The 115,343-nt window shown below is 45.5% G+C and carries 79 protein-coding genes, 12 tRNA genes, 12 rRNA genes, 5 pseudogenes and 1 riboswitch (2 of these 109 running past the window's edge); of the genes and pseudogenes, 38 read left to right on the top strand and 70 right to left on the bottom strand.

The window, feature by feature from the left end:
- Positions 1 to 13 carry the end of a superoxide dismutase gene (locus tag ACLIIY_RS16690; protein WP_434527922.1) on the top strand. It extends 596 nt beyond the left edge of the window, so only the last 13 of its 609 coding nucleotides appear in the window; the start codon falls outside the window, past its left edge; it ends in the stop codon at positions 11 to 13.
- A gap of 130 nt (positions 14 to 143) precedes the next feature.
- On the top strand, positions 144 to 623 hold the full coding sequence (gene trmL, locus ACLIIY_RS16685) for a tRNA (uridine(34)/cytosine(34)/5-carboxymethylaminomethyluridine(34)-2'-O)-methyltransferase TrmL (RefSeq protein WP_005440442.1): 480 nt from the start codon (positions 144 to 146) through the stop codon (positions 621 to 623).
- 70 nt (positions 624 to 693) lie between these two features.
- Here trmL and ACLIIY_RS16680 read toward each other — a convergent pair whose 3' ends face one another.
- Positions 694 to 1,212, bottom strand: a complete 519-nt coding sequence (locus ACLIIY_RS16680; RefSeq protein ID WP_005448278.1) for an FxsA family protein — start codon at positions 1,210 to 1,212, stop codon at positions 694 to 696.
- Positions 1,213 to 1,636: 424 nt separating this feature from the next.
- Between ACLIIY_RS16680 and aspA the strand changes: the two genes are divergently transcribed.
- The 10 genes from aspA (at position 1,637) to ACLIIY_RS16630 (ending at position 12,922) form a co-directional block, all read left to right on the top strand.
- Positions 1,637 to 3,088 carry an aspartate ammonia-lyase gene (gene aspA / locus ACLIIY_RS16675; protein ID WP_009707864.1) on the top strand — a complete coding sequence of 484 codons (1,452 nt, stop codon included), beginning with the start codon at positions 1,637 to 1,639 and terminating at the stop codon, positions 3,086 to 3,088.
- 177 nt (positions 3,089 to 3,265) lie between these two features.
- A complete protein-coding gene (locus tag ACLIIY_RS16670) occupies positions 3,266 to 4,573 on the top strand; it encodes an anaerobic C4-dicarboxylate transporter (RefSeq protein ID WP_009707865.1) in 1,308 nt (435 codons plus the stop codon).
- Positions 4,574 to 4,733: 160 nt separating this feature from the next.
- Complete coding sequence (locus ACLIIY_RS16665; protein WP_434527921.1) at positions 4,734 to 6,554, top strand: protein-disulfide reductase DsbD; 1,821 nt, start codon at positions 4,734 to 4,736, stop codon at positions 6,552 to 6,554.
- Between the two features lie 195 nt (positions 6,555 to 6,749).
- Entirely contained in the window at positions 6,750 to 7,385 is a 636-nt protein-coding gene (locus ACLIIY_RS16660) for a response regulator (protein WP_005440424.1), read from the top strand.
- A 128-nt stretch (positions 7,386 to 7,513) separates the two neighbouring features.
- Positions 7,514 to 8,140, top strand: coding sequence for a MarC family protein (locus ACLIIY_RS16655; protein WP_005440423.1), 627 nt, complete (start codon positions 7,514 to 7,516; stop codon positions 8,138 to 8,140).
- Positions 8,141 to 8,340: 200 nt separating this feature from the next.
- Positions 8,341 to 8,604 (top strand): DUF4212 domain-containing protein, encoded by a 264-nt coding sequence (locus ACLIIY_RS16650; protein ID WP_005448273.1) that lies wholly within the window; start codon positions 8,341 to 8,343, stop codon positions 8,602 to 8,604.
- A 12-nt stretch (positions 8,605 to 8,616) separates the two neighbouring features.
- On the top strand, positions 8,617 to 10,344 hold the full coding sequence (locus ACLIIY_RS16645) for a sodium:solute symporter family protein (RefSeq protein ID WP_005440419.1): 1,728 nt from the start codon (positions 8,617 to 8,619) through the stop codon (positions 10,342 to 10,344).
- A 94-nt stretch (positions 10,345 to 10,438) separates the two neighbouring features.
- On the top strand, positions 10,439 to 10,924 hold the full coding sequence (locus ACLIIY_RS16640) for a hypothetical protein (RefSeq protein WP_038896825.1): 486 nt from the start codon (positions 10,439 to 10,441) through the stop codon (positions 10,922 to 10,924).
- 215 nt (positions 10,925 to 11,139) lie between these two features.
- Entirely contained in the window at positions 11,140 to 11,520 is a 381-nt protein-coding gene (locus ACLIIY_RS16635; protein WP_005440416.1) for a hypothetical protein, read from the top strand.
- Between the two features lie 16 nt (positions 11,521 to 11,536).
- Positions 11,537 to 12,922, top strand: coding sequence for a class II fumarate hydratase (locus tag ACLIIY_RS16630; RefSeq protein ID WP_434527920.1), 1,386 nt, complete (start codon positions 11,537 to 11,539; stop codon positions 12,920 to 12,922).
- A 57-nt stretch (positions 12,923 to 12,979) separates the two neighbouring features.
- Here the strand turns inward: ACLIIY_RS16630 and ACLIIY_RS16625 are convergent, their stop codons facing one another.
- Together ACLIIY_RS16625 and ACLIIY_RS16620 are read right to left on the bottom strand one after the other, a co-directional pair.
- Positions 12,980 to 16,411 carry a hybrid sensor histidine kinase/response regulator gene (locus ACLIIY_RS16625; protein ID WP_009698905.1) on the bottom strand — a complete coding sequence of 1,144 codons (3,432 nt, stop codon included), beginning with the start codon at positions 16,409 to 16,411 and terminating at the stop codon, positions 12,980 to 12,982.
- A 144-nt stretch (positions 16,412 to 16,555) separates the two neighbouring features.
- The gene (locus ACLIIY_RS16620; RefSeq protein ID WP_033006221.1) at positions 16,556 to 17,746 is read right to left on the bottom strand and encodes a 3-phenylpropionate MFS transporter; all 1,191 of its coding nucleotides are present in this window, start codon (positions 17,744 to 17,746) and stop codon (positions 16,556 to 16,558) included.
- 241 nt (positions 17,747 to 17,987) lie between these two features.
- Between ACLIIY_RS16620 and ACLIIY_RS16615 the strand changes: the two genes are divergently transcribed.
- The 10 genes from ACLIIY_RS16615 (at position 17,988) to ACLIIY_RS16570 (ending at position 28,956) form a co-directional block, all read left to right on the top strand.
- Complete coding sequence (locus ACLIIY_RS16615) at positions 17,988 to 19,814, top strand: DUF294 nucleotidyltransferase-like domain-containing protein (protein WP_434527919.1); 1,827 nt, start codon at positions 17,988 to 17,990, stop codon at positions 19,812 to 19,814.
- A 35-nt stretch (positions 19,815 to 19,849) separates the two neighbouring features.
- Positions 19,850 to 20,482, top strand: coding sequence for a 3'-5' exonuclease (locus ACLIIY_RS16610; RefSeq protein WP_005440406.1), 633 nt, complete (start codon positions 19,850 to 19,852; stop codon positions 20,480 to 20,482).
- A 218-nt stretch (positions 20,483 to 20,700) separates the two neighbouring features.
- On the top strand, positions 20,701 to 22,653 hold the full coding sequence (gene acs, locus ACLIIY_RS16605) for an acetate--CoA ligase (RefSeq protein WP_005428764.1): 1,953 nt from the start codon (positions 20,701 to 20,703) through the stop codon (positions 22,651 to 22,653).
- Between the two features lie 307 nt (positions 22,654 to 22,960).
- The gene (aroQ, locus tag ACLIIY_RS16600) at positions 22,961 to 23,410 is read left to right on the top strand and encodes a type II 3-dehydroquinate dehydratase (RefSeq protein WP_005428757.1); all 450 of its coding nucleotides are present in this window, start codon (positions 22,961 to 22,963) and stop codon (positions 23,408 to 23,410) included.
- A 60-nt stretch (positions 23,411 to 23,470) separates the two neighbouring features.
- The gene (gene accB / locus ACLIIY_RS16595) at positions 23,471 to 23,938 is read left to right on the top strand and encodes an acetyl-CoA carboxylase biotin carboxyl carrier protein (protein ID WP_009707873.1); all 468 of its coding nucleotides are present in this window, start codon (positions 23,471 to 23,473) and stop codon (positions 23,936 to 23,938) included.
- Positions 23,939 to 23,952: 14 nt separating this feature from the next.
- Positions 23,953 to 25,296, top strand: coding sequence for an acetyl-CoA carboxylase biotin carboxylase subunit (gene accC, locus ACLIIY_RS16590; protein WP_005440401.1), 1,344 nt, complete (start codon positions 23,953 to 23,955; stop codon positions 25,294 to 25,296).
- Between the two features lie 130 nt (positions 25,297 to 25,426).
- Positions 25,427 to 26,314 (top strand): 50S ribosomal protein L11 methyltransferase, encoded by an 888-nt coding sequence (gene prmA, locus ACLIIY_RS16585; protein WP_005440399.1) that lies wholly within the window; start codon positions 25,427 to 25,429, stop codon positions 26,312 to 26,314.
- 139 nt (positions 26,315 to 26,453) lie between these two features.
- Positions 26,454 to 27,422, top strand: coding sequence for a tRNA dihydrouridine synthase DusB (dusB, locus tag ACLIIY_RS16580; protein WP_038896846.1), 969 nt, complete (start codon positions 26,454 to 26,456; stop codon positions 27,420 to 27,422).
- Positions 27,423 to 27,445: 23 nt separating this feature from the next.
- On the top strand, positions 27,446 to 27,742 hold the full coding sequence (gene fis / locus ACLIIY_RS16575; RefSeq protein ID WP_000462885.1) for a DNA-binding transcriptional regulator Fis: 297 nt from the start codon (positions 27,446 to 27,448) through the stop codon (positions 27,740 to 27,742).
- Positions 27,743 to 27,966: 224 nt separating this feature from the next.
- Positions 27,967 to 28,956, top strand: a complete 990-nt coding sequence (locus ACLIIY_RS16570) for a sensor domain-containing diguanylate cyclase (protein ID WP_180824411.1) — start codon at positions 27,967 to 27,969, stop codon at positions 28,954 to 28,956.
- A 331-nt stretch (positions 28,957 to 29,287) separates the two neighbouring features.
- Here the strand turns inward: ACLIIY_RS16570 and rrf (ACLIIY_RS16565) are convergent.
- The 12 genes from rrf (ACLIIY_RS16565) to zntR all read right to left on the bottom strand — a co-directional run bounded on the left by rrf (ACLIIY_RS16565) (position 29,288) and on the right by zntR (position 47,144).
- Positions 29,288 to 29,404, bottom strand: a 5S ribosomal RNA gene (gene rrf, locus ACLIIY_RS16565).
- A gap of 92 nt (positions 29,405 to 29,496) precedes the next feature.
- A 23S ribosomal RNA gene (locus ACLIIY_RS16560) occupies positions 29,497 to 32,386 on the bottom strand.
- A gap of 304 nt (positions 32,387 to 32,690) precedes the next feature.
- Positions 32,691 to 32,766 (bottom strand) — tRNA-Ala (locus ACLIIY_RS16555).
- A 39-nt stretch (positions 32,767 to 32,805) separates the two neighbouring features.
- Positions 32,806 to 32,882, bottom strand: a tRNA-Ile gene (locus ACLIIY_RS16550).
- A 67-nt stretch (positions 32,883 to 32,949) separates the two neighbouring features.
- A 16S ribosomal RNA gene (locus ACLIIY_RS16545) occupies positions 32,950 to 34,502 on the bottom strand.
- A gap of 316 nt (positions 34,503 to 34,818) precedes the next feature.
- Positions 34,819 to 34,935: ribosomal RNA gene (gene rrf / locus ACLIIY_RS16540) — 5S ribosomal RNA — on the bottom strand.
- A gap of 89 nt (positions 34,936 to 35,024) precedes the next feature.
- Positions 35,025 to 37,915, bottom strand: a 23S ribosomal RNA gene (locus ACLIIY_RS16535).
- 307 nt (positions 37,916 to 38,222) lie between these two features.
- Positions 38,223 to 39,775, bottom strand: a 16S ribosomal RNA gene (locus tag ACLIIY_RS16530).
- Together the 16S, 23S and 5S rRNA genes with 2 tRNA genes alongside form the textbook arrangement of a ribosomal RNA operon.
- 835 nt (positions 39,776 to 40,610) lie before the next feature.
- A complete protein-coding gene (locus ACLIIY_RS16525; RefSeq protein WP_434527918.1) occupies positions 40,611 to 42,746 on the bottom strand; it encodes a lysine decarboxylase CadA in 2,136 nt (711 codons plus the stop codon).
- Between the two features lie 117 nt (positions 42,747 to 42,863).
- A complete protein-coding gene (gene cadB, locus ACLIIY_RS16520; protein WP_005434864.1) occupies positions 42,864 to 44,207 on the bottom strand; it encodes a cadaverine/lysine antiporter in 1,344 nt (447 codons plus the stop codon).
- A gap of 801 nt (positions 44,208 to 45,008) precedes the next feature.
- Positions 45,009 to 46,580 carry a lysine decarboxylation/transport transcriptional activator CadC gene (cadC, locus tag ACLIIY_RS16515; protein ID WP_038896212.1) on the bottom strand — a complete coding sequence of 524 codons (1,572 nt, stop codon included), beginning with the start codon at positions 46,578 to 46,580 and terminating at the stop codon, positions 45,009 to 45,011.
- A gap of 165 nt (positions 46,581 to 46,745) precedes the next feature.
- Positions 46,746 to 47,144: a Zn(2+)-responsive transcriptional regulator gene (gene zntR, locus ACLIIY_RS16510; RefSeq protein WP_005434867.1), complete on the bottom strand. Its 399-nt coding sequence runs from the start codon at positions 47,142 to 47,144 to the stop codon at positions 46,746 to 46,748.
- A gap of 266 nt (positions 47,145 to 47,410) precedes the next feature.
- On the opposite strand from zntR, the gene purH reads away from it, so the two are divergent.
- Together purH and purD are read left to right on the top strand one after the other, a co-directional pair.
- Complete coding sequence (gene purH / locus ACLIIY_RS16505; protein ID WP_434527917.1) at positions 47,411 to 49,003, top strand: bifunctional phosphoribosylaminoimidazolecarboxamide formyltransferase/IMP cyclohydrolase; 1,593 nt, start codon at positions 47,411 to 47,413, stop codon at positions 49,001 to 49,003.
- A 118-nt stretch (positions 49,004 to 49,121) separates the two neighbouring features.
- Positions 49,122 to 50,411 (top strand): phosphoribosylamine--glycine ligase, encoded by a 1,290-nt coding sequence (gene purD / locus ACLIIY_RS16500; RefSeq protein ID WP_038896220.1) that lies wholly within the window; start codon positions 49,122 to 49,124, stop codon positions 50,409 to 50,411.
- A gap of 97 nt (positions 50,412 to 50,508) precedes the next feature.
- On the opposite strand, the gene ACLIIY_RS16495 is transcribed toward purD, so the two are convergent.
- On the bottom strand, positions 50,509 to 51,207 hold the full coding sequence (locus ACLIIY_RS16495) for a DUF1481 domain-containing protein (protein WP_020198120.1): 699 nt from the start codon (positions 51,205 to 51,207) through the stop codon (positions 50,509 to 50,511).
- A gap of 39 nt (positions 51,208 to 51,246) precedes the next feature.
- Positions 51,247 to 51,519, bottom strand: coding sequence for a nucleoid-associated protein HU-alpha (hupA, locus tag ACLIIY_RS16490; RefSeq protein WP_005433627.1), 273 nt, complete (start codon positions 51,517 to 51,519; stop codon positions 51,247 to 51,249).
- Positions 51,520 to 51,772: 253 nt separating this feature from the next.
- Between hupA and ACLIIY_RS16485 the strand changes: the two genes are divergently transcribed.
- Positions 51,773 to 52,906, top strand: coding sequence for a CNNM domain-containing protein (locus ACLIIY_RS16485; RefSeq protein WP_005434876.1), 1,134 nt, complete (start codon positions 51,773 to 51,775; stop codon positions 52,904 to 52,906).
- A gap of 80 nt (positions 52,907 to 52,986) precedes the next feature.
- On the opposite strand, the gene ACLIIY_RS16480 is transcribed toward ACLIIY_RS16485, so the two are convergent.
- Positions 52,987 to 53,574, bottom strand: a complete 588-nt coding sequence (locus ACLIIY_RS16480; RefSeq protein ID WP_005434878.1) for a YjaG family protein — start codon at positions 53,572 to 53,574, stop codon at positions 52,987 to 52,989.
- 66 nt (positions 53,575 to 53,640) lie between these two features.
- Between ACLIIY_RS16480 and ACLIIY_RS16475 the strand changes: the two genes are divergently transcribed.
- Both ACLIIY_RS16475 and ACLIIY_RS16470 read left to right on the top strand, forming a co-directional pair.
- A complete protein-coding gene (locus tag ACLIIY_RS16475; protein ID WP_434527916.1) occupies positions 53,641 to 54,564 on the top strand; it encodes a D-2-hydroxyacid dehydrogenase in 924 nt (307 codons plus the stop codon).
- Between the two features lie 7 nt (positions 54,565 to 54,571).
- Positions 54,572 to 55,144, top strand: a complete 573-nt coding sequence (locus ACLIIY_RS16470; protein WP_434527915.1) for a uracil-DNA glycosylase family protein — start codon at positions 54,572 to 54,574, stop codon at positions 55,142 to 55,144.
- A 220-nt stretch (positions 55,145 to 55,364) separates the two neighbouring features.
- Here the strand turns inward: ACLIIY_RS16470 and hemE are convergent, their stop codons facing one another.
- Both hemE and nudC read right to left on the bottom strand, forming a co-directional pair.
- Positions 55,365 to 56,432 carry a uroporphyrinogen decarboxylase gene (gene hemE / locus ACLIIY_RS16465; protein ID WP_005433634.1) on the bottom strand — a complete coding sequence of 356 codons (1,068 nt, stop codon included), beginning with the start codon at positions 56,430 to 56,432 and terminating at the stop codon, positions 55,365 to 55,367.
- A 247-nt stretch (positions 56,433 to 56,679) separates the two neighbouring features.
- A complete protein-coding gene (nudC, locus tag ACLIIY_RS16460; RefSeq protein WP_434527914.1) occupies positions 56,680 to 57,477 on the bottom strand; it encodes an NAD(+) diphosphatase in 798 nt (265 codons plus the stop codon).
- Between the two features lie 178 nt (positions 57,478 to 57,655).
- Between nudC and ACLIIY_RS16455 the strand changes: the two genes are divergently transcribed.
- Positions 57,656 to 58,147 (top strand): Rsd/AlgQ family anti-sigma factor, encoded by a 492-nt coding sequence (locus ACLIIY_RS16455; protein WP_005434886.1) that lies wholly within the window; start codon positions 57,656 to 57,658, stop codon positions 58,145 to 58,147.
- 533 nt (positions 58,148 to 58,680) lie between these two features.
- Here ACLIIY_RS16455 and rpoC read toward each other — a convergent pair.
- From rpoC to ACLIIY_RS16390, 13 genes are all read right to left on the bottom strand, one after another.
- Positions 58,681 to 62,883 carry a DNA-directed RNA polymerase subunit beta' gene (rpoC, locus tag ACLIIY_RS16450; RefSeq protein WP_005533794.1) on the bottom strand — a complete coding sequence of 1,401 codons (4,203 nt, stop codon included), beginning with the start codon at positions 62,881 to 62,883 and terminating at the stop codon, positions 58,681 to 58,683.
- A 105-nt stretch (positions 62,884 to 62,988) separates the two neighbouring features.
- Positions 62,989 to 67,017 carry a DNA-directed RNA polymerase subunit beta gene (gene rpoB / locus ACLIIY_RS16445; protein WP_009705466.1) on the bottom strand — a complete coding sequence of 1,343 codons (4,029 nt, stop codon included), beginning with the start codon at positions 67,015 to 67,017 and terminating at the stop codon, positions 62,989 to 62,991.
- A gap of 250 nt (positions 67,018 to 67,267) precedes the next feature.
- Entirely contained in the window at positions 67,268 to 67,636 is a 369-nt protein-coding gene (rplL, locus tag ACLIIY_RS16440) for a 50S ribosomal protein L7/L12 (protein WP_009705465.1), read from the bottom strand.
- Positions 67,637 to 67,693: 57 nt separating this feature from the next.
- Positions 67,694 to 68,188: a 50S ribosomal protein L10 gene (gene rplJ, locus ACLIIY_RS16435; protein ID WP_005451126.1), complete on the bottom strand. Its 495-nt coding sequence runs from the start codon at positions 68,186 to 68,188 to the stop codon at positions 67,694 to 67,696.
- 293 nt (positions 68,189 to 68,481) lie between these two features.
- Positions 68,482 to 69,183 carry a 50S ribosomal protein L1 gene (gene rplA, locus ACLIIY_RS16430; protein WP_005384683.1) on the bottom strand — a complete coding sequence of 234 codons (702 nt, stop codon included), beginning with the start codon at positions 69,181 to 69,183 and terminating at the stop codon, positions 68,482 to 68,484.
- A 4-nt stretch (positions 69,184 to 69,187) separates the two neighbouring features.
- On the bottom strand, positions 69,188 to 69,616 hold the full coding sequence (gene rplK, locus ACLIIY_RS16425) for a 50S ribosomal protein L11 (RefSeq protein ID WP_005440554.1): 429 nt from the start codon (positions 69,614 to 69,616) through the stop codon (positions 69,188 to 69,190).
- Between the two features lie 144 nt (positions 69,617 to 69,760).
- Positions 69,761 to 70,309 carry a transcription termination/antitermination protein NusG gene (gene nusG, locus ACLIIY_RS16420; RefSeq protein ID WP_005440551.1) on the bottom strand — a complete coding sequence of 183 codons (549 nt, stop codon included), beginning with the start codon at positions 70,307 to 70,309 and terminating at the stop codon, positions 69,761 to 69,763.
- A gap of 13 nt (positions 70,310 to 70,322) precedes the next feature.
- Positions 70,323 to 70,703, bottom strand: coding sequence for a preprotein translocase subunit SecE (gene secE / locus ACLIIY_RS16415; RefSeq protein WP_005440549.1), 381 nt, complete (start codon positions 70,701 to 70,703; stop codon positions 70,323 to 70,325).
- A 267-nt stretch (positions 70,704 to 70,970) separates the two neighbouring features.
- On the bottom strand, positions 70,971 to 72,155 hold the full coding sequence (gene tuf / locus ACLIIY_RS16410; RefSeq protein ID WP_005438393.1) for an elongation factor Tu: 1,185 nt from the start codon (positions 72,153 to 72,155) through the stop codon (positions 70,971 to 70,973).
- A 101-nt stretch (positions 72,156 to 72,256) separates the two neighbouring features.
- Positions 72,257 to 72,332, bottom strand: a tRNA-Thr gene (locus ACLIIY_RS16405).
- Between the two features lie 13 nt (positions 72,333 to 72,345).
- A tRNA-Gly gene (locus tag ACLIIY_RS16400) sits at positions 72,346 to 72,420 on the bottom strand.
- A gap of 35 nt (positions 72,421 to 72,455) precedes the next feature.
- Positions 72,456 to 72,540, bottom strand: a tRNA-Tyr gene (locus ACLIIY_RS16395).
- 51 nt (positions 72,541 to 72,591) lie between these two features.
- Positions 72,592 to 72,667 (bottom strand) — tRNA-Thr (locus tag ACLIIY_RS16390).
- Between the two features lie 206 nt (positions 72,668 to 72,873).
- Between ACLIIY_RS16390 and coaA the strand changes: the two genes are divergently transcribed.
- Complete coding sequence (gene coaA, locus ACLIIY_RS16385; protein WP_005442549.1) at positions 72,874 to 73,797, top strand: type I pantothenate kinase; 924 nt, start codon at positions 72,874 to 72,876, stop codon at positions 73,795 to 73,797.
- Positions 73,798 to 73,817: 20 nt separating this feature from the next.
- Here coaA and birA read toward each other — a convergent pair whose 3' ends face one another.
- Together birA and murB are read right to left on the bottom strand one after the other, a co-directional pair.
- A complete protein-coding gene (birA, locus tag ACLIIY_RS16380; RefSeq protein WP_434527913.1) occupies positions 73,818 to 74,783 on the bottom strand; it encodes a bifunctional biotin--[acetyl-CoA-carboxylase] ligase/biotin operon repressor BirA in 966 nt (321 codons plus the stop codon).
- The gene (gene murB, locus ACLIIY_RS16375) at positions 74,780 to 75,823 is read right to left on the bottom strand and encodes a UDP-N-acetylmuramate dehydrogenase (protein WP_434527912.1); all 1,044 of its coding nucleotides are present in this window, start codon (positions 75,821 to 75,823) and stop codon (positions 74,780 to 74,782) included. The genes birA and murB overlap by 4 nt, the downstream gene beginning before the upstream one ends.
- A gap of 101 nt (positions 75,824 to 75,924) precedes the next feature.
- Here murB and ACLIIY_RS16370 point away from each other — a divergent pair, with 101 nt between their 5' ends.
- Positions 75,925 to 76,356, top strand: coding sequence for a GNAT family N-acetyltransferase (locus ACLIIY_RS16370; protein ID WP_045415890.1), 432 nt, complete (start codon positions 75,925 to 75,927; stop codon positions 76,354 to 76,356).
- A gap of 71 nt (positions 76,357 to 76,427) precedes the next feature.
- Positions 76,428 to 77,768, top strand: a complete 1,341-nt coding sequence (gene pssA, locus ACLIIY_RS16365) for a CDP-diacylglycerol--serine O-phosphatidyltransferase (RefSeq protein WP_038897299.1) — start codon at positions 76,428 to 76,430, stop codon at positions 77,766 to 77,768.
- Positions 77,769 to 78,319: 551 nt separating this feature from the next.
- Here the strand turns inward: pssA and ACLIIY_RS16360 are convergent.
- The 12 genes from ACLIIY_RS16360 to ACLIIY_RS16305 all read right to left on the bottom strand — a co-directional run bounded on the left by ACLIIY_RS16360 (position 78,320) and on the right by ACLIIY_RS16305 (position 89,362).
- Positions 78,320 to 78,396: transfer RNA gene (locus ACLIIY_RS16360), tRNA-Trp, on the bottom strand.
- Positions 78,397 to 78,464: 68 nt separating this feature from the next.
- A tRNA-Asp gene (locus ACLIIY_RS16355) sits at positions 78,465 to 78,541 on the bottom strand.
- Between the two features lie 32 nt (positions 78,542 to 78,573).
- A 5S ribosomal RNA gene (gene rrf, locus ACLIIY_RS16350) occupies positions 78,574 to 78,690 on the bottom strand.
- 89 nt (positions 78,691 to 78,779) lie between these two features.
- Positions 78,780 to 81,670, bottom strand: a 23S ribosomal RNA gene (locus ACLIIY_RS16345).
- A gap of 316 nt (positions 81,671 to 81,986) precedes the next feature.
- A tRNA-Val gene (locus ACLIIY_RS16340) sits at positions 81,987 to 82,062 on the bottom strand.
- A 30-nt stretch (positions 82,063 to 82,092) separates the two neighbouring features.
- Positions 82,093 to 82,168 (bottom strand) — tRNA-Lys (locus ACLIIY_RS16335).
- A 2-nt stretch (positions 82,169 to 82,170) separates the two neighbouring features.
- A tRNA-Glu gene (locus ACLIIY_RS16330) sits at positions 82,171 to 82,246 on the bottom strand.
- An 89-nt stretch (positions 82,247 to 82,335) separates the two neighbouring features.
- Positions 82,336 to 83,888 (bottom strand): 16S ribosomal RNA (locus ACLIIY_RS16325).
- Positions 83,889 to 84,220: 332 nt separating this feature from the next.
- Positions 84,221 to 84,337: ribosomal RNA gene (gene rrf, locus ACLIIY_RS16320) — 5S ribosomal RNA — on the bottom strand.
- Between the two features lie 89 nt (positions 84,338 to 84,426).
- Positions 84,427 to 87,316, bottom strand: a 23S ribosomal RNA gene (locus tag ACLIIY_RS16315).
- Positions 87,317 to 87,611: 295 nt separating this feature from the next.
- A tRNA-Glu gene (locus tag ACLIIY_RS16310) sits at positions 87,612 to 87,687 on the bottom strand.
- 122 nt (positions 87,688 to 87,809) lie between these two features.
- Positions 87,810 to 89,362, bottom strand: a 16S ribosomal RNA gene (locus ACLIIY_RS16305).
- A 570-nt stretch (positions 89,363 to 89,932) separates the two neighbouring features.
- On the opposite strand from ACLIIY_RS16305, the gene ACLIIY_RS16300 reads away from it, so the two are divergent.
- Positions 89,933 to 90,388: an RNA-binding protein gene (locus tag ACLIIY_RS16300; protein ID WP_009705144.1), complete on the top strand. Its 456-nt coding sequence runs from the start codon at positions 89,933 to 89,935 to the stop codon at positions 90,386 to 90,388.
- Here ACLIIY_RS16300 and murI read toward each other — a convergent pair.
- The 7 genes and pseudogenes from murI to ACLIIY_RS16265 all read right to left on the bottom strand — a co-directional run.
- A complete protein-coding gene (gene murI, locus ACLIIY_RS16295) occupies positions 90,351 to 91,157 on the bottom strand; it encodes a glutamate racemase (protein WP_434527911.1) in 807 nt (268 codons plus the stop codon). The genes ACLIIY_RS16300 and murI overlap by 38 nt on opposite strands.
- Positions 91,158 to 91,197: 40 nt before the next feature.
- On the bottom strand, positions 91,198 to 91,881 hold the full coding sequence (locus tag ACLIIY_RS16290) for an ATPase (protein ID WP_434527910.1): 684 nt from the start codon (positions 91,879 to 91,881) through the stop codon (positions 91,198 to 91,200).
- 82 nt (positions 91,882 to 91,963) lie between these two features.
- Positions 91,964 to 93,838, bottom strand: a complete 1,875-nt coding sequence (locus ACLIIY_RS16285; protein WP_434527909.1) for a TonB-dependent receptor domain-containing protein — start codon at positions 93,836 to 93,838, stop codon at positions 91,964 to 91,966.
- A 58-nt stretch (positions 93,839 to 93,896) separates the two neighbouring features.
- A riboswitch (cobalamin riboswitch) is annotated at positions 93,897 to 94,209 on the bottom strand.
- Positions 94,210 to 94,414: 205 nt separating this feature from the next.
- On the bottom strand, positions 94,415 to 95,614 hold the full coding sequence (locus ACLIIY_RS16280; RefSeq protein ID WP_011149172.1) for a hypothetical protein: 1,200 nt from the start codon (positions 95,612 to 95,614) through the stop codon (positions 94,415 to 94,417).
- A 6-nt stretch (positions 95,615 to 95,620) separates the two neighbouring features.
- Positions 95,621 to 96,715, bottom strand: coding sequence for a nucleoid-associated protein (locus ACLIIY_RS16275; protein WP_011149171.1), 1,095 nt, complete (start codon positions 96,713 to 96,715; stop codon positions 95,621 to 95,623).
- Between the two features lie 125 nt (positions 96,716 to 96,840).
- Complete coding sequence (locus tag ACLIIY_RS16270; protein WP_434527908.1) at positions 96,841 to 97,962, bottom strand: GIY-YIG nuclease family protein; 1,122 nt, start codon at positions 97,960 to 97,962, stop codon at positions 96,841 to 96,843.
- A 3-nt stretch (positions 97,963 to 97,965) separates the two neighbouring features.
- A pseudogene (locus ACLIIY_RS16265) lies at positions 97,966 to 98,244 on the bottom strand (DEAD/DEAH box helicase); the annotation flags it as partial.
- Between the two features lie 80 nt (positions 98,245 to 98,324).
- Here ACLIIY_RS16265 and ACLIIY_RS16260 point away from each other — a divergent pair.
- On the top strand, positions 98,325 to 99,245 hold the full coding sequence (locus ACLIIY_RS16260) for an IS5-like element ISVpa3 family transposase (RefSeq protein WP_011149168.1): 921 nt from the start codon (positions 98,325 to 98,327) through the stop codon (positions 99,243 to 99,245).
- 424 nt (positions 99,246 to 99,669) lie between these two features.
- Entirely contained in the window at positions 99,670 to 100,221 is a 552-nt protein-coding gene (locus ACLIIY_RS16255; RefSeq protein ID WP_011149167.1) for an outer membrane beta-barrel protein, read from the top strand.
- Between the two features lie 215 nt (positions 100,222 to 100,436).
- On the opposite strand, the gene ACLIIY_RS16250 is transcribed toward ACLIIY_RS16255, so the two are convergent.
- From ACLIIY_RS16250 to ACLIIY_RS16235, 4 genes and pseudogenes are all read right to left on the bottom strand, one after another.
- Complete coding sequence (locus ACLIIY_RS16250; protein ID WP_010446562.1) at positions 100,437 to 101,357, bottom strand: IS5-like element ISVa2 family transposase; 921 nt, start codon at positions 101,355 to 101,357, stop codon at positions 100,437 to 100,439.
- Between the two features lie 50 nt (positions 101,358 to 101,407).
- Positions 101,408 to 101,594: pseudogene (locus ACLIIY_RS16245) on the bottom strand (hypothetical protein); the annotation flags it as partial.
- A 57-nt stretch (positions 101,595 to 101,651) separates the two neighbouring features.
- Positions 101,652 to 103,721 carry an Ig-like domain-containing protein gene (locus ACLIIY_RS16240; RefSeq protein ID WP_182290527.1) on the bottom strand — a complete coding sequence of 690 codons (2,070 nt, stop codon included), beginning with the start codon at positions 103,719 to 103,721 and terminating at the stop codon, positions 101,652 to 101,654.
- A 162-nt stretch (positions 103,722 to 103,883) separates the two neighbouring features.
- Positions 103,884 to 104,972 (bottom strand): glycerol dehydrogenase, encoded by a 1,089-nt coding sequence (locus ACLIIY_RS16235; RefSeq protein ID WP_011149165.1) that lies wholly within the window; start codon positions 104,970 to 104,972, stop codon positions 103,884 to 103,886.
- 113 nt (positions 104,973 to 105,085) lie between these two features.
- Here ACLIIY_RS16235 and ACLIIY_RS16230 point away from each other — a divergent pair.
- Positions 105,086 to 105,633: pseudogene (locus ACLIIY_RS16230) on the top strand (IS1 family transposase); the annotation flags it as partial.
- Between the two features lie 36 nt (positions 105,634 to 105,669).
- Here ACLIIY_RS16230 and ACLIIY_RS16225 read toward each other — a convergent pair.
- From ACLIIY_RS16225 to ACLIIY_RS16200, 6 genes and pseudogenes are all read right to left on the bottom strand, one after another.
- Entirely contained in the window at positions 105,670 to 105,954 is a 285-nt protein-coding gene (locus tag ACLIIY_RS16225; RefSeq protein ID WP_011149163.1) for a putative quinol monooxygenase, read from the bottom strand.
- Between the two features lie 25 nt (positions 105,955 to 105,979).
- Positions 105,980 to 106,375 (bottom strand): VOC family protein, encoded by a 396-nt coding sequence (locus ACLIIY_RS16220; RefSeq protein WP_011149162.1) that lies wholly within the window; start codon positions 106,373 to 106,375, stop codon positions 105,980 to 105,982.
- Between the two features lie 27 nt (positions 106,376 to 106,402).
- Positions 106,403 to 106,792 (bottom strand): ribbon-helix-helix domain-containing protein, encoded by a 390-nt coding sequence (locus ACLIIY_RS16215; RefSeq protein WP_039508876.1) that lies wholly within the window; start codon positions 106,790 to 106,792, stop codon positions 106,403 to 106,405.
- 37 nt (positions 106,793 to 106,829) lie between these two features.
- Positions 106,830 to 107,615, bottom strand: a complete 786-nt coding sequence (locus ACLIIY_RS16210) for a type 1 glutamine amidotransferase domain-containing protein (RefSeq protein WP_011149161.1) — start codon at positions 107,613 to 107,615, stop codon at positions 106,830 to 106,832.
- Between the two features lie 24 nt (positions 107,616 to 107,639).
- Entirely contained in the window at positions 107,640 to 108,383 is a 744-nt protein-coding gene (gloB, locus tag ACLIIY_RS16205) for a hydroxyacylglutathione hydrolase (RefSeq protein ID WP_011149160.1), read from the bottom strand.
- A 100-nt stretch (positions 108,384 to 108,483) separates the two neighbouring features.
- Positions 108,484 to 108,903, bottom strand: a pseudogene (locus ACLIIY_RS16200) (IS630 family transposase); the annotation flags it as partial.
- Positions 108,904 to 108,979: 76 nt separating this feature from the next.
- Here ACLIIY_RS16200 and ACLIIY_RS16195 point away from each other — a divergent pair.
- The 3 genes and pseudogenes from ACLIIY_RS16195 to ACLIIY_RS16185 form a co-directional block, all read left to right on the top strand.
- Positions 108,980 to 109,141: pseudogene (locus ACLIIY_RS16195) on the top strand (transposase); the annotation flags it as partial.
- Positions 109,142 to 109,265: 124 nt separating this feature from the next.
- Positions 109,266 to 110,186, top strand: coding sequence for an IS5-like element ISVa2 family transposase (locus ACLIIY_RS16190; protein ID WP_010446562.1), 921 nt, complete (start codon positions 109,266 to 109,268; stop codon positions 110,184 to 110,186).
- Between the two features lie 159 nt (positions 110,187 to 110,345).
- A complete protein-coding gene (locus ACLIIY_RS16185; RefSeq protein WP_011149157.1) occupies positions 110,346 to 110,513 on the top strand; it encodes a cyclic-phosphate processing receiver domain-containing protein in 168 nt (55 codons plus the stop codon).
- 229 nt (positions 110,514 to 110,742) lie between these two features.
- Here ACLIIY_RS16185 and ACLIIY_RS16180 read toward each other — a convergent pair whose 3' ends face one another.
- The 6 genes from ACLIIY_RS16180 to ACLIIY_RS16155 all read right to left on the bottom strand — a co-directional run.
- On the bottom strand, positions 110,743 to 111,609 hold the full coding sequence (locus tag ACLIIY_RS16180) for a hypothetical protein (RefSeq protein ID WP_039547162.1): 867 nt from the start codon (positions 111,607 to 111,609) through the stop codon (positions 110,743 to 110,745).
- Between the two features lie 114 nt (positions 111,610 to 111,723).
- Positions 111,724 to 112,707, bottom strand: a complete 984-nt coding sequence (locus ACLIIY_RS16175; RefSeq protein ID WP_011149154.1) for a hypothetical protein — start codon at positions 112,705 to 112,707, stop codon at positions 111,724 to 111,726.
- 103 nt (positions 112,708 to 112,810) lie between these two features.
- Positions 112,811 to 113,110, bottom strand: a complete 300-nt coding sequence (locus ACLIIY_RS16170) for a hypothetical protein (RefSeq protein WP_017789269.1) — start codon at positions 113,108 to 113,110, stop codon at positions 112,811 to 112,813.
- Positions 113,107 to 113,631 (bottom strand): hypothetical protein, encoded by a 525-nt coding sequence (locus tag ACLIIY_RS16165; protein WP_011149153.1) that lies wholly within the window; start codon positions 113,629 to 113,631, stop codon positions 113,107 to 113,109. The genes ACLIIY_RS16170 and ACLIIY_RS16165 overlap by 4 nt, the downstream gene beginning before the upstream one ends.
- Positions 113,632 to 113,650: 19 nt before the next feature.
- Positions 113,651 to 113,956 (bottom strand): hypothetical protein, encoded by a 306-nt coding sequence (locus tag ACLIIY_RS16160; RefSeq protein ID WP_011149152.1) that lies wholly within the window; start codon positions 113,954 to 113,956, stop codon positions 113,651 to 113,653.
- A gap of 43 nt (positions 113,957 to 113,999) precedes the next feature.
- Positions 114,000 to 115,343 carry the 3' portion of a DEAD/DEAH box helicase gene (locus tag ACLIIY_RS16155; protein WP_011149151.1) on the bottom strand. It continues 39 nt past the right edge of the window, so only the last 1,344 of its 1,383 coding nucleotides appear in the window; the start codon falls outside the window, past its right edge — the gene reads right to left on this strand; its stop codon occupies positions 114,000 to 114,002.

The following is a 115,343-nucleotide window of genomic DNA, read 5'->3' as shown; positions in this document are numbered from 1 at the left end:
CGCTCTGAGTTAATCTGTCTTAATTAGGGCAACACACTGAAGTGGTTGCCCTCTTCTATACCCAGTCATTATGTTGAATCTCGCTTCTCATGGTGACTTGGGTATATACTGCTCGCCTGTTTTGACCAATCTAATTCAATACCATGTTTGATATCGCTCTATACGAACCAGAAATCGCGCCGAACACCGGCAACATCATTCGCCTATGTGCTAACTGTGGTGCGAATCTCCACCTGATTGAGCCACTGGGTTTCGATCTAGAAGAGAAGAAAGTCCGCCGCGCAGGTTTGGATTACCACGATTTGGCTCGCGTGACGCGTCATAAAGATTATCAAGCATTCTTGGAATACTTAGAGAAAGAGAAACAAGGCAACTACCGCCTGTTTGCATGTACGACAAAGACCACAGGTCATCACGTCGATGCGAAATATCAAGAAGGCGATGTTTTGATGTTTGGCCCAGAAACTCGTGGCCTACCAGCAGACGTGATTGATAGCCTTCCAATGGAACAACGTATTCGTATTCCTATGATGCCGGATGCGCGCAGCCTGAACCTTTCTAATGCCGTTGCGATTATTGCGTTTGAAGCATGGCGTCAAATGGGCTTTGAAGGCGCGTTGTAAGCACAGCAAATCACAGATACTAAAAAGGGCGCTCAATGCGCCCTTTTGCTTTTCTTACTGACCGATTGAATCAGTTGAGCTTGTTACGATCATTGTCGTCTTTACGCTCGTATTCACCTTCGAAGGTGTTGCCATTATCCGATTGAGAATCAAATGGGTCACGACGGAACGGGTCTTGCTCAAATGGACCTTGATTTGAGAAGCCACCTTGGAAGCCGCCACCATTCATGGTCTTCACCACCATCTTGCTCATTAGGTATTTCGCAATCGCCGCTCGCGGTGCTGGCAACAACACCAACATACCCAATGCGTCAGTCATGAAACCTGGTGTTAACAGCAATACGCCTGCAACTGCCAGCATCACACCTTCAAAAATCTGTTGAGCCGGAAGCTCACCTTGCTCTAAGCGACCTTGCACTGACATCAATGTCTGGATGCCTTGGCTACGCACCAAAGACGCACCAACAAATGCAGTAATCAATACTAAAGCAATCGTAGGCCAGAGACCTAAGAAGCCTCCCACCTGAATAAATAGGCCGATTTCGATGATCGGGACGAAAATAAACGCCAATAATAAGATAGGAAACACACGCCCTCCTTTGTTGATTTCAGTGTAATGGCAAAAGCCTACTAAGCTCAAACGAATCGTTGTAAAAAAGCGTGTTCATACTAGGGAGAATGCGTTGTGCAAAAAATGCCCTTTGAATAAAGGTGCATATACAAAAATTGGTCGTTGAAAAGTGCTATTTTCGGACTCTTAATATCCATGTTTGTCGAGGAAAATCGCCTACCCATAAAGGGTTATTAATATCCCGTTCATACTTTGCAAAATATTGACGCATCAAAAGCGAAAAAGGTGATCCACTTACTATTTTTATGCGCTAGGTGCAGTATGATGTGCCACATAAGTCAGGACGGTTTTTCCAGCCAAAAACTCTGATGAATGGATTCTAGATTGCAGAAATGGCTAATAAATAACTTAAATATCAGAATTATTATCTAAGGATCCTGTTATGGCTACACTATCTGATGCTCCAAAGACAGCAAACCAAGCCACTCGTATTGAAGAAGATCTATTAGGCCAACGTCATGTCCCCGCCGATGCTTACTACGGCATCCACACACTTCGCGCTATCGAAAACTTCAACATTTCAAGCACTACCATCTCTGACGTACCTGAATTTGTACGTGGCATGGTAATGACTAAGAAAGCCGCTGCACTAGCAAACAAAGAGCTAGGTGCAATTCCAAAAGACGTTGCTAACTACATCCTAGAAGCGTGTGATTTGATCCTTGAAACAGGTAAGTGCATGGATCAGTTCCCTTCAGACGTATTCCAAGGCGGTGCAGGCACGTCAGTGAACATGAACACTAACGAAGTTATCGCGAACGTTGCACTTGAACTGATGGGCAAGGAAAAAGGCCAATATGAGTTCATCAACCCGAACGATCACGTAAACAAGAGCCAATCAACAAACTGTGCGTACCCAACGGGTTTCCGTATCGCGGTTTACAACAGTGTTCATCAGTTGATGGAAGCGATCGAATACCTTAAAGGCGCATTCGAGCTTAAAGCACAAGAATTCAAAGACATCTTGAAGATGGGTCGTACTCAGCTGCAAGATGCAGTTCCTATGACTGTGGGCCAAGAGTTCCACGCATGGGCAGTAACACTAAACGAAGAAATTCGTGCTCTAGATTACACGTCTAAGCTACTACTAGAAATCAACCTAGGTGCAACAGCAATCGGTACTGGTCTAAACGCACCAACAGGTTACCAAGCGCTAGCAGTAAAACATCTAGCAGAAGTAACGGGTCTAGAAGTGGTACCAGCAGAAGACCTGATCGAAGCGACTTCTGACTGTGGTGCTTACGTAATGACGCACGGTGCGCTGAAACGTCTAGCAGTGAAACTGTCGAAGATCTGTAACGACCTTCGCCTACTTTCTTCTGGTCCACGTGCTGGTCTTAACGAACTAAACCTACCAGAAATGCAAGCAGGCTCTTCAATTATGCCAGCTAAAGTAAACCCAGTTATCCCAGAAGTAGTAAACCAAGTTTGCTTCAAAGTTCTAGGCAACGACAACACGGTTTCTTTCGCAGCAGAAGGCGGTCAGCTACAGCTAAACGTAATGGAACCAGTTATCGCACAAAGCGTATTTGAGTCTATCTCTCTACTTCACAACGCATGTGTGAACCTACGCGATAAATGTATCGATGGCATCACTGTGAACAAAGAAGTTTGCGAAAACTACGTTTACAACTCTATCGGTATCGTAACTTACCTAAACCCATACATCGGCCACCACGAAGGCGATATCGTTGGTAAGATCTGTGCAGAAACAGGTAAGAGTGTACGTGATGTAGTTCTAGAACGCGGTTTATTAACTGAAGAAGAGCTAGATGACATCTTATCGGTTGAAAACTTCATGCATCCGACTTATAAAGCGAAACGCTACGAGTAATCGCATGTGAAAGGGGTCCCTAACGGGGGCCCTTTTTTAGGCTCGAATACGGTTAACCACAATTTTTATGCGCTTTTTATTGCCGTAAGCCGCTCGGGTTCTGATTTTCTGAACACTTACTCCTGTTCCTGAGTGCTCAAAAAATCAGAATCATTAAAAACTAAAAGAGGTATCAATATGGTAATGGTCGAACTCTTCGTGGTTCTGCTCTTCATTTATTTGGGGGCAAGAATCGGTGGTATCGGCATTGGTTTTGCCGGTGGTGCTGGGGTAATTGCATTGTCTTTAATCCTAGGTGTCCCGACAAGCCAGTCTTTCATCCCTGTCGATGTAATACTGATCATCATGTCTGTAATTACTGCTATCGCTGCAATGCAGGTAGCGGGTGGTTTGGACTGGATGGTTCAGGTTGCGGAAGACTTTTTGCGTAAACATCCCGAACGCATCACCTTTTACGCACCTATCGTGACATTCCTAATGACACTACTTGCGGGTACTGGTCACACGGCATTCTCTACTCTTCCTGTTATTGCAGAAGTAGCGAAAGGCCAAGGTGTTCGTCCTTCTCGTCCACTGTCTATCGCGGTAGTGGCATCGCAAATCGCTATCACAGCGTCGCCAATCTCTGCGGCTGTTGTAGCGTTCGCAGCAATGCTTCACCCATTTGGCGTTGACTACCTAACGCTACTAGCAATCTGTATCCCAACAACGTTCATCGCTTGTATGATCGGTGCATTCGTAGCGAACTTCATGGGTAGCGAGCTTAAAGACGATCCTGAATACCAAGACCGTCTAGCAAAAGGCTTGATCAAGCTAAACACAGAATCTAAGCGTGAAATCCTGCCAACAGCGAAGAAAGCAACTTTCATCTTCCTAGGCGCAATCGCATTCGTAGTGTGTTACGCAGCAGCAATCTCTGGCTCTGTTGGCCTTATCGAGAACCCTGCTCTAGGTCGTAACGAAGCTATCATGACGGTAATGCTAGCAGCTGCGGCAGCTATCGTAATGAGCTGTAAAATCGACGCTGGCAAAATCCCAGCAGCAGCAACATTCCGCTCTGGTATGACAGCGTGTGTGTGTGTTCTTGGTGTGGCATGGCTAGGTTCTACGTTCGTTAACGCGCACGTTGATGGCATCAAAGAAGTGGCTGGTGCGCTACTAGCAGACTACCCATGGATGCTAGCACTTGTTCTGTTCTTCGCTTCAATGCTGCTTTACTCGCAAGGTGCAACTACCGTTGCGCTTATGCCAGCAGCACTAGCAATCGGTGTGGCACCACTTACCGCAGTTGCGTCTTTCGCAGCAGTAAGTGCGCTATTCGTACTGCCAACTTACCCAACGCTACTAGCAGCGGTTGAGATGGACGACACGGGTTCAACTCGTATCGGTAAGTACGTATTCAACCACCCATTCTTCGTACCAGGTGTGGTTACTATCGCTTCAGCGGTAGCACTTGGCTTCGCATTCGGTGGTCTACTGATCTAGTAGAAACAGAGTCTTACTCGGGGAGCTTCGGCTCCCTTTTTTATTGTCTGTCGCATTGGAAGCGCTTAACAAATCTTCACTTCCATGAAACTTATTGGCTAGCCAGCAGGTCTGATTGAGTTACACTAACGGCAATTATCTAAGATGAATTGAACCTTTTATGCGTGCATTACTCTCCGTCTTACTCTTAGGGCTTATTACCTTTTCTGCGCCTTCTTTTGCGCTGTTTGGCAATGACACCCAAAACACCTTTGGCAGCAGCAACGATACCTTTGTGTCTGTCGATCAGGCTTTCCCATTCAACTACTACCAACAAGACGGCACACTGATGCTGGACTGGCAAGTACGCGATGGTTATTACCTGTATCAAGAACGCCTATCGGTAGCGGGTGAGAAAGTATCGTTAGGCGAACTGCAAATGGAAGACGGAACGCCACATAAAGATGAATTCTTTGGTGACGTGCATATCTACACCCAGCCTCTGTTCGTTAACGTCCCAATGCACGACTGGCAAGATGGAGCACGCGTGGTGGTGCAATACCAAGGCTGTGCGAAAGCAGGCTTCTGTTACCCACCAGAAACTCGCGTGATTCCTATCAGCGCGTTTACTTCGTCGAACTCAGATTCAACAGCGGCGACAACTGCACCAAAAGCAGAGCAAGCACCAACGGTAACGCCACCAGCGGCGCAATCATCTACGTCTGGCGACACATCATCGGCTCCAGTAACACAGCAAGATAGCCTTGCCGCAAACCTAGCTGATAACTGGTGGACACCACTTCTGTTCTTGGCGCTTGGTGTGGGCTTGGCGTTTACACCATGTGTGCTGCCGATGTACCCAATTCTGACCAGCATCGTGCTTGGCAGCGGCAAACTGAGCCAACGCCGTGCGCTAGGCTTGTCGTTTGTCTACGTACAAGGCATGGCGCTGACTTACACCCTACTCGGCCTTGTAGTCGCGTCTGCGGGCATGCAGTTCCAAGCAGCGATGCAACACCCTTATGTACTGATTGGTTTGAGTGTGCTGTTCGTGACACTCGCACTGTCTATGTTTGGCGTTTATAACCTGCAACTGCCAAGTGGCGTGCAAACGTGGTTAAACAACCTCAGCAACAAACAACAAGGCGGAAGCAGCGCAGGCGTATTCGCGATGGGTGCGATTTCTGGTCTGGTGTGCTCACCATGTACCACAGCGCCTCTGTCTGGTGCGCTACTTTACGTTGCACAAAGCGGTGACTTGCTGACGGGTGGTATCGCGCTTTACGCACTGGCGATGGGTATGGGTATTCCACTCATTCTTGTTGCAGTATTCGGCAACAAACTTCTGCCAAAAGCAGGAGGTTGGATGGATCGCGTTAAGACCCTATTTGGCTTCATTTTACTGGCTGCACCTATCTTCTTACTTGAGCGCATCTTGCCAGAAATGTGGGCTACGGCATTGTGGTCAGCACTGGGTATCGCAGCTTTTGGTTGGCTATACCACATCAAAAACAGCCTAGAATTTGGCGGTTGGAAGCAAAGTGCAGTGGGCATCATTGCTGTGCTTGGTTTGTTTGCTTCTGCTCAACCAGCACTGAACTACTGGTTTGGCGGTAATACCACTACACAAACTCAGCAAGCAACCGTGAGCTTTACCCGTATCGCTAACGTGGCTGAGCTTGAGGCTGCACTTGCTCAGGCGAAACAAGCCGGCAAACCAGTGATGCTGGATTTCTACGCCGACTGGTGCGTAGCATGTAAAGAGTTCGAGAAGTACACCTTCCATGACCCAAGCGTCGAAGCCAAACTGCAAGACTTCGTTCTTCTGCAAGCGGACGTAACTAAGAACCAAGTGCAAGATATCGAGCTGCTTAAACATATGAATGTACTTGGTTTGCCAACGATTGAGTTCTGGGATGCCAATGGCGAACATGTTTCAAACGCTCGTTTGACGGGCTTTATGCAAGCCGAGCCTTTCTTAGAGCATATCAACCGATTCTGATGATGAATCTTTCAAACGCCAGTGATTTTTCACTGGCGTTTTTTGTTGTCTCAATAAAACCAAGAAAGTTGCGTTTATATGCAATTTTTCTAATAAAAGTCGATTTAGTTCAGACTTTTAGCGGATAAATATTGTCCACATTCTTAAAGGTGGACAATAATTCCATTAACGAAATAGTCAAAAGTGTTTAACGTCATGGATTCGACCTACACCATTATCATCGCTGATGATCATCCGCTGTTCCGCAATGCCTTGTTCCAATCGGTACACATGGCTGTGAGTGGTGCCAACCTTCTCGAAGCGGATACGCTGGACGCTCTACTCGCGTTGCTGGAAAAAGAAGAAGAGCCAGATTTGGTGTTGTTAGATCTCAAGATGCCAGGCGCAAATGGCATGTCGGGTTTGATTCACCTTCGTGCTGAATACCCAGATCTTCCTGTGGTGGTGGTATCTGCCAGCGAAGAGCCTAGTGTGGTCACACAAGTTAAGAGTCACGGTGCGTTCGGCTTTATTCCAAAATCGAGCGACATGCGCGAGCTAGTCAATGCCCTTAACCAAGTTCTTAATGGCGACCCATACTTCCCAGAAGGCTTGATCACCAATAACGCAGCCTGTAATGACTTGGCAGAGAAAATTGCCGCACTTACCCCTCAACAATACAAAGTGTTGGGTATGCTTTCCGATGGCTTACTCAACAAACAAATCGCTTACGAACTCAATGTCTCTGAGGCGACTATCAAAGCGCACATGACCGCGATTTTCCGCAAACTGGGTGTGAAGAACCGTACTCAAGCCGTCATCCTACTGCAGCAAATGGAACCCGAGCAGTAATGTGTTAGTAAATATATCTAATTCACATTTATATGACGCAAAAAGAACAACAGACGTTAAAATAAACAGGCTGTCACACACAGCCTTTTCATCCCTCTGTTAAACCGCTAACTCTGGGAGGTCATACTTTGCTAAGTATTCTCGTCACTCAATTCGTCGTACTCTGGGCCGTCATCGACCCGATTGGTTCAGTACCCGTTTATCTATCACAAACTCAGCACCTTACGGCAAAACAGCGTCGGCTCGTCGCGTTGAAAGCCATTGCCATTTCAATGGGTGTGTTGCTGTTCTTCCTTATTGCCGGTCAGTTGTTGCTGGAAGCAATGCAAATCCCATTACCCGCGTTCCAAGCCGCCGGTGGCTTAGTGTTATTGCTGTTTGCATTGTCGATGATCTTTGGTGAAAGCAAGCCAGAACAAGAACAAAAACTGGGCGAAGAAGTCAGCCACTCCGATCTCGCTGACTTAGCCGTTTACCCTCTTGCGATCCCTTCGATTGCATCGCCGGGTGCAATGATGGCAATCGTGATGCTCACCGATAACAACCGCTACTCTTTCATCGACCAAGCAATGACCGCAGGCGTCATGATTGCGGTACTTCTGGTTACCCTATTCTTGTTACTGGGTGCAAACACGATTCAAAAAGTGATTGGTAACGTAGGCGCAGCCATCATCAGCCGCGTAATGGGGCTTATCCTTGCTGCTGTTGCACTGAATAATTTGCTGCTTGGTATAAAAGATTTCTATGTTAATTGATAAAACTCTTAGACCTTTGGCTAATTTAACATCAAATTAACATCACATTTTTATTCCCACCTCCTCTCAAACGCCCTAAAAACGGGCGTTTTTGCTTTTTAGCGTCCCGACTAAAGTTGAAAAGAGTTCTTGCCAGTGCCTTGCTAATGTACATGTTGAAACATTTTTTTAACAACAATACCAATCGTAAGGAGACGGCAATGGCATTTGAAAGCGAAGAAAGAGCCAAAGCCTACTGGGACAAGAACGTGAAGCTCATGATTACCCTGATGGTCATCTGGTTCGTAGTGTCTTTCGGCTGCGGCATTTTATTTGTCGACGTACTTAATCAATTTCAATTAGGTGGATACAAACTAGGATTCTGGTTTGCTCAACAAGGCTCCATCTATGCCTTCCTAGGTATTATTTTCTACTACGCGTGGAAGATGCGCCAAATCGACCGTGAATTCGGCGTAGATGAGTAAGGAGTAACTCAGATGGATTTGAAAACTATTACCTATCTGGTGGTTGGCGCGACGTTCGTCCTCTACATCGGTATTGCGATTTGGGCTCGTGCGGGCTCAACCAAAGAATTCTATGTAGCAGGCGGCGGTGTAAACCCTATCGCTAACGGCATGGCAACCGCAGCAGACTGGATGTCAGCAGCATCGTTCATCTCAATGGCAGGCTTGATTGCCTTCATGGGGTACGGCGGTTCGGTATTCCTGATGGGCTGGACAGGCGGTTACGTACTGCTTGCACTTCTGCTTGCGCCATACCTACGTAAGTTCGGTAAGTTTACTGTGCCAGAATTCGTAGGTGAGCGTTTCTACTCTAACGCAGCACGTATCGTAGCGGTTGTGTGTCTTATCATCGCATCGGTGACTTACGTTATCGGTCAGATGAAAGGCGTGGGCGTGGCGTTCGGTCGTTTCCTAGAAGTGGATTACTCTACGGGTCTACTGATCGGTATGTGTATCGTATTCATGTACGCCGTAATGGGCGGCATGAAAGGCATTACCTACACGCAGATTGCTCAATATTGCGTACTCATTCTTGCTTACACTATTCCTGCAATCTTTATCTCTCTGCAACTAACAGGTAACCCACTACCACAGATCGGCTTAGGTAGTACCATACAAGGCACCGATGTTTATCTACTCGATAGGCTCGACCAAGTGGTCACCGAGCTCGGCTTTAGTGAATACACCACCCAAGTTCGTGGCGACACACTAAACATGTTCGTGTACACCATGTCACTGATGATCGGTACGGCGGGTCTGCCACACGTAATCATCCGTTTCTTTACCGTACCTAAGGTTCGTGATGCACGCACATCAGCTGGTTGGGCTCTAGTTTTCATCGCTATCCTTTACACAACAGCACCTGCAGTATCTGCTATGGCGCGCCTAAACCTAATGGATACTGTTAACCCAGCTCCGGGTCAGCACCTTGCTTATGATGAGCGTCCTGACTGGTTCAAGAACTGGGAGAAAACAGGTCTACTAGGCTTTGATGATAAGAACGGCGACGGTCTGATCGAGTACACGTCAAACCCAGCAACCAATGAGCTGAAAGTTGACCGTGACATCATGGTACTAGCAAACCCAGAGATTGCTAAGCTACCTAACTGGGTTATCGCACTTGTCGCAGCAGGTGGTCTGGCGGCAGCACTATCGACAGCTGCAGGTCTACTACTGGCGATTTCGTCCGCAATATCTCATGACTTAATCAAAGGTGTGATAAATCCGAACATATCCGAGAAGAAAGAGCTGCTCGCGAGCCGAATCTCCATGGCAGTCGCCATCGCAGTCGCCGGTTACTTAGGCTTAAATCCGCCAGGGTTTGCAGCCGGTACGGTAGCGCTCGCCTTCGGTCTGGCGGCATCCTCCATCTTCCCTGCGTTGATGATGGGTATCTTCAGTAAGAGCATCAACAAAGAAGGCGCAATCGCGGGTATGATTGCAGGTATCAGTATCACGCTATTCTACGTATTCCAGCACAAAGGCATCCTATTTGTTGCTGACTGGACTTACCTACAAAGCTGGGGTCAGAACTGGTTCCTAGGCATCGAACCAAACGCATTTGGTGCAATTGGTGCCGTGTTCAACTTCGTCGTGGCATTTGCAGTATCGAAAGTAACAGCAGAAACACCACAAGAAGTAAAAGACCTAGTCGAGCACGTACGTGTACCAGCAGGCGCTGGCGGTGCGGTAGACCACTAAAACATAACGCAAACCACAAAAGCCCCGCTTGGGGCTTTTTTATTCGCTAGATTAGGTTAATTTAACCTTATGAAGTTGTAGCAAGGAAGCCAACATGTTCAAAAACAAGCACTTTATTATCGCTCTGTTGATCGCCCCAATTCTGTCTTTAATCGCTTATTTCGGTACAGACATGGCTCTGAGTGAAAAGCCTCATGCAGCTAAAGAAGGGGAAAGCTACAAACTGGCCAGCAAGTCGAATTGCCGTTATACCAGTGGCTTGTGTGATATGGAGAACGGTGACTTTAAAGTGAAGTTTCGTTCAGAAAAGCTGACTCAAGATAGCCTAGAGTTGTCTTTACATGCGGCTTATCCACTGGAAGGGGTGAAGCTTTCAGTCGTGGATAGCCAAGAGCAAAACGCACAGCCAATTGACATGACGCCAGCGGATCAAGCCGGACAAAACTGGACCATCACTTTGCCTAAGCCTGCATCAGCAGAGAGTTGGTTACGTGTTGCGATTCAATCTGAAGGCACGCTCTACTACGGTGAAACGCAAACGGCGTTTGTGAAATACGAAACCCTGTTTACGGACAAATAACTTACCAGCTCCATAAGGCTTGAAGACGCATTTGAGCCGACCTTATCTCGCGAAAGAATACCGAGCTTAATTGTAGGGATTGAGCTCTCCCACTTCAGCCGATACTGAGTCCGAGTATCGGCTTTTTTTGTTGTGTTATTTCCTTAAAAAAGCTGTGGTTGCTAATCGACAATTAATTGATAATAATTATCATTATCTTAAATATCGAGGTAACTATGGACAGCAGCCAAGCCATCTACAACGCCTTTTTTAAAGCGCAAGACCGATTCCTTCATGTGTATGCGCCAAGCGGATTCGAACCCGATGTGATTCATGATTACATCCATTGGGGTATGGTGCTGTCGTCCATCTACGATCACGATGCAGAGCACGAAAACCTGTTGCTGTGCGAGCTGTATTTGCGCCAAGTCTACTTCCATCTTCTCGACGCGATTCAAGACCCTACTCGTAGTCGTATCTTCCGCCGAGTCTGCCTCGATTCCATTCACACTCCGCTACTTTGTCTCAAACGCTACTACTACCAGTTTGAGGATGGCGACGTGAAATTTCTCTCATTACAACAACAATTACGTCTGATACAGACGCCACTCGATTAAACAAAAGGAACCTACCATGACCACGGAATTCCGTATCGAAGCGGACAGCATGGGCGAAGTCAAAGTCCCAGCCAACGCTTTGTATCAAGCCCAAACTCAACGCGCTGTCGATAACTTTACTTTCAGCAAACACACCATGCCGACAGGGTTTATTCAAGCACTCGCTCACATCAAACAAACCGCAGCGCTTACCAATGCTCAACTTGGCTTGCTAGAAGGTGATATTGCCAATGCCATCGCCGATGCCGCGCAAGCCATCATTGATGGTAAACACCTCGACCAATTCCCTATCGATGTATTCCAAACTGGCTCGGGCACCAGTTCCAACATGAATGCCAACGAAGTGATTGCAACATTGGCGTCTGAGCACCTAGGCGGAACCGTCAATCCAAATGATCACGTCAACATGGGTCAAAGCAGTAACGACGTAGTGCCTACTGCGATTCAAGTTAGCTCTGCGATTGCGATTGAAAAGCAGCTACTACCAGCACTGTCTCACCTAAGTGAAACACTAGAGACCAAGCAGCAAGCTCTGAAAGATGTGGTAAAAACAGGTCGTACGCACCTCATGGATGCGATGCCAATTACCTTCGCCCAAGAGCTTGGTGGCTGGCAATTCCAAATCGAGCACGCCAAACAAGCCATCGAACAAACACTGCCAGCTGTGAAAGCGTTAGCCCAAGGCGGAACAGCGGTAGGGACAGGGATCAACGCCGATCCACGTTTCGCCGATCTTTTTGCCGACAACCTAACGCAATCAACGCGCATCGAGTTTGCTTCAAGCAAAAACTTCTTCTTCAATCTCAGCAGTCAGGATGCGATCGTCGCCCTATCGGGGCAGCTCAAAACAGCAGCAGTTGCGATCATGAAGATCGCAAACGATCTTCGCTGGATGAACTCAGGTCCACTAGCCGGCTTAGGTGAAATCGAACTGCAAGGCTTACAACCGGGCTCTTCTATCATGCCGGGCAAAGTGAACCCTGTGATTCCAGAAGCAGCGGCCATGGCGTCTGCCCAAGTGATCGGTAACGATGCAACCATTACCGTTGCAGGTCAATCGGGTAACTTCCAACTTAACGTGATGCTACCAGTGATAGCTCACAATGTATTAGAAAGCATTGAACTGCTGTCGAACAGCGCCGTTGCTTTGGCAGACAAAGCCATTGCGACGTTTGAAGTGCGCCAAGACAACCTTGATGTTGCACTGGCGAAGAACCCGATTCTGGTCACCGCACTTAACCCTGTGATTGGCTACCTAAAAGCAGCGGAAGTGGCGAAGAAAGCCTACAAACAAGGTCGCGCTATCATTGATGTAGCGGAAGAAGAAACGGACTTAGATCGCGCAACATTAGAAAGATTGCTCGATCCAGCCAAACTGACTCAAGGCGGCGTTGCAGAATAAGCCACCGACCTATCACCCCCTTAAAGCAAAAGACCTCCAATCGGAGGTCTTTTTTTTCTAGGCGACTCGATTGAGTACCGAACGTAATTTCAAAGGTTTCACCGGTTTGGCGATAAAACTGAACCCATTGGCTTTAATGCCTTCCATCATGTCATCGGTTCGATCGGCACTGATGATCACCCCTTCAAAGCGATTACCCAGACGCAAGCGGCATTGCTGCAACACTTCTAATCCTGTTCGACCATTGTCTAAACGATAATCGGAGAAAATCACATCCGGCAGCCAATCGTCTTCGATCGCTTTCAGACTCTCAACGATGTCGGTCGCAATGCGAATATCACAGCCCCAGCGTGAGAGTAGATTTTCCATTCCAACCAGAATGTCTGGCTCATTATCGACACACAACACACGAATATGGCTCAAGTCAGATTGTGCACTCTTCACTGCTTTGACTGCCGGAATGTGCACCTTCTCTGCCTTATCTAAGGTAATCGAGAACACGCTGCCTTGACCAAACCAAGAACGCATCGAGATTTCATGCCCTAGCACTTGAGCAATCCCTTTTGAAATAGCCAAACCTAGCCCTAAACCTTGGTCAGAACGGACTTGAGTACCGCGATTAAACTCTTCGAAGATCTCTTGTTGCTTCTCTTCTTCGATGCCCATGCCGTTGTCCCATACATCAATACGCACTCGCCCTTGTACGCGACGCACACCGAGCGCCACTTTGCCATTCGGGCTATATCGGAACGCATTGGTAAGGAAGTTCTGTACCACGCGGCGTAGCAATTTCGGATCAGATTTCACCATCAAAGACGATGGGATCATGGTGAACTCAATGCCTTGTTGTTTCGCCAATGCGCTGAATTCCGCATTCAAGTTTGCCAACACATCATTGACCGCAAAACCATGCACATTAACGTCCAACTTGCCTGACTCCAAACGCGAAATATCCAGCAAATCGCCAATCAAATCTTCCGCCGCCCCTAATGCACTCTCAATGTGGGTCGACAGCTTTTGGGTTTCACTGTCTTTGGCAACTTCCGACAAGGAAGAAGCAAACAGACGAGCGGCATTCAGCGGCTGCATCAAGTCATGGCTTACCGCGGCTAAGAAGCGCGACTTGGATTGTGACTCATGCTCAGAACGTTGCGTCGCTGCCACCAGCTGTTTGTTCAGTTGTTCCAATTCACGAGTACGAGCACGAACGCGCTCTTCTAGTGTCTCATTAGCATCTTTCAGAGCTTGCTCTGCATCGCGGAACACGGTGATATCGGTAAAGCTCATCACGAAACCGCCACCGGGCATTGGGTTCCCTTGCACTTCAATTACGCGACCATCTGGACGCACACGGGAAGAGGTATGTCGCGTACCTTGTTCAAGATGATAAACACGGCGACGAACGTGATCTTCAGGGTCACCCGGACCACATAAACCTTGCTCAGCATTATGACGAATCACATCCGCAATCGGACGCCCAACCTGAATCAAACCCGGCGGGAAAACAAATAACTCCAGATAACGTTGGTTCCATGCCACCAGCCTTAGTTGCTTGTCGACTACGGCGATGCCTTGACCAATGTGTTCAATCGCACCTTGCAGCAAACCACGACTGAAATCGTACAGCTCTGAGGCTTCATCAACGATGGTCGCCACTTCCTCAAGTTGCATGTTTCTGCCCTGCAAAGCAGAAGTAAGTACTAACTTAGCTGAAGAGGCACCAAACACACCGGCAAGGACGCGTTCGGTGTGTCGAATCAAGGTAGAAGGAGCTTGTTGATTGGGAAGCAGTTCTTCGCGTTGCTGACTCCAATAGGTTTGGAAGGCGGATTTCACTCGCGTTCGTCCCACAAATCGTGACGCTAACATCTCCAGTTCACTGACCGTCACACGGCTCTGATACAAGCTGATGTTTTCACTTTCAGGCAACGGCGTACCAACGAATGATGCTGATTGTAAGCGTTCACTTATGCTTGGACGTGTAGCTAGTGATACCGCAACAAAACACGCGGTATTTGCCACTACGCTGAGGATCATGCCCCAGTCAGAAACAGCAATACCAAAACCTGCCAATAAATCAGGCGGAGTGATCAGCCAAATCAGCAAGTTGTTGCTTGCGTCGCCTGCCAGCATGTCGGTTTGGCTCATCAAAGTAATCAACCAAATGGTGAAACCCACCAGCAAACCCACATACACGCCTTTCTTGTTGCCCTGACGCCAGTACATACCGCCAAGCAGAGACGGAGCGAACTGGGTAATCGCTGCAAACGAGAGAAAACCTATCGCAGAGAGTGAGTGGATACTATCTAAAGCCTGATAAAAGCCCCATGCACCAATCAACAGAAGCAGAATAAGCCCGCGACGTATACGTAATAGCAGCGTAGAGAAGTGATGATGATTGCGTTTTGATAACTTCATCCGGCGCAAAATCAGCGGCATCACCAAATCGTTAGATACCATGATCGCTAAGGCAATGGTCGAGACGATAACCATGCCACTTGCCGCGGAAGTACCACCTAAAAATGCCAGCAAGGCGATGTCATTCGCGCCCACCGCCATCGGCACGCTGATCACGTACGTATCGGCAGGGCTACCACTCAGTAGACTTTGCCCTACCCATGCGATTGGCAGAACGAAAATGCCCATCAGAATCAGATACAACGGGAACAACCAACGCGCGACGTGTAAGTCTTGTGCGCGTTCATTCTCGACCACCATGGTATGGAATTGACGTGGCAAACAGACAATCGCCAGCATGGTTAGAATGGTGTGAATCAGCAAGGTCGGAATGTTAGGTGACTCATAGGTTTCTGCAGCAATATCGGCAAGGTGGAAGCTCTCGGTATCCATCGCGAGCCAAACAATAAACACACCCACCACTAAAAACGCCACCAACTTGAGCACTGATTCAAACGCAATCGCCATCATCATGCCGCGGTGATGTTCGGTGTTATCGATATGACGCGTACCAAACAGCATGGTGAAGATCGCCATCGCCCCGACCACAAACCAAGACACACTGTAGTTTTGGTAACTGAGATCGGATGCTAAATCTGGTGCGATGATCTCCAATCCCATGGTGATGCCGCGCAATTGCAAAGCGATATACGGAAGAATGCCTGCCACCGCGATTAAGGTGACAACTACTGCCAAGCCTTGCGATTTGCCATAGCGGGCGGCAATAAAATCGGCAATGGAGGTGATGTGCTCGCGCTTGGCAATCAAGATCAGCCGAGCGAGGACGCGCCAGCCGATGGTAAACACGATGATCGGCGCGATATAGATGGGTAGGAAGGACCAAGGATTGTTGCTCGCCTGTCCGACCGTGCCGTAGAAGGTCCACGACGTACAGTACACCGCAATCGACAAACTGTAGATCCATGGTCGCCAACGCGCTAACCATCTCTTTTGTTTGTCACCGTACCAAGCGATTAAAAACAGGATTCCCAAATACGCCAAAGAAACGGGAATCACTAGCCATCCTTGCATCCGATATCCTTTCTTACTTTTCTTGCCTTTCTTGCTGTTTTTAAAGCAAGGAATAAAAAAAACCTCTCCATAAGGGAGAGGTTTCATTTAACACTGCTTTCACAACAGAGACAAAGGTTAGTTTTTAATCTCTGTCACAGAAGCTTAATTCTGTGCTTCGGGTGCATTGGCTGAGAGATCAACCACATGACTTTCATCATTTTGAGGATCAACTTTGATAAACAGTGCAATAAAGCCCATCGCCGCCATCAACCAGAAGATATTCGCACCCCAGTGCTCGTAGCCCCAACCACTAATCACTGTCATCAACGCGATAAACGCACCCAGTGGGATTGCGTTATACAGTGCCTGCAATGCCACCATCTTGTTCTCGGCTGAGTTTTGGATGTATTGAATCGCAGCAATGTGCGCCATGGCAAACGTCACGCCGTGAAGCATTTGCACTACCACCAACGCCAAAATAGAGGTCGTAGACGCCGTCATGCCCCAACGTAGCATCACACCACCAGCAGCAACCACAAACAGAGTACGCAAAGACCAGCCAGCGAATAGACGCTTACTCAGAGCAAACACAGCAACTTCAGCTGCCACGCCCAAGCTCCATAAGTAGCCAATCACGTCTTCTGAGTGACCAGCCGCTTTCCAGTGAATCGCGCTAAAACCGTAGTACGCCGCATGGCTGCCTTGGATTAACGCCATTAATACAAGGAACTTCACGACTGGTTTATCCGTCAGCAACGCTGAGAGTTTTGGACGCTCAGAATGTTGACCTTCGCGTGTCACTGGCATTGGGTTGGTGTTACGCATTGCAAACAAGAGCGAGATAAACACACCGACCATTGCCGTGTACAAAATCATGTCAGAGCCAAACTCTGCCACCAAGTAACCCACCACAGTCGAGCCTGCAATAAAGGCAACAGAGCCCCACAAACGGGTACGACCGTAATCAAGCATTTTCAAACGAGCGTAGTAGTTCGCCATCGCATCCGACAAAGGCACGACAGGACCACAACACAAGTTAAACAAGACGGTGGCAAGTGCCATTAACCAGAAGTTGCCGCCAGTGAAAAAGTGGAAACCAACAAATATAAGGGCAGCAAAACTCAACCAACGCAATGCAGGCATAAGGTGTTCGACTTTATGCAAACGTGGGGTAAGTACCATGTTCGCCACACAGCGCGTCGCTAAACCTAGACCCACTAACAGACCAATATCTGTTGGAGAAACGCCCTGCTCTTTAAACCACAACGACCAAAATGGCAGATACACGCCATACGCAAAAAAGAATCCGAGAAAGTACTGGGAAATCCAGCCATACGGAGAGGGTTTCAACATCACTGACATCCTAAAAAACGACAAAAACTAACGACTTCCGCCACGTAAACGTTTGGGACGCGGAATTATGGATCGCAATGCGTAATAGAAAAAGGGAAGAATCGGCAACTTACCGTTTCCTCAATGGCACAGGGTCTCGAAATGCAAAATTAGATTGTGACGATTTAGACCAAAGTCGTCTGGCTTCGGCAGGGAAATTTGTCAGACTTAGAATGTGTTCCCACCAAATTTAGGTGCTCTCATGCCTGACAAATTTAATATGCAATCTCCACCGTTCGACCGCCTGACTGACGCACAGCAAAATCGACTGCGCTCGTCTCTTGATGTGGCGTACTACCGAACGCGAGATGTCATTTTAGCTTGTGGGCAAGACAACCCTCACCTGCACGTGCTGATTAAAGGTGCCGTAGAAGAGCGCTCAAAAGATCAAGGCGAAGTGTTTGCTCACTACGCTAACGACGACATGTTTGATGTGCGCTCTTTGTTTGAAGAAAGCGTGCGCCATCAGTACGTGGCACTGGAAGATACCCTCTCGTACTTGCTGCCCAAAGAAGTGTTTCTTGAGCTGTATAACGAGAACGGACAGTTCGCTGCCTACTTCGATAACAACCTATCGAAACGCCAAGCCCTCATTGAAGCGGCTCAACAGCAGCAAAACCTCGCGGAATTCATTCTGACTAAAGTCGATAGCAGTATCTATCATCCACCGATGCTATTGGCGCCTGATATGCCAATTAATCAGGTCACCAAAATACTCAAAGACAATGGCATTGATGCCGCTTTGGTTCAGCTACACCAAGATGACCCACGCCTAGAGCAATATCCATCGGCGCATCCCTACGCGATAGTGACGCGAACCAATATGCTCCACGCCGTGATGCTTGACGACCACCCACTCGATACGCCAGTGAGTAAGATTGCGACCTTCCCTGTTTATCACGTGGATGATGGTGACTTCTTGTTTAACGCCATGATCACCATGACGCGCAACCGCATGAAGCGTCTAATGGTGTGCGAAGGCAATCAAGCGGTCGGTATGCTGGATATGACGCAAATCCTCAGTGCGTTTTCCACTCACTCACACGTACTGACACTCAGCATAGCGCGAGCCAGCAGCGTGGAAGAGTTAGCCCTTGCTTCCAATCGGCAGCGTCAGTTGGTGGACAGTTTGCTGACTAACGGTATCCGCACTCGCTTCATCATGGAGCTGATTTCTGCTGTAAACGAACAAATCATCGAAAAAGCGTTTGAGCTTGTGGTGCCACCAGCACTGCACGATCACTGTTGTCTGATTGTGCTTGGCTCGGAAGGTCGTGGAGAGCAAATCCTCAAAACCGATCAAGACAATGCACTGATCATCCAAGATGGGCTGGAATGGGAACATTGCTCCGAAGTCATGCAAACCCTCACTCACACCTTGCAGCAACTGGGCTATCCACTCTGCCCAGGCAAAGTCATGGTTAACAATCCGAAGTGGGTTCGAACGCAGCAAGACTGGATTAAAACGCTCGATGGTTGGATTGCTAAAGCGCAGCCTGAACAAATCATGGATTTAGCCATCTTCAGTGATGCTCATGCGGTCGCAGGCAATCGAGAGTTGCTCACGCCTATCGCCGAGCACCTTAGAGACAGCATGAAAGATCGTATGTTGATTCTGTCCGATTTCACTCGACCTGCGCTGCAGTTTTCCGTGCCTCTTACTCTGTTTGGTAACGTAAAAAGTGCCAAGGACGGGCTGGATATTAAACGCGGCGGCATCTTCCCTATCGTACATGGCATTCGCACTTTGGCATTGGAATACGCGATTGAAGAGAAGAACACCTTCGAGCGTATCGAAGCACTGAGAAACAAGCGTATCTTAGAACCAGAAACCGCAGATAACCTCAATGAGGCGCTAAAGCTGTTCTTTAAGATTCGTTTGAACCAGCAATTGAGTAAGCAAGAAGCATTGAACAACATCGACATCAAACAGTTAGACAGGACAGAACGAGACTTGCTACGCCACAGCTTACATGTGGTGAAGAAGTTTAAGCAGTTCTTAGGCTTCCATTATCAAATCCGTGATTAGAGTCTTTTAGGCAAATAAGACGAGAGGTAACAGGGATGAATTGGCTACAAAGGAAATACTGGCATTACAAGCTGAAGGGCTCACCTTATCAGCCACTGTTTTGTTCGCCGCAAAAAGGCGAATTTGTCTCTCTCGATTGCGAAACCACCAGCTTGGACCCAAATCGAGCCGAGCTGGTTACCATCGCTGCGACCAAAATCATCGACAATCGCATCATCACCAGCAAACCGTTCGAAGTTCGACTTCGCGCCCCGCAATCACTCGATTCAGGTTCAGTGAAAATTCACCATATCCGCCACCAAGATTTGGTTGATGGCATCAGCGAAAAAGAAGCGCTCATCAAGTTACTCGACTTTATCGGCAATCGTCCTTTAGTCGGCTACCACATTCGCTACGACAAAAAGATCCTCGACCTCGCTTGTCTGAGGCACTTAGGCTTTCCACTACCTAACCCACTCATCGAAGTAAGCCAGATTTATCACGACAAGCTCGAACGTCATTTGCCTAACGCCTACTTCGACTTAAGTCTTGATGCAATTTGTAAGCACCTCGAGCTACCGATTCAAGACAAACACGACGCCCTACAAGACGCAAAATCCGCTGCCTTGGTGTATGTGCGCCTAACCAAAGGCGATTTACCAAACCTGAGCGTGCCTTATACCCAATAGGTTCAACACTCAGCTTTCGATCCACCTCCCACATTCGCTTTAAATTCAGCAATATCGCGGCGCATTCCTCACTCTCATCCTAAAGTCTAATTGTGGAAATACGCGCTGTGACTGACAGTTATATGCACAGCAACGTTCTTGATGAATCACAGACGAAAGAACGGAAACAGCCCTACAAAAGACGAAGGTCGAGAATTAAAGGCACAAGGAGAGAAGCCATGAGCGAAGCCCACGTTTATCCGGTAAAAGAAAATATTAAAAACCATACGCATGCGGATAATGACACTTACCTAGCCATGTATCAGCAGTCGGTAAGCGACCCTGAAGGCTTCTGGAGCGAACACGGTAAAGTTGTCGATTGGATTAAGCCATTCACTCAAGTTAAAAACACCTCTTTCGATACTGGTCACGTCGACATTCGTTGGTTCGAAGACGGCACGCTGAACGTATCTGCAAACTGTATTGACCGTCACCTTGCCGAGCGTGGCGATGAAGTCGCGATCATCTGGGAAGGCGATGATCCTGCTGACGACAAAACCCTCACATTCAATGAACTGCACAAAGAAGTGTGTAAGTTCTCTAACGCACTAAAAGAGCAAGGTGTGCACAAAGGCGACGTGGTTTGTCTTTACATGCCAATGGTGCCAGAAGCGGCTATCGCAATGCTGGCATGTACGCGTATTGGTGCGGTTCATACCGTGGTATTTGGTGGCTTCTCGCCAGAAGCACTGTCCGGTCGTATCATCGACTCAGATGCGAAAATCGTTATCACCGCTGACGAAGGCGTTCGTGGTGGCCGCGCAGTACCACTGAAGAAAAACGTTGATGAAGCACTGACGAACCCAGAAGTAAAAACCATCGACAAAGTTGTCGTTCTAAAACGTACGGGTGGCGACATTGATTGGCACGAGCACCGTGACGTTTGGTGGCACGAAGCAACGGCTGTCGTTTCTGACGTATGTCCACCAGAAGAGATGAAAGCGGAAGACCCTCTTTTCATTCTTTACACTTCAGGCTCAACAGGTAAGCCAAAAGGCGTGCTGCACACCACCGGTGGTTACCTAGTGTACGCGACCATGACCTTCAAGTACGTGTTCGATTACCAAGAAGGTGAAACGTTCTGGTGTACGGCGGATGTGGGTTGGATTACAGGTCACACTTACTTAATTTACGGTCCACTGGCGAACGGTGCGAAGACCATTCTGTTTGAAGGTGTACCAAACTACCCAAGCACAGCTCGCATGAGTGAAGTGGTTGATAAGCATCAAGTAAACATTCTCTACACTGCACCAACAGCGATTCGAGCACTAATGGCAAAAGGTAACGAAGCGGTAGCCGGAACATCTCGTTCAAGCTTGCGTGTAATGGGCTCAGTAGGTGAACCTATCAACCCTGAAGCATGGGAGTGGTACTACAAGACTATCGGTAATGAAAACTCACCTATCGTTGATACTTGGTGGCAAACAGAGACAGGCGGTATCTTGATTGCGCCACTACCAGGTGCAACAGACCTGAAACCAGGCTCAGCAACTCGCCCATTCTTCGGCGTACAACCTGCGCTAGTGGACAACATGGGTAACATCATTGAAGAGACCGCAGCAGAAGGTAACTTAGTGATCCTTGATTCATGGCCAGGTCAGATGCGTACTGTTTACGGTGACCACGAGCGCTTTGAGCAAACCTACTTCTCTACCTTCAAAGGCATGTACTTCACCAGTGATGGTGCTCGTCGTGACGAAGACGGCTATTACTGGATCACAGGTCGTGTAGATGACGTATTGAACGTCTCAGGTCACCGTATGGGTACCGCAGAGATTGAGTCAGCCCTGGTTGCACACGATAAGATTGCAGAAGCGGCGATTGTCGGTATTCCTCATGACATCAAAGGTCAGGCAATTTACGCATACGTCACACTTAATGATGGTGAATTCCCATCAGCCGAGCTTCACAAAGAGGTGAAAGATTGGGTACGTAAAGAGATAGGTCCAATCGCGACACCAGATGTGTTGCACTGGACAGACTCTCTACCGAAAACTCGCTCTGGTAAGATCATGCGCCGCATCCTACGTAAGATTGCAACGGGTGATACCAGCAACCTAGGTGATACTTCAACACTGGCCGATCCAAGTGTTGTAGACAAGCTAATTGCAGAGAAGGCTGAACTGGCATAACACCCAGCCCCTGTTTTAAACGCTAGCCCTAAAAGCCACCATTGCATATGGTGGCTTTTTTGTGCGTGGACGCAAAATAAACCACAGAAAGCACGTGGCAATTATGTTGTTTTTGTTAACTTGGTTACAGAAACGGCGGGGGCTATTGGGAGATTAGACCAGTAAATTGCTGCTAATTGCTGTGAATTAGCTATAATCTTGGTCGATTTTTTAAAATTTGCTCGGTTTTAACAAAAAAATCGTGCTGAATTATCGTATATTTGGGAATATAAACGTTCCACTCACGATAAAGGAAGATAGCAACATAATGTCTGCAAAGTCACGGATTCTAGTTCTAAACGGACCAAATCTTAACCTATTAGGTCTGCGTGAACCGACACATTACGGTAACAACACCCTAGCACAGATTGTTGATGCATTGACTGAACAAGCTCACAACTCTGGGGTGGAACTTGAACACCTGCAATCGAATCGTGAGTACGAACTGATTGAAGCTATCCACGCTGCGTACGGCAAAGTGGACTTCATCATCATCAACCCAGCGGCTTTCACTCATACCAGTGTCGCGCTGCGTGATGCACTACTTGGCGTAGCCATCCCATTTATCGAAGTGCACCTATCGAACGTTCACGCACGTGAGCCGTTCCGTCATCATTCTTATCTGTCTGATAAAGCAGAAGGGGTGATTTGTGGCTTGGGCGCACAAGGTTATGAATTCGCTCTGTCTGCAGCAATCGCGAAATTGCAGGCAAAGTAAACCAAACACTCTGCAGCCCTTTGGGGTTGTCTTAATCACAAGATAAAAGAGAAAGAAAAGATGGATATTCGTAAAATCAAGAAGCTAATCGAGTTAGTTGAAGAATCTGGCATTGCTGAGCTAGAAATCTCTGAAGGTGAAGAGTCAGTACGCATCAGCCGTAATGGCCCTGCATCTGCTCCAGCACCAGTTCATTACGCAGCAGCTCCAGTAGCAGCACCTGCGCCAGTGGCAGCAGCTCCAGTAGCAGACGCACCAGCAATGGCAGCAGAAGCACCAGCAGCAGTTCCTGCAGGTCACCAAGTTCTTTCTCCAATGGTTGGTACTTTCTACCGTTCTCCAAGTCCAGACGCGAAATCATTCGTTGAAGTTGGTCAGAGCGTAAATGCTGGCGACACTCTATGTATCGTTGAAGCAATGAAAATGATGAACCAAATCGAAGCGGACAAATCAGGTGTTGTAACTGCAATCCTAGTTGAAGACGGCCAGCCAGTTGAATTCGACCAACCACTAGTTGTAATCGAATAAGCGGGGCTTGCCTTATGCTAGATAAAGTAGTCATCGCGAACCGAGGTGAAATTGCACTTCGTATCCTTCGCGCTTGTAAAGAATTAGGCATTAAGACAGTGGCTGTGCACTCAACAGCTGACCGCGATCTTAAGCACGTACTACTTGCAGACGAAACAGTATGTATCGGTCCTGCTCGTGGTATCGACAGCTACCTAAACATCCCTCGTATCATTTCTGCAGCAGAAGTGACGGGTGCAATTGCGATTCACCCGGGGTACGGCTTCCTATCTGAGAACGCAGACTTTGCTGAACAAGTAGAGCGCAGCGGTTTCATCTTCGTTGGCCCTAAAGCAGACACCATCCGCATGATGGGTGACAAAGTGTCAGCAATCAACGCAATGAAAAAAGCAGGTGTTCCTTGTGTACCAGGCTCTGACGGTCCACTAGATAACGACGAAGACAAAAACAAAGCTCACGCTAAACGTATCGGCTACCCAGTAATCATCAAAGCCTCTGGTGGCGGCGGTGGTCGTGGTATGCGTGTTGTGCGTTCTGAAGCAGAACTTGTTCAAGCTATCGCTATGACGCGTGCAGAAGCAAAAGCGGCATTCAACAACGACATGGTTTACATGGAGAAATTCCTAGAAAACCCTCGTCACGTTGAAGTTCAGGTAATTGCTGATGGCCAAGGTGGCGCTATCCACCTAGGTGAACGTGACTGTTCTATGCAGCGTCGTCACCAGAAGGTTGTTGAAGAAGCTCCAGCACCAGGTATCACAGAAGAAATGCGTAAGTACATCGGTGAACGTTGTACACGTGCATGTCTAGAAATCGGTTACCGCGGCGCAGGTACGTTCGAATTCCTATACGAGAACGGTGAGTTCTACTTCATCGAAATGAACACTCGTATTCAGGTTGAGCACCCAGTAACAGAAATGGTTACTGGTGTTGACCTAATTAAAGAACAGCTACGCGTAGCAGCAGGTCAGCCACTGTCATTCACTCAGGATGACATCAAGATCCGCGGCCATGCGATTGAGTGTCGTATCAACGCAGAAGACCCAGAGCGCTTCCTACCTTCACCAGGTAAGATTGAACGCTTCCACGCGCCAGGCGGCATGGGTGTTCGTTGGGAATCTCACATTTACACAGGCTACACAGTACCACCTCATTACGATTCAATGATTGGTAAACTGATCACTTACGGTGAGAACCGTGATGTAGCGATTGCACGTATGAAGAACGCACTAGGCGAGATGATCATTGAAGGCATCAAGACTAACGTTACTCTACAAGAGTCAATCATGAATGATGAGAACTTCCAGCACGGTGGTGCAAACATTCACTACCTAGAGAAGAAGCTAGGCCTACAATAAGCCTTTGCTAACCTCATAATAAATGCCCGCATCTGTGGGCATTTTTGTTTTGTATAAAGTCTATACTCAAACAAATCGTAGAGTTCTGGTAAACTCTGCGCCACTTCATTCACTTTAAGAGCAAAAACAAATGCCTTGGATTCAAATCAAACTCAACGCGACCAATGAAAACGCTGAGCAAATCGGCGACATGCTAATGGAAGAGACTGGTGCGCTGTCTGTAACATTCCTAGACGCGCAGGATACGCCCGTATTCGAACCTCTACCAGGCGAGACTCGCTTATGGGGCGATACTGACATTCTGGCACTGTACGATGCAGAAGCAGATACAAACTTCATCATCACTCAAATCAAAGCAAGCGGCATGCTAGCGGACGATTTTGCTTACAAAGTAGAACAGCTAGAAGACAAAGACTGGGAACGCGAGTGGATGGAAAACTTCCACCCAATGAAGTTCGGCGAACGTCTATGGATTTGTCCAAGTTGGCGTGATGTTCCTGAACCAGACGCAGTTAACGTTATGCTTGATCCTGGTCTGGCTTTCGGTACGGGCACCCACCCTACGACAGCACTTTGTCTTGAATGGCTAGAGAGTTTAGATCTGTCTGGTAAAACAGTTATCGATTTTGGTTGTGGCTCAGGCATCCTTGCGATCGCAGCGATCAAACTAGGCGCAGGCAAAGTTATCGGGATCGACATTGATCCTCAAGCTCTTCAAGCTTCTCGTGATAACGCAGAGCGCAATGGTGTTGCTGACCAATTAGAAGTGTACCTTCCTCAAAACCAACCTGAAGGCCTAATCGCTGACGTGGTTGTTGCTAACATTCTTGCTGGTCCATTACGTGAACTTGCACCTATCATCAAAGGCTTGGTTAAACCAAATGGTGACCTAGCGATGTCTGGTGTTTTAGACACTCAAGCAGAAGACGTAGCGAACTATTACCGTGATGAGCTTCACATTGATCCAATCGCAGAGCAAAGCGAATGGTGTCGTATCTCCGGTCGTAAGCAAGGCTAGACAAGGTTTTCAGGGCTAATTGTTTGAATTTCATACAAATTACAAAAACAATTTGTAAATGCTCAAATATTAGTCTTTTCACGCAGTAAAAAAATGCGTAAAATGCGCGCCCTTGCTGGTACAGAACTGTGATGACGTTTTGAAAATCGGAAACTATCAACTTAAGAACAATCTAATCGTAGCCCCTATGGCTGGTGTAACGGATAGACCGTTTCGCGAGTTGTGTCTTCGCTATGGTGCGGGAATGGCCGTCAGTGAAATGATGTCTGCTAACCCGAAACTATGGGGAACGTCAAAGTCGAAACAGCGCATGGTGCATGAAGGCGAATCGGGCATTCGCTCTGTACAGATTGCCGGTTCCGATCCACAGCTTATGGCCGATGCGGCTCAATTCAGTGTTGAAAACGGTGCGCAAATCATCGACATCAACATGGGCTGCCCAGCAAAGAAAGTGAATAAGAAGCTGGCGGGTTCTGCACTGCTTCAGTACCCAGACATCATCAAAGAGATTTTGACTGCGGTAGTGGACGCGGTAGACGTTCCTGTGACGTTAAAGACCCGTACTGGCTGGAACACAGAAAATAAAAACTGTGTTCACATCGCTAAATTAGCCGAAGACTGCGGCATACAGGCTCTTGCACTGCATGGCAGAACAAAAGCGTGTATGTACAAAGGTGAGGCCGAATACGACAGCATTAAAGCGGTTAAACACGCTATATCCATTCCGGTTATCGCAAACGGTGATATCGATAGCCCGGAGAAAGCGAAGTTTGTACTGGAGTACACCGGTGCAGACGCTTTAATGATTGGACGCCCTGCCCAAGGTCGTCCTTGGATTTTCCAGGAAATCCATCACTATTTGGAAAACGGCACCACAATGGATGAGCTTCCAAGTGAGGAAGTGAAAACCATTATGCTTGGTCATGTTAACGCTCTGCATGAATTTTATGGAGAGTTCTTAGGTCCACGTATCGCGCGTAAGCACGTTGGTTGGTACCTAAAAGAGCATGAACAAGCGAGTGAGTTTCGCCGTACCTTCAATGCTATCGATGCAGCTGAGCTGCAGCTTGAGGCATTAGAGGGTTATTTTGATAACGTTGCATCATAATTAAGAGAAGAGCTAGACCGAATATGTTCGAACAAAATCTGACTTCAGAAGCATTAACAGTAACTACAGTAACGTCACAAGACCAGATTACTCAGAAGCCTTTACGTGACTCTGTTAAAGCGTCTCTTAAAAACTACCTAGCTCAACTAAACGGCCAGGAAGTAACTGAACTATACGAATTAGTTCTAGCTGAAGTTGAACAGCCACTATTAGATACCATCATGCAGTACACTCGCGGTAACCAAACTCGCGCAGCAACTATGATGGGCATCAACCGCGGTACTCTTCGCAAAAAACTTAAAAAGTACGGCATGAACTAATATCAGTTCATACAGTAATTTTGTAAAAAAGGCTTAGTCAGCAATGGCTAAGCCTTTTTTATTAGCTGCAAGCTCCCGACACTTCAACTCTTCCAAACGCTTCTCCATCACCTTTGTACAAACATTAGTCAAGTCTGATACTTTGAACTGTGATCAGTATTGATTGTGAACTCAATACAAACAGATATAATCAATGACTTACATTGGATAAAGGAACTAACCTCATGATTTACAAAGAAAGGGACGATTGGCTTCATGCCATTTTGAATACCCTCCCTGATCATGTCTTTATCCTCAACGAACAAGGCCGCTATATCGAAAGTTTCGGTGGTACTTACCATTCAAAACACTTCAATGCACAAAGCTATACCAACCTCACGTTAAACGATGTTTTATCGCCGAGCAAAGCCGCTGAGTTGATCGGTTATATTAACGATGTGCTTCGCTCTAACGAGCCTAAGGTCGTCAAATACAGTATCGCCCTACAAGACCACCTTTTAATGCCAATAGAAGAACTAGAAGCATTAGAGAACCCGGAAGAAACGTGGTTTGAAGCAATCATCAAACCCGTAGAAAGCTTCCAAGGTGGTGAAAACTTGGTAATTTGGTCCGTGCGTGATGTCACCAAAACACATCTGCTAGAAAGGCGTCTCAAAGAGCTCTCAGAGACAGATGAATTAACAGGTGTCTTGAATCGCCGAGCATTCCTAACAAGCCTAGATAGGTCTCTGAGCGCGCATTCGCATCCATCTCAAACTCTAACTTGCGTCATGATTGATATTGATCACTTCAAAGAGATCAACGATCAGGTTGGGCACTTCTCCGGCGATCAAGTGATCAATCATGTGGCCAAGATTTGCCAACGTGCAATCCGTGGAACTGACTTTATTGGTCGTTTAGGAGGGGAAGAATTTGCCGTAATCCTAGCCAATACCAGCGCAATACAAGCCTACGAGGTAGCAGAAAGGATCAGACAAGCGATCCAAAACGCGCCATGCAAAGTAGATGGTATCGAAATCAGTACAACGGTTAGCATTGGTGTCGCGGAGTATGACGGGCAAGTATTGAGCGCAAAAGAGTTGATGGTTAACGCAGATAAAGCCATGTATTACTCAAAACACTCCGGACGTAATCAAGTCACTCTGTATCATGGCAATATTCCTGACGTCAAACTGCAGCACTCTACCAACTTAAGAATCCAAAAGGTTTCTTAACCCCTTTGCTTTATCATCCATACTATCCACGTCCCACGTCTCCCTTAAAACGCTCACACTCAGCGCTTATGCCTAAATCTAGTATGAGGCTAGGCGTGCCCAATATGTTTTAACAACGAGCTTAAGGCTGTTCTAGAGGCGTGAGAGGCGGTGACATTGTGAGAGACTAGGTAGTGCGTTAGCACTATCTCATGATCAATTTAGTAAACAGGAAAGATATACAGGTTTTAGAAAATGCTGTGTCTTTATAGGAGAGTTCTTGATAATCAAATTTACTTTGCCCCAAATGCAAAAAAGCCCACTCTTTCGAGTGGGCTTCTTCAAATTTAAAGCCTGGCGATGTCCTACTCTCACATGGGGAAACCCCACACTACCATCGGCGCTAATTCGTTTCACTTCTGAGTTCGGAATGGAAATCAGGTGGGTCCAAATCGCTATGGTCGCCAAGCAAATTCTTTAATTCGGAAAACTGATGTTAAGTTCTATTTATACACATTCAATGTTCTTACATTGAGTCCATCAAAACCCCTTGGGTGTTGTATGGTTAAGCCTCACGGGCAATTAGTACAGGTTAGCTCAACGCCTCACAACGCTTACACACCCTGCCTATCAACGTTCTAGTCTCGAACAACCCTTTAGGATACTTAAAGTATCAGGGAAGACTCATCTCAGGGCTCGCTTCCCGCTTAGATGCTTTCAGCGGTTATCGATTCCGAACTTAGCTACCGGGCAATGCGTCTGGCGACACAACCCGAACACCAGAGGTTCGTCCACTCCGGTCCTCTCGTACTAGGAGCAGCCCCCTTCAATCTTCCAACGCCCACGGCAGATAGGGACCGAACTGTCTCACGACGTTCTAAACCCAGCTCGCGTACCACTTTAAATGGCGAACAGCCATACCCTTGGGACCGACTTCAGCCCCAGGATGTGATGAGCCGACATCGAGGTGCCAAACACCGCCGTCGATATGAACTCTTGGGCGGTATCAGCCTGTTATCCCCGGAGTACCTTTTATCCGTTGAGCGATGGCCCTTCCATTCAGAACCACCGGATCACTATGACCTGCTTTCGCACCTGCTCGAATTGTCATTCTCGCAGTTAAGCGGGCTTATGCCATTGCACTAACCTCACGATGTCCAACCGTGATTAGCCCACCTTCGTGCTCCTCCGTTACTCTTTGGGAGGAGACCGCCCCAGTCAAACTACCCACCAGGCACTGTCCGCAACCCCGATTAGGGGTCGACGTTAGAACATCAACACTACAAGGGTGGTATTTCAAGGACGGCTCCACAAATACTGGCGTACTTGCTTCAAAGCCTCCCACCTATCCTACACATGTAGGGTCAATGTTCAGTGCCAAGCTGTAGTAAAGGTTCACGGGGTCTTTCCGTCTAGCCGCGGGTACACTGCATCTTCACAGCGATTTCAATTTCACTGAGTCTCGGGTGGAGACAGCGTGGCCATCATTACGCCATTCGTGCAGGTCGGAACTTACCCGACAAGGAATTTCGCTACCTTAGGACCGTTATAGTTACGGCCGCCGTTTACCGGGGCTTCGATCAAGAGCTTCGACCGAAGTCTAACCCCATCAATTAACCTTCCGGCACCGGGCAGGCGTCACACCGTATACGTCATCTTACGATTTTGCACAGTGCTGTGTTTTTAATAAACAGTTGCAGCCACCTGGTATCTGCGACTCTCGTCAGCTCCATCCGCAAGGGACTTCACCATCAAGAGCGTACCTTCTCCCGAAGTTACGGTACCATTTTGCCTAGTTCCTTCACCCGAGTTCTCTCAAGCGCCTTGGTATTCTCTACCCGACCACCTGTGTCGGTTTGGGGTACGATTCCTTACAATCTGAAGCTTAGAGGCTTTTCCTGGAAGCATGGCATCAATGACTTCACTACCGTAGTAGCTCGACGTCGTGTCTCAGCCTTAAGAAGAGCCGGATTTACCTAACTCTTCAGCCTACGCACTTGAACCTGGACAACCGTCGCCAGGCCCACCTAGCCTTCTCCGTCCCCCCATCGCAATTGTAAGAAGTACGGGAATATTAACCCGTTTCCCATCGACTACGCCTTTCGGCCTCGCCTTAGGGGTCGACTTACCCTGCCCCGATTAACGTTGGACAGGAACCCTTGGTCTTCCGGCGAGGAGGTTTTTCACCCCCTTTATCGTTACTCATGTCAGCATTCGCACTTCTGATACGTCCAGCATGCGTTACCACACACCTTCAACCGCTTACAGAACGCTCCCCTACCCAATGCACAAAGTGCATTGCCGCAGCTTCGGTTTACTACTTAGCCCCGTTACATCTTCCGCGCAGGCCGACTCGACCAGTGAGCTATTACGCTTTCTTTAAATGATGGCTGCTTCTAAGCCAACATCCTGGCTGTCTGAGCCTTCCCACATCGTTTCCCACTTAGTAGTAATTTGGGACCTTAGCTGGCGGTCTGGGTTGTTTCCCTCTCCACGACGGACGTTAGCACCCGCCGTGTGTCTCCCGGATAGTACTTACTGGTATTCGGAGTTTGCAAAGGGTTGGTAAGTCGGGATGACCCCCTAGCCTTAACAGTGCTCTACCCCCAGTAGTATTCGTCCGAGGCGCTACCTAAATAGCTTTCGGGGAGAACCAGCTATCTCCAGGTTTGATTGGCCTTTCACCCCTAGCCACAAGTCATCCGCTAATTTTTCAACATTAGTCGGTTCGGTCCTCCAATTGATGTTACTCAATCTTCAACCTGCCCATGGCTAGATCACCTGGTTTCGGGTCTATATCCAGCGACTGAGTCGCGCAGTTAACACTCGCTTTCGCTACGGCTCCCCTAGATGGTTAACCTTGCCACTGAATATAAGTCGCTGACCCATTATACAAAAGGTACGCAGTCACACCACGAAGGTGCTCCTACTGCTTGTACGTACACGGTTTCAGGTTCTATTTCACTCCCCTCACAGGGGTTCTTTTCGCCTTTCCCTCACGGTACTGGTTCACTATCGGTCAGTCAGTAGTATTTAGCCTTGGAGGATGGTCCCCCCATATTCAGACAGGATATCACGTGTCCCGCCCTACTCGATTTCACTTTATATGCGTTGCCGGTTACGGGGCTATCACCCTGTATCGCACAACTTTCCAGAAGTTTCACCTGACGCATAAAAAGCTTAAGGGCTAGTCCAATTTCGCTCGCCGCTACTTTCGGAATCTCGGTTGATTTCTTTTCCTCGGGGTACTTAGATGTTTCAGTTCCCCCGGTTCGCCTCGCTGCGCTATGTATTCACGCAGCGATACTTGCTTATGCAAGTGGGTTTCCCCATTCGGAAATCCCAGACTCAAATGGTTTTTACTACCTAATCTGGGCTTATCGCAAGTTAATACGTCCTTCATCGCCTCTGACTGCCAAGGCATCCACCGTGTACGCTTAGTCACTTAACCATACAACCCGAAGGAGTTTCGAGTTGATGTTCAAATCACCAAAGTTGTCTCTCATTATTTGAATGAGCGAGAGACATTTCGATTTTGCCGGACTCAATTTCGAATAATCACTGTAAAAGTGATATTCCCAAGAACACTTGAATGTGTTTTTTGGTGTTTGTCATAAAGACAAACATTGAGAACTTTACAAACAATCTCCTATCTATTTAAAGACAAGGATTGTTTTGTCAGCTTTCCAAATTGTTAAAGAGCTAGATTTCTTAATGAAACCATTTTTAAACACACTCGTAAGAATGCTTAAAGATGGTGGAGCTATGCGGGATCGAACCGCAGACCTCCTGCGTGCAAGGCAGGCGCTCTCCCAGCTGAGCTATAGCCCCATCAAGGTGTCGATACTGCATACCAATTTCAAAAGAAATTGGTGGGTCTGAGTGGACTCGAACCACCGACCTCTCGCTTATCAGGCGAACGCTCTAACCACCTGAGCTACAGACCCAGTATCGTCTCTTTTACTTATAAACCGTATCAATCTGTGTGGACACTCATCGTGAATAATCATCGTTTAAGGAGGTGATCCAGCGCCAGGTTCCCCTAGCGCTACCTTGTTACGACTTCACCCCAGTCATGAACCACAAAGTGGTAAGCGTCCTCCCGAAGGTTAAACTACCTACTTCTTTTGCAGCCCACTCCCATGGTGTGACGGGCGGTGTGTACAAGGCCCGGGAACGTATTCACCGTGGCATTCTGATCCACGATTACTAGCGATTCCGACTTCATGGAGTCGAGTTGCAGACTCCAATCCGGACTACGACGCACTTTTTGGGATTCGCTCACTATCGCTAGCTTGCTGCCCTCTGTATGCGCCATTGTAGCACGTGTGTAGCCCTACTCGTAAGGGCCATGATGACTTGACGTCGTCCCCACCTTCCTCCGGTTTATCACCGGCAGTCTCCCTGGAGTTCCCGACATTACTCGCTGGCAAACAAGGATAAGGGTTGCGCTCGTTGCGGGACTTAACCCAACATTTCACAACACGAGCTGACGACAGCCATGCAGCACCTGTCTCAGAGTTCCCGAAGGCACCAATCCATCTCTGGAAAGTTCTCTGGATGTCAAGAGTAGGTAAGGTTCTTCGCGTTGCATCGAATTAAACCACATGCTCCACCGCTTGTGCGGGCCCCCGTCAATTCATTTGAGTTTTAATCTTGCGACCGTACTCCCCAGGCGGTCTACTTAACGCGTTAGCTCCGAAAGCCACGGCTCAAGGCCACAACCTCCAAGTAGACATCGTTTACGGCGTGGACTACCAGGGTATCTAATCCTGTTTGCTCCCCACGCTTTCGCATCTGAGTGTCAGTATCTGTCCAGGGGGCCGCCTTCGCCACCGGTATTCCTTCAGATCTCTACGCATTTCACCGCTACACCTGAAATTCTACCCCCCTCTACAGTACTCTAGTCTGCCAGTTTCAAATGCTATTCCGAGGTTGAGCCCCGGGCTTTCACATCTGACTTAACAAACCACCTGCATGCGCTTTACGCCCAGTAATTCCGATTAACGCTCGCACCCTCCGTATTACCGCGGCTGCTGGCACGGAGTTAGCCGGTGCTTCTTCTGTCGCTAACGTCAAATAATGCAGCTATTAACTACACCACCTTCCTCACGACTGAAAGTGCTTTACAACCCGAAGGCCTTCTTCACACACGCGGCATGGCTGCATCAGGCTTGCGCCCATTGTGCAATATTCCCCACTGCTGCCTCCCGTAGGAGTCTGGACCGTGTCTCAGTTCCAGTGTGGCTGATCATCCTCTCAGACCAGCTAGGGATCGTCGCCTTGGTGAGCCATTACCTCACCAACTAGCTAATCCCACCTAGGCATATCCTGACGCGAGAGGCCCGAAGGTCCCCCTCTTTGGCCCGTAGGCATTATGCGGTATTAGCCATCGTTTCCAATGGTTATCCCCCACATCAGGGCAATTTCCTAGGCATTACTCACCCGTCCGCCGCTCGACGCCGTTATCGTTCCCCGAAGGTTCAGATAACTCGTTTCCGCTCGACTTGCATGTGTTAGGCCTGCCGCCAGCGTTCAATCTGAGCCATGATCAAACTCTTCAATTTAAGATTTTGTTCGGCTCAATGAATACTGAACATTACATAAGTAATGTTTGAATTGACTGTGCTGAATCTTTCGATTCAATGGTCACTTCGTTTCATTGAAACCTAATTTGATACCGAGGTATCTAATTGGATTATCATCAACGAGTGCCCACACAGATTGATAGGTCTATATTGTTAAAGAGCTTGGCTTTCAGTGCCTTAGCACTTAAGCGAGGTGCGTATAATACGCTTTCCACTTTGAAAGTCAACATAAAACTCTAAAATAATTTAGAACTTTATGGTGACTTGCTTATTAAATAAGCAAGTGCGAAATAAAGCCTGGCGATGTCCTACTCTCACATGGGGAAGCCCCACACTACCATCGGCGCTAATTCGTTTCACTTCTGAGTTCGGAATGGAAATCAGGTGGGTCCAAATCGCTATGGTCGCCAAGCAAATTCTTTAATCTGGAAAGCTGTTTTTCGTTCTATTTACACATTCAATGTTCTTGCATTGAGTCCATCAAAACCCCTTGGGTGTTGTATGGTTAAGCCTCACGGGCAATTAGTACAGGTTAGCTCAACGCCTCACAACGCTTACACACCCTGCCTATCAACGTTCTAGTCTCGAACAACCCTTTAGGATACTTAAAGTATCAGGGAAGACTCATCTCAGGGCTCGCTTCCCGCTTAGATGCTTTCAGCGGTTATCGATTCCGAACTTAGCTACCGGGCAATGCGTCTGGCGACACAACCCGAACACCAGAGGTTCGTCCACTCCGGTCCTCTCGTACTAGGAGCAGCCCCCTTCAATCTTCCAACGCCCACGGCAGATAGGGACCGAACTGTCTCACGACGTTCTAAACCCAGCTCGCGTACCACTTTAAATGGCGAACAGCCATACCCTTGGGACCGACTTCAGCCCCAGGATGTGATGAGCCGACATCGAGGTGCCAAACACCGCCGTCGATATGAACTCTTGGGCGGTATCAGCCTGTTATCCCCGGAGTACCTTTTATCCGTTGAGCGATGGCCCTTCCATTCAGAACCACCGGATCACTATGACCTGCTTTCGCACCTGCTCGAATTGTCATTCTCGCAGTCAAGCGGGCTTATGCCATTGCACTAACCTCACGATGTCCAACCGTGATTAGCCCACCTTCGTGCTCCTCCGTTACTCTTTGGGAGGAGACCGCCCCAGTCAAACTACCCACCAGGCACTGTCCGCAACCCCGATTAGGGGTCGACGTTAGAACATCAACACTACAAGGGTGGTATTTCAAGGACGGCTCCACAAATACTGGCGTACTTGCTTCAAAGCCTCCCACCTATCCTACACATGTAGGGTCAATGTTCAGTGCCAAGCTGTAGTAAAGGTTCACGGGGTCTTTCCGTCTAGCCGCGGGTACACTGCATCTTCACAGCGATTTCAATTTCACTGAGTCTCGGGTGGAGACAGCGTGGCCATCATTACGCCATTCGTGCAGGTCGGAACTTACCCGACAAGGAATTTCGCTACCTTAGGACCGTTATAGTTACGGCCGCCGTTTACCGGGGCTTCGATCAAGAGCTTCGACCGAAGTCTAACCCCATCAATTAACCTTCCGGCACCGGGCAGGCGTCACACCGTATACGTCATCTTACGATTTTGCACAGTGCTGTGTTTTTAATAAACAGTTGCAGCCACCTGGTATCTGCGACTCTCGTCAGCTCCATCCGCAAGGGATTTCACCATCAAGAGCGTACCTTCTCCCGAAGTTACGGTACCATTTTGCCTAGTTCCTTCACCCGAGTTCTCTCAAGCGCCTTGGTATTCTCTACCCGACCACCTGTGTCGGTTTGGGGTACGATTCCTTACAATCTGAAGCTTAGAGGCTTTTCCTGGAAGCATGGCATCAATGACTTCACTACCGTAGTAGCTCGACGTCGTGTCTCAGCCTTAAGAAGAGCCGGATTTACCTAACTCCTCAGCCTACGCACTTGAACCTGGACAACCGTCGCCAGGCCCACCTAGCCTTCTCCGTCCCCCCATCGCAATTGTAAGAAGTACGGGAATATTAACCCGTTTCCCATCGACTACGCCTTTCGGCCTCGCCTTAGGGGTCGACTTACCCTGCCCCGATTAACGTTGGACAGGAACCCTTGGTCTTCCGGCGAGGAGGTTTTTCACCCCCTTTATCGTTACTCATGTCAGCATTCGCACTTCTGATACGTCCAGCATGCGTTACCACACACCTTCAACCGCTTACAGAACGCTCCCCTACCCAATGCACTAAAGTGCATTGCCGCAGCTTCGGTTTACTACTTAGCCCCGTTACATCTTCCGCGCAGGCCGACTCGACCAGTGAGCTATTACGCTTTCTTTAAATGATGGCTGCTTCTAAGCCAACATCCTGGCTGTCTGAGCCTTCCCACATCGTTTCCCACTTAGTAGTAATTTGGGACCTTAGCTGGCGGTCTGGGTTGTTTCCCTCTCCACGACGGACGTTAGCACCCGCCGTGTGTCTCCCGGATAGTACTTACTGGTATTCGGAGTTTGCAAAGGGTTGGTAAGTCGGGATGACCCCCTAGCCTTAACAGTGCTCTACCCCCAGTAGTATTCGTCCGAGGCGCTACCTAAATAGCTTTCGGGGAGAACCAGCTATCTCCAGGTTTGATTGGCCTTTCACCCCTAGCCACAAGTCATCCGCTAATTTTTCAACATTAGTCGGTTCGGTCCTCCAATTGATGTTACTCAATCTTCAACCTGCCCATGGCTAGATCACCTGGTTTCGGGTCTATATCCAGCGACTGAGTCGCGCAGTTAACACTCGCTTTCGCTACGGCTCCCCTAGATGGTTAACCTTGCCACTGAATATAAGTCGCTGACCCATTATACAAAAGGTACGCAGTCACACCACGAAGGTGCTCCTACTGCTTGTACGTACACGGTTTCAGGTTCTATTTCACTCCCCTCACAGGGGTTCTTTTCGCCTTTCCCTCACGGTACTGGTTCACTATCGGTCAGTCAGTAGTATTTAGCCTTGGAGGATGGTCCCCCCATATTCAGACAGGATATCACGTGTCCCGCCCTACTCGATTTCACTTTATATGCGTTGCCGGTTACGGGGCTATCACCCTGTATCGCACAACTTTCCAGAAGTTTCACCTGACGCATAAAAAGCTTAAGGGCTAGTCCAATTTCGCTCGCCGCTACTTTCGGAATCTCGGTTGATTTCTTTTCCTCGGGGTACTTAGATGTTTCAGTTCCCCCGGTTCGCCTCGCTGCGCTATGTATTCACGCAGCGATACTTACTTATGTAAGTGGGTTTCCCCATTCGGAAATCCCAGACTCAAATGGTTTTTACTACCTAATCTGGGCTTATCGCAAGTTAATACGTCCTTCATCGCCTCTGACTGCCAAGGCATCCACCGTGTACGCTTAGTCACTTAACCATACAACCCGAAGGAGTTTCGAGTTGATGTTCAAATCACCAAAGTTGTCTCTCATTATTTGAATGAGCGAGAGACATTTCGATTTTGCCGGACTCAATTTCGAATAATCACTGTAAAAGTGATATTCCCAAGAACACTTGAATGTGTTTTTTGGTGTTTGTCATAAAGACAAACATTGAGAACTTTACAATCAACAATAAATTGTTGATTTGTCAGCTTTCCAAATTGTTAAAGAGCTATGTTAGCTACAAGCTTTCGCTTGTGAACTATCAATCTGTGTGGACACTCATCGTGAGTAATCATCGTTTAAGGAGGTGATCCAGCGCCAGGTTCCCCTAGCGCTACCTTGTTACGACTTCACCCCAGTCATGAACCACAAAGTGGTAAGCGTCCTCCCGAAGGTTAAACTACCTACTTCTTTTGCAGCCCACTCCCATGGTGTGACGGGCGGTGTGTACAAGGCCCGGGAACGTATTCACCGTGGCATTCTGATCCACGATTACTAGCGATTCCGACTTCATGGAGTCGAGTTGCAGACTCCAATCCGGACTACGACGCACTTTTTGGGATTCGCTCACTATCGCTAGCTTGCTGCCCTCTGTATGCGCCATTGTAGCACGTGTGTAGCCCTACTCGTAAGGGCCATGATGACTTGACGTCGTCCCCACCTTCCTCCGGTTTATCACCGGCAGTCTCCCTGGAGTTCCCGACATTACTCGCTGGCAAACAAGGATAAGGGTTGCGCTCGTTGCGGGACTTAACCCAACATTTCACAACACGAGCTGACGACAGCCATGCAGCACCTGTCTCAGAGTTCCCGAAGGCACCAATCCATCTCTGGAAAGTTCTCTGGATGTCAAGAGTAGGTAAGGTTCTTCGCGTTGCATCGAATTAAACCACATGCTCCACCGCTTGTGCGGGCCCCCGTCAATTCATTTGAGTTTTAATCTTGCGACCGTACTCCCCAGGCGGTCTACTTAACGCGTTAGCTCCGAAAGCCACGGCTCAAGGCCACAACCTCCAAGTAGACATCGTTTACGGCGTGGACTACCAGGGTATCTAATCCTGTTTGCTCCCCACGCTTTCGCATCTGAGTGTCAGTATCTGTCCAGGGGGCCGCCTTCGCCACCGGTATTCCTTCAGATCTCTACGCATTTCACCGCTACACCTGAAATTCTACCCCCCTCTACAGTACTCTAGTCTGCCAGTTTCAAATGCTATTCCGAGGTTGAGCCCCGGGCTTTCACATCTGACTTAACAAACCACCTGCATGCGCTTTACGCCCAGTAATTCCGATTAACGCTCGCACCCTCCGTATTACCGCGGCTGCTGGCACGGAGTTAGCCGGTGCTTCTTCTGTCGCTAACGTCAAATAATGCAGCTATTAACTACACCACCTTCCTCACGACTGAAAGTGCTTTACAACCCGAAGGCCTTCTTCACACACGCGGCATGGCTGCATCAGGCTTGCGCCCATTGTGCAATATTCCCCACTGCTGCCTCCCGTAGGAGTCTGGACCGTGTCTCAGTTCCAGTGTGGCTGATCATCCTCTCAGACCAGCTAGGGATCGTCGCCTTGGTGAGCCATTACCTCACCAACTAGCTAATCCCACCTAGGCATATCCTGACGCGAGAGGCCCGAAGGTCCCCCTCTTTGGCCCGTAGGCATTATGCGGTATTAGCCATCGTTTCCAATGGTTATCCCCCACATCAGGGCAATTTCCTAGGCATTACTCACCCGTCCGCCGCTCGACGCCGTTATCGTCCCCCGAAGGTTCAGACAACTCGTTTCCGCTCGACTTGCATGTGTTAGGCCTGCCGCCAGCGTTCAATCTGAGCCATGATCAAACTCTTCAATTTAAGATTTTGTTCGGCTCAATGAATACTGAACATTACATAAGTAATGTTTGAATTGACTGTGCTGAGTCTTTCGACTCAATGGTCACTTCGTTTCATTGAAACCTAATTTGATACCGCTTTCCGTTAAGAAAGAAATATCTAATTGGATTATCATCAACGAGTGCCCACACAGATTGATAGGTTCTTATTTTTAAAGAGCTTTCCTAACATTTTCAGCAACTTAGTTGCTCGTCGTTAGGGGTGCGTATCTTACTTCACACCGTGAGAGAGTCAAGCATTTTTTCAAATTCTTTTTTCTCTCTTCCCGACTCGCTGTGTGACTTTCGTCTCACTCCGTGTCGGTGGATGCGCAGTATAGGGGGTTGAGAAATTAGCACAAGCGTTTTTTGCAAAAAAACTTTCAACCGCACAAATAACGAGCATTCTGCATAGATACTCAACGATCTTGTCTAATATTTCGGGTTGTAGAGGATCTTTTCATGATGAAACACCTGACTTCTGCATTAAAAGGTCGCCGATTTCTTTGTGATTTTGATTGCTGATCTTATCTCTCTTGGTTCTTTTTTCTCTTTCTATCGATATAAAGACGAAAAAAAAGAGCAGAACGATGACGAACTGCTCTTTTGGTCTTTGCTTTTTATTTGGGGTACTTCAGGTGAAGCCTTGGAAAAGTGTTTCTTCTATATATAGAAGAAAAGATCAGAGCATCCTTGCCCTTCTCTTTACGACAGATTAGTTAGGGGTATATCTAAATGTCGTTATTGTTCGATGACGCATTGAGCTCGTAAGAGTGGAGCATGCTTGCATTCCCAATGACGCCATCTTCGAGAGGAACTTAGTTCTTCAATACTTTTACGGTGTAGCTACCATCTTTTTGTTGGTATAGACCGTGGATGTCGGTTTCGAAACCTGGGTAATGCGCACCGATCTCACAAAGCATCTCTAGGAAGTCCAGCACAGGGCGAGACTCTTGAGTCACCATTTCACCAGGAAGTACTAATGGCACACCTGGAGGGTAAGGAAGGATCATGTTCGCACTTACGCGGCCAACCATTTCTTCCAGTTTGATTTCTTCTACGTTACCGCGAAGCTCTTCTTGCCATGCTGCGTGTGGTGTTACTTTCATTTCTGGAAGTACATCGAACGCTTTGTACATTAGCTCTGGTAGGTTGTATTTCTTAGTTAGGTCATGAATTGCTTGTGCCAGTTCTTGAACGCGCATGCCTTCATAAAAGCTTGGGTCTTCGTTGTATAGCGAAGGTAGGAAGCTCTTGATGGTTAGGTTCAAGTCGTAGCCACGTTTAAATTCAGTTAGGCCGCGTAGCAATTGCATTGCTTTTGATTTGTCGATACCGATTGAGAATAGGAACAACAAGTTGTATGGACCTGTTTTCTCTACCACGATGCCGCGCTCGTCTAGGAATTTAGCCACCAGCGAAGCAGGAATACCTGATTCTTCTAGTTCGCCTTCTTTATTCATCCCCGGAGTCAGTAGCGTTACTTTGATTGGGTCAAGATACATGTGGTTGTCATCCATGTTCTTGAAGCCGTGCCATGTATCGCTAGGGTCTAGTTTCCAACATTCTGTGGTATCGATGTTTTCTGGTTGCCATACATCGAAGAACCAGCTGTCGCTTTCTGCTTCTAGACGTTTGATCTCTTTACGGAAGCGGATTGCGCGATCGATAGAGTCTTGCATCAACTTCTTACCAGTGTTGCCGCGCATCATTGCCGCTGCAGTTTCAGTAGAAGCAACAATGCCGTACTGAGGTGAAGTTGAAGTGTGCATCATGAATGCTTCGTTGAAAGATTCTTTATCAAAGTCGCCTTTCACGTGAATCATTGAAGCTTGTGAGAACGCTGCCAACAGTTTGTGTGTTGATTGTGTTTCGTAGAACACTTTGCCTGGCATCGGTTCACCACTCATACCACATTTACCTTCGTAAATTGGGTTGAAGTTAGTGTAAGGCACCCAAGCACTGTCGAAGTGGATGTGTTTACAATCTAGCGACTCTTTGATGAATTGTGTGTTGTACAACAGACCATCGTAAGTTGAGTTAGTCACTACTGCGTAAGTTGGTGCTGTTGCACCTGGTGTTTTCGCCACTTTCTCTGCAATGACATCGCGGCTGAATTCGCTTTGTGGAATACCACCAAGGATGCCGTATGCGTTACGAGTTGGGCGGAAGTAGATTGGTGTCACGTCGCTCATCATCATTAGGTGAGTCAGAGATTTGTGACAGTTACGGTCAATCAGTACTGTGCTGCCCGCTGGTGCTGAGTACATACCGACGATTTTGTTCGATGTAGACGTACCGTTAGTTACGATGTACGAGCTGTCTGCATTGAATGTACGTGCGATGTATTCTTCTGCATCTTTATGTGGACCTGAGTGGTCTAGTAGAGAACCTAGCTCAGGCATTGAGATTGATACGTCCGCTTTAAATGTGTTTGGACCGTAAAAATCGTAGAAGATGCTACCAGCAGGGCTTTTCTGGAATGCAGTACCGCCCATGTGACCTGGAGTACAGAAGGTGTATTTACCTTCTTCTACGTATTTGAATAGCGCTTTAGTGAATGGAGGCATAATGGCATCTTTGTATGCCTCAGTCGCTTGGTTGATTTTGATAGCGATGTCGTCAGCCATACCTAAAGCGTACTCGAAGAAGCTCACGTTTAGACGTAGGTCTGTTAGTGAAATGTCTAGAGTAGACTGTTCGTTAGCAAATGCGTGAACAGGCAGTTTTTCGTTGATTTGGCTGATACGTTCACATAGCTCTAGTGAGTATTTATCCCAGTCGAACAGCACACCGCAAATGCGTGGGTTCATCTCAATCATCTTGATCAAGTCTTTATCATCTACTGGGTAAACCACTTCGTAGCCCGCTTTCTCAAGAGCAGCGTGAAGTTGACGAACTGGCTCTTCTTTAAAGAACACACCCATGTGGTTCAAGATAGCGAATATATTCATTTGGACATCTCCAAGGCGAATGAGGGCGCTCTTTGCCATTTACAGGCAATGAGTAAGGTGAGCGCCGCGTGAATTTGGGTTTTAAGGGCTGGCACCTTAGTGCCAGCGTTTTGGGGATTAGTTGCTTGCTTGGGCAGGCATGTCGTCAGCGTGCATTTTCACGTACTGAGCAAGACCTGCTTTTTTGCTGTAGAACATCAAGATAACTAGAGACACGATGAAGGTTGCTGTTAGCGTACCGCCCTCTGCACCTGCTAGTGCGATGAAGCAGAACAGACAAGCCACACCAGAGAACAGCATTACGAAGCCGTTGCGTGTTGTCATACCTTCGAAGCGGATCAAGTTAATGCTTGAGTAGAAGTAAGGCAGCATTGTTAGTAGAACCGCGTCAGTTGTTAGCTGGTTGAATAGGTCTGATGCGTGTGCTGTTTTAGAGCTGAAGAACATCAGTACAACCATCAGTGCAGTCATCTTGATTGACGCAAGGATTAGACCTTTCTTAGGCACACCGTTTTTGTCGGTTTCGCCGTAGATTTTAGGGAAGTTGCCGTCGTTTGCTGCGCGTTTACCTGCTTCACCTACTAGCATCATCCAAGAACCTAGCGAAGTGAAACATGCTAGCGCTGTGAATGCTGATACGAATGGTGCTGTCCAGCTACCGAATAGCTCAGTGGTTGCTAGTGCAAATGGCGCACCTGATGCCGCAACTTCTGACGCTGGGAACATGCCGCTGATCATTTGAGTTGATAGGATGTAAATCACACCCGCGATACCAGTACCCAGCATAGTTGCTAGTGGTACGGTGCGTTTAGGGTTTTCTACCATACCAGTAGATACCGCTGCTGATTCCACACCTACGAATGACCATAGACAGATAAGAACCGCTGTTACTACCGCGTGGCTATCAGTGCCTGCTGATACGTTCCAGTTTTGGCTGTAAAGCGCAGTATCGAAGTGCGTCCAACCAAATGCAGCTGTACCAACAACTGGGATAAGGATAAGAACTAGACCAAGCGTACAGAGACGGCTTACCCAGCTACCACCAAGTAGGTTGACGAAAGTGAAGATCCATACCGATGCAATCGTCGCAATACCTGCTGGGATTGGGTTATTAAGCACAGGGAAGAATACTGAAAGGTAAGAAACACCTGTAATGGCAATAGCCAGGTTACCAATCCAGTTCGCGTGGTAATAAAGAACGCCCGTTTGGAAACCAAATACCGGAGACACTTCGCCAGCATAAGCGATTGGACCACCTTCTTGTGGGTTTTTGGTTGCCAGACGAGCGTAAACGAACGCCAGACTCAGTGCACCGACCAAACAGATCAGCCAACTGAAGATTGAAACAGAGCCTACAGAGGCAAGACTAGAAGGTAATAGTGCAATACCACTACCCATCATGTTACCGGCTACGACACCCGTACAGGCAATAAGGCCGATTTTTTTCGCATTCGATGACATAACATCTCCAAATCTATTCTACTCGAGTCAACATGACTCAAACTGAATGGTTATTAGCGAGATGCTATGAGGAAGAACCTGCTCGACCTCGCTAAATTTCGAAGTGAAGACTACGCCCAAAAACTGGGAAAAAAATAAACTTGGGGTTATCAATAAAACAATTAGCCCATCGGTATAAAGTTGAGATAAACCTGATAAACTAAAAAACATAAAGCCAGCATATACAGTAACTTAAGATAAAAAACTAAAGCATTCATGTCGAAAAGCTAAAAACATCAACCTCAACAAATTTTCCATCAACCTTATCAACCGCTATCAACATCAAGCTAATCCTATGCTGATTACCCAAACTGTTGATGCAGACTTTTCCTACCCTTATTGACCAATTGACTTACATCAAACTTCCCCTCCTCTTTTACTCAGCGATGCATAAGTACAAGCGTTATTAGACATAAACAACTGCATGTTTGTGATCGGTTTTAAATACGCAAGGCTAAGGCCGAAACCCAAAAGTTCGATATGAAGCGGCACTAAGACAGGAAGTAAGAAGTAAGAAGTAAGAAGTAAGAAGTAAGAAGTAAGAAGCAGAATGCCAAGGTGGTGAGAATAGAGAATAGAGAATAGAGAATAGAGAATAGAGAATAGAGAATAGAGAATAGAGAATGAAAAGCCCTCTCCTCTTCTATAGCAAGCATTATTAGTAGCAATAGAGGTAAGAAGCACACACAAGAGGCAGATACAAAAAAGCCCCTCACCGAAATGAAGGGCTAAAGATATCTTTACTTGTTAGATGGTGGCTGTTTACAGCATACGAACCACGGAAGGGTGTACTGCGCGATACATAGCGTAATCAATCGCCTTCATGTTACTTGGAAAAACCAAGTTCTCGCACAATAAGTAAGTTTCTACGGATGTATCAATATAGAAGGCTTCGCTGTAGGACTCACTTGCCCAATCCAAATCACCATCCAATTCAGCATGCTTACCTCGAATCACGTAAGACAATACCGAATCACGAACGTCTAATGCTTGATTCAAATGTCGCTTAGCTAAATCAATGTCACCAGTGATCGTCTCATGCAACGCTAATGCTTCATAAATACGTGGCTGAATAGGCCCAACCATCATCTTAGCGTTAGCTTCCAACTTATCACTTAACTGCTGAACCCTGCTCTTTCTTAGCTCCAATGCAGGATCGAGTGCTTTTTGCACATGGTAAGCAATGAGCAGCTCCGATTGAACATAAGCATTATCTGGTTCAATCTCGAGGATTTTCTCCATCAAGTCGATACCATGCTGGAATTGATTCGCATCCGATACGTTCAAGTAGTGGTTTGCTTCAACAAACAACTCCAATGCGTCTGGGTTCATTGGCATACCCGCCACCAGCACTTTGGACTTCAGTTTTGCATCTGGCACTTTCAACACTCGCATCAAATCCAAAGACGCTTGTTGCATCACGGACTTTAAGTGGCTGTTAGTTAATGCGTACTGACGGCTAAACAGCACTTTCTCTGAAGAGTTGTTGCGGTATTCCACTTCAAGGAAGCTGCCACCATCATTTTCTTTGACGCGCACGACCACTGATTTCCCCGGAACGATACCGGTGGTAAACGAAGCTTTCTTGAGCATCACACGATAGTCACTCACTTGAGCTACATCAGCCATCAACTTCTGCGCGAAGCCATCTGCTAAGTCATAACTTCGACCTTCTTTGCTGAAGTTATCTTGAAACTTGAACTCAATAAGGTGGGTATCAATGGCTTGCGTGATGCGCACTTCTGACTGCTTATAGGTAAACACCCCCATCACCACGACCAAAATACTGATCCAGATGAAGTTCATGAAACCCAATCGCCACGGGCTGATTTTGTTCGGTTTACGCGGCGCTTTTTTCTCTTTCGACATCTCGCAAACGGCGCGAGTTAAAGGCCCTGCAGGGAAGGCGATAGTTGGTGCTGGCGCTTCTGGCAGTTCTTCTTCTGTTTCTTCAACAACAGGAGGAAGGATTTCGGCATCGCAATGACGACTTGCAAGGAATTCCTCGTGTGTCATTGGGGTCACATTCGCCACCAGCTTGTAACCACGTTTAGGCACAGTGATCACGTAGCTGATGTTTTCTTCTCGACCATCTCGCAGAAGTTTACGCAGTTCGAAGATCGACTGTGTTACGACTTGATCCGTCACAATCGCACCAGCCCAAACATATTGGATCAGCTCTTCGCGATTGAACACTTCACTGGCGTGCTCAGCAAGAAAATGCAGTAGGTTTATTAAGCGTGGCTCAACGGTAACTTCCCTGTCTTGTCGATACAGCTTATTTTCATCAACGCTCAAAACCCAGTCATTGATTTGAAAATAGACTCCAACCATGTATGAAAACTCTCGTATCTGATAGACAGCGTCGCTTTAGGAATAGAGGGGACTACACATTCTTACAGTCGACTAAAGCCGAGATTATAGGTGGGAAAACGGCTTGAACCTAGAAAAGCAAGCCGCCAAAAATGCAAACTTAAATTAAATGACGCAAAAATGAGACTATTCAAGGGCTGCTAGGATAGAACAATGACTGGCATCGTCGTTGTTATGCCCACAACACGCGTCGTTTATCTTCTTTAAAGCAGTACGGATTTTGCTCAGTTCAGCAATCTTCTCATCAATTAAAGTTAACTTTGCAGAAGTGATGGCTTTTACCTCTGCACAACTGTGTTCTGTCGCCTCTAATTTGATCCCTAACAGCTCTTTAATTTCTTCTAGACTTAAGCCAAGCTCTTTCGCTTTTAGAATAAAGCGCACCTGCTTCTGGTTCTCTTCGTTATATAAGCGATAGCCCGATTCACTTCGCCCTGCGGGTGTTATTAACGCATTTTTCTCATAGAAACGGAGTGTATCGGCGGTCACACCACAACGTTTTGCCAGTTCACCAATCTGAAACATAACTTTCCTTATTAACTATCTCGTTACCTTTAAAGCTAAAAATCGAGTTTTTTGCAATTATTTTTGAGATGCCAAACGATTGCGCGAGCTTTTTTGTAATAAATTGGTTAGAATACGCGCCATCAAATAGTGGAGACTGTTTTCTAAGCATGAAAACGCCCGCAAAGGTCTTTACCAAAACTGGCCAATATTTTACCCCAAGAGGTGAAAACAAGTTCATTTTTGGCAAACATCTTTAACTCCGTGAATTTGAGGAAAATGGAAGCATGAATAACGCTCGTCCTATTCGCCGTGCGCTTATCAGCGTATCAGACAAAACAGGTATTGTTGAGTTTGCACAAGCTCTTGTTGAGCGCGGTGTCGATATCCTATCTACTGGTGGTACTGCTCGTCTACTTGCAGAGCAAGGTATCGCAGTAACTGAAGTCTCTGACTACACTGGTTTCCCAGAAATGATGGATGGTCGCGTTAAAACGCTTCACCCAAAAGTTCACGGTGGTGTGCTGGGTCGTCGTGGCCAAGACGATGACGTGATGGAAAAGCACGGCATCAACCCTATCGATATGGTTGTCGTTAACCTATACCCATTCGCAGAAACCGTTGCTAAAGAAGGCTGTACGCTTGCTGATGCGGTTGAGAACATCGACATCGGTGGCCCAACAATGGTTCGCTCTGCAGCGAAAAACCACAAAGACGTAACTATCGTGGTGAACGCTCACGACTACGACCGTGTTATCGCTGAAATGGACGCGAACGAGAAATCTCTAACGCTAGAAACTCGTTTCGACCTAGCTATCGCAGCATTCGAGCACACAGCATCTTACGACGGCATGATCGCAAACTACTTCGGCACTATGGTTCCATCTTACGGTGAGAACAAAGAAGGTGACGCAGATAGCAAGTTCCCACGTACTTTCAACCAGCAATTCGAGAAGAAGCAAGACATGCGCTACGGTGAGAACAGCCACCAAGCAGCCGCATTCTACGTTGAAGCAAACCCACAAGAAGCATCTGTTTCTACTGCTCGCCAAATCCAAGGTAAAGCCCTTTCTTACAACAACATCGCAGACACTGACGCAGCGCTTGAATGTGTGAAAGAGTTCAACGAGCCAGCATGTGTAATCGTAAAACACGCAAACCCATGTGGTGTGGCTTTAGGTAAAGACATTCTAGAAGCGTACAACCGCGCTTACCAAACTGACCCAACATCTGCATTCGGCGGCATCATTGCATTCAACCAAGAACTAGATGCTGAAACAGCAACCGCTATTGTTGAGCGTCAATTCGTTGAAGTGATCATCGCACCTTCTGTTTCTGCTGAAGCGATTGAAGTGGTTGCAGCGAAGAAAAACGTGCGTCTACTTGAGTGTGGCGAATGGACAACTAAGACAACTGGCTTTGACGTGAAACGCGTGAATGGCGGTCTACTGGTTCAAGACCGTGACCAAGGCATGGTAAGCCTAGACGACCTAAAAGTGGTTTCTAAGCGCCAGCCAACAGAAGAAGAGCTGAAAGATGCACTGTTCTGCTGGAAAGTAGCGAAATACGTGAAATCTAACGCGATCGTTTACTCGAAAGGCGACATGACTATCGGTGTAGGCGCAGGCCAAATGAGCCGCGTTTACTCTGCGAAAATCGCAGGCATCAAAGCTGCAGACGAAGGTCTACAGGTTGAAGGTTGTGTAATGGCATCAGATGCATTCTTCCCATTCCGTGACGGTATCGACGCGGCTGCAGAAGCAGGCATCAAGTGTGTGATCCAACCAGGTGGTTCTATGCGTGATGACGAAGTTATTGCAGCAGCAGACGAACACGGCATGGCGATGATCTTCACAGGTATGCGTCACTTCCGCCACTAATCAGTTTTGGTCCTCCCCCTTACCAAGGGGGAGTTAGAGGGGGTCTGTTGTACGCACACGACTTACCCCTCCCAACCTCCCCTTAGTTAAGGGGAGGAGCGAAATCAAAGGAAATATTATGAATATTCTTATCATTGGTTCAGGTGGTCGTGAACACGCACTAGGTTGGAAAGCGGCACAAAACCCAAATGTTGAGACTATCTTCGTGGCTCCAGGTAACGCAGGTACAGCACTAGAGCCTAAACTAGAGAACGTAAACATCGCAGTAGAAGACATCGCAGGTCTGGTTGCTTTTGCAAAAGAGAAAGCTATCGAGCTAACCATTGTTGGCCCTGAAGCACCACTGGTTATCGGTGTGGTTGATGCTTTCCGCGAAGCAGGTTTGCCAATCTTTGGCCCGACACAAGCGGCTGCGCAACTTGAAGGCTCTAAAGCGTTTACCAAAGACTTCCTTGCCCGTCACCAAATCCCAACAGGTGCCTACGCGAACTTCACTGAAATCGAGCCTGCTCTTGCTTACGTGCGTGAACAAGGTGCGCCGATTGTCGTAAAAGCTGACGGCCTTGCTGCTGGTAAAGGCGTTATCGTAGCGATGACGCTAGAAGAAGCTGAAGACGCAATCAAAGACATGCTAGCAGGCAACGCATTTGGTGATGCTGGTAGTCGTGTCGTTATCGAAGAGTTCCTAGATGGTGAAGAAGCAAGCTTCATCGTGATGGTGGATGGTGAGAACGTTCTACCAATGGCCACCAGCCAAGACCACAAACGCGTAGGCGACAAAGATACTGGTCCTAACACCGGTGGCATGGGTGCATACTCTCCAGCTCCAGTGGTAACACAGGAAATCCATAACCGCATTATGGAAGAAGTGATTTACCCAACGGTACGTGGCATGGCCGCTGAAGGTAACCCTTACACTGGTTTCCTTTACGCGGGTCTGATGATCGACAAAGACGGCACTCCGAAAGTAATCGAGTACAACTGCCGCTTCGGTGATCCTGAGACACAACCTATCATGATGCGCATGGAATCGGATCTTGTTGATCTGTGCCTAGCGGCAATCGACGAGAAACTGGATCAAGCAGAATCAAAGTGGGATCCACGAGCATCGATTGGTATCGTGCTAGCAGCCGGTGGTTACCCCGCAGCGTACAACAAAGGCGACGTAATTTCGGGTCTGCCACAAGTTGAAATTGAAGGCGAAAAAGTCTTCCATGCTGGTACAGATAACAAAGACGGCGACATCGTGACAAACGGTGGTCGCGTTCTTTGTGCAACCGCACTTGGCAACAGCGTATCAGAAGCGCAGCAGCGTGCTTACGAGCTTGCAAAACAGATCAGTTGGGATGGCATGTTCCATCGCAACGACATCGGCTACCGTGCAATTGCACGTGAGCAAGAAAAATAAAAACAACTTCAGTTGGCTAAAACGACAAAAGGCGCACTCTGCGCCTTTTTTATTGTTCTTGTTCGAGAATTGAGAATGAGACAGCTCGAAGCCATGTTTATTCAGAGATCAACTTCGGTCGCGGTACACAATCAAAGTCATCATCATTAAGCATCAGCAATTCATCCACCGTAGCGGTATTACGTGACTCTTTACCGATAAACGCTATGTAGCTGTCCACCGACGCCAATCTATCAATCACAAACTTAGGCAGGGTCTGGTTAAACTCCAGCGTAGCAAACTCACGACCTTTGCAGGTTTCGAAGGTTTCACCATCCCAATACCCTTGGATTAGGCTCTGGCCATCACGAGATTGTTTCTTGATAGACGTAACGACATCGTTCGCCTCTTGCTTGTAACGCTCTAATTGATCACGTTGTAAAGGCAACACTTTTCCATTCACACGATACTGTTGATAAATCGCGTCGCCATCTTTATTAAATCGAATGTGGATTTGAAAAGGCACCAATCCTTGTTTGGCATCGAGTTGCTCACCTTTTCGAATCAACTCTCTGAGTTCACCGTCATCCCAACGATAATCACTCTGATATGAACCGTAATCGCCCATCGTGACATAGTCTGCTGCCGTACTAACACGCGTTAGACGCTCAGTCATCCAATATAAACTGGTGGCATCACCCATGATTTTCCCGCCAGAGAAATGGGTAAATTGGTCTAGGTTTGGGGTTTCTACAGAAGAACAGCCAACAAGAGCAAGGCTTGATAGTAGGAGTGAAGTGAGTAGATGTTTTTTCATGAAATTGCACCGAGGCAGGATACCTCGGTGCATTTTAACTTAGTTTACTGATTCTTTCAGCGCTTTACCTGCTACGAATGCAGGTACGTTAGCTGCTGCGATTTGAATCTCGTCACCAGTCTTAGGGTTACGACCAGTACGTGCAGCGCGGTGGTTTACTTTGAATGTACCAAAACCAATTAGTTGAACTTGGTCACCCTCTTTAAGAGCGCCAGTAACACCCTCAAGAGTTGCTTCAAGAGCAGCTTTAGCTTGTGCTTTAGATAGGTCTGCTTTCTCTGCAATAAAGTCGATTAATTGGGTCTTGTTCATTAGGTTTCCCTTCTCATATGTTATCGAATTCATCTCACTCTAAAACATAAATGCCCCATCTGGCAAAGGTTTGTAAGCGATCTTTCGATTTTCTGACGCAGTTTTAGCCATAATATGAGTAATAACTCACAATTTGTTACTACTTGCACGAGGAAAGCTCTTGCTTTCTAATGCAATAAGACCGATTTATAAGGCACTTTTGCGGTTATAATCGCTTAAAATCCCGACTATCACATTACATTCAAGGGCAACTATGCTGCTGTTATCCATTTATATCTCTATTGCTATCGGCATTTCGTTTATCTGTTCGGTACTGGAGGCGGTACTTCTAAGTATCAGTCCGAGCTTCATTGCGCAGCTCAAACAACAGGGGCACCCGGCTTCTGCTCAGCTAGAAAAGCTAAAAGCAGACATCGACCGACCACTTGCTTCTATCTTGACGCTTAACACCATTGCTCACACCATCGGTGCGGCGACGGCTGGTGCGCAAGCGGCAGTGGTATTTGGTAGCGAAGCGCTAGGTATCTTCTCTGCAGTACTGACACTAGCAATTCTTGTTCTATCAGAAATCGTACCTAAGACAATAGGTGCGACATACTGGCGCCAACTTGCACCAGCGGCAGCGGTTTCACTTCGCTGGATGGTGTGGGCACTAACACCATTCGTATGGTTCTCAGAGCAAATCACAAAACGTCTTGCTCGTAACCACGAAGCACCAAAAATGCGTGATGAGTTGTCAGCAATGGCTATTCTGGCGAAAGAAAGCGGCGAGTTTGCAGAGGGTGAATCAAAAATTCTGAGTAACCTGCTAGGCATTCAAGACGTACCAGTAACGCAAGTCATGACACCGCGTCCGGTCGTATTCCGTGTAGACGCAACTATGACCATCAATGACTTCCTAGAGAAACACAAGGAGACGCCTTTCTCTCGCCCACTGGTTTACAGCGAGCAGAAAGACAACATCATTGGTTTTGTACACCGTCTAGAGCTGTTCAAGCTGCAACAATCAGGCAGCGGCCAAAAACAACTTGGTTCGGTCATGCGCCCTATCCAAGTGGTACTGAACAACACCGCTCTGCCAAAAGTGTTCGACCAAATGATGACTCACCGCCTACAACTGGCGCTTGTGGTTGACGAATACGGCACGGTACAAGGCCTTGTGACGCTAGAAGACATCTTTGAGCACCTACTAGGTGAAGAGATCATCGATGAAGCGGATAAGAGCACAGACATGCAAGAACTGGCTTACCAACGTTGGGAAAGCTGGAAAGAAAAGCACGGCGTAATTGAAAGCCGCGATGACGATGAAGAAGAGGAACAACTGGAGAAACAGGACAAAGAGCCAGAAGCTCAAGAGCCAACCAAACCAGACTCTAAAGAATCGTAATCAGCCTTGGGCGTAACAGCTCAAACGCATAAATGAAAAAGGCATCCACCATGGATGCCTTTGTTTTATCTATTCAACAATTAAAGTGCAATGCCGATGTTGCTCACGGCTTCTTCGCGTAGCTCTTCACGCAAATCTTTAATCAGGCTGATGTCTCGCTCTACCGCTTCACGTAGTGGACGGAAGATAGCCCACTGAACATCCCACTCTTCACACACGGCTTCATTTTCTTTTTGATTGTCGTTTGTGATTGGCTCTGCGCCTTGTGCTTGTTCTAGGTCAGCAACGGTTTGTACCGACTGTTGGCTCACTTTAAGCATTGAATCGAAAAGGTAGTCGCGATCCAACAGACCATGCAGCAGTGTCGACAAGCTCTGACAAGCATCCATCGCTGGATAAACACCGTAAAAATCGAACTCATCTGCACTTGGGAACAATTCTTCTAACTTCTCTAATTGACGTTCGAAGTTAATTTTCGCGTTCTTAACCGTCAGAATTTCCCATACACTATCAAGAATCGCTCGGTAAGCACGTGGCTCAGCAAATTCTGTATTCTCACAAAACATCGCATAGTTTGGATACATGCGTTCACACAGGCACGCCATGAAGGTAATTTGTTGCCAAGGTTCTAGTTTTTCCAAACGAACCTGAAGAGGATTCTTAAGCATAGTCACTCAATCATTGAAGAAAAAATCAGCGAAAGTGTACTTGATTCATCACAGGGAAAAAAGTTAATGCAGCATCCAAATCAGATTTTCCTGCTCTCAGAGCATCGCGACACCTACGAAACGTTACTGGCGGAGAAAAATCTGCCCGATCTGGCCATCACAAACAAACCTCAAGATGCTCAGATCGTACTGGCGGATCCACCATTACTATCACAAAGGTTAGACGAGTTTTCACAGCTTGAGTGGGTGCAATCAACATTTGCTGGGGTGAATGCTCTGATGGTGCCGAATTTACGCCGAGATTATACCCTGACTAATGTTCGCGGTATTTTTGGTCCATTGATTGCTGAGTACGTGATTGGTTACAGCATTGCTCACTTCCGTCACTTCATGCAATACCACCAGCAGCAACAGAGCAAACAATGGCAGCCGCATCTGTATACCTCGCTACAAAGCAAAACCATGGTGATTCTCGGCACCGGCAGCATCGGCAGTCATTTGGGTAAAGCGGCACAATTGATGGGCATGAAAGCCATAGGGATCAATCGTACTGGCATCCCTACTTCTGGCAGTGAATTCAATCAAACTTTTCATATCAATGAACTCGCCAGCGCCTTTCACCAAGCGGATATCGTGGTAAATACGCTGCCGAGCACGCCAGAGACGCAACGTTTGCTCAATAGTGAAGTGTTAAGCCATCTTAATCAGGCATTGCTATTTAATGTTGGAAGAGGCGATGTGATTGATGATGCAGGTCTGTTGCTCGCACTAAAAAATCGCTGGGTCGAACATGCTTTTCTCGATGTGTTTGAACAAGAGCCACTTTCACCGCAACATCCGTTTTGGAAACTTCAGCAAGTAACCATCACTCCTCACATCGCGGCGTTAAGTTTCCCTGAGCAAGTAGTCGACATTTTTGCAGACAACTACTTGAGTTGGAGGGACGGTTTCTCTCTAACTAATCAGGTCGATTTCGATAAAGGGTATTAACCATCTTATGTCTTTAGAAACACTGCTAAAGCAAGTACGAGCCTGCCAGATCTGCGCAGACGATTTACCTTTGGGCGCAAACCCTGTCGTGCAAGCTGCAAAAGACGCACGCATCTTAATCATCGGACAAGCGCCGGGGACACGTGTGCACAAAACCTCGATACCTTGGAACGATCCAAGCGGCGATCGGTTACGCCAATGGCTCGATATCGACAAAGACACTTTCTACGACCCAAACAAAATAGCCATTGTCCCGATGGGCTTCTGCTACCCAGGCAAGGGGAACTCTGGCGATTTGCCTCCTCGCAAAGAGTGTGCGCCCGCTTGGCATAAACAGATTCTTGAGCAGTTGCCCAATATAGAGCTGACTCTGCTGATTGGTCAGTACTCACAGCAGTACTACCTCACAAACAAACCAAAGACACTCACGCAAACCGTTCAGCAATGGCAGGATTGGGAACCGGACTTTATCCCGCTTCCTCACCCCTCTCCACGCAACACATTATGGCTAAAGAAGAATCCTTGGTTTGAATCTGACGTTGTGCCATACCTTAAAAAACGCGTTCATTCGATGCTTTAGGTTACCCATGATCTAATTGCTTGTTTATCTGTACAAGAAAATTAGCGCACAAGAACTATAACCATAAGCCATTGTTTATAATAAACTTTAATATCTAATGTACAGTTTAAATAGTAATTAGATCATAGTAGACCAAATGCTACCAGAGCTGTACAGCCTTGAGTTTCAGATAAAAAAATACCGGCACTGATTGCCGGTATTTGATTTCGAAAAATCGAAGTTACTTGTGGTACGGCTTAGATAGCTCGTGTACAGCTTCCACAAATACGCCCGCGTTTTCTGGCGGCACATCCAAATGGATACCGTGACCTAGGTTGAACACGTGACCAGTACCTGCATCACCAAAGCCTTCTAGAATACCCGCGACTTCTTCACGGATACGCTCTGGTGAAGCGTAAAGCATTGATGGGTCCATATTACCTTGTAGAGCCACTTTATCGCCGATACGCGCTTTTGCGTCTGCGATGTTAATCGTCCAGTCTAGACCTACTGCATCACAGCCCGTTGCTGCGATTTGCTCAAGCCACATGCCGCCGTTCTTAGTGAACAGCGTTACTGGTACGCGACGACCGTCGTTTTCACGAATCAGGCCATCTACAATCTTGTGCATGTATTGCAGTGAGAACAGATTGTAATCACGAGGAGTCAGTACACCGCCCCATGTATCAAATACCATCACCGATTGTGCACCCGCTTTAATTTGCGCGTTTAGGTACTCGATAACGCTGTCTGCTAGCTTATCTAGAAGTAGATGCAGCGTTTGCGGTTCTGCGTACATCATCTTCTTGATCTTAGTAAACGCTTTAGAGCTACCACCTTCAACCATGTAAGTCGCCAGTGTCCATGGGCTACCAGAGAAACCAATCAGTGGAACGTCACCGTTCAAGTCTTTGCGGATTTGACGCACTGCGTTCATTACGTATTGCAGCTCGCCTTCTGGATCTGGCAGGCCGATCTTTTCTACGTCTGCTTTACAAGTGATTGGCTTATCGAAAACCGGACCTTCACCCGCAGCAAAGCGAAGTTCTAAGCCCATTGCATCTGGGATAGTTAGGATGTCAGAGAACAAGATCGCTGCATCAAGAGGAAAACGGCGTAGTGGTTGAAGCGTTACTTCTGACGCCAACTCCGCGTTTTTACACAAAGACATGAAATCGCCCGCTTGCGCACGAGTTGCTTTGTATTCTGGTAGGTAACGACCTGCCTGACGCATCATCCATACTGGCGTGTAATCTACTGGCTCTTTTAGAAGGGCACGCAGATAACGATCATTTTTTAATTCAGTCATTCCGTAATTCCAATTGTTAGGCTTTCTTTGAAAGGGGGTATTCTATCACTGATTTAAGGCTAATAGCTGTGTGCTTTGCAACCTGGATCAAGTTATTAACTTTTAAATCAGTGCTTAATTTGCACCCAGTCTGTATCAGTGTTAAAAATTTGTTCGCTAGCGAAAACTACAATTATAAACTGAGTACCCGGTACTCAGCATCTCATAACGACATCTTACTTACCCCCTCCCTCTCGGAGGGTTTTTTTTATCTATTTTTCAGATAATTAGATTCGACATCTTGTCGCGTTTGCTCGATAAGAGCTCGAGCAATTGTCCCTTCTGGTGCAACCGGCGGCATCTCGTCAATGCCAAACCATTGTGCATCAGACAACTCAGTGTAATCGGGATTCAATTCACCAGACTCGTAATCAGCAAGAAATGCCATCATCATGCTGGATGGAAAGGCCCATGGTTGGCTGCCAAAATAGCGAATATTTTTAACGTGTACGCCAGTTTCTTCGTGTATTTCACGAGCGACACATTCTTCTAGGGTTTCTCCCACTTCTAAAAAGCCCGCAATGACGGTGTACATGCCATTTCGATGACGAGGGTGCTGTGCCAACAAAATCTGGTTATCTTTGCGCACAGCGACAATGATGCACGGGAAAATACGCGGATAGTGCAAAGTTCGGCACTCACCACACTGCATCGCTAGCTGGTTGTTATTGAGAAAGTTTCGACCACCACACTGGGGGCAAAAGCGAAGGCTTTGTGTCATGTGCCCATATTGAATCGCTTTGCTGATCAGCAAGAAGAGTGTCTCTGGGAAATGCAGACAATCACGCAGAGACACCAGCTCTAAATCGTGGTCTAAATCCGACAGATTTACCCACATCACTGGGGCATTTTGGTATTCACCTATCTGCCTTGCACTCGCTTCTGGCAGTGAGAACTGCTCTGCATTGCCAAATGGTATAGCACCATCCACCAGCCAAACATCGCTTCCTGAGACAACACACCAATAGGCGTTTTTCGTACGGTTAACTTCACCTTTTCTTAACATTACAGCGTCCCTTTGCTTGAAGTTCATTCATTTTACTGGCAATCTAATTTCATACCAGAGTTTGTCGTTCGCCAAATTTGCAACTATAAATTCTAGTAAGGACAAGAGTTTGTAATCACTTTACTAACTTTGCTTTGCAAAGGATACGTTCGCCAATGGGCGATCAGATCATGAGGGCATGGTCATGCTAAAAAAATTCAAACAAACACAAGACCAATGGGGCGGTTCCAGTGACGTTATTGACCATTGGCTGGAAACGAGACAATCTCTGATTGTCGAATATTGTAAGCTTGCAGCACTGCAACCTTGTTCGAAATCCAATGTCATTGAACTCCCTTCCCCTGACGAACTTCAGCACTTCTGCCAACACCTTGTTGATTATATCTCTGAAGGTCACTTTAAAATCTACGATATGGTGATGGATAAGTGGAAAGCCACTGGCTTTGTCGCGACAGATGAAATAAACCAGACTTACGCGAAGATCGTCCTCACTACTGAGCCGTTGTTGAACTTTACCGACAAATACTCTGATGTTTCAGCCGAAGATGAACTGGCTGATTTTGACGAAGATATGTCTTTGATTGGGGAAATCATTGAGACACGTTTCGCTGTAGAAGACCACTTGATTCAGTTGATTGCCGACAGTTTAGCGATGCCGCCTGGCGCATAGCGAGAAGCGAGAAGCGAGAAGCGAGAAGCGAGAAGCGAGAAGCGAGAAGCGAGAAGCGAGAAGCGAGAAGCGAGAAGCGAGAAGCGAGAAGCGAGAAGCGAGAAGCGAGAAAATTCTTGAGGGTTGGCGTATGTTCGTCAACCCTTTTTGTTTTTCGGGATTCGGGATTCGGGATTCGGGATTCGGGATTCGGGATTCGGGATTCGGGATTCGGGATTCGGGATTCGGGATTCGGGATTCGGGATTCGGGATTCGGGATTCGGGATTCGGGATTCGGGATTCGGGATTCGGGATTCGGGATTCGGGATTCGGGATTCGGGATTCGGGATTCGGGATTCGGCTCTATTTTGTCTTTTTAGGAACAAGTCCTGTCAACACCTTTCGAGAGTAAGCTTCTTGTAAATCCCCTCCAACAAACACCCCTCGACTCCTAAAGCGAAGCGCTCTCGACTCTCGGAGCGTAAGCGTTCTATTTGGCCTCCAAGAAACAAAAAAGGCACCCGAGGGTGCCTTTTCTTTTAAGCTCTTAACGATTACTCGTCAGAAGAGAAGCCTGCGTTTAGAAGTGCAGCTAGGTTATCTGTTGCTTGTTCAGCAGATGGACCTTCTTGCGCTTCAGCACGTTTAGCTTGACGATCTTGGTGGTATGCGAAACCAGTACCAGCTGGGATCAGACGACCAACAATTACGTTCTCTTTCAGACCACGTAGGTCATCACGCTTACCAGAAACCGCAGCTTCTGTTAGTACGCGAGTTGTCTCCTGGAACGATGCCGCAGAGATGAACGACTCAGTCGCTAGAGATGCCTTAGTAATACCTAGTAGCTCACGCTCGAAACGTGCAGGCTCTTTACCTTCAGCTTCTAGGTTACGGTTAGCAATCTTAACTTGTGAGTATTCAACTTGCTCACCAGGTAGGAACTCAGAGTCACCAGCGTGAGTAATTGTACACTTACGTAGCATTTGACGAACGATAGTCTCGATGTGCTTATCGTTAATCTTAACGCCTTGTAGACGGTAAACTTCTTGTACTTCGTTAGCGATGTACTGAGTTACAGCGTGTACGCCACGTAGACGTAGGATGTCATGTGGAGACTCTGGACCATCTGCGATCACGTCACCACGTTCAACACGCTCACCTTCAAATACGTTCAACTGACGATGCTTAGGAATCATCTCTTCGTAAGTATCACCGCTGTCGCGAGTGATAACTAGACGACGCTTACCTTTCGTTTCTTTACCGAAGCTCACAGTACCTGTGTGCTCAGCAAGGATCGCAGGCTCTTTAGGCTTACGAGCTTCGAATAGGTCAGCTACGCGTGGTAGACCACCGGTGATATCTTTGTTACCGCCAGATTTCTGAGGGATACGAGATAGTGTGTCACCAATGCCAACTTCAGCGCCATCTTCGATGTTTACAATCGCTTTACCAGGTAGGAAGTAGTGAGCTGGCATTTCTGTACCAGGGATCATTACATCGTTACCTTGCTCATCAACAAGTTTGATAGCTGGACGCATATCTTTACCTGCTGCTGGGCGAGCTGCTGGGTCAGTTACTTCGCTTGAAGATAGACCTGTTAGGTCATCTGTTTGACGAGAAACTGTAACACCGTCGATCATGTCTACGAACTGGATGCGACCTGCCACTTCAGTGATGATTGGCATGGTGTGCGCTTCCCAGTTAGCAACAACTTCACCAGCTGTTACTGCGTCGTTGTCGCCTTTGCTTAGCATCGAACCGTAAGGAAGTTTGTGCTTCTCTTTAGTACGACCGAATTCATCAATGATAGTTAGCTCAGATGCACGAGACGTGATTACTAGCTTCTTATCTTTGTTGACTACGAACTTAGCGTTGTGCAGTTTAACTGTACCAGTTGTCTTCGCTTGGATGCTGTTCTCTGCTGCTGCAGTAGATGCTGCACCACCGATGTGGAACGTACGCATCGTAAGCTGTGTACCCGGTTCACCGATAGACTGAGCAGCGATAACACCTACTGCTTCACCTTGGTTCACTAGGTGACCACGTGCTAGGTCACGACCGTAACACTGTGCACAACAACCGAAGTCAGAATCACAAGTAACTACAGAGCGCACTTTCATGCTGTCTACTGAGTTCTCTTCCATGATCTGACACCACTTCTCATCAATTAGAGTGTTACGTGGGATCAGAACATCTTCTGTACCTGGCTTAAGAACGTCTTCAGCTACTACACGACCTAGCGCTAGCTCAGTTAGTGCAACTTTAACATCACCACCTTCGATGTGAGGCATCATGTCAACACCCTCGTGAGTGCCACAGTCATGTTCAGTTACAACAACGTCTTGAGCAACGTCTACTAGACGACGAGTTAGGTAACCCGAGTTCGCTGTTTTCAGTGCCGTATCCGCAAGACCCTTACGAGCACCGTGCGTTGAGATAAAGTACTGAAGTACGTTTAGACCTTCTTTAAAGTTCGCAGTGATCGGCGTTTCGATGATCGAACCATCCGGACGAGCCATCAGACCACGCATACCAGCTAGCTGACGAATCTGAGCTGCAGAACCACGAGCACCCGAGTCAGCCATCATGTAGATGCTGTTAAACGATTCTTGTTGCTCTTCTTCACCGTCACGGTTAACTACCGTTTCAGATGAAAGGTTTGCCATCATCGCTTTCGCTACGCGATCGTTGGTCGATGCCCAGATATCGATAACTTTGTTGTATCGTTCGCCCGCAGTAACAAGACCAGATTGGTATTGTTCCTGGATTTCACGTACTTCTTCTTCCGCTTCTGCGATTTCAGTGTACTTAGCTGGCGGTACAACCATATCGTCGATACCAACAGATACACCAGATAGTGCCGCGTATGCGAAACCTGTGTACATGATTTGGTCAGCGAAGATTACAGTGTCTTTCAGACCTAGCTTACGGTACGCCTCGTTTAGTAGGTTAGAGATTTGCTTCTTACCTAGCTTTTGGTTAACGATGCTGTACGGTAGACCAGCTGGCACGATTTGCCATAGCATTGCACGACCGATAGTTGTATCAACCATCTTAGTCTCTGTTGTGCTGTTGCCGTCTTCGTCTACAACTGTTTCTGTAATACGTACTTTAACGCGTGCGTGAAGTTCAGCTTGCTTAGTGCGGTATGCTTTCTCAGCCTCTGCTGGGCCAGAAAGGTACATGCCTTCACCTTTCACGTTGATCTTGTCACGAGTCATGTAGTACAGACCCAATACAACGTCCTGAGAAGGTACGATGATCGGATCACCCGACGCTGGCGACAGAATGTTGTTTGTCGACATCATCAGAGTACGAGCTTCAAGCTGTGCCTCTAGAGTTAGAGGTACGTGAACCGCCATTTGGTCACCATCGAAGTCCGCGTTGTACGCCGCACACACTAGTGGGTGTAGCTGGATCGCTTTACCTTCGATTAGTACTGGTTCGAACGCCTGGATACCTAGACGGTGAAGTGTAGGTGCACGGTTCAATAGTACTGGGTGTTCACGGATTACTTCGTCTAGGATATCCCAAACTACCGCTTCTTCACGCTCTACCATTTTCTTAGCAGCTTTGATTGTAGTCGCAAGACCACGAGTCTCTAGCTTGCTGTAGATAAATGGTTTGAATAGCTCAAGTGCCATCTTCTTAGGAAGACCACACTGGTGTAGACGAAGGTATGGACCTACTGTGATTACAGAACGGCCAGAGTAGTCTACACGTTTACCTAGAAGGTTCTGACGGAAACGACCTTGTTTACCCTTGATCATATCAGCAAGAGATTTCAGAGGACGCTTGTTAGAACCTGTGATCGCACGACCACGACGACCGTTGTCTAGTAGCGCATCAACAGACTCTTGCAGCATACGTTTTTCGTTACGTACGATGATGTCCGGAGCCGCTAGCTCTAGAAGACGCTTCAAACGGTTGTTACGGTTGATCACACGACGGTATAGGTCGTTCAGATCTGAAGTCGCAAAACGACCGCCATCTAGTGGTACTAGAGGACGTAGATCTGGCGGAAGAACTGGAAGTACAGTCAGGATCATCCACTCTGGGTTGTTACCAGATTGAATAAACGCTTCTACCAGTTTCAGGCGCTTAGTGACTTTCTTACGCTTAGTTTCAGAGTTAGTTGTTTCTAGCTCTTCGCGCATTTGTTCAGCTTCAGCGTGCATATCCATAGAACCTAGTAGGTCCTTGATAGCTTCTGCACCCATCTTAGCAGTGAACTCATCACCCCACTCTTCTAGACGATCCAGATACTCTTCTTCAGTAAGCATCTGAGATTTTTCTAGATCAGTCATACCTGGTTCAGTTACTACGTACATTTCGAAGTAAAGAACACGCTCGATATCACGTAGTGGGATATCCATTAGTAGACCGATACGAGACGGTAGCGATTTTAGGAACCAGATGTGAGCTACTGGTGATGCTAGCTCGATGTGGCCCATACGGTCACGACGAACTTTAGTTTGTGTAACTTCTACACCACACTTCTCACAGATAACACCACGGTGCTTCAGGCGCTTGTATTTACCACAAAGACATTCGTAGTCTTTAACTGGACCAAAGATACGCGCACAGAAAAGACCATCGCGCTCAGGTTTGAACGTACGATAGTTGATCGTTTCAGGTTTTTTAACTTCACCGAAAGACCATGAACGGATCATGTCCGGAGAAGATAGACCGATTTTGATAGCATCAAATTCTTCGGTCTTATGCTGTGCTTTTAGAAAGTTTAATAAGTCTTTCACAATCAGCTCCTGTAAGGAGTTAAAAGGAGCTCACTCGCTAAAGTGAGCACCTTCTACCAAATAATCGCTTTTTGATTCTCTCAACCTTGGTCAAGAGAAAAGAGATTACTCTTCGTCTTCTAGCTCGATGTTGATACCTAGCGAGCGAATCTCTTTCAACAGTACGTTGAACGATTCTGGCATACCAGGTTCCATGCTGTGGTTACCGTCTACGATGTTTTTGTACATCTTAGTACGGCCGTTAACGTCATCCGACTTAACCGTTAGCATTTCTTGTAGAGTGTAAGCAGCACCGTATGCTTCTAGTGCCCATACTTCCATCTCACCGAAACGCTGACCACCGAACTGAGCTTTACCACCAAGTGGTTGCTGAGTTACTAGGCTGTACGAACCAGTTGAACGAGCGTGCATCTTGTCATCAACAAGGTGGTTCAGTTTCAGCATGTACATGTAACCTACAGTTACAGGACGCTCAAACTGGTCACCCGTGCGACCATCAAACAGTTTTAGCTGACCAGATTCTGGTAGGTCTGCTAGTTTCAGTAGCGCTTTAATAGACGCTTCTGGTGCACCGTCAAATACTGGAGTCGCGATTGGTAGACCGCCACGTAGGTTCTTGATCAGAGTACGAACTTCGTCATCAGATAGAGAAGCAATGTCTACTTTCTGGCGAGTTTCGCCTAGATCGTAAACTTTTTGTAGGAACTCGCGGAATTTCGCTAGTTCTTGCTGCTCTTTAACCATCTGGTTGATCTTGTCACCGATACCTTTCGCTGCCAGACCTAAGTGTACTTCTAGGATCTGACCGATGTTCATACGCGAAGGTACACCCAGTGGGTTAAGTACGATGTCTACAGGCTGACCTTTCTCATCGTATGGCATGTCTTCAACAGGGTTGATCTTAGAGATTACACCCTTGTTACCGTGACGACCCGCCATCTTATCACCAGGCTGGATGCGACGTTTAACCGCTAGGTAAACCTTAACGATCTTCAGTACGCCAGGTGCTAGATCATCACCTTGAGTGATCTTGCGACGCTTAGTTTCGAATTTCTTATCGAAGTCAGCTTTTAGCTCGTCCCACTGCTCAGCAAGTTGCTCAAGCTGTGATTGTAGTGCATCGTCTTCTAGCGTTAGTTCTAGCCACTTCTTACGATCAGTCGTGTCTAGTTTCGCTTCAGAGTAACCACCATCGATCAGTACAGCTTTAACGCGGTTTAGAAGGCCACCCTCAAGAATCTGGAATTCTTCAGTTAGGTCTTTCTTCGCTTCTTTAAGCTGCATTTGTTCGATTTCAAGCGCACGCTTGTCTTTCTCTACGCCATCGCGAGTGAAGACTTGAACGTCGATAATCGTACCTGATACAGAGTTAGGTACACGTAGTGAAGTATCTTTAACGTCAGATGCTTTTTCACCGAAGATTGCACGTAGTAGCTTCTCTTCAGGCGTTAGCTGAGTTTCACCTTTAGGTGTTACTTTACCAACTAGGATGTCGCCACCCTTAACTTCAGCACCGATGTAAACGATACCCGACTCGTCTAGTTTAGACAGAGCAGATTCACCTACGTTTGGAATATCAGCTGTGATCTCTTCAGAACCAAGCTTAGTATCACGCGCCACACAAGTAAGTTCTTGGATGTGGATAGTCGTGAAACGGTCTTCTTGAACTACGCGCTCAGATACTAAGATCGAGTCTTCGAAGTTGTAACCGTTCCAAGGCATGAACGCGATACGCATGTTTTGACCAAGCGCTAGTTCACCAAGGTCTGTTGAAGGACCATCAGCAAGAACGTCACCGCGTGATACAGGTTCACCTGGCATCACACATGGGCGCTGGTTAATACATGTGTTCTGGTTAGAACGTGTGTATTTAGTCAGGTTGTAGATGTCGATACCAGCTTCGCCTGGTACTAGCTCTTCTTCGTTCACTTTAACAACGATACGAGAAGCATCTACTGACTGGATTACACCACCACGTTTAGCAACTGCAGTTACACCTGAGTCAACTGCTACGTTACGTTCAATACCAGTACCAACAAGCGGTTTGTCAGCTTTCAGTGTTGGAACTGCCTGACGTTGCATGTTCGCACCCATCAATGCACGGTTCGCATCATCGTGTTCTAGGAACGGGATAAGCGATGCAGCGATAGATACAACCTGGTTTGTCGCAACGTCCATGTACTGAGCGTGCTCACGAGGGTGTAGACCAGATTCACCTTTTTGACGAGCTGTGATCAGCTCATCTGCAAAACCGCCTTCTTCAGTTAGCGCAGCGTTAGCCTGTGCGATAACGAATTGGCCTTCTTCGATTGCAGATAGGTAATCTACTTCGTCTGTAACAACGCCATCTACAACGCGACGGTATGGTGTCTCTAGGAAACCGTACTCGTTACAACGCGCAAACGCAGATAGAGAGTTGATCAGACCGATGTTTGGACCTTCCGGCGTTTCGATAGGACATAGACGACCGTAGTGAGTTACGTGTACGTCACGTACTTCGAAGCCAGCACGTTCACGAGTTAGACCGCCAGGACCCAATGCAGAAATACGACGCTTGTGCGTTACTTCTGATAGCGGGTTGTTTTGGTCCATGAACTGTGAAAGCTGTGAAGAGCCAAAGAATTCTTTAACAGCTGCAGAGATTGGTTTCGCGTTGATCAGGTCTTGAGGCATGATTGCGTCAAGATCGCCTAGGCTTAGACGCTCTTTAACTGCACGCTCAACACGTACTAGACCTACACGGAACTGGTTCTCAGCCATTTCGCCTACAGAACGGATACGACGGTTGCCAAGGTGGTCGATATCGTCCACTTCGCCTTTACCGTTACGGATCGCGATAAGCTTCTTCATCACTTCAACGATATCTAGCTCGTCAAGTGTGCCTTGCTCTTGAGCATCTTCACGGCCGATAGAGCTGTTGAACTTCATACGACCAACAGTCGATAGATCGTAACGCTCTTCAGAGAAGAATAGGCTTTCGAATAGTGCTTCTGCAGCTTCTTTTGTTGGTGGCTCGCCAGGGCGCATCATGCGGTAGATTTCTACCAATGCAGAAATACGATCAACAGTGCTGTCGATACGTAGTGTTTCTGACATGAATGGACCGTGGTCTAGATCGTTAGTGAACAACGTTTCTAGTGATTTGTGGCCAGCCTGAGATAGGTTCGCTAGTGCTTCCAGGCTAATTTCCTGGTTAGCGTTAACAATGATCTCGCCTGTTGCTTCGTTGATGTAATCTTTCGATGCAACTTTACCAACGATGTACTCAACTGGTACTTCGATGTGATCAACGCCATCTTTTTCTAGTTGGCGGATATGACGAGCTGTTACGCGACGACCTTGCTCAACGTAAGTTTTACCGTTCGCTTCGATGTCGAATGACGCAGTTTCACCACGTAGACGATCAGGAACCAACTCCATTAGTAGAGTTTGGTCTTTCACTTCGAAGTTCACTTTTTCGAAGAAGATATCTAGGATTTCTTCTGACGTTTTACCAAGTGCACGAAGGATGATCGAAGCTGGTAGCTTACGACGGCGGTCAATACGTACGTATAAGTTATCCTTAGGGTCGAACTCAAAGTCTAACCATGAGCCACGGTAAGGAATAACACGTGCGTTGTATAGAACTTTACCTGAAGAGTGGGTCTTACCCTTATCGCTGTCGAAGAACACGCCTGGGCTTCGGTGCAGCTGGGATACGATAACCCTCTCGGTACCGTTAATTACGAAGGTACCATTGTCTGTCATAAGCGGAATTTCGCCCATGTAGACTTCTTGTTCTTTAATGTCTTTTACAGTACCTGCTGGCGCGTCTTTATCAAAGATTACTAGACGTAGTTTTACGCGTAGTGGCTTTGAGTAAGTTACACCGCGGATTTGACATTCTTTAACGTCAAAAACTGGCTCACCAAGACGGTAGCTAACGTATTGCAGCTCAGAATTGCCGTTGTAGCTCTGAATTGGGAATACAGAACGGAAAGCAGCTTCAAGACCGTATTGACCTTCAGGATCCTGTTCGATGAATTTGTCGAACGAATCGAGCTGGATCGATAGCAGGTATGGAATGTCCAAAACTTGTGGACGAGTACCAAAGTCCTTACGGATGCGCTTTTTCTCGGTATAAGAGTAAACCATGGGGTTCCTCAGCTCGCTGATAAGTGACCCAAACCGTCCGCCCGCACCTAGTTACTTAAGGGGGGTAAGGGACAGTGACTAAATAGCTGTTTACTGTAGTGACATCTCATTGCGTAGGAATGAAATGTTTTTTGCATGGACATGAGACGCTTAAACAGCGGGAAAATTCGCTCATGCCCTACAGCGCAAAAAGGCCGGTGGTTAAAAAACCACCAGCCATTAGCCGTTAGGCTATGAAATTAAGTAATAATTACTTAACTTCAACAGAAGCGCCTGCTTCTTCTAGCTGAGCTTTAAGAGCTTCAGCTTCAGCTTTCTCAACGCCTTCTTTTAGAGGTGCTGGAGCGCCGTCTACAAGAGCTTTAGCTTCTTTAAGACCTAGGCCAGTTGCGCCACGTACTGCTTTGATAACAGCAACTTTGTTGCCGCCAGCTGCAGTTAGGATTACGTCAAATTCAGTTTGCTCAGCTGCAGCTTCGCCGCCTGCTGCGCCACCTGCAACTACTGCAGCAGCAGCAGATACACCGAATTTCTCTTCCATAGCTTCGATTAGTTCAACAACTTGCATTACAGACATTTCTGCAACTGCGTCTAGGATTTGCTCGTTAGTAATAGACATAACAATTCTCTTTTAAGTCAACAATAAGTTTATTTTGCAACCAGTAAAAAGCAAGGCTTAAGCCGCTGCTTCTTCTTTTTGATCGCGGATAGCAGCGATAGTACGTACCAGCTTGCCAGCAGAAGCTTCTTTCATGCACATCATTAGGCGTGCGATTGCTTCGTCGTAAGTTGGTAGTGTTGCTAGTACTTCAGCGTCAGTTAAAGCGCCTTCAAATGCAGCAGCTTTGATCTCGAAATCTTTGTTCTCTTTAGCGAAGTCTTTGAAAAGACGCGCTGCAGCACCTGGGTGCTCGTTAGAGAACGCGATTAGAGTAGGACCAGTGAAAGTGTCAGTTAGACACTCGTAGTCTGTACCCTGAACCGCACGACGTGCTAGAGTGTTACGCACGACTTTCATGTAAACACCCGCTTCGCGAGCTTGTTTACGTAGAGAAGTCATCGCGCCAACTTCAACGCCACGAGAATCAGCTACAACTGCAGAAAGTGCACCACTGGCAGCTTCGTTGACTTGAGCAACAATTGCTTTTTTGTCTTGAAGGTTTAAAGCCATCTTGGATTTACTCCTGGTTGTCGTTACACCACTCACTATCATCACGACAGTGAGAGCTATTTAGGTGCATTCCCAGAAGAAAGTTAACTATTTACATAGAGCTTTCTGTCAGTTCGGGCACCATCTACGTAGGATGATTAAGTTTGTTTTGAGAACAAACACCTACGGTCTTGGACGGAGACTGGGTCTTAATTCATTTCGAACTAGGAGACAGTTCAAAGAACCAATGTTCAGCCCCAACCACAAATATTAGGCGCAAAATTATACACAAATTTTGCGCCTAAGCAAATAAATTATGCTTGAGTGTTCAGGCTAGCCTGATCAACAGCAACACCAGCACCCATAGTAGTAGAGATGCTTACTTTCTTCAGGAAAGTACCTTTCGCTGAAGATGGCTTAGCTTTCTTCAGAGCAACTAGAAGAGCTTCTAGGTTTTCTTTGATCTGCTCAGCAGAGAAGTTTGCTTTACCGATAGTAGTGTGGATGATGCCGTTTTTGTCGTTACGGTAACGAACCTGACCAGCTTTAGCGTTCTTAACCGCTTCAGCAACGTTAGGAGTTACAGTACCAACTTTAGGGTTTGGCATTAGACCGCGAGGACCTAGGATAGTACCTAGTTGACCTACAACGCGCATTGCATCTGGAGAAGCAACAACTACGTCGAAGTTCATTTCGCCTTTCTTAACTTGCTCAGCAAGATCTTCCATACCAACGATGTCTGCGCCAGCTTCTTTAGCTGCTTCAGCGTTTGCACCTTGAGTGAACACTGCAACGCGGATTTCGCGACCAGTACCGTGAGGTAGTACAGTTGCACCACGTACGTTCTGGTCAGATTTACGAGCATCGATGCCTAGGTTAACAGCAACGTCTACAGACTCAACGAATTTAGCAGTAGCTAGTTCTTGAAGAAGAGCAACAGCTTCGTTGATTTCGTATTCTTTAGTTACGTCAACTTTTTCGCGGATTACGCGCATGCGCTTAGTTAGTTTTGCCATCTTATTAACCCTCTACCACTAGGCCCATTGAACGAGCAGTACCAGCGATAGAACGCTTCATCGCTTCGATGTCAGCACCAGTCATATCAGCAGCTTTAGTTTCTGCGATTTCTTGGATTTGAGCGTCAGTTACAGTGCCCACTTTTTCAGTGTTTGGACGACCAGAACCAGACTTAACGCCAGCAGCTTTCTTAAGAAGAACAGCAGCAGGTGGAGTCTTAGTTACGAACGTGAAAGAACGGTCGCTGTATACTGTAATAACTACTGGAGTTGGTAGACCTTTCTCAATAGATTCTGTTTTTGCGTTGAACGCTTTACAGAATTCCATGATGTTCACACCGTGTTGACCTAGAGCAGGACCAACTGGTGGACTTGGGTTCGCAGCGCCAGCAGCAACTTGTAGCTTGATGTAAGCTTCAACTTTCTTAGCCATGATATTTCCTAAAGTTTGGGTTCAAACGCTAGTCTGCTGACCAGCTCCCCGTTTACGTAAAATCTCTTTACTTCATGAGAAGTAAAAAGGCGCGAAATTATAGTCATAATTCGCGCCTTAGACAACCCTTAAAAAGGTGTTTTTTTAATCAAGTTTTTCAACTTGACCAAATTCAAGCTCAACTGGTGTTGCACGACCAAAGATCGATACAGACACTTTCAGGCGGCTCTTCTCGTAATCCACTTCTTCAACAGTACCATTGAAGTCAGCAAATGGACCTTCGTTAACACGTACCACTTCGCCCGCTTCGTACATTGTACGAGGACGAGGAGACTCACTCGCTTTCTCGAGACGGTTAAGAATCGCGTCAGCTTCTTTATCTGTGATAGGTGCTGGACGGTCTGAGGTACCACCAATGAAGCCCATGACACGCGGCACACTGCGTACTAGGTGCCATGATTCATCGTTCATAATCATCTGAACAAGGACGTAGCCTGGGAAAAACTTACGTTCAGATTTACGACGCTGACCCGCGCGCATTTCCACTACTTCTTCAGTAGGAACTAGTACTTCACCGAATAGCTCTTCCATAGCGTGCATTTTGATATGCTCACGTAGAGACTGAGCTACACGACCTTCAAATCCAGAGAAGGCTTGAACTACATACCAGCGTTTTTTTGGAGCTTCACTCATGAATCACTACCCTCTATACCCCAGTTGCTAGAGCAACTAAACGAACCATGATGCCGTCAATTCCCCATAGCACTAGAGCCATTACAATACTTACAGCTAAAACAATCAGTGTCGTTTGCATGGTTTCTTGGCGTGTAGGCCAAACAACCTTACGAACTTCCATACGAGATTCTTTTGCAAAACTGATCGCTGCTTTACCTTTAGTCGTTGTCGCAGCAACGCCTAGGGCAGCTGCAATAAGAACAACAACGCCTGCAGCACGAACAACTACAGACATTTCACCATACAGGTAATTACCCACAACAGCGGCCGCTGCCAATACGAAAGCGGCAATCCACTTAAACGTATCTGCTGCGTTTGAGCTATCAGGAGTTTCAGCATTATTTGCTTTCATAAACCAACCTGTCACAAGTCTTAATATAGACGACAATAACCCCGCTGTTGCAGGGCAAACTCCATATCGCTGATAAAATCAGCGTTACTCTCTTAAGATTAAGCCTCTCCGCTTAATCTTGCTCTACTCTCAACCAAATTTTGAACAAGAAAACAGCTAAAATAATATTGAGTGCAGAAAAAGGGCATCAAATGATGCCCTTTTTGATACTGGTTCGTCAAATCTAATTCAAGATTTTCCGAAGACATTCGTTTAATTCGTTAAGAATTAGTCGAAGATCTTAGCAACAACACCAGCACCTACAGTACGGCCACCTTCACGGATAGCGAAACGTAGGCCTTCATCCATAGCGATAGGAGCGATTAGCTCAACTTGCATTTGGATGTTGTCGCCTGGCATTACCATTTCTACGCCTTCTGGTAGAGAGATGTCACCAGTTACGTCAGTTGTACGGAAGTAGAACTGTGGACGGTAGCCTTTGAAGAATGGAGTGTGACGACCACCTTCATCTTTAGAAAGTACGTATACTTCTGACTCGAACTTAGTGTGTGGAGTGATTGAACCAGGCTTAGCTAGTACTTGACCACGTTCAACTTCATCACGCTTAGTACCACGTAGAAGTGCACCAACGTTCTCACCAGCACGACCTTCGTCAAGAAGCTTACGGAACATTTCAACACCAGTACATGTAGTAGTAGTAGTGTCTTTGATACCAACGATAGCAACTTCGTCACCTACGTTTAGGATACCACGTTCGATACGGCCAGTTACTACTGTACCACGACCTTGGATTGAGAATACGTCTTCGATAGGCATTAGGAATGGCATATCTACTGCACGCTCTGGCTCAGGGATGTATGAATCTAGCGCTTCTGCTAGTTCAACAATCTTAGCTTCCCATTGCTCTTCGCCGTTTAGTGCGCCTAGAGCTGAACCTTGGATAACTGGTAGGTCATCACCTGGGAAATCGTACTCAGATAGAAGTTCACGAACTTCCATTTCTACTAGTTCTAGTAGCTCTTCATCATCAACCATGTCACATTTGTTCATGAATACGATGATGTATGGGATACCAACCTGACGGCCTAGTAGGATGTGCTCACGAGTTTGTGGCATTGGACCATCTGTCGCAGCAACAACTAGGATACCACCGTCCATCTGTGCAGCACCAGTGATCATGTTTTTAACGTAATCCGCGTGTCCTGGACAGTCAACGTGTGCGTAGTGGCGAGTTGGAGTGTCGTACTCTACGTGAGAAGTAGCGATTGTGATACCGCGCTCACGCTCTTCTGGAGCGTTATCGATAGATGCGAAGTCACGAGCAGCACCGCCGTATACTTTAGCAAGTGTTGTACAGATAGCAGCTGTTAGAGTAGTTTTACCGTGGTCAACGTGGCCGATAGTACCAACGTTTACGTGCGGTTTTACACGTTCAAATTTTTCTTTAGACATGAGTAGTCCCTCTAGGTACGGATTTAGGTGGCCCGAATTGACCACGCAACCAAAAAAGATAATTGGTAAATCTTATATCAAAAGGAAATAACTTTAAGAGCTGGTGCTGATAGGCAGACTCGAACTGCCGACCTCATCCTTACCAAGGATGCGCTCTACCACCTGAGCTATATCAGCACTCAAATTAGAGTGGAGCGGGCAGCGGGAATCGAACCCGCATCATCAGCTTGGAAGGCTGAGGTAATAGCCATTATACGATGCCCGCAACACGTAACTCTGAGAGCTATTTCCTAAAGAATATGGTGGAGGGGGACGGATTCGAACCATCGAAGGCAGTGCCGGCAGATTTACAGTCTGCTCCCTTTGGCCACTCGGGAACCCCTCCAAAATTTCATGCCATTCTTACTACAATTGCTTCTAATGAAACAGGAAAGAATGGTGCCGACTACCGGAATCGAACTGGTGACCTACTGATTACAAGTCAGTTGCTCTACCTACTGAGCTAAGTCGGCATAAGTGGTGCGCATTCTATTGAATGATTTTCTAGGTTGCAATAGCTATTTTAAAAAAAATCGTAAAATTCGACTTTTTAGAATCGATTGCTGCAAAATCATACAAACCTCGCTTTTTAAAGCAAACTTTCGAGCTTTGTCGTTTGCTTTGCTCGGAGCTTGTTGTATGTTCTTGCTCTCTATGAAACCAAGGATAAAAGAGATCCATGAGTCCATTTTTGTCATTTGACCGTGCTGAATGGGCAGAGTTACGTAATTCTGTTCCTATGACACTCTCTGAAGACGACTTAAAAGCGCTTCAAGGCATTAATGAAAACCTCACTATGGAGGAAGCGGTAGAGATCTACCTTCCTTTGTCTCGTCTATTGAATTTATACGTTCAAGCCCGTCAAAGTCGAAACTCCGTCCTACAGGAATTCCTGAATACGGAAGAGCACGCTCCACCATTCGTGATTGGTATTGCGGGAAGTGTTGCTGTAGGAAAAAGCACGACAGCGAGACTTCTTAAAGCCCTGCTTTCTCGCTGGGAGAACCACCCTAAAGTCGCCTTAGTGACAACAGACGGTTTCTTATATCCAAAGAAAGTATTAGAAGATAAAGGCATCATGCATCGTAAAGGCTTTCCCGAGTCTTACGATATCAAACGCTTGGTAGAATTCGTTTCTGATGTAAAAGCTGGCCAGCCTAACTTAGAAGTGCCTGTCTATTCGCATATCACTTACGACATTACAGACGAAAAGAAAAAAGTGGATCGCCCTGATGTGTTAATCATTGAAGGGTTAAACGTTTTACAGAGCGGAATGGATTACCCTCACGATCCGCATCGCGTATTTGTTTCTGACTTCCTAGATTTTTCTATCTATGTGGATGCAGAAACAGACACCATTGAGCAATGGTATATAGAAAGATTCTTGAAGTTTCGTAGAGGTGCCTTTACTAAGCCAGGCTCTTACTTTAGCCACTATACCCAGCTATCTGTAGATGAGGCGAAAAATAAAGCTAAAGACATATGGCATTCAATCAACGGGTTGAACTTAGAACACAATATCCTTCCAACTCGTGAAAGGGCTCATCTGATTCTGCATAAAGGCCCAAGCCATTTGGTGGATAAGGTTTCTTTGAGAAAGTAACCTTATCCTTAATGACGGGGCTAGTCATTTTTTCTTAAGGAGATCTCTCCGCCAACATAGGTCTCCAATCCATTTTCAGTTTCAAGCACTACCCCACCTTGCTGGTCGATGCCTTTCACTACTCCATGAATCTCTCTTGGCCCCATCAGCAGCTTAACTGAGCGTCCAATAAAATTATCTAAACGATTCCAGCGGTCAACAAAACCTGCCAGTCCTGCCATTTCATATTCTTCTAGCGCGTTCTTCCAATGCTCGATTAGCTTTATCGCTAGCTGAGTGCGGTCAATCAAAACACCATCACTCACTTGGTTCAGAGTCGTCCAAGGTTGATCAATTTCTGGCTGCATATCTGGCATTCCGATATTTAACCCCATGCCAATCACCAAATGCGCAGCTCCACCGGCCTGACCCGACATTTCCACCAAAATACCCGCCAATTTCTTATCTTGGTAATAGATGTCATTCGGCCACTTCAACTTCACGTCATCGATACCAAGGCTTTCTATTGCCTCTACAGCAGCGATACCAACAACCAAGCTCAAGCCCATCGCTGCAGCCATACCAGCATCCAATCGCCAGTACATCGATAAGTAAAGGTTTGTTCCAAAGGGAGATATCCACTGGCGTCCACGCCTTCCTCGCCCTTTTGCCTGATACTCTGCAAGACAAACTCGCCCTTTGTCTGACTCATTCACTTTATCAAGCAAGTATTGGTTAGTAGAGTCAATAACCGAGATCAACTCTATTGGCGTCTCTACTTTGGCTTGCAATTGAGTCTCATCGAGCAACTGCAAAGGCTGGGCTAGCTGATAGCCTCGCCCTTGGATACGGTAAATATCCACCCCCCAGTCATTAAGCCCTTTGATATGCTTAGCAATGGCAGCTCGAGAGATACCTAATTCCTGCCCTAGCGCTTCTCCTGAATGGAAATCTCCGTCACTGAGCGCCTTGAGAATATGCAGTTTTACTGAGTGTTCTTTTCTCATTGCATTGCCTCAATCTCAGCCAGATTGGTCTCACCCTTGCTATTCATAAAGCGGACTTCATGCTCTAGTTCAATTTGGTATTTATCCCAAACTGTCTTCTTCACTAAAGAAGCCAACTCGACCACATCGCTAGCACTGCAATTATCTACATTGGTTAATACTAAAGCTTGCAATGGGTTCACTTGGGCCCCATTGACTGACACGCCTTTGAGCCCACATTGGTCAATCAACCAACCAGCCGCAACCTTCATCCCCTCTTTTGCTGGGTAAGCCACCATGTTGTTATGTTTCTGAATGAGTTGATCATAATGATCTTGGCTGATCACTGGATTTTTGAAGAAACTACCCGCATTGCCCACTTTTGCAGGATCCGGTAATTTTTCCATGCGCACTTGGCAAACACGTTCAAAAATAGCGAGTGGAGTGAGCTCTTCTTCTGGAATACTTTGTAGAGGGCCATATTGATTAATAGCTTGCCATTGCTTAGGCAACTTGAGACCAACCGCAGTAATAAAACACTTCTCATATAGTGCATGCTTGAAGATAGAGTCGCGATAACCAAACAAGCACTCTTCGGCACTCATTCGTTTAGTATCAAAACTGATCAAATCAAGAATGTCGACATATTCACAAATATCTTGTAGCTCTAAACCATAAGCACCGATATTTTGAATTGGCGCCGAGCCCGCGCACCCTGGGATAAGCGCAAGGTTTTCCATGCCACCCATCTCTTGCTTAACACTCCATTCGACCAAATCAGGCCAATCTTCTCCACCCTCAATATGCAGCAAATAATGCTCATCCGTTTCAGTCACGGTTTTACCCATTAAACGGTTGATTATAACCATGCCTTCATAGTGCTGAGTGAACAGCATATTACTGCCTTTACCTAAGAAGAGCTTAGGTATGTCTTGATAAGCTTTGTCTTGGAAAAGTTGTATAACGTCGTCAACAGATTCAACGATCGCTAAATACGCACAAGTTTGTTCTATACCAAATGTGTGAAAAGCCTTAAGGCTCGCGTGTTTCTTAATTTCCATAGTGGATTTGCAACGCCAGATGAGATTCTCTTAAACTATGAACATTCTACATTAGTTATCTTTTAGCCGCAGTGACAATACCTAGCTCATTAATCATAGAAGTGTTAAATCCGATCAAACTGCCTCTCATCAAGAGGCTGTACAAAGCTCATTATCCCGCAGGGAGAGCAAAGCGAGACGAATTGATCGTAACCGCCACCTTAGAGGGGAGTATCATTGCTTTACTAAGATTGAAGACCATTGAGCAATCACGCTTATTGACAGGTATGCTCGTGATCCCGGAATACAGAGGGACAGGCGTAGGGAATGCCTTGCTTACTCATTGTGAAAACACAGTTTTCAACGATGGCGATTATTGCTTTGCTTTTAACCATTTAGAACACTATTACGCTCAGCATGGATTCAAAACCATTGATAGCTCTGCACTCCCCAACTCTCTAAAAATGGCGTATCTGCGCTATGTAGACAGTGGTAAAGATCTCATTCCAATGCAATTCATTACTTCTGACACTCCAAACAGCGTGGTTTTGTAGCCATAGAATTCATATCTTTGGTAAAATATCAGGTTCGCAATATTGCACTTAATTAAGGTACTCACACCGGTATGATAGTAAGTAGGAACCCATTCGAACAGTTGCCAAGTCTCGCTGTTAAGCCAGAAGACTTCGAAGTTCTGCATGCTGCAGAGACTTTCAGAACTCGTCTTCTTGATGCGATCAGCAAAGCAACGTCGCGAATTTACCTAGTCGCTCTATATCTGGAAGATGATGAAGCTGGCCGTGAAATCTTCACAGCGCTCTATGAAGCGAAACAGCGCAATCCTGGATTGGACATCAATATCTGTGTAGATTGGCACCGAGCGCAACGAGGTCTTATTGGTGCAGAGTCATCAGAAGGCAACGCAGCACTTTACAAAGCGTTTGCAAAGAAATACCAACACTCTATTCCCGTCTACGGAATTCCAGTGCGTGGAAGGGAAGTCTTTGGAGTACTTCACCTTAAAGGCTTTATCGTTGATGACACCGTGATTTACAGCGGCGCTAGCCTCAATAACGTGTATTTACACTACAATGATCGTTACCGCTTCGACCGCTACCATGTCATTCAGCACAAAACATTAGCTGACTCTATGGTGAGATTCATCCAAGACGAAATGATCGCTCACCCTGCAGTCAACGACCTAGCAGGCAAAGATAAGCCTGAAACAAAAGAAATCAAAGCAGACATCCGCCAACTTCGCTCTTCATTAGCACGCGCTAACTATGAGTTCGAAACTGAACTCGCTAGCGAAGAAGATGTTAAAGTCACGCCGCTTGTTGGCCTAGGCAAACGTCGTAATTTACTTAATCAAAAAATCGTTAAGCTGCTTGCTGCCGCTCAGAACGAAATTTTCATCTGCACCCCTTACTTTAACTTCCCTAAAGCCATTAATCGCGAAGTGAAACGCGCAATGAAGCGTGGTGTAAAAGTCACTATCGTAGTGGGTGATAAAACGGCAAACGACTTCTACATCTCTCCGGAAGAAGAGTTCAAGACCATAGGTGGCCTACCATATCTATACGAACTCAACTTACGTCGATTTGCGAAAGCCAACGAGGCAAGCATTGCTGCACGCAAACTGTCTATCCACCTTTGGAAGCATGACAACAATAGCTTCCACCTAAAAGGCATCTGGGTTGATAAGCGCTACATGCTGATGACTGGTAATAACTTGAATCCTCGTGCATGGTCTCTAGACCTAGAAAATGGTCTATTAGTACAAGATAACTACGCGAAGATGACCGACAAGTTTGAGCAAGAAGTAGCAAACATTCTTGAACATACTCAGCTTATCTGTACATATAGACAATTAGAAAAAGTTGAAGACTATCCAGTAAGCGTTCAGAAGTTGGTTCGTAAGATCACACGAATTAAAGCAGATGGCGTGCTTAAACGTATTCTTTAAGACGCCTACTTAAGTGATAAGGAAGCCCAGTATGAAAATACTGGGCTTTTTTTGTTACTTAATCAGGGATTAGTAAACCACCACAGAGAACAGACAGTAAGCACTCTACTCTATCTCGGCAACACCAAAGAACATAGCTGTCCACTTCCCTCTGACCCTTTCAAAAGGACTATTAACCTATGGCCTTAAATTGTTTTAGGAAGGAATTGTTGGACGAACCAACGAGTAAGAAGAAGTTTAGTATTTCCTAGCTTCCGAGAGACTTGAGTACTTTACGCGGGGGAGCTAAGCGATAACTCCAAGGCTCCGATTCATTTTACGGTTTCAGGTAAAGAGCAACCAAGGAAAGAGGCAGAAACAAAAGACTCCGGTATTTCTGCTAGAGCCTCAAATATTTCACGGGTTAGACTCAAAGATTAGGGCAGGCTGGCGATCTAACTCCCACTACACGCTATTTTGATATTAGAGGAATCCGTTGCTCTTCCAATAGGCTGGAATTCTTTTCTCCAGATACGAAAAAGGCTCTAGTCTTACGACTAGAGCCTTAAATATGGCAGGGGTGGAGAGATTCGAACTCCCAACACGCGGATTTGGAATCCGCTGCTCTGCCAATTGGAGCTACACCCCTGTAGAAACTACAGTTTATCACATTGTAGATTCAAAAAAACCTCGCAAAAGCGAGGTCTTCGAAATAAGTGGCGGAGCGGACGGGACTCGAACCCGCGACCCCCGGCGTGACAGGCCGGTATTCTAACCAACTGAACTACCGCTCCGCACTGGTTAGACATTTAAGTCTAAATTTAAAGCCTGGCGATGTCCTACTCTCACATGGGGAAACCCCACACTACCATCGGCGCTAATTCGTTTCACTTCTGAGTTCGGAATGGAAATCAGGTGGGTCCAAATCGCTATGGTCGCCAAGCAAATTCTTTAATCTGGAAAGCTGTTTTTCGTTCTATTTACACATTCAATGTTCTTGCATTGAGTCCATCAAAACCCCTTGGGTGTTGTATGGTTAAGCCTCACGGGCAATTAGTACAGGTTAGCTCAACGCCTCACAACGCTTACACACCCTGCCTATCAACGTTCTAGTCTCGAACAACCCTTTAGGATACTTAAAGTATCAGGGAAGACTCATCTCAGGGCTCGCTTCCCGCTTAGATGCTTTCAGCGGTTATCGATTCCGAACTTAGCTACCGGGCAATGCGTCTGGCGACACAACCCGAACACCAGAGGTTCGTCCACTCCGGTCCTCTCGTACTAGGAGCAGCCCCCTTCAATCTTCCAACGCCCACGGCAGATAGGGACCGAACTGTCTCACGACGTTCTAAACCCAGCTCGCGTACCACTTTAAATGGCGAACAGCCATACCCTTGGGACCGACTTCAGCCCCAGGATGTGATGAGCCGACATCGAGGTGCCAAACACCGCCGTCGATATGAACTCTTGGGCGGTATCAGCCTGTTATCCCCGGAGTACCTTTTATCCGTTGAGCGATGGCCCTTCCATTCAGAACCACCGGATCACTATGACCTGCTTTCGCACCTGCTCGAATTGTCATTCTCGCAGTCAAGCGGGCTTATGCCATTGCACTAACCTCACGATGTCCAACCGTGATTAGCCCACCTTCGTGCTCCTCCGTTACTCTTTGGGAGGAGACCGCCCCAGTCAAACTACCCACCAGGCACTGTCCGCAACCCCGATTAGGGGTCGACGTTAGAACATCAACACTACAAGGGTGGTATTTCAAGGACGGCTCCACAAATACTGGCGTACTTGCTTCAAAGCCTCCCACCTATCCTACACATGTAGGGTCAATGTTCAGTGCCAAGCTGTAGTAAAGGTTCACGGGGTCTTTCCGTCTAGCCGCGGGTACACTGCATCTTCACAGCGATTTCAATTTCACTGAGTCTCGGGTGGAGACAGCGTGGCCATCATTACGCCATTCGTGCAGGTCGGAACTTACCCGACAAGGAATTTCGCTACCTTAGGACCGTTATAGTTACGGCCGCCGTTTACCGGGGCTTCGATCAAGAGCTTCGACCGAAGTCTAACCCCATCAATTAACCTTCCGGCACCGGGCAGGCGTCACACCGTATACGTCATCTTACGATTTTGCACAGTGCTGTGTTTTTAATAAACAGTTGCAGCCACCTGGTATCTGCGACTCTCGTCAGCTCCATCCGCAAGGGATTTCACCATCAAGAGCGTACCTTCTCCCGAAGTTACGGTACCATTTTGCCTAGTTCCTTCACCCGAGTTCTCTCAAGCGCCTTGGTATTCTCTACCCGACCACCTGTGTCGGTTTGGGGTACGATTCCTTACAATCTGAAGCTTAGAGGCTTTTCCTGGAAGCATGGCATCAATGACTTCACTACCGTAGTAGCTCGACGTCGTGTCTCAGCCTTAAGAAGAGCCGGATTTACCTAACTCCTCAGCCTACGCACTTGAACCTGGACAACCGTCGCCAGGCCCACCTAGCCTTCTCCGTCCCCCCATCGCAATTGTAAGAAGTACGGGAATATTAACCCGTTTCCCATCGACTACGCCTTTCGGCCTCGCCTTAGGGGTCGACTTACCCTGCCCCGATTAACGTTGGACAGGAACCCTTGGTCTTCCGGCGAGGAGGTTTTTCACCCCCTTTATCGTTACTCATGTCAGCATTCGCACTTCTGATACGTCCAGCATGCGTTACCACACACCTTCAACCGCTTACAGAACGCTCCCCTACCCAATGCACTAAAGTGCATTGCCGCAGCTTCGGTTTACTACTTAGCCCCGTTACATCTTCCGCGCAGGCCGACTCGACCAGTGAGCTATTACGCTTTCTTTAAATGATGGCTGCTTCTAAGCCAACATCCTGGCTGTCTGAGCCTTCCCACATCGTTTCCCACTTAGTAGTAATTTGGGACCTTAGCTGGCGGTCTGGGTTGTTTCCCTCTCCACGACGGACGTTAGCACCCGCCGTGTGTCTCCCGGATAGTACTTACTGGTATTCGGAGTTTGCAAAGGGTTGGTAAGTCGGGATGACCCCCTAGCCTTAACAGTGCTCTACCCCCAGTAGTATTCGTCCGAGGCGCTACCTAAATAGCTTTCGGGGAGAACCAGCTATCTCCAGGTTTGATTGGCCTTTCACCCCTAGCCACAAGTCATCCGCTAATTTTTCAACATTAGTCGGTTCGGTCCTCCAATTGATGTTACTCAATCTTCAACCTGCCCATGGCTAGATCACCTGGTTTCGGGTCTATATCCAGCGACTGAGTCGCGCAGTTAACACTCGCTTTCGCTACGGCTCCCCTAGATGGTTAACCTTGCCACTGAATATAAGTCGCTGACCCATTATACAAAAGGTACGCAGTCACACCACGAAGGTGCTCCTACTGCTTGTACGTACACGGTTTCAGGTTCTATTTCACTCCCCTCACAGGGGTTCTTTTCGCCTTTCCCTCACGGTACTGGTTCACTATCGGTCAGTCAGTAGTATTTAGCCTTGGAGGATGGTCCCCCCATATTCAGACAGGATATCACGTGTCCCGCCCTACTCGATTTCACTTTAAATGCGTTGCCGGTTACGGGGCTATCACCCTGTATCGCACAACTTTCCAGAAGTTTCACCTGACGCATAAAAAGCTTAAGGGCTAGTCCAATTTCGCTCGCCGCTACTTTCGGAATCTCGGTTGATTTCTTTTCCTCGGGGTACTTAGATGTTTCAGTTCCCCCGGTTCGCCTCGCTGCGCTATGTATTCACGCAGCGATACTTGCTTATGCAAGTGGGTTTCCCCATTCGGAAATCCCAGACTCAAATGGTTTTTACTACCTAATCTGGGCTTATCGCAAGTTAATACGTCCTTCATCGCCTCTGACTGCCAAGGCATCCACCGTGTACGCTTAGTCACTTAACCATACAACCCGAAGGAGTTTCGAGTTGATGAACAAGTCACCAAAGTTGTCTGCAATTTTTATACATGATGCAGACTCGATTTTGCCGGACTCAAATTCCAAGAACACTTGAATGTGTTGTATTGGTGTTTGTCATAAAGACAAACATTGAGAACTTTACAATCAACAATAAATTGTTGATTTGTCAGCTTTCCAAATTGTTAAAGAGCTAATCACTTCCTAAGAAGTCATTTTCTAAAGACTTTCAGAGTCGAAGATTCTAACCACGTACGTTTTACTGAAGTGGTTTGGAATTCCTATCCAAAAATACTTAGAGAATGGTGGGCGATACCGGGCTCGAACCAGTGACCCCCTGCTTGTAAGGCAGGTGCTCTCCCAACTGAGCTAATCGCCCACATAAGTTTTAATTCTTCGTGGAGAAGAATGGTGGGTCGTGCAGGATTCGAACCTGCGACCAATTGATTAAAAGTCAACTGCTCTACCAACTGAGCTAACGACCCAATGGTATCCCGTAGGGGAGTCGAACCCCTGTTACCGCCGTGAAAGGGCGGTGTCCTAGGCCTCTAGACGAACGGGACACTGGATTGAAGATATTGGGATATCTTCGTCTCTTTTACTTATAAACCGTATCAATCTGTGTGGACACTCATCGTGTATAATCATCGTTTAAGGAGGTGATCCAGCGCCAGGTTCCCCTAGCGCTACCTTGTTACGACTTCACCCCAGTCATGAACCACAAAGTGGTAAGCGTCCTCCCGAAGGTTAAACTACCTACTTCTTTTGCAGCCCACTCCCATGGTGTGACGGGCGGTGTGTACAAGGCCCGGGAACGTATTCACCGTGGCATTCTGATCCACGATTACTAGCGATTCCGACTTCATGGAGTCGAGTTGCAGACTCCAATCCGGACTACGACGCACTTTTTGGGATTCGCTCACTATCGCTAGCTTGCTGCCCTCTGTATGCGCCATTGTAGCACGTGTGTAGCCCTACTCGTAAGGGCCATGATGACTTGACGTCGTCCCCACCTTCCTCCGGTTTATCACCGGCAGTCTCCCTGGAGTTCCCGACATTACTCGCTGGCAAACAAGGATAAGGGTTGCGCTCGTTGCGGGACTTAACCCAACATTTCACAACACGAGCTGACGACAGCCATGCAGCACCTGTCTCAGAGTTCCCGAAGGCACCAATCCATCTCTGGAAAGTTCTCTGGATGTCAAGAGTAGGTAAGGTTCTTCGCGTTGCATCGAATTAAACCACATGCTCCACCGCTTGTGCGGGCCCCCGTCAATTCATTTGAGTTTTAATCTTGCGACCGTACTCCCCAGGCGGTCTACTTAACGCGTTAGCTCCGAAAGCCACGGCTCAAGGCCACAACCTCCAAGTAGACATCGTTTACGGCGTGGACTACCAGGGTATCTAATCCTGTTTGCTCCCCACGCTTTCGCATCTGAGTGTCAGTATCTGTCCAGGGGGCCGCCTTCGCCACCGGTATTCCTTCAGATCTCTACGCATTTCACCGCTACACCTGAAATTCTACCCCCCTCTACAGTACTCTAGTCTGCCAGTTTCAAATGCTATTCCGAGGTTGAGCCCCGGGCTTTCACATCTGACTTAACAAACCACCTGCATGCGCTTTACGCCCAGTAATTCCGATTAACGCTCGCACCCTCCGTATTACCGCGGCTGCTGGCACGGAGTTAGCCGGTGCTTCTTCTGTCGCTAACGTCAAATAATGCAGCTATTAACTACACCACCTTCCTCACGACTGAAAGTGCTTTACAACCCGAAGGCCTTCTTCACACACGCGGCATGGCTGCATCAGGCTTGCGCCCATTGTGCAATATTCCCCACTGCTGCCTCCCGTAGGAGTCTGGACCGTGTCTCAGTTCCAGTGTGGCTGATCATCCTCTCAGACCAGCTAGGGATCGTCGCCTTGGTGAGCCATTACCTCACCAACTAGCTAATCCCACCTAGGCATATCCTGACGCGAGAGGCCCGAAGGTCCCCCTCTTTGGCCCGTAGGCATTATGCGGTATTAGCCATCGTTTCCAATGGTTATCCCCCACATCAGGGCAATTTCCTAGGCATTACTCACCCGTCCGCCGCTCGACGCCGTTATCGTTCCCCGAAGGTTCAGATAACTCGTTTCCGCTCGACTTGCATGTGTTAGGCCTGCCGCCAGCGTTCAATCTGAGCCATGATCAAACTCTTCAATTTAAGATTTTGTTCGGCTCAATGAATACTGAACATTACATAAGTAATGTTTGAATTGACTGTGCTGAATCTTTCGATTCAATGGTCACTTCGTTTCATTGAAACCTAATTTGATACCGCTTTCCGTTAAGAAAGAAACATCTAATTGGATTATCATCAACGAGTGCCCACACAGATTGATAGGTCTATATTGTTAAAGAGCTTGGCTTTCAGTGCCTTAGCACTTAAGCGAGGTGCGTATAATACGCTTTCCACTTTGAAAGTCAACATAAAACTCTAAAATAATTTAGAACTTTATGGTGACTTGCTTATTAAATAAGCAAGTGCGAAATAAAGCCTGGCGATGTCCTACTCTCACATGGGGAAGCCCCACACTACCATCGGCGCTAATTCGTTTCACTTCTGAGTTCGGAATGGAAATCAGGTGGGTCCAAATCGCTATGGTCGCCAAGCAAATTCTTTAATCTGGAAAGCTGTTTTTCGTTCTATTTACACATTCAATGTTCTTGCATTGAGTCCATCAAAACCCCTTGGGTGTTGTATGGTTAAGCCTCACGGGCAATTAGTACAGGTTAGCTCAACGCCTCACAACGCTTACACACCCTGCCTATCAACGTTCTAGTCTCGAACAACCCTTTAGGATACTTAAAGTATCAGGGAAGACTCATCTCAGGGCTCGCTTCCCGCTTAGATGCTTTCAGCGGTTATCGATTCCGAACTTAGCTACCGGGCAATGCGTCTGGCGACACAACCCGAACACCAGAGGTTCGTCCACTCCGGTCCTCTCGTACTAGGAGCAGCCCCCTTCAATCTTCCAACGCCCACGGCAGATAGGGACCGAACTGTCTCACGACGTTCTAAACCCAGCTCGCGTACCACTTTAAATGGCGAACAGCCATACCCTTGGGACCGACTTCAGCCCCAGGATGTGATGAGCCGACATCGAGGTGCCAAACACCGCCGTCGATATGAACTCTTGGGCGGTATCAGCCTGTTATCCCCGGAGTACCTTTTATCCGTTGAGCGATGGCCCTTCCATTCAGAACCACCGGATCACTATGACCTGCTTTCGCACCTGCTCGAATTGTCATTCTCGCAGTCAAGCGGGCTTATGCCATTGCACTAACCTCACGATGTCCAACCGTGATTAGCCCACCTTCGTGCTCCTCCGTTACTCTTTGGGAGGAGACCGCCCCAGTCAAACTACCCACCAGGCACTGTCCGCAACCCCGATTAGGGGTCAACGTTAGAACATCAACACTACAAGGGTGGTATTTCAAGGACGGCTCCACAAATACTGGCGTACTTGCTTCAAAGCCTCCCACCTATCCTACACATGTAGGGTCAATGTTCAGTGCCAAGCTGTAGTAAAGGTTCACGGGGTCTTTCCGTCTAGCCGCGGGTACACTGCATCTTCACAGCGATTTCAATTTCACTGAGTCTCGGGTGGAGACAGCGTGGCCATCATTACGCCATTCGTGCAGGTCGGAACTTACCCGACAAGGAATTTCGCTACCTTAGGACCGTTATAGTTACGGCCGCCGTTTACCGGGGCTTCGATCAAGAGCTTCGACCGAAGTCTAACCCCATCAATTAACCTTCCGGCACCGGGCAGGCGTCACACCGTATACGTCATCTTACGATTTTGCACAGTGCTGTGTTTTTAATAAACAGTTGCAGCCACCTGGTATCTGCGACTCTCGTCAGCTCCATCCGCAAGGGATTTCACCATCAAGAGCGTACCTTCTCCCGAAGTTACGGTACCATTTTGCCTAGTTCCTTCACCCGAGTTCTCTCAAGCGCCTTGGTATTCTCTACCCGACCACCTGTGTCGGTTTGGGGTACGATTCCTTACAATCTGAAGCTTAGAGGCTTTTCCTGGAAGCATGGCATCAATGACTTCACTACCGTAGTAGCTCGACGTCGTGTCTCAGCCTTAAGAAGAGCCGGATTTACCTAACTCCTCAGCCTACGCACTTGAACCTGGACAACCGTCGCCAGGCTCACCTAGCCTTCTCCGTCCCCCCATCGCAATTGTAAGAAGTACGGGAATATTAACCCGTTTCCCATCGACTACGCCTTTCGGCCTCGCCTTAGGGGTCGACTTACCCTGCCCCGATTAACGTTGGACAGGAACCCTTGGTCTTCCGGCGAGGAGGTTTTTCACCCCCTTTATCGTTACTCATGTCAGCATTCGCACTTCTGATACGTCCAGCATGCGTTACCACACACCTTCAACCGCTTACAGAACGCTCCCCTACCCAATGCACAAAGTGCATTGCCGCAGCTTCGGTTTACTACTTAGCCCCGTTACATCTTCCGCGCAGGCCGACTCGACCAGTGAGCTATTACGCTTTCTTTAAATGATGGCTGCTTCTAAGCCAACATCCTGGCTGTCTGAGCCTTCCCACATCGTTTCCCACTTAGTAGTAATTTGGGACCTTAGCTGGCGGTCTGGGTTGTTTCCCTCTCCACGACGGACGTTAGCACCCGCCGTGTGTCTCCCGGATAGTACTTACTGGTATTCGGAGTTTGCAAAGGGTTGGTAAGTCGGGATGACCCCCTAGCCTTAACAGTGCTCTACCCCCAGTAGTATTCGTCCGAGGCGCTACCTAAATAGCTTTCGGGGAGAACCAGCTATCTCCAGGTTTGATTGGCCTTTCACCCCTAGCCACAAGTCATCCGCTAATTTTTCAACATTAGTCGGTTCGGTCCTCCAATTGATGTTACTCAATCTTCAACCTGCCCATGGCTAGATCACCTGGTTTCGGGTCTATATCCAGCGACTGAGTCGCGCAGTTAACACTCGCTTTCGCTACGGCTCCCCTAGATGGTTAACCTTGCCACTGAATATAAGTCGCTGACCCATTATACAAAAGGTACGCAGTCACACCACGAAGGTGCTCCTACTGCTTGTACGTACACGGTTTCAGGTTCTATTTCACTCCCCTCACAGGGGTTCTTTTCGCCTTTCCCTCACGGTACTGGTTCACTATCGGTCAGTCAGTAGTATTTAGCCTTGGAGGATGGTCCCCCCATATTCAGACAGGATATCACGTGTCCCGCCCTACTCGATTTCACTTTATATGCGTTGCCGGTTACGGGGCTATCACCCTGTATCGCACAACTTTCCAGAAGTTTCACCTGACGCATAAAAAGCTTAAGGGCTAGTCCAATTTCGCTCGCCGCTACTTTCGGAATCTCGGTTGATTTCTTTTCCTCGGGGTACTTAGATGTTTCAGTTCCCCCGGTTCGCCTCGCTGCGCTATGTATTCACGCAGCGATACTTACTTATGTAAGTGGGTTTCCCCATTCGGAAATCCCAGACTCAAATGGTTTTTACTACCTAATCTGGGCTTATCGCAAGTTAATACGTCCTTCATCGCCTCTGACTGCCAAGGCATCCACCGTGTACGCTTAGTCACTTAACCATACAACCCGAAGGAGTTTCGAGTTGATGTTCAAATCACCAAAGTTGTCTCTCATTATTTGAATGAGCGAGAGACATATCGATTTTGCCGGACTCAATTTCGAATAATCACTGTAAAAGTGATATTCCCAAGAACACTTGAATGTGTTTTTTGGTGTTTGTCTTAAAGACAAACATTGAGAACTTTACAAACAAACTTAAAAGTTTGTTTTGTCAGCTTTCCAAATTGTTAAAGAGCTAATCACTTCTTATGAAGTAACCATTTTTAAAAACTCTCAAGAGAGAATGTTTAAAGATGGTATCCCGTAGGGGAGTCGAACCCCTGTTACCGCCGTGAAAGGGCGGTGTCCTAGGCCTCTAGACGAACGGGACACTGCTATTTGTTTCCACTTTAAAAAGCAGAACCAAACTTCGAAGATATTAGAATATCTTCATCTCTTTTACTTATAAACCGTATCAATCTGTGTGGACACTCATCGTGAGTAATCATTGTTTAAGGAGGTGATCCAGCGCCAGGTTCCCCTAGCGCTACCTTGTTACGACTTCACCCCAGTCATGAACCACAAAGTGGTAAGCGTCCTCCCGAAGGTTAAACTACCTACTTCTTTTGCAGCCCACTCCCATGGTGTGACGGGCGGTGTGTACAAGGCCCGGGAACGTATTCACCGTGGCATTCTGATCCACGATTACTAGCGATTCCGACTTCATGGAGTCGAGTTGCAGACTCCAATCCGGACTACGACGCACTTTTTGGGATTCGCTCACTATCGCTAGCTTGCTGCCCTCTGTATGCGCCATTGTAGCACGTGTGTAGCCCTACTCGTAAGGGCCATGATGACTTGACGTCGTCCCCACCTTCCTCCGGTTTATCACCGGCAGTCTCCCTGGAGTTCCCGACATTACTCGCTGGCAAACAAGGATAAGGGTTGCGCTCGTTGCGGGACTTAACCCAACATTTCACAACACGAGCTGACGACAGCCATGCAGCACCTGTCTCAGAGTTCCCGAAGGCACCAATCCATCTCTGGAAAGTTCTCTGGATGTCAAGAGTAGGTAAGGTTCTTCGCGTTGCATCGAATTAAACCACATGCTCCACCGCTTGTGCGGGCCCCCGTCAATTCATTTGAGTTTTAATCTTGCGACCGTACTCCCCAGGCGGTCTACTTAACGCGTTAGCTCCGAAAGCCACGGCTCAAGGCCACAACCTCCAAGTAGACATCGTTTACGGCGTGGACTACCAGGGTATCTAATCCTGTTTGCTCCCCACGCTTTCGCATCTGAGTGTCAGTATCTGTCCAGGGGGCCGCCTTCGCCACCGGTATTCCTTCAGATCTCTACGCATTTCACCGCTACACCTGAAATTCTACCCCCCTCTACAGTACTCTAGTCTGCCAGTTTCAAATGCTATTCCGAGGTTGAGCCCCGGGCTTTCACATCTGACTTAACAAACCACCTGCATGCGCTTTACGCCCAGTAATTCCGATTAACGCTCGCACCCTCCGTATTACCGCGGCTGCTGGCACGGAGTTAGCCGGTGCTTCTTCTGTCGCTAACGTCAAATAATGCAGCTATTAACTACACTACCTTCCTCACGACTGAAAGTGCTTTACAACCCGAAGGCCTTCTTCACACACGCGGCATGGCTGCATCAGGCTTGCGCCCATTGTGCAATATTCCCCACTGCTGCCTCCCGTAGGAGTCTGGACCGTGTCTCAGTTCCAGTGTGGCTGATCATCCTCTCAGACCAGCTAGGGATCGTCGCCTTGGTGAGCCATTACCTCACCAACTAGCTAATCCCACCTAGGCATATCCTGACGCGAGAGGCCCGAAGGTCCCCCTCTTTGGCCCGTAGGCATTATGCGGTATTAGCCATCGTTTCCAATGGTTATCCCCCACATCAGGGCAATTTCCTAGGCATTACTCACCCGTCCGCCGCTCGACGCCGTTATCGTTCCCCGAAGGTTCAGACAACTCGTTTCCGCTCGACTTGCATGTGTTAGGCCTGCCGCCAGCGTTCAATCTGAGCCATGATCAAACTCTTCAATTTAAGATTTTGTTCGGCTCAATGAATACTGAACATTACATAAGTAATGTTTGAATTGACTGTGCTGAATCTTTCGACTCAATGGTCACTTCGTATCATTGAAACCTAATTTGATACCGCTTTCCGTTAAGAAAGAAACATCTAATTGGATTATCATCAACGAGTGCCCACACAGATTGATAGGTCTATATTTTTAAAGAACTTTTCTAACTAACTCACCGCCTCAGCGCCTTGTCGTTAGGGGTGCGTATCTTACGCTTCCCAATTTGAGAGTCAAGCATTTTTTCAAATTCTTTTTTCTCTCTTCCCGACTCGCTGTGTGACTTTCGTCTCACTCCGTGTCGGTGGATGCGCAGTATAGGGAATCCAGAAATGAGCGCAACCCTTTTTTTGAAAAAAACATTCCAAGCGGTTACTTATCCATCAAATGCGTAATATCTGCATATTTCTTCGTCACATTTGAGACATATCACAGCAATTGGTTGGAAAAACACCAACCATATACGTAAGATTCATGTGTCTATTTTGTTAATAGGCAGCCAATCTCTTTATCATCTATATGTAGTAATCAAAATGACGTCTAAAAAAAATCTGATCTTGTGTGCTGGGTTGGCGGTCATTGGGGGAATCATCTTCTCTCAGTTACCTGTGCCACCTGCCTTGAGCTTTGTTATCGGTGTTGTCGCTACTGCTTTTCTTTTTTCACTTTCTAGCAAAACACCTGTTCTTCAATCTTCGGATTCCGATCCTTCAACTAAAACGCTGTATGTCGGCAACCTTCCTTATAAGGCAAATGAGAGTCACGTTCGTGATTTGTTTGCTGAGTATGGTCAGGTTTATGCAGTACGCTTAATGAAAGATAAGCGCACTGGTAAAAGAAGAGGGTTCGGTTTTGTAGTGATGGCTGCGGCAGATGCAAAACCTGCTATCGCTAAACTCAATGAGAAGGAATATATGGATCGTACGCTTAAAGTACGTATCGCTAACGACCCTAAACACCCGGATGGCGGTAAACCTGAACAGGATTAAATCCTAAGTTCGCCAAACAGGTATTCAGTGCATCTTCTTGCCAAGGAGGTGCACTGGCATAAATCTTCTTGCTCCCCTCCTCTTTACTCTCTTCCTTCATATCACTTGTTAGTAATGCCTTTACTCGACGAGCAATGGCCTCACCAGAATCAACTAACGTAACCTCTCCACCTAACGCTTGATGGATTTCGTCTTTTATTAGAGGAAAGTGAGTACAACCTAGCACTGCAACGTCCACTTTATTACGCAGTGGGAGAAGAATGCTTTCCAGCTCTGGAAGAGAGATGCTTTCACCACGTAGCTTTTCTTCTGCCATATCCACTAATCGAGTAGAGCCTAATAACTCGACTGGTTTACCTTGGGCAAAGTCGCGGATAAGTTCATGGGTATATTGACGAGTTACGGTCGCAGGCGTAGCAATGAGTCCTACACCTTGAGAAGCGAGTAACGAGGCAGGCTTAATAGCAGGCACCACACCGACAACTGGAATAGATAGATTCGCACGCAGTGATGGCAGCACTATGGTACTTGCTGTATTGCAGGCGATGACGACAATGTCAGCTTGATGCTCTTCGACCAATGCTGCCACCAGCTTATTAACGCGAATAATCAGCACATCTTGATCGAGTTCGCCATACGGATAGGCTTCGTTATCGAACAGATACAAGTAATCCATGTGTGGTAGAAGTCGGTGGATTTCTTGGAAGACCGATAGCCCTCCGACACCGGAATCAAACACTAGGACTTTTTTCTTACTTGATGTTCGCACGAGTCTTACCTGCAAATTAGAGACTCGGCGATCATACTGGTTAGATTTGTTTTGGCAATGCTTTGGCTTGGTATCTTTGATGGCTGAATCGCTCCCCTATTTCCACTTCAAGCTTAGTCAATTCTATATGTCCTTGAAATGATGGGGTTGATGTCACCAATGTATGGAATTCTCCATCTTCTCCGCAGGGGTCAATATGACCGGGCAATGACTCAATCAGCGTTTTGTCATACCAACGCCCACACCACTCGGGCGGCAACACCTCTCCATCGGTGGTAATTAACATGGTTTGAATACCACGCTCGACAATTTCAAATGCCAATGCCTTGCTCTCTTCCCCCAGTAATGGGAATACGCACTCCCAACCGGCAGGTTCAATATAGCTGCGACGATAGTCTGCAATGCCATTACAGAACATATCGCCAAACGCGACCGCTTCTACATTCAGTCCGCTGCTTTGTAATGCATTAACGATAGTTGATTGATAAATGTCGTTACTCGGGAACACTTCAGGCAGTTCGATAGTTATGAGCGGAAGGCCAAGTAAGTCTGCCTGCATTTGCACGACCTCAAGCGGGGTTGCTTGGAAAGGCACTTCTTCATCTACATAGGTGGTATACAAACCAACTACCTGATAGTGCGGGTTTTCGTTTAGTCGCTCTAACGCTAACGTGGAGTCTTTTCCACTCGACCAACTGATCACGACACGTTTCGGTTCTGTCATCTTTTTTCCTTGTTACCTATTTCCACCCGGACCTGACTCACAATAAGAAAGACCGCCGATATGGCGGTCTTATTGGAATCAATTAGAAGCGGTAATCCGCAGAGACAAAGTACTGACGACCCGGTGTAGCGTAACCCGTGTACATCTCGTAATCTTTATCAAAAGCGTTACTTAGTTTCGCATTCACATCCCAGTTTTGGTTCACCGCATAAGACGCAGTGAAGTTCCATAGGCTGTAACTCGGCAGTCTTGTGTTGCCATTAAAGCGTTCACCTTGGTAAAGGTACTGTGAACCCAACGTCCATTGGTCAAACGTCGCGTAAGCGTTCCACTTAGCACCACGCTTAGAGCGGTATGCTAGTTGGGTATCTTCTGCACCAGACTTATCGACAGGGTCTTTATAATCTAGGTAGAACTCATGAGATACGATATCTGTATCGAGTTTCACTTCTAGTTCGACACCCTTGATCTCGGCTTCACCCACGTTTTGCATACCAAAGCCTTCCCAAATCAACATGTTTTCAATTTGGTTGTAGTAACCCGTCACCGTCCAATCAACAATTGATACGCCTCCAGAGACAGAAATCTCCGTGTTTTCTGACTCTTCCGGTTTTAGGTTTGGCATTTCGTAACCCGGGTAGTACAAGTCAACAAAACTCGGCGCGCGGAAGGCGGTACCATGGCTAAGCGTTAACTCGTAACCTTCGTAAAACGTCCAACCCGCAGCAGTTTGCCACGTGGTGTTGTTACCAAACTGGTTGTTGTCGTCATTACGTACGCTTGCTTCTAATGTCCATACGTCATAAGCGTATTGAGCAATAGCGCTAACACCGAAGTTGGTTCTTGGGTTCTTTTCTGGATCGTAACTCTGAGAAGGTCCCCAATCACTTGGTGCAATGTAGCCCTTCGCGAGCTTCTCTGTACGGTAATCCAAACCACCACCAACACTGAGTTCCTCGGTAACACTGTACGAGTTCAACCAAATCGCATTGAACTGCTCAATAGCAACGTGATCGCCCGCCGTTTTGCTTTGACCTGATTTGTGGTCGTAGTTGTCTTGTTGACCATAAGCCAACTTCAATTCAGATGAGTAAACGTCTTTGTTGTATTCCAACGACAAGTCGGCGCCGACATACTCTACTTCACCCGTTTTCTTCTCGTGCTTATCAACCGTGCCCCAAGCTGGGTTGCCATAGCTACTATTGTCGTAGTCATATTCATTGTTGTAAGCACTCAACCCAACGTAACCAGATAAGTTATCAGAGAAGTTTTGTTGGTAGCCTAGTTTAAGGTTGAGCGTTTCAAAGCCATGCTCATCACCATCGTTCACACCTGGCAGAGGTTTAACATTAAAACCATCTGTTTTCTCGTAACCGAGCACGCCCTTAAAGTGTTTACCGTCACCTACGGGCTTAGAGACAACAAACGTGCCTTTCTTGTGATTATCCGATCCATAGCCGACCGATACACGGCTCGCGTCATTATCAATGTCTGCACGAGTAATAATGTTGATTACGCCAGAGATCGCTTCTGAACCATAGATAGAGGCACGTGCACCACGAATGTAGTCGATACGTTCGATAGAGTTGATTGGAAATTGGTTAAAGTCGATACCCCCCATGATTGCACGAGGCATACGAACCCCATCAACCAAAACGAGTACTTGAGACGAGCTACCACCTCGAACGTAGATGGATGCAGATTGACCACGCCCACCGTACTGAGCAACTTCAACACTCGGCAGTGTACGGAACACATCAAACAAGCTATCAGCTTGAAGGCGTTTGATATCTTCTTTGGTTACCGTAACGGTTTGTGCGAGAACCGCACCATCAACTTGTTTGAATCGGTTTGCAGTAACGACAACCGTTTCGTCTGCCGAGGCTTCTTGGGCCTGTAAATAAAAGGTAGGTGAAAGCAGCGATGCACACGTGATCGCAAGAAATGTTTTTCTCATTGTATTGTCCTAAGTCGCGTAATTCCTACTGAGCCCTACTCGTATTGAGCAGTCCAGTGCTGTGGCTCAGTTGCTGGCAGGTATTCGGACTTAAGAGCGAGGTTACACCATCCTACTTGCTCGACTTCCCACATAAACTAATGCAGTGTCTTGATGAGCGTTCGTTCTCTTTTACCGCTGCGCGTCACAGACTTACAGTTGGGAAAGAATACGTTTAAAAAATAGATTAGATAAGGATAAAGCCTTTAAGAATGGGAGCTAGTGCGTCTAAAACTGAAAATATCTGCCCAATCCGTATCACTGTCTAAATTTTTCACATTCTCTTATGGTCTGTCTAACTTTTTATTCAATTAGACCATTGAGAATCATGAGATTCGCGTTCTTACTTTCCCTGCAACATAGACGGACAGAAAACCTAAACCTGCCAAAAAAATCGATTTTAATCAAAACCAACTTGATTACCAGTTTAATCTATTGAAATTAAATAAAGTTGTTTATGAAATTTATTAATAGTAACTATTCAGGGGGCAATTGGAGATAAAATTAGAAATCGGGAATTAGTACCACTCATAACTCTTAAGCGATGATTATAAATAATATAAGTGCTATCAGTGGAGAAAATATGGCGACCTTATAGTAACCAAGCCATTTATCTGTCGACTTAAAATGTTTGTTTAAGCGACTCTTCATTGCTATAATTTCAGTATTTAACTCATCTGGGTACTCAGCTTCTTTTCCATCAATAGAGCTAAATACAAGATCTTTAGCTTTCTCCAATGATTCATACTTATTCTTTTGACTTTTAAGCAATCCGTACATAAGCAGAATCGTAACAATAACTCCGATTACTAGCAGGACAAAAACTAGTGCGTCTAACTGACCCTTTTGCATAATTGCGGCTAATGCCATAACAGAGGCTGGGACGGAAAAAAGCTTAAAAACAATGTCACTAGTCAGATTAGTTAATTTTTCAGATAGCTCAATTTCAGCTTCAGCAACTTCTTTTTTAGCCTTATGAAACGAAAAACCACTTAAGTAAGTAGACAGATTATTCTGATATAAAGCAACGAATGCTCCCCAAGAATCAATCAATTTGTTAAAGGCTTCATCTGGGGCATAACCTCCACCTAAAAATTCATGCAATGAAGCATAAAAAACACTCAGTTTATCACTGTAGTGCATATTCAATTCGGATTCGGCTGAAGTCAACTCATTCAAAAGAGAGAAATTAATGTCTTTCGATAGTAAATTTTCAGAAATACTTACACTTAAAACTATAGGTGTTCGATGTTCACCTGAGAGATAAACTAAAGTCCGAGAATCACCCATTTTTTCATCATGATAATGAGCTAAGTTTTCAAGTTTAGCTACACTTCTAATTAGTAATTTCAGCCGGCTAAAAATATCATCGTAATCAGATTCTATTGAGTTAGTTGAATAATATAAATCTTCATCGAATAAATAAAATTCAGGCAATTCAACATCTTCAGAATAAGAAAATGTCAAGTTATCAAGAAAAGCATTTAAGTTTTGGTAAAATTGAGATTCATTAGTTCTAGGCGTTCGAAAAGTTAACTCAATTTCTTGGTCTATATAATCATTAAAATTGACTAAATTTCCATCAATATCACTACCATTTATCTCACGCAGGTATTCACATTGCTCAAGAATTTCAGCTATACCCTCAGTAACATGAACAGAGCAACTAAACACAGGCCGATTAAAGCTATGCTGAGATGCTGCTCTGCGTAACTGAACTAAAGGATAAAAAGACACTGGTTGCTACCCATTAATTTGCTGATTTAGTTTATCAATCAGATCTTGTGGAAGATCCTTGATTATAACTTTAGCTCCATCGAAGTAAACCCTTGCACTGGGATTACCACCTATATCTTCCTTATCAAATTCTAGGTGTAAATCGTCACCTTTGTAGACTAAATGAGTCATTGTTTTGAGTTTTGTCTTATTAACAGGGAACTCAGGTGGAACACCACTTTCTTCGCGGTTTAAATATGTAACAAACTCATCAGCATATCTATCAGCCTGCTCTTCATCATCGGTAGGAAAAAAACGTCGGGCGATTCCTTCGATATCAGGTAAAGTTGCTGGTTCATTAGATTCAGCTTTTTGTTCCAGATAAACGGTCAACGCTCTTTTTAAGTTTGGAGCATGCGCTTTCAAATCTTCTTTAGACTCGAAAAAACCAACACTTTCATCAACAGCCGCTTGAGTTGCTTTTGCTGAAGGTGCACCAGCTTTACATCCCATCGCCTGAATGAAATATCCAGCTGCTGACTGACTTGTTTGTGGACTAACAAAACTTAAATACGTAGAGTCCTGACGTTCAATATCATCAGTGTTTTGATAGGCGTTGTATTTAGAAAAATTAATTTTAATTGCTTGATGAAGCTTACTTAAATCAATGTATTCAAGATCTTCCACACCGAGTGTATCGGAGAATGCGAATCCTGACTTTTGCTTGATCATCGCAGCTAAATAGAATCTAACTCCATCACTCTCATAATCCGAAAATAAGATATGTCCACCAGTAGCGAATGCAACCCCGGTAGCTTCTCGAAATAACTCCTGCATGACTGACTTTGATAGAACCATGAAGTCTTCATCACTAACATCTTCTAGTTCTGAGTATTCATAAAATGAATCGGGTACACTTCCAGAGGCCTCATCGTCCCGAAAAACCCCATATCTGGCACTGTTATTCTTTCTTCCATAAATATTAACAACGCCAGCAATTACATTCTGTACACTCTCATTATCTACAGGTAGAAGGGATTGTCGGTAATGCAATGGTTGAGGTTCTTCATTTTTTTCTTTTATCAATTCATGCACAACAGCTCGATGAATAGTGATTGCCATGTAAAGTCCTTGAAGATAATTATAAATATGCAATCGTCTTACTATATAAAAGCCACACGAGAGAGTAAATGAGACCCGCTTACATTTTTTGCACTTTACACATAAAAACAAAGATTAAGAATTGCCTACTTTTTCATAACTTTCCCTGAAGTATTATCCATCCGGTACTGTGAGATCGTTCCGTCCAAGATGTGTTTTATTACTTCAACTACTGTCGCCAGTGGTACATTAAACCACTCTCTAGGCTTGTAGCCCTGTCCATCATGTCCTTTGAGGGTGATATTCAGTCGCTGGTATCCTAAGAAACCATGAACTAAAGTCTCTAGCTTATGAGCATCTATGTTGTAGCATTCGGTTGTCATTACTACGCAAACAGGCGCTTCCAAAAACGTACGATCTTTCTCTGCATGTTTAATACGGTCTTCTACACTACCTTCGGTGAACCCAATTTTGTAAAGGTTCGCCTTATAGGTTGCTAGAACACTATCTGAACTCTTAGTAGCAAGCACATATACCAACCCGGTAGGAACTGGGTTACTGTCAGGCTCAAGCAATACTCCCTCACGATTAACTTTACATCCATGATCGTCACGAACTAATCCGTGTGTCAAAGACTGAAACAGCATATGTAGCTCTGTGCCATTTTCGAAGACCAAATGCAGCCTCGCATTGTAGCTACTGTAACCTTCCAGTCTTTCTCCAGCAGAATGAACATACCCCATCAAGCCATTAAGAATAAAAAAATCACCAACCTGTATTTTTAGCTCATGGCGAATAGTGAAAATGTCAGGGGCATCAAACTCTAGCAGATCATCATCATCGTCAAAGATATCATCCAAAGACGTAACTAATTCAGACTTATCTATTTCAGATGAGGGTGTTGATTCTTGAACTTCGTAGGTTGAAGAGCCGACAGATTCAATTGATGGTATATATGATGACTCATCAGCTAACAGGCCATAAGAATCAAACTCTTTTAAAGATTCTCTCTTTTCACCGTTTGATTTAAAGGCTTTTAAACGCCTGGCCAAACGCTTTTCATCGAATGAATCCGCATCACTAGCTGGTATCCGTCCATTCTTTTCAAAGAATGTTGTAATTTCCTCAAATTGGCTCGCGATTAGGTTACCAGCAGGTGCTTTTGCCTTTAAAGGAGCTACATCAAGTAGCCCCAAGTCATCATCTTCAGGAAAAATATCATCTAAGTCTCGCTTTGGCGTTTTCTTAGAAGAACGTAAACAAATCACACCTTATCCCTCTTGTTTTGCCATTCTCTGTTGCTTCATCTTGCGAATATAAGCAAGCACCTCCGCATAACGGACTTCAATAGGATCAGATGCAGTTAATGATGGTTCTCGTTGATGTTCTTTACTGAAAGCTTTAATTCTAGGCCATAGCATCACAGCTTCTTCTTCTGAGACTTTGGCTTGACTGGCTCTTACCGTCTCTTGAATCGTCTTCAACATTGCTGCATTTACAGACTTAGATAATATTTCATAAGCACCATGAAACGGGTTTACAGCATCTATCGGCTTTGTTGCGTAATTCGAGGGAACTAAATCAGAAGGTTGCGATCTGATCGGCTAAGTAAGTTAATTATCCTAGTCTCATGCCGAAACCTCGCTACAAAACAACGAACTGGAAACAGTACAACAAAGCCTTAATCAACCGTGGTTCACTCACTTTCTGGATTGATGAAGAAGCCATTCGCCAGTGGAAGCAGAGCAAACAAGATAAACGAGGTAGACCTCGTCAGTTCAGCGACTTAGCCATTACTACTGCGCTTATGGTGAAACGAGTTTTCTCAATGCCGTTGAGAGCATTGCAAGGGTTTATCGATTCTGTTTTTTCATTGGCTAACGTCCCTATAGTCTGCCCACATTACAGTTGTATCAGTCGAAGAGCTAAGCAAGTCGAGGTTTCATTTAAACCAAAAAGTAGAGGTGCAATACAGCATCTAGCTATTGATGCAACAGGTCTCAAGGTTTATGGCGAAGGTGAGTGGAAGGTCAAGAAGCATGCTACTGACGGGAAGCGTAGAGTCTGGAGAAAGTTGCATTTAGCGGTAGACACCAGCACTCACGAAATCGTCGCGGCAGAACTGAGTTTATCTAATGTTACCGATGCAGAAGTCCTTCCTAACTTGCTCAAGCAAACACGCCGAAGAATTATCGAGATATCTGGCGATGGCGCTTATGACACAAGGGATTGCTACGATGCCATACGGTTCAAGCGAGCTGTTCCACTCATCCCTCCAAGAGAAGGGGCAGCCTTCTGGGAGAATGGTCACCCTAGGAATTTAGCGGTAGGTTGCAAAAAGCTCTACGGCTCCAACAATAAGTGGAAAAAGCGGTACGGCTATCATAAACGGTCACTATCAGAGACAGCAATGCATCGAGTGAAGCAGTTGTTAGGTGGGCGATTAAGTCTGAGAAACTACAATGCTCAGGTTGGTAAAACTTACGCCATGATTAAAGCGCTGAACAAACTTACAGGGCTTGGTATGCCCGAAACTCAGTGCATTGTATAAGAATCAATCAATTGCAAGCGGTTTGGTTCTCTGACCGAATTACGCAACAAAGCCCCCGATCAGATCGTAACTTTCGGATTTAGTTCCATCGAATTACGCAACAAAGCCGAAACAAAGCCCGGTCTCACCCCAAGAATTACGGACAATTATTTAAACCTGCATCTTCAAGTTGAGCTGGTATAATTTATTTAGATTATTGTAGTATCCATATACTACCCAATGTAAATAAAAACAATTAATATATACAAGATTTTGTAGCTATTTATAGAATTTATTTCACCGAAGATGCCGACGCTTTCTTTAAAATTACAAAATCTTGATGTAACTGAGGCAGGTTATTTTTATTACTCGTCACGGAATTTATTAGATAATTAGGTAAAGAATGACCTATATAATTATACGTTAACATAAAGGAGAGCACGCTATGCGTTATTCATTTATTTCCACTTTGATTTTGACGATATTTTCTCTATCTGCTAATGCCACGACTAATAAACATATTATTGGTACTAATATTGGCTATGGAGGTGTAAATTACGGCGCACCAACAAGTGAAGAATCTGGAGATATGTTCCTCGGTGAGATTTATTATAGATATATGACAATGCATAATTTCGGTATTGAAGCTGGTTATAAAGGCGCGATTGATGGTATTGGTTCGGCAATCGTTAACCAGATTTCTCAAATCTCTGATGCTAGTTTCTCAGGTCTCCGTTTGAGTGGCTATGGGAGCTACCCATTGAGTTCAGGATTCGAACTCTACGGTAAAGCCGGCGTTACATACTATACTCTTGAGTATACATATAAAGTAAATGATCAAACTAAAAACATCGACCATGCTACCATCGGTGGAGAAGTGGCAGGCGGTATTGGTTGGAGTTATAGATATTTCGGCTTAAACGTAGAATATGTATATTCAAAAAACAGTGACTTTGACTCAAGCGGTCTAATGTTTGGAGCTCAATTTCGGTTTTAGAGCTCTGTCGCATGTCAGGGAACTAAAAATATCATATAGTGCTCAAATTTGTATTTTTAAATTAAATAGAGCACTTTATGGACTTATTTGACTATCAACAATTTTCTATGTTTGAAGACCGATTTATTTACACTCACAGACTGAACCTTAAGCATTAAGTCGGCTTTGTTGCGTAATTCAGACGAGAAACCAAACCTCCTAAAGTTGAGCGACTGTTATACAATATACTGAGTTTCAGGCATACCAAGCCCTGTAAGTTTGTTCAGTGCTTTGATCATGGCGTAAGTCTCGCCAACCTGAGCGTTGTAATTTCTTAGACTTAATTTCCCACCTAGCAACTGTTTTACTCGGTACATTGCGGTCTCTGACAGAGAGCGCTTATGATAGCCATACCGCTTTTTCCACTTCTTGTTGGAGCCGTAGAGCTTCTGGCAACCTACCGCTAAGTTACGAGGATGCCCTTGTTCCCAGAAGGCTGCTCCTTCTCTTGGCGGGATGAGCGGAACAGCTCGCTTGATCCGTATGGCATCATGGCAATTCCTTGTGTCATAAGCGCCATCGCCTGATATCTCAATGATTTTACGACGTGTTTGCTTGAGTAAGTTGGGGAGCACTTCGGCATCAGTTACGTTAGATAAGCTCAGCTCTGCTGCGACTATTTCGTGGGTGCTTGTATCTACCGCGATATGCAGCTTACGCCAGACTCTTCGCTTCCCATCAGTTCCATGCTTCTTGACCTTCCATTCACCTTCGCCATAAACCTTGAGGCCAGTGGCATCAATGGCCAGATGTTGTATTGCTCCTCTGGTTTTGGTTTTAAATGAAACTTCAACTTCCTTAGCTCGGCGGCTTATACAGGTGTAGTGCGGGCAAACAAGCGGGATGTTAGCCAGCTTAAATACGGAGTCTAGAAAACCTTGCAGCGCTCTCAAGGGCATAGAGAAAACGCGTTTCACCATCAGTGCGGTAGTAATGGCTAAGTCGCTGAATCGGCGAGGTCTACCACGCTTGCCTTGTTTGTTTTGCTTCCACTCAGCTATCGCTTCCTCATCAATCCAAAAGGTCAGAGAACCACGGTTGATTAAGGATTTATTGTACTGCTTCCAGTTAGTTGTTTTGTAACGAGGTTTAGGCATGAGGCTACGACGATTGATGGGCGTAGCCGCTCAGATCGTAGTTTCTTGATTTAGTTCCATCGAATTACGCAACAAAGCCCATTAAGTCCTGCATAAATCCCGCCTAACGTGATATTTTCCTTGATCTACTCTGTTCGGACTTTCTCGTGTTATAAGTATATAGCTAGAGGTCCATTCAAGTTTTCCACCTATTTCTAACCAGGCTTTGTGGCTGACACTTTCAAATATGGGTAACATTTTCATGGTGCATAACATAATCCTGATTATAGATAAATAAACTTCAATGATCACGGGTTACCGATTTTTATTTAAAATTAAAATGTCAGAGCTGTAAACTCCACCATTCCCAACATTTTTATCAATCACAAAGCCACTTATATTGTTGTTATTTTTACCATAAATATTAGCTTGAATTTTACCGTAAAATAATTTAGACCCGTTATCGATAGATTCAAGCACCGCAGTTAACTGACCATTAGTTATGTATACATCACTGCATTTTAAAAATGGAAAACCGCCATAATCAACAAAACATGTTTCATTGTTTAGATCAAAGCTAATGTCAATAATGCTAGCTCTTGCTCCAGGAGTCCGGCGGAAATAATATTTTCCTGAATAAATTCCATTTAATTTATTTTGGGAGGTTCTGTTTTCATAGATTGAAATATAAGTATAATCTATACTTGGATCGTCAATTTCTGAAGATACGGCGACTTCTGCAATAAAACCGATGATACTATTATCCTCATCATAAATTGATTGTGAGCGTTCGCTTATTATTCTTTGGTCACTTATAGGGATTACTTTAAACTCATTGCCTAAAAGAGCAATGCTAAATCCATTACCATTAAATTTATTGTTATTACTTTGAGTAATCTCTCTTGAAGAGAAAGTGTTATTATTGGTGTCGTAAACATCAATTGAGAAGTGCTTACTCAAAAAATCAGTAACTTCTATGTTTACAGCGTTACTGGTTACACCATCTTTGTTAGCAAAAATTTCAACGATTCCAGAGTTAATCGCATTTAAAACTCCTTTATTTGTAACTGTTGCTATATTAGTATCTTCTGATTTCCAAGTTACGGACTCTGTTACAGGAAAGGATGTATCATCGCTAAATATCGCGGTTGCAGTTAAAGTTTGTGTTTGCCCTTTAGCTAATGAGGCTGCACTTGGAGTTATTTGAATTGAAGTGATGATTGCATCAGTAACTTCTATGTTTACAGCGTTACTGGCTACACCATCTTTGTTAGCAAAAATTTCAACGATTCCAGAGTTAATCGCATTTAAAACTCCTTTATTTGTAACTGTTGCTATATTAGTATCTTCTGATTTCCAAGTTACGGACTCTGTTACAGGAAAGGATGTATCATCGCTAAATATCGCGGTTGCAGTTAAAGGTTGTGTTTGCCCTTTAGCTAATGAGGCTGCACTTGGAGTTATTTGAATTGAAGTGATGATTGCATCAGTAACTTCTATGTTTACAGCGTTACTGGTTACACCATCTTTGTTAGCAAAAATTTCAACGATTCCAGAGTTAATCGCATTTAAAACTCCTTTATTTGTAACTGTTGCTATATTAGTATCTTCTGATTTCCAAGTTACGGACTCTGTTACAGGAAAGGATGTATCATCGCTAAATATCGCGGTTGCAGTTAAAGGTTGTGTTTGCCCTTTAGCTAATGAGGCTGCACTTGGAGTTATTTGAATTGAAGTGATGATTGCATCAGTAACTTCTATGTTTACAGCGTTACTGGTTACACCATCTTTGTTAGCAAAAATTTCAACGATTCCAGAGTTAATCGCATTTAAAACTCCTTTATTTGTAACTGTTGCTATATTAGTATCTTCTGATTTCCAAGTTACGGATTCTGTTACAGGAAAGGATGTATCATCGCTAAATATCGCGGTTGCAGTTAAAGGTTGTGTTTGCCCTTTAGCTAATGAGGCTGCACTTGGAGTTATTTGAATTGAAGTGATAATTGCATCAGTAACTTCTATGTTTACAGCGTTACTATGAACATTTCCTATTGATGCTTGTATTTTTGATGACCCTATATCTTTTCCTTTTGCTTCACCTTTACTATCAATAGCTAAAACATTTGACGCTTCACTTTTCCAAATTACATCTTTTGTTACATCAACACTTGAATTGTCTAAATAAATAGCAGTAGCTATGAATTTAATGCAATTTCCTTTTGCTATTGAATACGAACTAATGCCTTTAGTTTTTGGTGAAAAAGTTATTTGAATAGATCTTATTTCATTTTCTTTAACATTATTCAATGAATTATCTTCTGAATTGCAGCCGTTTATGATTAAGCTAATAAAAATCAAGAAAACATATCTTTTTTTTATGGGCATTTAATTAAACCTTGATTGGTAATTGTTACTGTCATTATAATAAACCTCTATATAACTTCGATTCTCTTGACATATAGAAGCTAATTCAGGAATAAACCACCTCATAGAGTCTACCAATTAATTTGCAGACAAAAGCGGGGATGAATGTAATGATAAGCTGTGTTAGCTCTTGCGACGTAACCCTTCTACATTTGCCGCTTTCATTGCTGCAAACACCATATCTGGAGTTACAGTTCGAGGTTCGTTGTGGATGGTCTCACCTTCTGCACATGAAGCTTCAGCCACTGCCAATAAATCTTCATCGGATACATTTTCTAAACCGATTTGAGACAGAGTCGTTGGCAAGCCAACTTTTTCGCAGAAGTCATAAACAGTTGCGATGGTCTGTGCTGGTTTATCAGTAAGGAATAGAGAAGAAAGCAAACCAAATGCGACTTTTTCACCATGCAAAAACACATGTGTTGGCTCCAATACTGTTAAACCATTATGAATCGCATGAGAAGCAGCAAGACCACCACTTTCGAAACCTAATCCACTAAGCAACGTATTTGCTTCCACAACACGTTCGAGCGCTGGAGTAACCACACCTTGTTCATTCGATGTTTTAGCTATTACGCCGTATTCAAGCAAAGTGTCGTAACACAAACGTGCTAACGCATATGCTGACAATGAACCCATATAACCTGTCATATTCGAGGCAAAACTTTGCTGGCATGATTCTGCTTCAAACCATGTTGCTAGCGCATCACCGATCCCAGCTATAAGGAATCGAACAGGTGCCTTGGCAATAATTTGTGTGTCGACCAAGACAAGATTCGGATTTTGAGGCAGGAAAAGATAACGCTTAAACTCTCCTTCTTGAGTGTAAATAACGGATAGTGCACTGCATGGTGCATCGCTCGCTGCCAAAGTCGGCACAATTGCCACAGGGACTCTCGCTTCATACGAGGTTGCTTTTGCTGTATCAATGGTTTTTCCTCCACCTAATCCAACCACAAATTCACCCTCAAAATTTTTCAACATGGCTGTCAGACGTGTTATTTCTTCGTCACAACATTCACTAGCAAACCGGATCACTTCAACTTCAACGGTCTCAAGATAAGGTTCAAACTCAGAAAATAATGTATCATAAACAAATGAGTCACAGATCATTAGACCTTTTTTTCCAAAACGATTGAGTTCTACTCCAAGTTGTTTTCGAGCATCTTTACCTTGAACATAACGACCTGGAAATATAGTTGTTGTTAACATAATAACTCCTAGATAACTGATTTAATTTTTTACCGTGGTTCTGACATCGATAATTCGTGTTAAAATGGTAGTTTTTAACTCTCAAATAAGAAGTCATAGTTACCATTTAAGTTCAATATTTATTTTGCAACCAAACTGAACATGTACGTAAACACAGTGAGTATGTAACTGGATTTAGCAATTTCGTTGCATATAAGCCTAATCTCAAAGAACAAATTATGATATAAAAATGAGTAGCTCTAGTGTTAGAAAAATAAGCTGAGTCTTAAAGATTGGCTATAATACCATGCTACATAATTTAAAAACTCTTGCCAAAGCAAATCTCTCTCTAATCTGTGAAGTTGCTAAGTAATGGTCATGAGTTGGTAAAAAGAAAAATCGACGCTGGCTTTGGTATGCTTAAGACTCTCACTATAAGTGCATTATTACTCAAACCATTTGATATCAGCTTCTTTTTACCAATGACTTCAACATTTACATAAAAATCACCGAGGGGAAAGTATATTATGGGCAAAAAGGTTCACTCAATGGATTGAACGAACCAATCTGCTCTTGTGTTCCAGATTAAAATGTTTAGTACATAGAACAATCGGTTTCCCAAATCAGAGAAATACACAATAAAGTGATAGGAACATTCATTGAACGAAATTTCTATCTTTGAATCAACCGATTGAAGTCATGACCATAATTTTAACGTTTATAACTCCTCAAAGAAGGTAATTTGGGGTTCACTAACTAACAAACCATCGATAGTACTAAGCAAAGCTTGAAAATGTTCAGTATTACAATGTTGGTCGAAAGCCGCTTGGTCAGCGAATTGCTCTTGGAACAAGAATTGACAAATGTCATTTTTGTCTTGGAAAAGTTGGTAACGCACACATCCTTTCTCATTGCGAGTTGGCACGAGCATAGCCTCTAGTGCTTGCTTAAGTGTCGATGTGTGTTCTGGTTTCGCGTGAAATGCTGCAGTTAAATTAATCATAGTTATGTTTACTCCTTTGTCGCTATTAAAGGTAACGACCTTGTCGTTGTAAGAATTCAATTTTGTAACCATCAGGATCAGTGACGAAAAAGAAGGTTGCTAAATGTTTTTGCTGGTAATTAAATACCTTGATATCACTGACCTCAATATCAAGTGACGTTAAGCGGCGATGTACAGCTTCAATATCTTCAACGTTAACCGCAAGGTGACCATAACCTGATCCATGAGTGTACGGTTCACTTTGGTCATGATTGTGGGTCAGTTCAAGCTCGAACCCTGTTTCTGAGTTCCCGAGGTAAATAAGAGAAAAGCCGTCGAATATGTATTGATCCTTGATTTCTAGCTCAAGTATATCGCGGTAGAACTTAAGAGAACACTCTAGATCGCTTACGCGGATCATAGTATGAATCATTTTCACCATAATTAATCCTAAAATTTCCAATCAATATTAATTAATATATAATGATTTTACTAAATTATTTTTTCTTACTTTTAGATTGTTTTCTTCTTTTATTAGGATATGATTTTCATCAACATTTTCTAATAGAAAAATATCATCTCTAATTAATTCGCCATCTGCAATTAGAGATAAATATCTTGAGCAACAAACTCTAAGAAATGATGTAAAATTACCCATATCTAAATCTGCATCAAGAGATTCAAAATATAACTTTGTTATCATCTTATTTACAGTCATCTGTTCTCTATGAGATATTTCTTCCAATGTGTTCCAGAAAAAATTTTCTAAACGAATAGATGTCACCACTCCATCTATTCGTAAAGATCTCGTTACACTTGACCATAAGGCTTGATTTCCCCTTACAAACAATTTACACATATTAATATCCTTAATAAGCTCATAAAGATTTATGAAATTAATTATTTAATAATTTTTCTGTGAATGAGTTCATCAATCTAGGTAAATCATAAGGGAATCTACTAGAAATTAAATTTCCGTCAATTACAACAGGTTGATCATATACTTTAGCTCCTGCATTTTCTAAATCTTTCATGATAGCCCAGTAACCAGTTATTTTCCTATCTTTAACTAACCCCGAATTGATTAAAACTAATGGACCATGACATATAGTTGCAAGAGGCTTATTAGAATTTACAATTTCTCTAACAAGGTTTTGAGCTTCAACATCAGTTCTTAGGAAGTCTGGATTCCAAGCACCACCAGGTAAAACGAGACCATCAAAATCATCAAAAGAAACTTCATCGATATATTTGTCTATTTTTAACCAACCTGAATTTTCCATTAGCCTTACAGTCATAATATGTGTACGACGATTTTCTGGAATTTTTAGTCCCAATGTTTCTGGGTAAATTTTTTTTCTTGGTGCAACAATAGTAACATTAGCTCCAACTTCTCTCAAATAATTTAATGGAACCAAAATTTCTAGCTCTTCAACCCCATCAGTTGCTAATATAGCAATTTTTTTATCTTTCAAAACTTGCTTATTATGCTTTTTAAGCATAAATTCTTTTAACTCTTTGTTTAATACTCCATCAGCTGTAATAAGTTTTACTGTATCTAATGTCGGGACATTAGAACTAGTTGAAACTAAATCATATACATCAACTTTATTTTCATTAGCAAAAGCAATACTAGGAGATGATAAAAAACCAATTATTAATATAATAGTTTTTAATTTCATAATTTTTATCCTTTATTTATATTTTTAAATTGAATTAAATTTGTCTTTTAATTTTCTAAGGTAAACAAAAGCATCAAATTCATTGTTTATTTTATTTTTAATATCAATATTTTCAGATAACCTTAAAAATGGATTTATTTCCTTTTCCAATAATAATGTAGTGGGAGCTGACACTGTGTCTGGTTTTTCCTTGAAAACTTCTATATAATTTATTATGTTTTTATTTTTTGGATCTATATAATGCGCAAATTTCAAATTATCTAGCGTATACTCATGAGAGAAATATATTTTTGTTTTGTCATCCATGCTTTTTATTTTTTTCAATGAAAGATACATATCCTTATAATTACTTCCCACTCTTCCACAGCCTGCAGAAAACAAAACATCACCACAAAACAAATTATCTTTATACATTATTCCAATATGATTATCGGTATGCCCTGGCAACTCTAAAACATTAAATGTAGAATTTAATAAATTTAACTCATCACCTTCTTTAATTATACTTTCACCCAAACCTAATTCTAAACCAATTGGTACAAACAGACTAGCGTTTGGAAACTTCTCTTTTAAAGAAAAAACTCCTTTTGTATGATCGCAATGACCATGAGTTAAGAAAATAAACTCTAAAGTTAAATTGTTCTTATCTAAGAAGTTTATTATTTTTTCAGATTCACCAGGATCAATAACAATAGCTTTGCTTTTATCAAATAAAATCCAGATGTAATTATCAATCAATGATTTCTCATGGGTTATACTCAGAGACATTTGATATATACTCTTTTAACCAAAATTTTATTTTATAACGATTTTTTTATAGTGTGGTAGTAATCTGATACTACAATATTTTTTTGATTACTATACCCGCTCAACTTGAAGATGCAGGTCTCAAAATCTGAAAATTATCCGTAATTCTGGATACCAGTGAGCCTGCAACTTTTGGCAGAGTTACATTGAAAAATTCATTAATAGCCGTTGTAAATTCAGCCTTCGAGGAGAAGTAAATATTGTTCCTCACATACTCATTCATCACTTTCCATAACCGCTCTATTGGATTTAAGTTTGGGCTGTATGGCGGTAAGTAATGAAGCTCGATATTGAGCACTTTTGCCGCATTTCTTACCATTTCTGACTGATGATAGGCGGCACCATCAAGTACTAGGTGTACTTTTTGCTCCAACGGGTAATGTTCCTTTTTGAGCTTCCAGAAGAAGCGAACGATGCTCTCACTGTTTATCGTGTCATACGTTTCTGTCACGGTTGCGCCAATATTTTGAAGTGGTAAGGCTTTGTTGCGTAATTCGAGGGAACTAAATCAGAAGGCTACGATCTGATCGGTTAAGTAAGTTCATTTCCCTAGCCTCATGCCGAAACTTCACTACAAAACAACGAACTGGAAACAGTACAACAAAGCCTTAATCAACCATGGTTCACTCACTTTTTGGATTGATGAAGAAGCCATTCGCCAGTGGAAGCAGAGCAAACAAGATAAACGAGGTAGACCTCGCCAGTTCAGCGACTTAGCCGATATATCTCGAAGAATGTGTTCTTAAGTTAAGTAGGATGCAATCGGCTTTGTTGCGTAATTCGATGGAACTAAATCAAGAAACTACGATCTGAGCGGCTACGCCCATCAATCGTCGTAGCCTCATGCCTAAACCTCGTTACAAAACAACTAACTGGAAGCAGTACAATAAATCCTTAATCAACCGTGGTTCTCTGACCTTTTGGATTGATGAGGAAGCGATAGCTGAGTGGAAGCAAAACAAACAAGGCAAGCGTGGTAGACCTCGCCGATTCAGCGACTTAGCCATTACTACCGCACTGATGGTGAAACGCGTTTTCTCTATGCCCTTGAGAGCGCTGCAAGGTTTTCTAGACTCCGTATTTAAGCTGGCTAACATCCCGCTTGTTTGCCCGCACTACACCTGTATAAGCCGCCGAGCTAAGGAAGTTGAAGTTTCATTTAAAACCAAAACCAGAGGAGCAATACAACATCTGGCCATTGATGCCACTGGCCTCAAGGTTTATGGCGAAGGTGAATGGAAGGTCAAGAAGCATGGAACTGATGGGAAGCGAAGAGTCTGGCGTAAGCTGCATATCGCGGTAGATACAAGCACCCACGAAATAGTCGCAGCAGAGCTGAGCTTATCTAACGTAACTGATGCCGAAGTGCTCCCCAACTTACTCAAGCAAACACGTCGTAAAATCATTGAGATATCAGGCGATGGCGCTTATGACACAAGGAATTGCCATGATGCCATACGGATCAAGCGAGCTGTTCCGCTCATCCCGCCAAGAGAAGGAGCAGCCTTCTGGGAACAAGGGCATCCTCGTAACTTAGCGGTAGGTTGCCAGAAGCTCTACGGCTCCAACAAGAAGTGGAAAAAGCGGTATGGCTATCATAAGCGCTCTCTGTCAGAGACCGCAATGTACCGAGTAAAACAGTTGCTAGGTGGGAAATTAAGTCTAAGAAATTACAACGCTCAGGTTGGCGAGACTTACGCCATGATCAAAGCACTGAACAAACTTACAGGGCTTGGTATGCCTGAAACTCAGTATATTGTATAACAGTCGCTCAACTTTAGGAGGTTTGGTTTCTCGTCTGAATTACGCAACAAAGCCGATGCAATCTGTTAATTTATAAGCCATGATTCAATAAAACTAACAGATTGCTCCAAAATCAGGTTTGCGCTGCAGAACGCCCCCCCATAAAATAAGACCTAGAAAATGAAAGTTTACCTTGATGATGAACGACCAACTCCGGAAGGATGGCATAGGGTTTACTGGCCTGAAGAGGCCATTGCCATTTTGAAGCAAGGACATGTTACTGAAATAAGCCTCGATCATGATCTTGGCAACGATGAACACGGCACTGGCTATGATGTTGTTTTATGAATTGAAGAGGCGGTTGCAACTCAAGGTTTTCAACCACCGGTTATACGAGTTCACAGCGCTAATTCATCTGCAAGGCAGAAAATGGAGTTTGGGATTGCCAATATCAAACGTTTGAATATGTTGGGTTAACACTACCTGATATAGGAATAGAGGTTTCAAGAACAGAATCGCAATCTTGATCTGCAACGACGAAAATTGAAAGCATATCTATGAATCACACAGTTAAGATTCAAAATAATCGGTACGGAGATACGTTCAGCTCACTGTTTTTAAGGTAATAATCGTCCCAGCCACGAGTATCAAATGGAACTTGTTTACCTTGTATATCTATATGCAAATAACCTAGCTTTGCACCAACAACAGCTTTCGAACGAGCAATTGGCATCACAATCGCGTCTATCATCTTTTGAGCATCAGATTTTGAAGCGGGTTTATATACCAAAGCTACTTTATTACCTATCTTCATACACTTACGGCTAAAGGTTATATGTTTATCACCAACTTTACCATAAGCCTGACTTCTAAGTTTGCCTAATTCACATGTTGGTTTCTCTAAATTGACAACCCCAAATCGAACACCATAGTCAGTGTATTGATTTTCTCGGTTCGCATATAAAATAGCGATCAAATCGTCATTAGCACTGAATGCCGGATAAAATGAATGTGACTCTTTCATCCAAAAACTATCCAGTTGTGTCGGCCGGTTGAACTCTAAGTTGTATCCATACTTCGCACTTGCTACGAATCCATCACCGTTGAATTTTAACTGGCGACCAGTTGGCTTTTGATTCAATGAACCACGTTCAGGATCAACGAATCTTGCATTTCGCGTTTGAAGTGAACCATCGCGGTTGAAATACTCACTGAGCCGGTACAACCCGTTTTCCAGTGTATGAGAACTTATCGAACCATCATCAAAGTGAGTAAACTTTTCTTCTTTATCATTCACGTAAAATATCGGCTTTGGCGACGTGTTGTCATTGGCTTGAACACAAGGTTCCCCCAAACACATTGCTACTTTTTTCTCGCTCGTTGTTGAGCATCCACTGAGAGCCAATATAGACAGCCCAATTACAAACAACCCCTGCTTTTTCATAAATTACATTCACCTTTTTATTTTAAACCTAATAAACAACCTATCTTTGTATCTATCTGTTTTTTCTTGGATTTTACCTTGCGATAAAATAAGACTCTGCCGTTAATCACCCTCTTAATCACTAAGATTAAAGACTCTGTACAACGAGTAGCGATCTCTTTGTTTTGCAGTAATTTTAGGGTTGAAGTAAAACACCGTATCGTCGCTTAATCGCTTAATATACGGGTTAATCGATATGCGCTGCTGATTATACCAGCCTGTAAAATAGGAAAGATTTTCCTTTCTCCAGAGGTCTTTGTGCCCATTCATTTTTACAGCTGGTACATAAAGGAATTGCTCAACCCCAGCAACGTTAGCAAATTTTATCTGCTCTATTGGAAAACCAATCGGCAAGTAAGTCTTAGCAGCCATATAATCGCCACCTTGCGGCACTAGCGAGATATAACCATTATTGTCGCGGATAAGCATAGGAATTCTGGCTGTGAGTGAGTAGCAAGGCGAATAGACAGCAGTACAACTCTCATCTGAAGTACTGGTCACTTTAATTCTGTCCAAGAAATAAAAACCTTCTGAGCCCACTTTTTGATATTCTTCCTTCGCTTCACTTCCCATTGCCATTTTTATGGTATCTACAGCAATTCGGTTAACGTATTGTGCCTGAGTATCCAAGTCTTTATTGTTATCCACTTGAATAATTGTGTAGAGATATTGTTCGCCTAAAAGGGAATCATAGCCAGATCGCGAACCTTGTTGAGCTAGTAATCCCATCACCGCATCAAATGAGGTGATACTTCCTAATCCAGCGGCGACAACTGTAGCCACAGAAGAAGTATTAGCCAGTTCTTTGTGTGAATTTGTATCGTAATAAAACTTGTCTAAGTTGTTGGCATTACGTCCAGGTTCTATCCATCTTAGTGGATAGTAGAACCGTGTAGCTTCGGAAAATTCTTCCACATTGAGCGCATAGTCATCCGCATATTTACCCTGAGATTCAATGGACTCATTGGGAGTGCTTGCGCATCCAGATATCGCTAAAGTGAGAGCTGAAATCATGATGTTTTTTTTCATAGCACTATTTTTTGATGAGTTACCTAACATTAAATTTCCTATACTTATCAATAAGTAAACTTTTTGGCGAATGGCGTTTTGAGAAGCTTGATACCGAATGAATGAAGTCAGACCAACCCCACAACTTTCATTTTTAAATGAACTGAATTGCAACTATCATGACTATAAAAATTGCAGACAGTTTTATCGCAAAGACTATAGGTACCCTCTTATAGGTTTGATAAATTACCTCATAAAGTTCGTCCTGCTCTCTCTGCATGCTCTTTTCTTGAGACAATAAGACGCCATCACGTACCTTTTGAGCAATTCCTGGTTTCCACTGTTCGTACAGCTTTAGTCTTTCTGGAGAAGGAAATTCATCAACGTAGTTTCTGCCCCTGATAGAAGCGAGAATCTGCTCTACGGTTCCGCTCTTTCTTAAAAACACCCTCATTTGTCCCGTAAAATGTTATCAGTCAAATTTGGCATATTGGTCGCTTTTAACCTTAGAATCTGGGCGAGTAATTCACTCGTTACTCCTTTTCCAAATTCTGAACGTAAGTGACGTTCCGGATAGGGTTGTAATAGTTCTTCAGATCCAATTTCGCCGCAGGCGTACCATTGGGCATTCAATCCATGTGCGTGGGCTATCATCCGACGCACAGGGTCGTTGTCGTCCATTTGCATCCTGAAGGGTAATTCTGTATCAGGCGCTAATTCATCAGCGGAAAACACACCATGTTCAATAAGGTATGAACGATCATAAAAAATCCCTAACGGGTAAAGTAGTAGCCCCGATTCTGACGCTGCATTTTTTAGCTTTGCGATAGCTTGAAAATCCGGTTCCACCATTTCTAACAGTGTCTTTGTGCGAGTATGGAACCATTCTTTATACTTAGTGTGCACACTTGCATTACGTTGAAAATACTCATTCGAATAAAGCAAACTAAGCGTATCAAAATATAAAACCTTCACTGAAACCACCTAGTTCGTATTAGGCATAGTTAAAATGGTGCTTCATGAAAAAGTCCAGATGACATCCTCTTTCTAACGCTCTTTCCTCAATTTGCTTCCATAAGAGTGGTAAATAGGCTTTCAGATCTTCCGCTTCCGATTGATGATATTCATCCTCACAGTCCCCTGCAGCAGCTTTTAGCCACTCTGAAGGTGTTAAAATAGTGAGCCCAAGATGAAAATATTCTGGAATGGCTGCCCGTATTGATTCTTCGCTACCGCTAGCAACATACATTGTGAGGCCTTCACCTGTTGCGTAATAATGGCTAACACCGATGTAGAACATATCAATACCTCGCTAACATATTGTCTAATATTAAAAATATTTATTACTGAAATGCAGCAATTACACGCTCTCTGAAATTTCCTAAGTTCAATTGACCAGAAGAAGCTGAGTATGCAGTTATGATTGACGGTTTTTCCAAACGTTCTTTATCCCAACTAAGCTGTGTCTTCCCAATATCAGTTTTTTTCTTTTGTTGATCAGAGAAATAGGCTCGATTTAACGAAACAGAAGCTTGAGGTCTATCTTGCCAATTATCTGGTTTGATAAATAAGCATGAGTCCGGAATATCTTGCTCGATCTGCTCAGCAAAACTCACTAGGCTTTCTTCAGCAAAAGTGTACAACCAAGCTTGCTGATTCGAGGATTCATGCGTTCGCAAAATTCGTCCTAAAACTTGCCTGAAATAAAGTTCTGTCTTCACAAAACTTAAATGGCAACAGACTTGTAGACGTGGGATATCGGTTCCCTCACTAATCATTCCGACGCTGATAATCCACTGAGTCGTTCCGTTTCGATACCCATTGATTTTTTCTAGTGGATTTTCATGATAGTAAGTGACTATCTCTGTACTTTGCTCATATGTCTCAGTCAAAACTTTCTGAATTTCGATTGCATGTCCTACTGATGAAGCAACAACCAAACCACCGGCATTAGGGTTATCCATACGTATATCTGCTAGCTTTTTGCAACCAAGGCCAAGTACATAAGTCATTGCATCAATATTTTGCAAAATGCTTTGATACGGAGTTGCTGATTGCTTTAAAAGGTCAGGAATTGACGAAAATGACTTTGATTGTCCACTTTCTGAAATAGATAAGCGATCATTATCAATTAGTACAATTTTAGGTGAGCGACAGACCTTATCGATAATCGCTTGCTTTAAACCGTATTGATAATCACAGTGGATACGACCTTCTGCATCAGAATACTGTGCTAACGTAATTGGCAATAAATCTGAGCGCCAAGGAGTGCCAGATAGGGATAATGTAAACGCAGCAATCCCTTGAATTTGTCTCAAAATTTGCTCACCCCATACATTGGCATTTTCAATTTCATCACCTGAACAATGGTGAATCTCATCAAATACAACCAATACGCGGTGCTTTTTAATTGTTTCCCAAAAGCTATCTCTAAGGTATTTCATACTCTGATATGTAAACGATGCACCTATTGAACCAAGTCCACCGGAAAAAGAGCATCCCAATCGCCATGAAAAGGTATTTTTGATACCATCAGCAATCGTTAATGATGGCGAAAAACAGAGGACCAGGTCAATTTTGTCTAAGTCATACAGCCTTTTGGCAATTTCGGCAGCAGCCACCGTTTTTCCAGCCCCTGGAGTCGCCTGAACCTGAAAATGTGAATGTCCAGCTAGATACTTTTCTAA

Origin of the sequence: Vibrio sp. K4 (genome assembly GCF_051122595.1) — a bacterium.
Classification (GTDB): Bacteria; Pseudomonadota; Gammaproteobacteria; order Enterobacterales; family Vibrionaceae; genus Vibrio; species Vibrio owensii.
The sequence above is the reverse complement of the archived record's forward strand: the minus strand, read 5'-3'. Positions and strand labels throughout refer to the sequence as shown.

Coding starts and splice junctions, on each gene's coding strand:
- ACLIIY_RS16160 (WP_011149152.1), bottom strand. CDS start 113,956: ATGTTCTACATCGGTGTTAGCCATTATTACGCAACAGGTGAAGGCCTC.
- ACLIIY_RS16670 (WP_009707865.1), top strand. CDS start 3,266: ATGGTAATGGTCGAACTCTTCGTGGTTCTGCTCTTCATTTATTTGGGG.
- ACLIIY_RS16175 (WP_011149154.1), bottom strand. CDS start 112,707: ATGTTAGGTAACTCATCAAAAAATAGTGCTATGAAAAAAAACATCATG.
- ACLIIY_RS16235 (WP_011149165.1), bottom strand. CDS start 104,972: ATGTTAACAACAACTATATTTCCAGGTCGTTATGTTCAAGGTAAAGAT.
- rplJ (WP_005451126.1), bottom strand. CDS start 68,188: ATGGCTTTAAACCTTCAAGACAAAAAAGCAATTGTTGCTCAAGTCAAC.
- rpoB (WP_009705466.1), bottom strand. CDS start 67,017: ATGGTTTACTCTTATACCGAGAAAAAGCGCATCCGTAAGGACTTTGGT.
- pssA (WP_038897299.1), top strand. CDS start 76,428: ATGATAGTAAGTAGGAACCCATTCGAACAGTTGCCAAGTCTCGCTGTT.
- ACLIIY_RS16250 (WP_010446562.1), bottom strand. CDS start 101,357: ATGCCTAAACCTCGTTACAAAACAACTAACTGGAAGCAGTACAATAAA.
- gloB (WP_011149160.1), bottom strand. CDS start 108,383: ATGTCTCTGAGTATAACCCATGAGAAATCATTGATTGATAATTACATC.
- ACLIIY_RS16630 (WP_434527920.1), top strand. CDS start 11,537: ATGACCACGGAATTCCGTATCGAAGCGGACAGCATGGGCGAAGTCAAA.
- rplL (WP_009705465.1), bottom strand. CDS start 67,636: ATGTCTATTACTAACGAGCAAATCCTAGACGCAGTTGCAGAAATGTCT.
- ACLIIY_RS16285 (WP_434527909.1), bottom strand. CDS start 93,838: ATGAGAAAAACATTTCTTGCGATCACGTGTGCATCGCTGCTTTCACCT.
- ACLIIY_RS16495 (WP_020198120.1), bottom strand. CDS start 51,207: ATGAAAAAACATCTACTCACTTCACTCCTACTATCAAGCCTTGCTCTT.
- purH (WP_434527917.1), top strand. CDS start 47,411: ATGAATAACGCTCGTCCTATTCGCCGTGCGCTTATCAGCGTATCAGAC.
- ACLIIY_RS16260 (WP_011149168.1), top strand. CDS start 98,325: ATGCCGAAACCTCGCTACAAAACAACGAACTGGAAACAGTACAACAAA.
- ACLIIY_RS16620 (WP_033006221.1), bottom strand. CDS start 17,746: ATGTTGAAACCCTCTCCGTATGGCTGGATTTCCCAGTACTTTCTCGGA.
- ACLIIY_RS16210 (WP_011149161.1), bottom strand. CDS start 107,615: ATGAAATTAAAAACTATTATATTAATAATTGGTTTTTTATCATCTCCT.
- cadC (WP_038896212.1), bottom strand. CDS start 46,580: ATGGTTGGAGTCTATTTTCAAATCAATGACTGGGTTTTGAGCGTTGAT.
- hemE (WP_005433634.1), bottom strand. CDS start 56,432: ATGACTGAATTAAAAAATGATCGTTATCTGCGTGCCCTTCTAAAAGAG.
- aroQ (WP_005428757.1), top strand. CDS start 22,961: ATGTCTGCAAAGTCACGGATTCTAGTTCTAAACGGACCAAATCTTAAC.
- ACLIIY_RS16190 (WP_010446562.1), top strand. CDS start 109,266: ATGCCTAAACCTCGTTACAAAACAACTAACTGGAAGCAGTACAATAAA.
- ACLIIY_RS16615 (WP_434527919.1), top strand. CDS start 17,988: ATGCCTGACAAATTTAATATGCAATCTCCACCGTTCGACCGCCTGACT.
- ACLIIY_RS16455 (WP_005434886.1), top strand. CDS start 57,656: ATGGTCATGCTAAAAAAATTCAAACAAACACAAGACCAATGGGGCGGT.
- rplA (WP_005384683.1), bottom strand. CDS start 69,183: ATGGCAAAACTAACTAAGCGCATGCGCGTAATCCGCGAAAAAGTTGAC.
- ACLIIY_RS16665 (WP_434527921.1), top strand. CDS start 4,734: ATGCGTGCATTACTCTCCGTCTTACTCTTAGGGCTTATTACCTTTTCT.
- ACLIIY_RS16640 (WP_038896825.1), top strand. CDS start 10,439: ATGTTCAAAAACAAGCACTTTATTATCGCTCTGTTGATCGCCCCAATT.
- ACLIIY_RS16610 (WP_005440406.1), top strand. CDS start 19,850: ATGAATTGGCTACAAAGGAAATACTGGCATTACAAGCTGAAGGGCTCA.
- ACLIIY_RS16475 (WP_434527916.1), top strand. CDS start 53,641: ATGCAGCATCCAAATCAGATTTTCCTGCTCTCAGAGCATCGCGACACC.
- ACLIIY_RS16170 (WP_017789269.1), bottom strand. CDS start 113,110: ATGAGGGTGTTTTTAAGAAAGAGCGGAACCGTAGAGCAGATTCTCGCT.
- ACLIIY_RS16240 (WP_182290527.1), bottom strand. CDS start 103,721: ATGCCCATAAAAAAAAGATATGTTTTCTTGATTTTTATTAGCTTAATC.
- hupA (WP_005433627.1), bottom strand. CDS start 51,519: ATGAACAAGACCCAATTAATCGACTTTATTGCAGAGAAAGCAGACCTA.
- ACLIIY_RS16525 (WP_434527918.1), bottom strand. CDS start 42,746: ATGAATATATTCGCTATCTTGAACCACATGGGTGTGTTCTTTAAAGAA.
- tuf (WP_005438393.1), bottom strand. CDS start 72,155: ATGTCTAAAGAAAAATTTGAACGTGTAAAACCGCACGTAAACGTTGGT.
- ACLIIY_RS16290 (WP_434527910.1), bottom strand. CDS start 91,881: ATGACAGAACCGAAACGTGTCGTGATCAGTTGGTCGAGTGGAAAAGAC.
- nudC (WP_434527914.1), bottom strand. CDS start 57,477: ATGTTAAGAAAAGGTGAAGTTAACCGTACGAAAAACGCCTATTGGTGT.
- accC (WP_005440401.1), top strand. CDS start 23,953: ATGCTAGATAAAGTAGTCATCGCGAACCGAGGTGAAATTGCACTTCGT.
- secE (WP_005440549.1), bottom strand. CDS start 70,703: ATGAAAGCAAATAATGCTGAAACTCCTGATAGCTCAAACGCAGCAGAT.
- ACLIIY_RS16635 (WP_005440416.1), top strand. CDS start 11,140: ATGGACAGCAGCCAAGCCATCTACAACGCCTTTTTTAAAGCGCAAGAC.
- cadB (WP_005434864.1), bottom strand. CDS start 44,207: ATGTCATCGAATGCGAAAAAAATCGGCCTTATTGCCTGTACGGGTGTC.
- ACLIIY_RS16185 (WP_011149157.1), top strand. CDS start 110,346: ATGAAAGTTTACCTTGATGATGAACGACCAACTCCGGAAGGATGGCAT.
- ACLIIY_RS16480 (WP_005434878.1), bottom strand. CDS start 53,574: ATGCTTAAGAATCCTCTTCAGGTTCGTTTGGAAAAACTAGAACCTTGG.
- ACLIIY_RS16275 (WP_011149171.1), bottom strand. CDS start 96,715: ATGGCAATCACTATTCATCGAGCTGTTGTGCATGAATTGATAAAAGAA.
- aspA (WP_009707864.1), top strand. CDS start 1,637: ATGGCTACACTATCTGATGCTCCAAAGACAGCAAACCAAGCCACTCGT.
- ACLIIY_RS16660 (WP_005440424.1), top strand. CDS start 6,750: ATGGATTCGACCTACACCATTATCATCGCTGATGATCATCCGCTGTTC.
- murB (WP_434527912.1), bottom strand. CDS start 75,823: ATGGAAATTAAGAAACACGCGAGCCTTAAGGCTTTTCACACATTTGGT.
- coaA (WP_005442549.1), top strand. CDS start 72,874: ATGAGTCCATTTTTGTCATTTGACCGTGCTGAATGGGCAGAGTTACGT.
- ACLIIY_RS16225 (WP_011149163.1), bottom strand. CDS start 105,954: ATGATTAATTTAACTGCAGCATTTCACGCGAAACCAGAACACACATCG.
- purD (WP_038896220.1), top strand. CDS start 49,122: ATGAATATTCTTATCATTGGTTCAGGTGGTCGTGAACACGCACTAGGT.
- ACLIIY_RS16650 (WP_005448273.1), top strand. CDS start 8,341: ATGGCATTTGAAAGCGAAGAAAGAGCCAAAGCCTACTGGGACAAGAAC.
- prmA (WP_005440399.1), top strand. CDS start 25,427: ATGCCTTGGATTCAAATCAAACTCAACGCGACCAATGAAAACGCTGAG.
- ACLIIY_RS16570 (WP_180824411.1), top strand. CDS start 27,967: ATGATTTACAAAGAAAGGGACGATTGGCTTCATGCCATTTTGAATACC.
- ACLIIY_RS16470 (WP_434527915.1), top strand. CDS start 54,572: ATGTCTTTAGAAACACTGCTAAAGCAAGTACGAGCCTGCCAGATCTGC.
- zntR (WP_005434867.1), bottom strand. CDS start 47,144: ATGTTTCAGATTGGTGAACTGGCAAAACGTTGTGGTGTGACCGCCGAT.
- ACLIIY_RS16220 (WP_011149162.1), bottom strand. CDS start 106,375: ATGGTGAAAATGATTCATACTATGATCCGCGTAAGCGATCTAGAGTGT.
- ACLIIY_RS16625 (WP_009698905.1), bottom strand. CDS start 16,411: ATGCAAGGATGGCTAGTGATTCCCGTTTCTTTGGCGTATTTGGGAATC.
- fis (WP_000462885.1), top strand. CDS start 27,446: ATGTTCGAACAAAATCTGACTTCAGAAGCATTAACAGTAACTACAGTA.
- ACLIIY_RS16215 (WP_039508876.1), bottom strand. CDS start 106,792: ATGTGTAAATTGTTTGTAAGGGGAAATCAAGCCTTATGGTCAAGTGTA.
- rplK (WP_005440554.1), bottom strand. CDS start 69,616: ATGGCTAAGAAAGTTGAAGCTTACATCAAGCTACAAGTTGCTGCTGGC.
- ACLIIY_RS16645 (WP_005440419.1), top strand. CDS start 8,617: ATGGATTTGAAAACTATTACCTATCTGGTGGTTGGCGCGACGTTCGTC.
- ACLIIY_RS16255 (WP_011149167.1), top strand. CDS start 99,670: ATGCGTTATTCATTTATTTCCACTTTGATTTTGACGATATTTTCTCTA.
- ACLIIY_RS16180 (WP_039547162.1), bottom strand. CDS start 111,609: ATGAAAAAGCAGGGGTTGTTTGTAATTGGGCTGTCTATATTGGCTCTC.
- trmL (WP_005440442.1), top strand. CDS start 144: ATGTTTGATATCGCTCTATACGAACCAGAAATCGCGCCGAACACCGGC.
- ACLIIY_RS16300 (WP_009705144.1), top strand. CDS start 89,933: ATGACGTCTAAAAAAAATCTGATCTTGTGTGCTGGGTTGGCGGTCATT.
- birA (WP_434527913.1), bottom strand. CDS start 74,783: ATGAGAAAAGAACACTCAGTAAAACTGCATATTCTCAAGGCGCTCAGT.
- nusG (WP_005440551.1), bottom strand. CDS start 70,309: ATGAGTGAAGCTCCAAAAAAACGCTGGTATGTAGTTCAAGCCTTCTCT.
- accB (WP_009707873.1), top strand. CDS start 23,471: ATGGATATTCGTAAAATCAAGAAGCTAATCGAGTTAGTTGAAGAATCT.
- acs (WP_005428764.1), top strand. CDS start 20,701: ATGAGCGAAGCCCACGTTTATCCGGTAAAAGAAAATATTAAAAACCAT.
- ACLIIY_RS16485 (WP_005434876.1), top strand. CDS start 51,773: ATGCTGCTGTTATCCATTTATATCTCTATTGCTATCGGCATTTCGTTT.